General features: G+C 65.2%; 88 protein-coding genes, 1 tRNA gene and 1 pseudogene. 27 read left to right on the forward strand and 63 right to left on the reverse strand.

All coding sequences use genetic code 11. From position 1 onward, the window contains the following. The 9 genes from tnpB to BSG08_RS15995 form a co-directional block, all read right to left on the reverse strand. The coding region (tnpB, locus tag BSG08_RS15955) for an IS66 family insertion sequence element accessory protein TnpB (RefSeq protein WP_139274585.1) at positions 1-188 on the reverse strand (188 nt) is incomplete at its 3' end. Next, complete coding sequence (tnpA, locus tag BSG08_RS15960; protein ID WP_093038851.1) at positions 185-595, reverse strand: IS66-like element accessory protein TnpA; 411 nt, start codon at positions 593-595, stop codon at positions 185-187. The genes tnpB and tnpA, both read right to left, overlap by 4 nt. A gap of 33 nt (positions 596-628) precedes the next feature. Then, entirely contained in the window at positions 629-1,162 is a 534-nt protein-coding gene (locus tag BSG08_RS19315; protein ID WP_139274586.1) for a hypothetical protein, read from the reverse strand. Positions 1,163-1,299: 137 nt separating this feature from the next. Continuing rightward, positions 1,300-2,364 (reverse strand): Hint domain-containing protein, encoded by a 1,065-nt coding sequence (locus tag BSG08_RS15970; RefSeq protein WP_093038853.1) that lies wholly within the window; start codon positions 2,362-2,364, stop codon positions 1,300-1,302. 82 nt (positions 2,365-2,446) lie between these two features. Then, positions 2,447-3,376 (reverse strand): lipid A-modifier LpxR family protein, encoded by a 930-nt coding sequence (locus BSG08_RS15975; protein ID WP_093038854.1) that lies wholly within the window; start codon positions 3,374-3,376, stop codon positions 2,447-2,449. Positions 3,377-3,505: 129 nt separating this feature from the next. Then, positions 3,506-4,090 (reverse strand): GNAT family N-acetyltransferase, encoded by a 585-nt coding sequence (locus BSG08_RS15980; RefSeq protein ID WP_093038855.1) that lies wholly within the window; start codon positions 4,088-4,090, stop codon positions 3,506-3,508. After that, positions 4,087-4,482 (reverse strand): ketosteroid isomerase-related protein, encoded by a 396-nt coding sequence (locus tag BSG08_RS15985; RefSeq protein WP_093038856.1) that lies wholly within the window; start codon positions 4,480-4,482, stop codon positions 4,087-4,089. Before BSG08_RS15985 ends, BSG08_RS15980 begins: the two co-directional genes overlap by 4 nt. Further along, on the reverse strand, positions 4,479-4,940 hold the full coding sequence (locus tag BSG08_RS15990) for an arsenate-mycothiol transferase ArsC (protein ID WP_093038857.1): 462 nt from the start codon (positions 4,938-4,940) through the stop codon (positions 4,479-4,481). The genes BSG08_RS15985 and BSG08_RS15990 overlap by 4 nt, the downstream gene beginning before the upstream one ends. A 3-nt stretch (positions 4,941-4,943) precedes the next feature. After that, a complete protein-coding gene (locus BSG08_RS15995) occupies positions 4,944-5,423 on the reverse strand; it encodes a UPF0262 family protein (RefSeq protein WP_093038858.1) in 480 nt (159 codons plus the stop codon). 342 nt (positions 5,424-5,765) lie between these two features. On the opposite strand from BSG08_RS15995, the gene BSG08_RS16000 reads away from it, so the two are divergent. Genes BSG08_RS16000 through BSG08_RS16015 form a run of 4 tightly spaced genes read left to right on the forward strand, consistent with a single transcriptional unit; the run spans position 5,766 to position 10,345 of the window. Continuing rightward, complete coding sequence (locus BSG08_RS16000; RefSeq protein ID WP_093038930.1) at positions 5,766-6,425, forward strand: ABC transporter ATP-binding protein; 660 nt, start codon at positions 5,766-5,768, stop codon at positions 6,423-6,425. Then, entirely contained in the window at positions 6,403-7,995 is a 1,593-nt protein-coding gene (locus BSG08_RS16005) for a KpsE/RkpR family capsule polysaccharide export protein (protein WP_093038859.1), read from the forward strand. The genes BSG08_RS16000 and BSG08_RS16005 overlap by 23 nt, the downstream gene beginning before the upstream one ends. Positions 7,996-7,997: 2 nt before the next feature. Continuing rightward, the gene (gene kdsA, locus BSG08_RS16010; RefSeq protein ID WP_093038860.1) at positions 7,998-8,831 is read left to right on the forward strand and encodes a 3-deoxy-8-phosphooctulonate synthase; all 834 of its coding nucleotides are present in this window, start codon (positions 7,998-8,000) and stop codon (positions 8,829-8,831) included. Positions 8,832-8,848: 17 nt separating this feature from the next. Next, positions 8,849-10,345, forward strand: coding sequence for a phosphomannomutase/phosphoglucomutase (locus BSG08_RS16015; protein WP_093038861.1), 1,497 nt, complete (start codon positions 8,849-8,851; stop codon positions 10,343-10,345). Positions 10,346-10,473: 128 nt separating this feature from the next. Here the strand turns inward: BSG08_RS16015 and BSG08_RS16020 are convergent, their stop codons facing one another. The 6 genes from BSG08_RS16020 to BSG08_RS16045 form a co-directional block, all read right to left on the reverse strand. Continuing rightward, on the reverse strand, positions 10,474-12,486 hold the full coding sequence (locus tag BSG08_RS16020) for a M3 family metallopeptidase (protein ID WP_093038862.1): 2,013 nt from the start codon (positions 12,484-12,486) through the stop codon (positions 10,474-10,476). Further along, complete coding sequence (locus BSG08_RS16025) at positions 12,464-13,534, reverse strand: HesA/MoeB/ThiF family protein (protein ID WP_093038863.1); 1,071 nt, start codon at positions 13,532-13,534, stop codon at positions 12,464-12,466. Before BSG08_RS16025 ends, BSG08_RS16020 begins: the two co-directional genes overlap by 23 nt. Further along, positions 13,534-13,989, reverse strand: a complete 456-nt coding sequence (dut, locus tag BSG08_RS16030) for a dUTP diphosphatase (protein WP_093038864.1) — start codon at positions 13,987-13,989, stop codon at positions 13,534-13,536. The genes BSG08_RS16025 and dut overlap by 1 nt, the downstream gene beginning before the upstream one ends. A 39-nt stretch (positions 13,990-14,028) precedes the next feature. Next, entirely contained in the window at positions 14,029-15,222 is a 1,194-nt protein-coding gene (gene coaBC, locus BSG08_RS16035; protein WP_093038865.1) for a bifunctional phosphopantothenoylcysteine decarboxylase/phosphopantothenate--cysteine ligase CoaBC, read from the reverse strand. Positions 15,223-15,288: 66 nt separating this feature from the next. Then, positions 15,289-16,059, reverse strand: coding sequence for a ChaN family lipoprotein (locus BSG08_RS16040; protein WP_093038866.1), 771 nt, complete (start codon positions 16,057-16,059; stop codon positions 15,289-15,291). Next, on the reverse strand, positions 16,056-16,934 hold the full coding sequence (locus BSG08_RS16045) for an RNA polymerase factor sigma-32 (protein ID WP_093038867.1): 879 nt from the start codon (positions 16,932-16,934) through the stop codon (positions 16,056-16,058). Before BSG08_RS16045 ends, BSG08_RS16040 begins: the two co-directional genes overlap by 4 nt. 76 nt (positions 16,935-17,010) lie before the next feature. Between BSG08_RS16045 and cobU the strand changes: the two genes are divergently transcribed. The 3 genes from cobU to BSG08_RS16060 are packed head-to-tail and all read left to right on the forward strand — an operon-like array spanning position 17,011 to position 19,077. Next, on the forward strand, positions 17,011-17,565 hold the full coding sequence (gene cobU, locus BSG08_RS16050) for a bifunctional adenosylcobinamide kinase/adenosylcobinamide-phosphate guanylyltransferase (protein ID WP_245770728.1): 555 nt from the start codon (positions 17,011-17,013) through the stop codon (positions 17,563-17,565). Continuing rightward, a complete protein-coding gene (locus BSG08_RS16055) occupies positions 17,562-18,134 on the forward strand; it encodes a histidine phosphatase family protein (protein WP_093038869.1) in 573 nt (190 codons plus the stop codon). Before cobU ends, BSG08_RS16055 begins: the two co-directional genes overlap by 4 nt. Positions 18,135-18,192: 58 nt before the next feature. Beyond that, positions 18,193-19,077, forward strand: coding sequence for a glutathione S-transferase (locus BSG08_RS16060; protein ID WP_093038870.1), 885 nt, complete (start codon positions 18,193-18,195; stop codon positions 19,075-19,077). Positions 19,078-19,098: 21 nt separating this feature from the next. Here BSG08_RS16060 and ribD read toward each other — a convergent pair whose 3' ends face one another. The 6 genes from ribD to ftsW form a co-directional block, all read right to left on the reverse strand. Next, positions 19,099-20,193 (reverse strand): bifunctional diaminohydroxyphosphoribosylaminopyrimidine deaminase/5-amino-6-(5-phosphoribosylamino)uracil reductase RibD, encoded by a 1,095-nt coding sequence (gene ribD / locus BSG08_RS16065; RefSeq protein WP_342742617.1) that lies wholly within the window; start codon positions 20,191-20,193, stop codon positions 19,099-19,101. Continuing rightward, positions 20,190-20,672 (reverse strand): transcriptional regulator NrdR, encoded by a 483-nt coding sequence (gene nrdR / locus BSG08_RS16070; RefSeq protein ID WP_093038872.1) that lies wholly within the window; start codon positions 20,670-20,672, stop codon positions 20,190-20,192. Before nrdR ends, ribD begins: the two co-directional genes overlap by 4 nt. Before the next feature lie 190 nt (positions 20,673-20,862). Continuing rightward, the gene (locus BSG08_RS16075; RefSeq protein ID WP_093038873.1) at positions 20,863-21,105 is read right to left on the reverse strand and encodes a DUF2484 family protein; all 243 of its coding nucleotides are present in this window, start codon (positions 21,103-21,105) and stop codon (positions 20,863-20,865) included. A gap of 109 nt (positions 21,106-21,214) precedes the next feature. Beyond that, positions 21,215-22,612, reverse strand: coding sequence for a UDP-N-acetylmuramate--L-alanine ligase (gene murC, locus BSG08_RS16080; protein ID WP_093038874.1), 1,398 nt, complete (start codon positions 22,610-22,612; stop codon positions 21,215-21,217). After that, entirely contained in the window at positions 22,609-23,715 is a 1,107-nt protein-coding gene (locus BSG08_RS16085; RefSeq protein ID WP_093038875.1) for a UDP-N-acetylglucosamine--N-acetylmuramyl-(pentapeptide) pyrophosphoryl-undecaprenol N-acetylglucosamine transferase, read from the reverse strand. The genes murC and BSG08_RS16085 overlap by 4 nt, the downstream gene beginning before the upstream one ends. Next, a complete protein-coding gene (gene ftsW / locus BSG08_RS16090; protein WP_093038876.1) occupies positions 23,712-24,875 on the reverse strand; it encodes a putative lipid II flippase FtsW in 1,164 nt (387 codons plus the stop codon). Before ftsW ends, BSG08_RS16085 begins: the two co-directional genes overlap by 4 nt. 125 nt (positions 24,876-25,000) lie before the next feature. Here ftsW and BSG08_RS16095 point away from each other — a divergent pair, with 125 nt between their 5' ends. Continuing rightward, positions 25,001-26,188, forward strand: coding sequence for a BaiN/RdsA family NAD(P)/FAD-dependent oxidoreductase (locus BSG08_RS16095; RefSeq protein ID WP_093038877.1), 1,188 nt, complete (start codon positions 25,001-25,003; stop codon positions 26,186-26,188). A gap of 77 nt (positions 26,189-26,265) precedes the next feature. On the opposite strand, the gene murD is transcribed toward BSG08_RS16095, so the two are convergent. Beyond that, positions 26,266-27,663, reverse strand: a complete 1,398-nt coding sequence (gene murD / locus BSG08_RS16100) for a UDP-N-acetylmuramoyl-L-alanine--D-glutamate ligase (protein ID WP_093038878.1) — start codon at positions 27,661-27,663, stop codon at positions 26,266-26,268. Positions 27,664-27,909: 246 nt separating this feature from the next. Then, positions 27,910-28,233 carry a DUF4236 domain-containing protein gene (locus tag BSG08_RS16105; RefSeq protein WP_093038879.1) on the reverse strand — a complete coding sequence of 108 codons (324 nt, stop codon included), beginning with the start codon at positions 28,231-28,233 and terminating at the stop codon, positions 27,910-27,912. 44 nt (positions 28,234-28,277) lie between these two features. Between BSG08_RS16105 and BSG08_RS16110 the strand changes: the two genes are divergently transcribed. Continuing rightward, entirely contained in the window at positions 28,278-29,015 is a 738-nt protein-coding gene (locus BSG08_RS16110) for an ion transporter (protein ID WP_093038880.1), read from the forward strand. 51 nt (positions 29,016-29,066) lie between these two features. Here the strand turns inward: BSG08_RS16110 and mraY are convergent, their stop codons facing one another. From mraY to BSG08_RS16175, 13 genes are all read right to left on the reverse strand, one after another. After that, on the reverse strand, positions 29,067-30,149 hold the full coding sequence (gene mraY, locus BSG08_RS16115) for a phospho-N-acetylmuramoyl-pentapeptide-transferase (protein WP_093038881.1): 1,083 nt from the start codon (positions 30,147-30,149) through the stop codon (positions 29,067-29,069). Next, positions 30,150-31,586 (reverse strand): UDP-N-acetylmuramoyl-tripeptide--D-alanyl-D-alanine ligase, encoded by a 1,437-nt coding sequence (locus BSG08_RS16120; protein ID WP_093038882.1) that lies wholly within the window; start codon positions 31,584-31,586, stop codon positions 30,150-30,152. Next, complete coding sequence (locus tag BSG08_RS16125; RefSeq protein ID WP_093038931.1) at positions 31,583-33,064, reverse strand: UDP-N-acetylmuramoyl-L-alanyl-D-glutamate--2,6-diaminopimelate ligase; 1,482 nt, start codon at positions 33,062-33,064, stop codon at positions 31,583-31,585. The genes BSG08_RS16120 and BSG08_RS16125 overlap by 4 nt, the downstream gene beginning before the upstream one ends. Before the next feature lie 19 nt (positions 33,065-33,083). Continuing rightward, positions 33,084-34,868 (reverse strand): peptidoglycan D,D-transpeptidase FtsI family protein, encoded by a 1,785-nt coding sequence (locus tag BSG08_RS16130; RefSeq protein WP_093038883.1) that lies wholly within the window; start codon positions 34,866-34,868, stop codon positions 33,084-33,086. Then, on the reverse strand, positions 34,865-35,206 hold the full coding sequence (gene ftsL / locus BSG08_RS16135; protein ID WP_175544810.1) for a cell division protein FtsL: 342 nt from the start codon (positions 35,204-35,206) through the stop codon (positions 34,865-34,867). The genes BSG08_RS16130 and ftsL overlap by 4 nt, the downstream gene beginning before the upstream one ends. Next, on the reverse strand, positions 35,206-36,198 hold the full coding sequence (rsmH, locus tag BSG08_RS16140; RefSeq protein WP_093038885.1) for a 16S rRNA (cytosine(1402)-N(4))-methyltransferase RsmH: 993 nt from the start codon (positions 36,196-36,198) through the stop codon (positions 35,206-35,208). The genes ftsL and rsmH overlap by 1 nt, the downstream gene beginning before the upstream one ends. A gap of 3 nt (positions 36,199-36,201) precedes the next feature. Beyond that, positions 36,202-36,705, reverse strand: coding sequence for a division/cell wall cluster transcriptional repressor MraZ (gene mraZ / locus BSG08_RS16145; protein ID WP_093038886.1), 504 nt, complete (start codon positions 36,703-36,705; stop codon positions 36,202-36,204). A 749-nt stretch (positions 36,706-37,454) separates the two neighbouring features. Continuing rightward, positions 37,455-37,967, reverse strand: a complete 513-nt coding sequence (locus BSG08_RS16150) for a GNAT family N-acetyltransferase (protein ID WP_093038932.1) — start codon at positions 37,965-37,967, stop codon at positions 37,455-37,457. 48 nt (positions 37,968-38,015) lie between these two features. Further along, complete coding sequence (acuI, locus tag BSG08_RS16155; RefSeq protein WP_093038933.1) at positions 38,016-39,011, reverse strand: acryloyl-CoA reductase; 996 nt, start codon at positions 39,009-39,011, stop codon at positions 38,016-38,018. 107 nt (positions 39,012-39,118) lie between these two features. Further along, positions 39,119-40,231, reverse strand: a complete 1,113-nt coding sequence (locus BSG08_RS16160) for a dimethylsulfoniopropionate demethylase (RefSeq protein WP_093038887.1) — start codon at positions 40,229-40,231, stop codon at positions 39,119-39,121. Next, on the reverse strand, positions 40,228-40,743 hold the full coding sequence (locus BSG08_RS16165; RefSeq protein WP_093038888.1) for a DinB family protein: 516 nt from the start codon (positions 40,741-40,743) through the stop codon (positions 40,228-40,230). The genes BSG08_RS16160 and BSG08_RS16165 overlap by 4 nt, the downstream gene beginning before the upstream one ends. Then, a complete protein-coding gene (locus BSG08_RS16170; protein ID WP_093038889.1) occupies positions 40,743-41,372 on the reverse strand; it encodes a DUF1326 domain-containing protein in 630 nt (209 codons plus the stop codon). Before BSG08_RS16170 ends, BSG08_RS16165 begins: the two co-directional genes overlap by 1 nt. Positions 41,373-41,388: 16 nt before the next feature. Then, positions 41,389-42,123 (reverse strand): DUF2182 domain-containing protein, encoded by a 735-nt coding sequence (locus BSG08_RS16175; protein ID WP_093038890.1) that lies wholly within the window; start codon positions 42,121-42,123, stop codon positions 41,389-41,391. Between the two features lie 84 nt (positions 42,124-42,207). Between BSG08_RS16175 and BSG08_RS16180 the strand changes: the two genes are divergently transcribed. The 9 genes and pseudogenes from BSG08_RS16180 (at position 42,208) to BSG08_RS16220 (ending at position 50,688) form a co-directional block, all read left to right on the forward strand. After that, positions 42,208-42,948, forward strand: a complete 741-nt coding sequence (locus tag BSG08_RS16180; protein ID WP_093038891.1) for a FadR/GntR family transcriptional regulator — start codon at positions 42,208-42,210, stop codon at positions 42,946-42,948. A 281-nt stretch (positions 42,949-43,229) separates the two neighbouring features. Beyond that, positions 43,230-44,132 (forward strand): 5-bromo-4-chloroindolyl phosphate hydrolysis family protein, encoded by a 903-nt coding sequence (locus tag BSG08_RS16185; protein ID WP_093038892.1) that lies wholly within the window; start codon positions 43,230-43,232, stop codon positions 44,130-44,132. A 12-nt stretch (positions 44,133-44,144) separates the two neighbouring features. Next, positions 44,145-45,344: a toxic anion resistance protein gene (locus tag BSG08_RS16190; RefSeq protein ID WP_093038893.1), complete on the forward strand. Its 1,200-nt coding sequence runs from the start codon at positions 44,145-44,147 to the stop codon at positions 45,342-45,344. A gap of 7 nt (positions 45,345-45,351) precedes the next feature. Further along, positions 45,352-46,290: a DUF2927 domain-containing protein gene (locus tag BSG08_RS16195; protein ID WP_175544811.1), complete on the forward strand. Its 939-nt coding sequence runs from the start codon at positions 45,352-45,354 to the stop codon at positions 46,288-46,290. 23 nt (positions 46,291-46,313) lie between these two features. Further along, a pseudogene (locus tag BSG08_RS16200) lies at positions 46,314-47,419 on the forward strand (SPFH domain-containing protein). 4 nt (positions 47,420-47,423) lie between these two features. Next, the gene (locus tag BSG08_RS16205; RefSeq protein ID WP_093038894.1) at positions 47,424-47,846 is read left to right on the forward strand and encodes a hypothetical protein; all 423 of its coding nucleotides are present in this window, start codon (positions 47,424-47,426) and stop codon (positions 47,844-47,846) included. 6 nt (positions 47,847-47,852) lie between these two features. Next, the gene (locus tag BSG08_RS16210) at positions 47,853-48,974 is read left to right on the forward strand and encodes a TFIIB-type zinc ribbon-containing protein (protein WP_093038895.1); all 1,122 of its coding nucleotides are present in this window, start codon (positions 47,853-47,855) and stop codon (positions 48,972-48,974) included. Beyond that, positions 48,974-50,017, forward strand: coding sequence for a trans-3-hydroxy-L-proline dehydratase (locus BSG08_RS16215; protein WP_093038896.1), 1,044 nt, complete (start codon positions 48,974-48,976; stop codon positions 50,015-50,017). Before BSG08_RS16210 ends, BSG08_RS16215 begins: the two co-directional genes overlap by 1 nt. Beyond that, entirely contained in the window at positions 50,014-50,688 is a 675-nt protein-coding gene (locus BSG08_RS16220) for a nitroreductase (protein ID WP_093038897.1), read from the forward strand. The genes BSG08_RS16215 and BSG08_RS16220 overlap by 4 nt, the downstream gene beginning before the upstream one ends. Positions 50,689-50,825: 137 nt before the next feature. Here the strand turns inward: BSG08_RS16220 and BSG08_RS16225 are convergent, their stop codons facing one another. Beyond that, complete coding sequence (locus BSG08_RS16225; RefSeq protein ID WP_093038898.1) at positions 50,826-51,242, reverse strand: Hsp20/alpha crystallin family protein; 417 nt, start codon at positions 51,240-51,242, stop codon at positions 50,826-50,828. Positions 51,243-51,336: 94 nt separating this feature from the next. Between BSG08_RS16225 and dtd the strand changes: the two genes are divergently transcribed. Continuing rightward, entirely contained in the window at positions 51,337-51,774 is a 438-nt protein-coding gene (gene dtd, locus BSG08_RS16230; RefSeq protein ID WP_093038899.1) for a D-aminoacyl-tRNA deacylase, read from the forward strand. Here dtd and BSG08_RS16235 read toward each other — a convergent pair. From BSG08_RS16235 to uraH, 4 genes are all read right to left on the reverse strand, one after another. Then, the gene (locus BSG08_RS16235) at positions 51,752-53,119 is read right to left on the reverse strand and encodes an MATE family efflux transporter (protein ID WP_093038900.1); all 1,368 of its coding nucleotides are present in this window, start codon (positions 53,117-53,119) and stop codon (positions 51,752-51,754) included. The two genes, dtd and BSG08_RS16235, sit on opposite strands and share 23 nt — an antisense overlap. 42 nt (positions 53,120-53,161) lie before the next feature. Beyond that, positions 53,162-54,067 (reverse strand): nickel/cobalt transporter, encoded by a 906-nt coding sequence (locus BSG08_RS16240; RefSeq protein ID WP_093038901.1) that lies wholly within the window; start codon positions 54,065-54,067, stop codon positions 53,162-53,164. Beyond that, complete coding sequence (locus BSG08_RS16245) at positions 54,049-54,693, reverse strand: DUF1007 family protein (protein WP_093038935.1); 645 nt, start codon at positions 54,691-54,693, stop codon at positions 54,049-54,051. The genes BSG08_RS16240 and BSG08_RS16245 overlap by 19 nt, the downstream gene beginning before the upstream one ends. Before the next feature lie 115 nt (positions 54,694-54,808). Further along, positions 54,809-55,159: a hydroxyisourate hydrolase gene (uraH, locus tag BSG08_RS16250; protein WP_093038902.1), complete on the reverse strand. Its 351-nt coding sequence runs from the start codon at positions 55,157-55,159 to the stop codon at positions 54,809-54,811. 155 nt (positions 55,160-55,314) lie between these two features. On the opposite strand from uraH, the gene puuE reads away from it, so the two are divergent. Beyond that, entirely contained in the window at positions 55,315-56,730 is a 1,416-nt protein-coding gene (gene puuE / locus BSG08_RS16255) for an allantoinase PuuE (RefSeq protein ID WP_093038903.1), read from the forward strand. Next, positions 56,727-57,209: an ureidoglycolate lyase gene (locus BSG08_RS16260; RefSeq protein ID WP_093038904.1), complete on the forward strand. Its 483-nt coding sequence runs from the start codon at positions 56,727-56,729 to the stop codon at positions 57,207-57,209. Before puuE ends, BSG08_RS16260 begins: the two co-directional genes overlap by 4 nt. 108 nt (positions 57,210-57,317) lie before the next feature. On the opposite strand, the gene BSG08_RS16265 is transcribed toward BSG08_RS16260, so the two are convergent. Next, a complete protein-coding gene (locus tag BSG08_RS16265) occupies positions 57,318-58,352 on the reverse strand; it encodes a hypothetical protein (RefSeq protein ID WP_093038905.1) in 1,035 nt (344 codons plus the stop codon). Between the two features lie 78 nt (positions 58,353-58,430). Next, positions 58,431-60,059, reverse strand: coding sequence for an AMP-binding protein (locus tag BSG08_RS16270; protein ID WP_093038906.1), 1,629 nt, complete (start codon positions 60,057-60,059; stop codon positions 58,431-58,433). 194 nt (positions 60,060-60,253) lie between these two features. Here BSG08_RS16270 and BSG08_RS16275 point away from each other — a divergent pair, with 194 nt between their 5' ends. Then, positions 60,254-61,768: a YifB family Mg chelatase-like AAA ATPase gene (locus tag BSG08_RS16275; protein WP_093038907.1), complete on the forward strand. Its 1,515-nt coding sequence runs from the start codon at positions 60,254-60,256 to the stop codon at positions 61,766-61,768. Here BSG08_RS16275 and BSG08_RS16280 read toward each other — a convergent pair. The 4 genes from BSG08_RS16280 to rsmI form a co-directional block, all read right to left on the reverse strand. Further along, a complete protein-coding gene (locus tag BSG08_RS16280; RefSeq protein ID WP_093038908.1) occupies positions 61,755-62,645 on the reverse strand; it encodes an alpha/beta hydrolase in 891 nt (296 codons plus the stop codon). The two genes, BSG08_RS16275 and BSG08_RS16280, sit on opposite strands and share 14 nt — an antisense overlap. After that, positions 62,642-63,577 carry a glutathione synthase gene (gene gshB, locus BSG08_RS16285; protein WP_093038909.1) on the reverse strand — a complete coding sequence of 312 codons (936 nt, stop codon included), beginning with the start codon at positions 63,575-63,577 and terminating at the stop codon, positions 62,642-62,644. The genes BSG08_RS16280 and gshB overlap by 4 nt, the downstream gene beginning before the upstream one ends. A 58-nt stretch (positions 63,578-63,635) precedes the next feature. Beyond that, a complete protein-coding gene (locus tag BSG08_RS16290) occupies positions 63,636-64,073 on the reverse strand; it encodes a YraN family protein (RefSeq protein ID WP_093038910.1) in 438 nt (145 codons plus the stop codon). A gap of 99 nt (positions 64,074-64,172) precedes the next feature. Continuing rightward, entirely contained in the window at positions 64,173-65,060 is an 888-nt protein-coding gene (rsmI, locus tag BSG08_RS16295; protein ID WP_093038911.1) for a 16S rRNA (cytidine(1402)-2'-O)-methyltransferase, read from the reverse strand. A gap of 84 nt (positions 65,061-65,144) precedes the next feature. Here rsmI and BSG08_RS16300 point away from each other — a divergent pair, with 84 nt between their 5' ends. Both BSG08_RS16300 and BSG08_RS16305 read left to right on the forward strand, forming a co-directional pair. Beyond that, positions 65,145-66,320 (forward strand): penicillin-binding protein activator, encoded by a 1,176-nt coding sequence (locus tag BSG08_RS16300; protein ID WP_093038912.1) that lies wholly within the window; start codon positions 65,145-65,147, stop codon positions 66,318-66,320. A 21-nt stretch (positions 66,321-66,341) separates the two neighbouring features. Continuing rightward, positions 66,342-69,107, forward strand: a complete 2,766-nt coding sequence (locus BSG08_RS16305; protein ID WP_093038913.1) for a [protein-PII] uridylyltransferase — start codon at positions 66,342-66,344, stop codon at positions 69,105-69,107. Positions 69,108-69,406: 299 nt separating this feature from the next. Here the strand turns inward: BSG08_RS16305 and BSG08_RS16310 are convergent, their stop codons facing one another. The 3 genes from BSG08_RS16310 to BSG08_RS16320 form a co-directional block, all read right to left on the reverse strand. Continuing rightward, positions 69,407-69,694, reverse strand: a complete 288-nt coding sequence (locus BSG08_RS16310; RefSeq protein WP_093038914.1) for a hypothetical protein — start codon at positions 69,692-69,694, stop codon at positions 69,407-69,409. A 1-nt stretch (position 69,695) separates the two neighbouring features. After that, a complete protein-coding gene (locus tag BSG08_RS16315) occupies positions 69,696-70,793 on the reverse strand; it encodes a phage minor head protein (RefSeq protein WP_175544812.1) in 1,098 nt (365 codons plus the stop codon). Positions 70,794-71,027: 234 nt separating this feature from the next. Continuing rightward, entirely contained in the window at positions 71,028-71,348 is a 321-nt protein-coding gene (locus tag BSG08_RS16320; RefSeq protein ID WP_093038916.1) for a hypothetical protein, read from the reverse strand. 183 nt (positions 71,349-71,531) lie between these two features. Between BSG08_RS16320 and murJ the strand changes: the two genes are divergently transcribed. Next, positions 71,532-73,070, forward strand: coding sequence for a murein biosynthesis integral membrane protein MurJ (murJ, locus tag BSG08_RS16325; protein WP_093038917.1), 1,539 nt, complete (start codon positions 71,532-71,534; stop codon positions 73,068-73,070). Here murJ and BSG08_RS16330 read toward each other — a convergent pair. Beyond that, positions 73,067-73,753 carry a rhomboid family intramembrane serine protease gene (locus BSG08_RS16330; protein WP_093038918.1) on the reverse strand — a complete coding sequence of 229 codons (687 nt, stop codon included), beginning with the start codon at positions 73,751-73,753 and terminating at the stop codon, positions 73,067-73,069. The two genes, murJ and BSG08_RS16330, sit on opposite strands and share 4 nt — an antisense overlap. Positions 73,754-73,827: 74 nt before the next feature. Here BSG08_RS16330 and trpS point away from each other — a divergent pair, with 74 nt between their 5' ends. Further along, positions 73,828-74,856: a tryptophan--tRNA ligase gene (gene trpS, locus BSG08_RS16335; RefSeq protein ID WP_093038919.1), complete on the forward strand. Its 1,029-nt coding sequence runs from the start codon at positions 73,828-73,830 to the stop codon at positions 74,854-74,856. Positions 74,857-74,896: 40 nt separating this feature from the next. On the opposite strand, the gene BSG08_RS16340 is transcribed toward trpS, so the two are convergent. Further along, positions 74,897-75,532, reverse strand: a complete 636-nt coding sequence (locus tag BSG08_RS16340) for a glutathione S-transferase family protein (protein WP_093038920.1) — start codon at positions 75,530-75,532, stop codon at positions 74,897-74,899. 135 nt (positions 75,533-75,667) lie between these two features. On the opposite strand from BSG08_RS16340, the gene BSG08_RS16345 reads away from it, so the two are divergent. Continuing rightward, the gene (locus BSG08_RS16345) at positions 75,668-76,165 is read left to right on the forward strand and encodes an RNA pyrophosphohydrolase (RefSeq protein ID WP_093038921.1); all 498 of its coding nucleotides are present in this window, start codon (positions 75,668-75,670) and stop codon (positions 76,163-76,165) included. A 23-nt stretch (positions 76,166-76,188) separates the two neighbouring features. Here BSG08_RS16345 and BSG08_RS16350 read toward each other — a convergent pair whose 3' ends face one another. From BSG08_RS16350 to BSG08_RS16400, 11 genes are all read right to left on the reverse strand, one after another. Beyond that, complete coding sequence (locus BSG08_RS16350; protein ID WP_093038936.1) at positions 76,189-76,500, reverse strand: winged helix-turn-helix domain-containing protein; 312 nt, start codon at positions 76,498-76,500, stop codon at positions 76,189-76,191. 75 nt (positions 76,501-76,575) lie between these two features. Then, the gene (locus BSG08_RS16355; RefSeq protein WP_093038937.1) at positions 76,576-76,887 is read right to left on the reverse strand and encodes an ETC complex I subunit; all 312 of its coding nucleotides are present in this window, start codon (positions 76,885-76,887) and stop codon (positions 76,576-76,578) included. A gap of 73 nt (positions 76,888-76,960) precedes the next feature. Beyond that, the gene (locus BSG08_RS16360; RefSeq protein ID WP_093038922.1) at positions 76,961-78,757 is read right to left on the reverse strand and encodes an ABC transporter transmembrane domain-containing protein; all 1,797 of its coding nucleotides are present in this window, start codon (positions 78,755-78,757) and stop codon (positions 76,961-76,963) included. Between the two features lie 89 nt (positions 78,758-78,846). Further along, positions 78,847-78,920 (reverse strand) — tRNA-Gly (locus BSG08_RS16365). A 58-nt stretch (positions 78,921-78,978) separates the two neighbouring features. After that, positions 78,979-81,045, reverse strand: coding sequence for a 3'-5' exonuclease (locus tag BSG08_RS16370; protein ID WP_093038923.1), 2,067 nt, complete (start codon positions 81,043-81,045; stop codon positions 78,979-78,981). Further along, the gene (locus BSG08_RS16375; RefSeq protein WP_093038924.1) at positions 81,038-81,421 is read right to left on the reverse strand and encodes a response regulator transcription factor; all 384 of its coding nucleotides are present in this window, start codon (positions 81,419-81,421) and stop codon (positions 81,038-81,040) included. Before BSG08_RS16375 ends, BSG08_RS16370 begins: the two co-directional genes overlap by 8 nt. 21 nt (positions 81,422-81,442) lie before the next feature. After that, the gene (locus tag BSG08_RS16380) at positions 81,443-81,949 is read right to left on the reverse strand and encodes a hypothetical protein (RefSeq protein WP_093038925.1); all 507 of its coding nucleotides are present in this window, start codon (positions 81,947-81,949) and stop codon (positions 81,443-81,445) included. A gap of 3 nt (positions 81,950-81,952) precedes the next feature. After that, positions 81,953-83,791, reverse strand: coding sequence for a DUF294 nucleotidyltransferase-like domain-containing protein (locus BSG08_RS16385; protein ID WP_093038926.1), 1,839 nt, complete (start codon positions 83,789-83,791; stop codon positions 81,953-81,955). Between the two features lie 118 nt (positions 83,792-83,909). Next, the gene (locus tag BSG08_RS16390; RefSeq protein ID WP_093038927.1) at positions 83,910-85,673 is read right to left on the reverse strand and encodes a sodium:solute symporter family protein; all 1,764 of its coding nucleotides are present in this window, start codon (positions 85,671-85,673) and stop codon (positions 83,910-83,912) included. A 15-nt stretch (positions 85,674-85,688) separates the two neighbouring features. Then, complete coding sequence (locus BSG08_RS16395) at positions 85,689-85,949, reverse strand: DUF4212 domain-containing protein (RefSeq protein WP_093038928.1); 261 nt, start codon at positions 85,947-85,949, stop codon at positions 85,689-85,691. Positions 85,950-86,020: 71 nt separating this feature from the next. Then, positions 86,021-86,710, reverse strand: a complete 690-nt coding sequence (locus BSG08_RS16400; protein WP_093038929.1) for an adenylate kinase — start codon at positions 86,708-86,710, stop codon at positions 86,021-86,023. Between the last annotated feature and the right edge of the window lie 120 nt (positions 86,711-86,830).

Genomic DNA, 86,830 nt, shown 5'->3' on the forward strand with positions numbered 1-86,830 from the left:
CCCACCCCATCGTGCCATAAAATCTTGACCAGATCGCCGCGACGGCCACGGAAGCAGAATATCTCGCCCGCATGCGGATCGCGTCCAAGCCCCTCCTGGACCTGCAGCGCCAGTGTGTTCATGCCGCGACGCATGTCGGTGACGCCACCCGCGATCCAGACCTTCACGCCCGTTGGAAACGCGATCATTGCCCGTCCACCACTGACAGAATCCGCGCAAGCGCTTCAGGCTCGACCCCGGTGGGCACGATAAGTCGACGGCCATTCGGCAGGGCAATCTCCACCTGAGAGTTCCGTGGGGGATCAGGGGGCTCAACCGGCCCGGGCTGAGAGGCCGAGACATCCGTCGTCACGGTCACCGGGGCGAAAGACACCGGGCGGGAAGCACCAAGCTCACCGTTTCGATACTGCCGACGCCAGATCGTCAACAGCGATCGACAAACTCCATGCCGCCGCGCCGTCGCCGTCACTTGCCCGTGGCCGACAAAACTCTCCTCGACAATGCGCAGCTTGTCCTCAACCGGCCAATGCCGACGGCGAACGCCATCGGCGGCAGACAAAACTTCGATTTGAGGGCGGTTGATAAAGTCGGACATAACGTCGGACTTACTATCGGATCGTAGCCGAAGTCAGACGGCCCCCGCCGGAGCGTTACGCTGCAACTCACCAGACAGGCCAATCAAGCCGCTGTCCGCTCCGTCGAAATTACGGAGAAAATGGGCCGATTGCAGACGCAAGCATACATCGCTTTCAGCGGCACAACCCTTCACTATGGTATCGGGACGGACGGCAACCCCATTAATCTCGTAGTTCGCCCGCAGTTTCAAAACACTGGGAATAGTCCCGGACGAATCGTGTTCGGTTGCTGCCAAGTTAAGTTTCTGGCAGACTTCAGCACTCCGGTAGAATTCAAGGTGGATCGTGGATCGTGGAACACTATCAATCTCGTGGTGGGGCCTGGAGAAACCAGACGGATTGATAGCCCAGTCATCCCAATGGAAGTGATTTCTGAGGCGATTGAGAGCCAGACGCTGCTTGCGGTTTTCGGCAGGGTTGAGTTCACCGATGTTTTTGATGACGTCAGGCGATGCGATGATTTCTGCGTGGCAATAATTTTTCACACTGACCCGACTATCCGAAACAATGGCGGCTTCGCCTCCCATGACTGGAACGCCCATCCCGACTATAAGATAACAATAACTTAGCCACATTCTTGTGGCCTTGGTGCGTTTGATACATAAGACCGAAAATACCTCGGGGGAGTCGCCGCGCAGCGCGCGACGGGGGCAGCGCCCCCGCCCTACGCCGCCTCATGCAGCAGGATCGCCGCCTCGGACCCGTTCAGACAGCGCCGCGCATAGCCGCCATAGTGATGCGGTTCGGCCTCCAGCACCGGATCGAACGCCATGAGCCGCGCGCGGTCCGCCGCATCCAGCGTCGAGAGCGCCGCACTTGCCGGGTGAAAACTCTCGGTCTCCAGCCCGTTGGCCCGCAGAATCTGATGGCTTGGCAACAGCAGGTGAATATAGGTCACCTCGCGCGCCGCCAGATCGACCGTGACCGTCCTGTCATTGACCAGATCACGCGCCATCACCAGCACCTCGGGCGTGTTGAACAGCGCCTGCGCCACGCGGCCCCTGACCAGCATCCGGTGCTCGGGACTGACCAGCAGATCCGCATCGGGCCGCTCGATGCCCAGCGCACCGGCGCGCAGCCGCACGGGTCTCAGCCCTGGCATCGCAAAGAGCCGCGCGCCGCTCATCCGGCGGCTGCCGATCCACCGGATTTCCTGCGCGCCGTTGTCGCGGGTCAGCACCCGGTCGCCCTCGCGCAGATCCTCCACCCGTCGCGGCCCCTCGGGTGTGTCGATCCGCGTGCCTTGCGTGAAACAGATCACCCCGCCCTCCGGCGTTCCGCGCTTGGCCCAGCACAGCCCGTCGAGCGCGTGATGCACCACCCACATCTCGCGGCCTTTCGGCGGAATGTCATCGTGAAACATCAAAAGCGGCGGTGCCCCGCGTCCGGGTTCGATCACCGTGACCGTATAGCTGCGCAGACCGTCGGTCACGACAAAGCCCGGATCGGTCAGCGGTTCAGCCACCTCCGGCGGCTCGCAATCATGCATGTCACCCATCGCCGCGCCCACCAGACGCCGCACCATGCGTGCCGCGCGCCTGCGGTTCGCAGCCTCGCCTTCCGCCATGTCCAGCCGCAACAGATCGTTCGGCCCGTCCACCCGCACGGGTTCACCCCGCCAGGACCAGGTATTGCCAACCGCCAGCGCCTGTAGCGGCGCATCGGCCAGCCCCTCCAGTTCCGTTTGCGACCAGGAGATGACGAACGTGCCCCGATAGCCCGTTCCCATTGCCTGCTTGCCTCTTAATTCTTTTTATTGACCAGAGTTTAGCAAAACCGAATCAACCTGGGAACCCCCGGATTCGCTTTTGTCAGAACCGCAGCCGCAGGCGCAGGGATCCGACGAACTGCCCCTCGCGCTGCGCATCGAATTCCTCGCTCAGCCAGGTGACGCCGTAATAGATCGCGGTCCCGTTCCGCCCTTCCCAGTGCAGCCCGGCGCGCAGCCGCGTGCGGTCCTCGGTCACGTTCACACCGCTGCGGGACGGCAGATAGTCACTGTCCCCGACATAGGCGACATCGCCACCGATCACAAAGGAATAGCCCGCATGCGGCTCATAGATGGTGCGATAGCGCTGTCCGGTCACCGGATCGCGCACCAGCAACTCGCCCTCGCCCACCCCGCCAAAGGTGATGTCCGCACCCACCCGGATCAGATCCTCGACCCCCAGCCGCGCCTCGGCAAAGGGGCGCAGGCGCACGGCACCCAGATCATAGTCGCGCCCCGCCTCGATCACCGCCGAGGGGCGAATGGCGTTGCTCAGCTGCGTGTCGCGCACCTGCGGGACGAAATCGCGCCCGCCCAGCACGTCATGCAGGAAATCGTGAAAATCATCCAGCCCGGTCTGCGATCCGGTCACAACCAGGTCGGCGCCCATCGCATAGTCGATCCCGCCCCGCTCGAAATGCGTGTGCAGGCCAAAGCTGAGCGCGCCCACATAGGGCCGGTCGCCCGGTGCCGGATTGGACAGGTTCTCGGGCGCGATGATCTCGCCGTTGAAGCGGAATTCCAGCATCTGCCCGAAACCCTGCGGCAGCCGCCCCTGCCATGACGGTCCCCACACCCGGCTCGACGCGATGTTTCCGGTGCGCCAGCGGTCATGCCCGTCGCCCAGAAGATCGTTGTTGAAAATGCGCCCATAGCCCAGGCGCTGCCGCTCTCCGGCCTCGGCCATGGTGCTGGAAAGCATTGCAGACAGGGCGAGACCGGCCCAAAAAGCGATAAAGAAAGGGCGTTTCATATCTGGCGCTCCAATCACTCGCCCCCCAACTGACCCTCGATAACAGAAAGTTGATTACGCCTGCCAGTTAAACCTGAAGAAAAGTGGAATTTTCCGATGCAACCGTGGCTTTTTCCGCCGCGACGGTGATCACAGCGCGCGCATCCAGAATTGCAGATCATGCGCGCACTCATCCACCGCACCGATCTCCCTCCACCGGAACTGCGCCACAGCCCCCTCGACCGGCGCATAACCGCGCTTGCGCCAGAACGCATCGAGCGGCTCATACCCTTCCGGTCGCGCCGGGTGGTCCCCGGCCCGGATCACCGAACAGAAGGCGGCAAAATCCCGCCCCAGCGCCCGCGCCTGCGCCTCGCGCAGATCGAAGAACCTGTGCCCAACCCCCTGCCCGCGATACTCGGGCAAAAGCACGCTCTCGGCGCAATAGAAGATCCGCTCCAGCGCAATGCCTGTGCCCGCGAAGGCCGCGCCGAAATCGCCCGCGTGATCCTCCATCGGGGTGCCCGTGGCCGCGCCCACCAGACGCGCGCCGTCATAGGCCCCGACCAGAATCGCATCGGCGCTCTCGCGATAGACCTGCAGATACCGCTCCTCATATGCGGCATCGCCCTCGTAGAGATAGGGAAAGGCGCGAAACACCGCGATCCGCAGCCGCGCCACCTCTGGCAGCGCGCGCACCAGCGCATCACCCGTCAGTCGCCCGACCCGGATCATGCCGAGACCTGTTTCACCCAGTCCGCAAGGTTGTAATAGGTCACGACGCGCGTGATCAGCCCGTTTTCCAGCGTGAAAAACGACCCCGCAGGCAGGCGATAGCTCTGCCCCCTGGCCTCGGGCAGGCCCTCGTCGGTCGCCAGATAGGTGCCGTTCACCACATATTCCGCCGCCGCGCGGCGGCCACCCTCGACCTCGAAGATCACCATGTCGGTCAGTTCCTCACGATAGCACCGGCTCATGTGTTCGCAGAACGCGCGAAACAGATCCTTGCCCTCGCGGACCTGCCCCTCGTTCACATGATGACGCACATCCTCGCTCAGACAGGCCAGCATGCCGGGCACATCGCCCCGGTTGAAGGCATCGAAATAGGCTTTGACGGTCTCGTTCATAAATCCTCCCGGGGTGGCCCCCAACGGTCCTGCAAATGCCCGATGATCTGGTCGCGGGTCTTGCGATAGGCATCCAGCCGCGCCTCGCGCGTCTGCGCAAGGCCGGTAGGATCCATGATCGGCCAGTAAACGACATCCAGATGAAAGAACCGCGTCAGTTCCAGCGCCCGCCGCTGGCTCGCGGGGCTGAGCGCCACGATCAGATCAAACGACGACAGATCGTCGCCCCATTGCTCCATCTCGTCGAAACTGCGGGTCCGGTGACGATCCAGTTCCACCCCGATCTCGCGGCAGACCGCGATGCTGAATCCGTCGATCTCCATGTCGCTCTTGACGCCCGCCGACTGCACATAGGTGCCGGTGCCGTAAAACTTCTTCATGATCCCCTCGGCCATCGGCGAACGGACGGCGTTGTGGTCGCAGCAGAACAGCACCGACTGCGGCAGCGGCTCGGGCATCCCTCAGCCCCCGAAATGCAGCACGCAAATTAGCGTAAACAGACGCCGCGCGGTGTCATTGTCGATCTCGGCCTTGCCCTCCAGACGCTCGGCCAGAACCCGCGCCCCCTCGTTGTGAATGCCGCGCCGCGCCATGTCGATCGTCTCGATCTGGCTCGGCGGCATGTTCCTGACCGCGTCGAAATAGCTCTCGCAGATCGACCAGTAATCCTTGACCACCTGCCGGAACGGGCTCAGCGACAGATGAAACTCGGCCGCCGGCGCGTTCTCTTCGGTGCGGATGTCAAACACCAGCCGCTTCTCACGGATCGCCAGCCCGACACGATAGGGCCCCTCCGGCACCACCCGGTCGTCGCGCAGCGGCAGGGCAAAGCTGTTCTGCTCGATCAGGTCATACATCGCCACCTTGCGCTCCTGCTCGATCTCGGGCGTGGGCGGCGGCAGGTTGGCGTCATCCAGTTCGATATGGCAAATCCGGCTCATGGCACTTCTCTGGCAGACTGTTGCGCCCCGTCCCTAGCGCAGGCCGGGGACATGGGCAATCGCCGCCGCGGAACCGGGCGAAACACCCGCCCCGCCCGTGCCCCATTCGCCACGCCCCGCGCCAAACTCGACCCGAAACGCCGCCGTCTTGCATCCCGCCAACCCGCTACAGAACAGACGGATTTCTCTGAATTGTTCTACAATGGGCACATTGTTGACCAGATTGTTTGTAATGGTGCTGCCAGAGCGGACATAATACAGTAATGAAAAACCAAATCAGGCTCACGAGACGTTAAGATCTCCGCGCTACCGCGAATGAGCAGGGACAACCGGGACGACCAGATGCTCGAATTCGAGAATGTCAGCAAGTCCTTCTGGACGGGCACGCAACGCAAGGTGATCCTAGACCGGGTATCCTTTCGCGTCGAACTTGGCCGCAGCCTCGGCATCCTCGCCCCCAACGGCACCGGCAAGACCACGCTGATCAACATGATGGCCGGCCTTGAGAAACCCGACGAGGGCGAGATCAGGCGCGGCTGCCGCATCTCCTTCCCCCTTGGCTTCATGGGCGGCGTGATCAGCCGCCTCTCGGCGCAGGAAAACGCGCGCTACATCGCCCGGCTCTACGGGCTCGATCCCGACTACATCGAGGCTTACTGCCGCTGGCTGTGCAACCTCGGCGAATATTTCGACCAGCCGCTCGGCACCTATTCCTCGGGCATGAAGGCGCGTTTCACCTTCGCGCTGATGCTGGCGCTCGATTTCGACATGTATCTCATCGACGAGGGGATGCCCGGCTCGACCGATGTGGAATTCAACCGCAAGGCCGGGGAAATCCTGCGCGAACGGCTGCGCACCACCACCGTCATCATCGTCTCACACGATCCCAGAACACTCGAGAAATTCGCCCGTTCGGCAGCCGTGCTGATGGGCGGCAAACTCCATATGTTCGACACCTTGGAAGAGGCAAAAGAGCTCTATGACTATGAAACCCAAGGCTAGAAAATTCCGCATCCGGCGCTCCGAGGCCCCGCAGATGGCCGTCGCCGCTCAGGTTGCGGCCCCCGACATGGCGCAGGCCGCCAACGGCAGCGACGCCTTTGACGCCGGTCAGACCGCCCCGGCGGGCGAGACCCCGATCGGGCAGAGCATCGACGACATCCGCCGCGAGGGCCTCACCGGGCGCGAATTGCGCATGGCCCGGCGTCTGGCGCAGAAACACGGGCTCGCCCCCACCTCGGATTTCGACGCCGTGCGGCTGTTGCGGGCGCGCGGCATCGACCCGTTCGAACGCAGCAACCTTCTGGAAATCGTCACCCGCGACGGCGAGGCCGCCACAACACCCGAACCGCGCGTGCAACTGCCCCAGACCGTCCCCGCGAACCGCCCGCAACTGCCCTCGACGACGCTCAGCCCCGCCGAACGCCGCGCCGAGGAAATCATGGGGATCCAGCGCGACATCGCCCGCCGCCGCCGCCGCAAGCTGGCGCTCCTCTTCTCGCGGCTCGCGGCCTTCGTGATGCTGCCGACGCTGGTGGTGGGCTATTACTTTTACGCCATCGCCACGCCGATGTATGCGACCAAATCCGCCTTCCTCATCCTGTCCGCGGATGGCGGCGGCGGGGGCGGCAGCGGTCTGGGCAGTCTCCTGCCCAGCCAGTTCGCCACTGGCCAGGATGCCATCGCCACCCAGGAATATCTCGAATCCAAGGACGCCATGCTGCGCCTCGACGCCGAGCTTGGCTTTCACGCCCATTTCAGCCAGCCCTGGATCGACCCGCTGCAACGCCTCGACCCCGACGCCAGCAACGAAGCCATCTACAAGCTCTACCGCAAATACGTGAAACTCGGCTACGACCCCACAGAGGGCGTGATCCGGATGGAGGTCTCGACCGCCGACCCGGCCGTCAGCACCGAATTCTCGCAGCGCCTGATCGAATATGCCGAGGAACGCGTTGACGAACTCAGCCAGGACAAGCGGCAGGACGCCGTGCGCACCGCCGACCAGAGCCTTGAGCGGGCCAAGGCCGAACGCCGCGCCGCCCAGGCGCAGATGGTCGCCCTGCAAGAGGGCAGCATCCTTGATCCCGAAGGCGAGATCGCCAGCATCCGCAGCCTGATCACCACCGTCGAACTGCAACTCCAGGAAAAGGAACTGGCACTCAGCATCCAGCAGAACAACAGCCGCCCCAACGCCGCCCGCGTCGCCGCCCTCCAGAGCGAGATTGCCATACTCAGTGCCGAACTCGACAAGCAGAAAAAACGCCTGACCGACGCCACCGAGGGCGAGGCATCGCTCGCCTCCAAGACCGCCGCGATCCAGATGGCGCAGGCCGATCTCGCCACCGCCGACATGGTGCTGCAATCCGCGCTCGAGGCCAAGCGCCAGGCCGAGATCGAGGCCAACAAGCAGGTCCGCTACCTGACCGTCAGCGTGCGCCCGGTGCCTTCGCAGGATTCCACCTATCCGCGCGCCTTCGAGAACACGATACTGGCTTTCCTGATCTTTTCTGGTATCTACCTGATGATATCGCTCACCGCTTCCATCCTGCGCGAACAGGTGTCCTCCTGACGATGAAACATGTCGATCTGAACGGGTTGTGCCTCGGCAACGACCAGCCGCTCACGCTCATCGCGGGGCCGTGCCAGCTTGAATCCGAGGGTCACGCCCAGACGATCGCGGGCACGCTGGCAGAGGCCTGCCGCGCGTTTGGCGCGGGGCTGATCTTCAAGGGCAGCTTTGACAAGGCCAACCGCACCTCGCTCTCGGGGCGGCGCGGATTGGGTATCGACGAGGGGCTCAAGGTGCTGCAATCGGTCAAGGATGCCATTGGCCTGCCGGTGCTGACCGACATCCACCTGCCCGAACAATGCGCCCCCGTGGCCGAGGTGGCCGATGTCCTGCAAATCCCCGCCTTCCTCTGCCGCCAGACCGACCTGCTGATTGCGGCCGGCGAAACCGGCGCAGCGATCAACGTGAAAAAGGGCCAGTTCCTCGCGCCCTGGGACATGCCCAACGTCATCTCCAAGATCGAATCGACCGGCAACACCCGCATCCTGCTGACCGAACGCGGCACCTCGTTCGGCTACAACACCCTCGTCGCCGACATGCGCGCCCTGCCGCAGATGGCCGCCACCGGCTATCCGGTGGTGATGGACGCCACCCATTCGGTGCAACAGCCGGGCGGACGGGGCGGCTCTTCGGGCGGGCAGCGCGAATTCGCCCCCGTCATGGCCCGCGCCGCCGTATCGCTCGGCATCGCCTCGGTTTTCATCGAAACCCACGAAGACCCGGACAACGCCCCCTCGGACGGGCCCAACATGATCCCGCTGGCGCAGATGCCCGCGCTCATCTCGACGCTGATGCAGTTCGACCGGCTGGCCAAGGCCAACCCGATCACCCTTTGACCAACAAGAGTTTCCCGATGACCCGTCCCCTGCCGACCGTCACCCCCAACACCTGGGAATTCCTCCGCGACCCGATGATCGCACCCACCGGATTCCGCGAATACGACGCACGCTGGAAATACCCCGATCAGATCAACCTGCCCGGCATCACCGCCCTTGGCCTCGGCCTCGGCACGCAAATGCAGGCGCGCGGCATCGCGCCGGTGATCGCCGTCGGCAACGACTACCGCGACTATTCCCTCTCGATCAAGAACGCGCTCATTCTCGGCCTCATGCAGGCCGGCATCCATGTCAGGGACATCGGCCCCGCCCTCTCGCCCATGGCCTATTTCGCGCAGTTCCACCTCGATGCGCCCGCCGTCGCCATGGTCACCGCCTCGCACAACCCCAATGGCTGGACTGGCGTCAAGATGGGGTTCGAGCGTCCGCTGACCCACGGCCCCGACGAGATGGCCGAACTGCGCGACATCGTGCTTGAGGGGCGCGGCCAACCCCGCCCCGGCGGCGCCTACGAATTTGTCGATGGCATGCGCGAGGCCTATCTCGACGACCTCGCGGGCGACTTCCGCATGACCCGCAAACTGCGCGTCGTCTGCGCCACCGGCAACGGCACCGCCTCGGCCTTTGCCCCCGACCTCTTCCAGCGCATCGGGGTCGAGGTGATCCCCTCGCACAACAGGCTCGACTACACTTTCCCGCATTACAACCCCAACCCCGAAGCGATGGAGATGCTGCACGACATGGCCGATACGGTGCGCGCCACGGGCGCGGACTTCGCGCTCGGCTTTGACGGTGACGGCGACCGCTGCGGCGTGGTGGATGACGAGGGCGAGGAGATATTCGCCGACAAGGTCGGCGTCATCATGGCGCGCGACCTCTCGAAACTCTACCCCAACGCCACCTTCGTCGCGGACGTGAAATCCACCGGGCTTTTTGCCTCCGACCCCGAACTCATCAAGAACGGCGTTACCGCCGATTACTGGAAAACCGGCCACAGCCACATGAAACGCCGGGTCAGGGAACTGGGTGCGCTCGCGGGCTTCGAGAAATCCGGGCACTACTTTCTCGCCCATCCCATCGGGCGCGGCTATGACTGCGGCCTGCGCGTCGCGGTAGAACTGTGCAAACTGATGGACCGCAACCCCGACAAATCCATGTCCGACCTGCGCCGCGCGCTGCCCGTGACCTACAGCACCCCCACCATGTCGCCTTTCTGCGCCGACACCGAGAAATACGCCGTGCTCGACCGCATCGTGGCGAAACTCGTCGCACGCCACCGGGCAGGCGAACCGCTCGCCGGACGCGCCATCAAGGAGGTCGTCACCGTCAACGGCGCCCGCGTCATCCTCGACAACGGCTCATGGGGTCTGGTGCGCGCCTCGTCCAACACCCCCAACCTCGTCGTCGTCTGCGAGAGCAGCGACAGCGACGCCGAAATGCGCGCCATCTTCGCCGGTCTCGACGCGGTCATCCGCACGGAACCCTCGGTGGGCGACTACGACCAGACGATCTGAAACCGGGCTTCATCTGGCCCGAAAATACCTCGGGGGAGTCCCGGATGAAATCCGGGACGGGGGCAGCGCCCCCAACCCCTCCGGCCCTGTGTACAAAACCCGCGCACGCGATGCGCGCCTTGTACACGTCACGCCGCCAGCCCGCGCCCCCTGAGCAGCGCCTCAACCCCCGGCATCCGGCCCCGGAACCGCAAATAGAGCGTTTCGGCATCCTCCGACCCGCCCTTTGAAAGAATGTGCGATTCCAAGTCCTTGGCCCGCTCCGGATCAAACGCGCCGCCAGCCTCCTCGAAACTGGCGAATGCGTCCGCATCCATCACCTCGGACCACATATAGCTATAGTAACCACTGGAATACCCATCCCCGGAAAACACATGCGCGAAATGCGGGCTGGCATGGCGCATGGTGATGGCCTTCGGCATGTCAATATTTTCCAATATTTCCAACTGCTTGACCATAACATCCTCAGGCGCGCCCGCCTCGTGAAACGCCAGATCGACCAGCGCCGAGGCGACATATTCCACCGTCTGAAACCCCTGATCGAAATTTGCCGCCTTCAGCAATTTCTCCAGCATTTCCCGTGGCATAGCCTCGCCGGTCTCGACATGGGTGGCATAGCGCTCCAGCACCTCGGGCACTTCAAGCCAATGCTCATAGAGCTGCGAGGGCAGTTCGACAAAGTCCCGCGCTACGGAAGTCCCTGAAATACTTTCATAATTTACGTCCGACAGCATCTGGTGCAGGGCATGGCCAAACTCGTGAAAGAGAGTGCGCGCATCGTCATAGCTCAGCAGCGCCGGATCGCCCTTGGCAAAGTTGCAGACATTGATCACCACCGGCCCCTGCACCCTTGGCCACTTCGCCTGCCCACGCATTGCAGAACACCAGGCACCCGATCTCTTGGAACCGCGCGCGAAGTAATCTCCAATAAAAACAGCGATATGATGACCATTCCGCGTCACCTCCCAAGCCCGGCAATCGGGGTGATAGAGCGCCATATCAAGCGGGCGAAACTCCAGCCCGAACAGCCGATTGGCACAGCCGAATGCGGCTGCGATCATCCCCTCCAGCGACAGATACGGCTTCAGCGCCGCCTCATCCAGATCATGCTCCGCCTGCCGCCGTTTCTCGGCATAGTAGCGCCAATCCCACGGTTCCAATTCTCCATTGATTCCATCGGCTTGCATCATTTCCGTCAGCCCTGCGGCATCCCGTTCCGCCTGCGCGCGGGCCGGTTCCCAGACCGCCATCAAGAGGCCGCGCACGGCTTCAGGTGTCTTGGCCATCTCGGTTTCCAGCTTGTAAGCCGCAAAGCTCTCATACCCCAAAAGCGCCGCCCGCTCCGCCCGCAGCCGCAAAATCTCTGCCGCGACCTCGCGATTGTCGGTCTCGCCACCCATGGCGCCGCGCGAAACCCATGATTCAAATGCTTTTTTTCGCAAATCGCGCCGCGGTGAAAATTGCAGGAACGGCACGATCAGCGACCGCGACAGCGTAATCACCGGCCCCGCCAGCCCCCTCTCGCGCCCCGCCGCGCGGGCGGCATCGACCACAAAATCTGGTAGCCCCTCCAGATCCGCCTCGCCCAGATCCATGTGCCACCCCGCCTCATCCGCCAGCAGGTTCTGCGTGAATGCGGTGCCCAACTCCGCCAGCCGTGACATGATTTCACGCATCCGCGCCTCTTCGGGTCCGGTCAATGCCGCCCCCGCGCGGCGAAACGCCCGATGCGTCAACATCAGAAGCCGCGCCTGTTCCGGTGTCAACCCAAGCGTATCTTTCGCCGCCCACAGGCTTTCAATCCTCCGAAAAAGCGCTTTATTTCCATATACCTCCGAAAAATGCGCCGCAAGTTTCGGACCAAAGTCACGCTGCAATTCCTGCCGCTTGGGATTGCTGTCAGCACCGGCCAATGTGTAGAAAACCGACAGCACCCGGTCCAAACGCTTGCCCGATGCCTCAAGCGCCTCGATCGTATTGGCAAAGCTCGGCGCCTCGGGATTGTCGGCAATCGCTTCGACCTCTGCCCGCGCCTCGGCAAGGGCGATCTTGAACGCAGGCACGAAATCCGCATCGTCAATCGCCTCGAACGGCGCAAGACCGAACGGCGTCTGCCAGTCAGCCAGCAACATGTTGGCCATTACTCTCTCCTTTTCCCCCACATATGGGACAATCCGCGCGGCGGCTCAGCCCGATCCTGCGGCTCTCGCCATATAACGCGTCGTAAATCAGCATCTCACCCCGCAGCACCTGCCCCGCCCCGGTAATCAGCTTGATCGCCTCGACAGCCATCATCGCCCCCACCACACCGGGCAGCGGCCCCAGCACCCCCGCCTCGGCACAGCTTGGCGCCAGCCCCGACGCCGGGGCTTCGGGAAAAATGCACCGGTAACAGGGCGCACCGCGCGCCGGGTCGAACACGCTCAGCTGTCCCTCCCATTGCGACAAAGCACCTGAAATCAACGGCTTGCCCTGCGCAACGGCGGTCGCATTGGCCAGATAGCGGGTCTCGAAATTGTCCGTGCCATCAAGGATCAGATCATACCCGACAAAGAGATCGTCCGCGATCTCGGGCGTCAATCGCCGCTGATAGGGTCGCACCACGACGCCCGGATTCTGCGCCTGCATCGCCTGCATCGCCGATTGCACCTTGGGCAGGCCGATATCGGCGTCACGGTGGATCACCTGCCGTTGCAGATTGGAATTCTCGACCGCGTCATCGTCGATGACGCCAATCGTGCCCACCCCCGCCGCCGCCAGATAAAGCAGCGCCGGAGAACCAAGCCCACCCGCTCCGATGACCAGCACCCGCGCCTGCTTCAGCGCCTTCTGCCCCGGCCCACCGATCTCGCGCAGCACGATATGGCGGGCATAGCGCGACAGTTCCGCCTCCGAAAACAACGGCTTGCGCACCGGCGCCACGGCGTCGCCCCGCCCGGCCCGCGCCCGCAACCGCCGCAGCCCCGCCCGATAGACCAGCACGACCGCCACCGCCCCGCCCAGCAGCAGCCAGAGCGCCGGGCTTTCCCCGGTGGCCACGCGCAGGCCATGTCCCGCGGGCAGCAGCAGATGCGCCAGCACCACCGCCGCCCAAAGCGCCGCGATCATCCCCCAGCGCAGCCGCCGGGGCGTGCCCGACGCCGCGCCGATGCCCCAGAGCGCCGCCGCCATGACCAGCACCAGCAGCATCAGCCAAGCCCCGTGGAACCGAAACCGCCCGCGCCGCGCGCGGTATCGTCCAGCCGCTCGACAAGCTCGAACCGCGCCTGCACCACCGGCGCCACCACCATCTGCGCGATCCGCGCCCCATGCGCGATCTCGAAAGGCCCGCCGCCCGCATTCAGCAGAATCACCCCCAGAGGGCCGCGATAATCGCTGTCGATCGTGCCGGGGCTGTTGGGCAGGGTGATCCCATGCTTCAACGCCAGCCCGGAACGCGGCCGGATCTGCACCTCATAGCCCGCCGGCACCGCCAGCCTCAGCCCCGTGGGCACCAGCGCCCGCGCGCCCGGCTCCAGCATCACCGATCCCCGGTCGGGAAAATTCGCCCGCAGATCGGCCCCCACCGCCCCTGCGGTCTCATAGGCTGGCAGGCCCAGCGCGCGATCCGCCCCTTCCTCCCATCGAAACGCGACAGTCACCATGCGCGGCCTTTCCTCATCCTGCCAGCAATACTCAAATCCTCAGGCCAGCGCCGCGGCGATCCGCCCGGCCAGCTGCCGCGCCACCTGATCCTTGCCCATGCGCGGCCAGGTCTCGACCCCCTCGCCGGTGATCAGCGTCACCGCGTTCTCCGCGCCCCCCATGATCCCGGTCTCATGGCGCACGTCATTGGCCAGGATCCAGTCACAGCCCTTGCGTGCCCGCTTGGCGGTGGCGTTCTCTACAACGTTATCCGTCTCGGCGGCAAAGCCCACAACCAGACGCGGACGGCCCTTTTTCATCCCTGCGACACGCGCCAGAATGTCCGGGTTCTCGGCAAACTCCAGATTGGCCAGCCCGCCCGCGTCTTTCTTCAGCTTGCGAGCGCTCGCCCCCGCCACATGCCAATCGGCGACGGCGGCGGCAAACACCGCCGCCTCCACCGGCAATGCCGCCTCGACCGCCGCCAGCATCTCGCGCGCGGTCTCGACGCACACCACTGCCACCCCTCCGGGCGGCGGCACCGATGCGGGGCCGGTGACAAACACCACCTCGGCCCCAAGCGCCGCCAGCGCCCGCGCGATCGCCGCACCCTGCGCACCGGACGAGCGGTTGGCGATATAGCGCACCGGATCGACAGGCTCATGGGTGGGACCAGAGGTCACCAGCACCCGGCGGCCCTGCAACGGCCCGGCACTCAGCACCGCCTCGATGCCCGCGACGATCTCGGACACCTCGGCCATCCGCCCCGGACCGAATTCGCCACAGGCCATATCTCCCTCGTTCGGGCCGACAAACCCGATCCCGTCGCCCCTGAGCATCGCAATATTGCGCCGTGTCGCGGGATGCTGCCACATCCGCACATTCATCGCGGGCGCGATCAGCACCGGCGTATCGGTCGCCAACAGCAGCGTCGAGGCCAGATCGTCCGCCTGCCCGCCGGCCATCCTCGCCATCAGATCCGCCGTGGCGGGTGCCACCACGATCAGATCGGCGGAACGGCTCAGTTCGATATGCCCCATCTCCGCCTCGTCCGTCAGATCGAAGAGATCGGAGTACACCTTGCGCCCCGCCAGCGCCGAGACCGACAGCGGCGTCACGAACTCTGCCCCCGCACGGGTCAGCACCGGCGTCACCGTCGCCCCGCGCTCACGCAGACGGCGGATCAGATCAAGCACCTTGTAGGCCGCGATCCCGCCGCCGATGATCAGAAGAATGCGTTTCGAGGCAAGCATGTGCGTTCCTTGTCAGGCCGCGCCGACAGTAGGGCGGGCGCGGCGCGCGCGCAAGAGCGCGGCGCGCTACCGAAACGCAGCACAGGGGTCAGGCCGATCCACCGCCGGGGCCGAGACCACCTCGTCGAACCCTCCGTCAAGCGGCCGCCCCTCCTCGGTCTGCCCCAGAACGCGAACTTCCAGATCGGGCGCGACCTGCGCCAGATAGGACGGCACCCCCCAGTCGCGCCGCGCATGGCCGTTGCCGGTGATCACCGCCACCGACCCGCCGGTGGCCTCCACCGCCTGCACCACCGCGCGTGCCAACATCGCATCCCGCAACCGCTGCACCGCCACCATGCCGGGTAGGATATCCTCGGGCAGTGCGTCGCAATGCGCCGCCATTTGCATCGCCTCTCGCGCGGCCTGCTCACTGGCAGATAGAGGTCGGTCCAGCCCATAACGCGCCGCCTCTGCGCCAAAAACCTCTGCCAATCCGCCTTCGAACACCCCCCGCGCCGCCTCGCGGGGCACATGCGCGCCGTAAATCACCGCCTCCGGAGCGGCGGCAAATATCGGATAATACATGGAAAAGGCGGGCCAGCCGCTGTCGTCCCAATCGAGCGCCTCGGCCAATGCCGACGCATCGCCACGCGCCTCGGGGATCACCCGCGTGGCCTGTGCCTCGGTCAGCATCTCGAAAACGATCGCACGGGGTTGCAACGCCGCCACACGTTTTGCCTGCATCGCATGATGCACCGGATTGTCATGCACTTCGCCCAGGATAAGGACATCCTGCGCCACAGCGGCGCCAGCACCACCCAGAACAGCAACGAATGCAAGACATCGCAGGCTCATGCGAGCAGGTTTTGCACCTCTCGACCATGGCGTTCAAGATGCTTGCGCATCTTCTGGAACGCCGCCGCCTCCAGTTGCCGCACCCGCTCCTTGCTCAGGTTCAACTCCTCACCCAGCGACTCCAGCGTGCGCGGCGCGTCGCGTAGCTTGCGCTCGCGCACGATGAACCGCTCGCGTTCGTTGAGCCGCGACATCGCCTCGCCCAGCCATTCGCGCAGCGCGCGCATGTCGTGATCCTTTTCGACCCGTTCATCGCCGCGCGCGCCCTCATCCTCCAGCGTGTCGATCCATTCTCGGCCCTCGTCCTCGGAGGCCTGCGTGGCGTTGAGCGAGAAATCGGAACCCGACAACCGCCCCTCCATCATCTCGACATCGCGCAACGGCACGCCGACCTCATGCGCGATCATCTCGCGTAGCTGATAGCCGTCCAGCCGCTCACCATTGGCCATCGCCTCTCGCTCCAGCCGCGCCTGTACCCGGCGCATGTTGAAAAACAGAGATTTCTGGCTCGATGTGGATCCCGTTCGCACCATCGACCAGTTGCGCATCACGTAATCCTGAATGCTCGCCTTGATCCACCAGACCGCATAGGTCGAAAACCGCACACCCCGGTCCGGGTCGAACTTGTCGGCGGCCTTCATCAGGCCCAGTCCCGCCTCCTGAATGAGATCGTTCATCGGCGCGCCATAGCGCCGGAATTTCGAGGCCATCGAGATCGCCAACCGCATGTAGGCGTTGATCAGCCGGTGCAGCGCCGCCTCGTCCCGATGGTCTCGCCAGGCATAGGCAAGCATAAGTTCGGTTTCAGCGTCCAGCATCTCCGCCTTCATCGCCGTGCGGGACATCGAACTCGTCTGCGGAGCATCAAGTGGCATTGAATTTCCCCCTATCGGCGGCGTTGTCTGTCTGCGCCCTTTTTCCTCATCTCGCAGGGTGCTACGCATCATCCCCATGATCGGATCAAAAATGGAGACGCCCGTGCCCGACCTGCCACATCTGACCCTCATTCTGGGCGGTGCCGCCTCGGGCAAATCCGCCTTTGCCGAAGGTCTGGTCTCAGGGTCCGGGCGCGCACGGGTCTATCTCGCCACCGCCCAGGCCTTCGACGACGAAATGCAGGCCAAACTGACCCTGCACCGCCAGACGCGCGGCCCCGGCTGGCGCACCATCGAGGCCCCGCTTGATCTTGCCCCCGCGCTCGGGCAGGCCAGCGGACAAGAGGCGGTTCTGCTTGATTGTATCACGATGTGGCTCAGCAATCACCTGCTTGCCGATCACGATCCGGACATGGCGCAACAGGCCCTCTTTGCCGCGCTCGACACCTGTGCCGCGCCCGTCGTGATGGTCTCGAACGAGGTGGGCCTGTCAGTCGTGCCCGAAAACGCCCTCGCCCGCCGGTTTCGCGAGGCGCAGGGGCGGATCAATCAGCGGCTCGCAGCGCGCGCCGATCTGGTGGTCAACGTGATCGCTGGCCTGCCTCAGGTGCTCAAGGGGCACCTGCCATGAGTCGCATCTTCTGGGTCCGCCACGCACCGACCCATGCGAAATCCATGGTCGGCTGGTCCGACATCCCCGCCGATCTCGGCGATACCGCCCGCCTTGCCCGCCTGTCCGCGCATCTGCCCGCCGATGCGCCGGTCATCTCCTCCGACCTGATCCGCGCCCGCGCCACCGCCGACGCCATCGCCGGGCACCGCCTTCGCCTGCCCGACGACCCCGACCTGCGCGAGATCCATTTCGGCGCATGGGAATTGCAGGCCTTCGACACGATCCCCGACCAGACCCGCCTGCGCGCCTTCTGGGAACGACCCGGCGACATTCGCCCGCCCAACGGCGAAAGCTGGCACGAGGTCTCGGCCCGCGTCGCCCGCGCCGCCGCCCGCCTGCGCGCCGCCCATCCGCGGCGCGACATCATCGCCGTGGCCCATATGGGCGCGATCCTGACTCAGGTGCAGGCGGCGCTGCGCCTGACAGCATACGAAACCTTCGCCCATCGCATCGACAACCTGTCGGTCACCGAACTGCACTGGACCGGGGAGAACTGGCAGGCCCGCGCGATCAATCACCTTCCGTGATGCACCGCCGCACAAAATCCCGCTAGGCGGGCGCACAGCCGCGCGATACCCTCTCCCCATGACATACGATCTCATCCTGGGCGATTACGCCTATTCCTCATGGTCGCTGCGCGGCTGGCTGCTGCTCGACCGATTCGGCCTGCCCTACCGGACACGCCTGCTCGATTTCAACGCCAGCGCCAGCGTCGGCGAACAACTTGTCGACCTTGTCCTCGCCCCGGCCCGCACTGTGCCCACGCTGGTCACACCCGAGGGGGCGATCGTCTCCGACAGCCTCGCCATCGCCGAGGAACTGGCCAGCCGCCACCCGGATGCGGGCATCTGGCCCGTCGATCCGCGCGCCCGCGCCACCGCCCGCACGCTGGCCGCCGAGATGCACTCGGGCTTTGCCGCCCTGCGCACGGCCTGCCCGATGAACCTGCGCACCGCCTATGCCGGCGCCACCCCGTCCGAGGCCGTGCTGGCCGATCTCGCGCGCATCGAAACCCTCTGGAACCACGCCCGCGCCACCTGCATCCCTTCCGGCCCCTGGCTCTGCGGCGATTACAGCGCGGCGGACGTGTTCTTTGCTCCTGTCGCCGCGCGCATTGCAGGCTATGGCCTGCCTGTGTCTGACGCCGCCCGCGCCTATGTCGCGGCGCATCTCGCCGACCCCGCCTTTCGCCGCTGGCGCGCCATGGGGCTGGTGCGCGGGGCCACGCTCGCGCAATACGCCAGACCCGACGCCACGATCCCCTGGCCCGGCCCCGCCCCGCGCCCGGCACGGCGCATCGATACGGGCACGCCGGAAAACGCCGCCTGCGCCTATTCCGGCCGTCCTGTCACTCATCTGATGCAAAGCGAGGGCCGCGTGTTCGGCTTCTGCAACGCATTCTGCCGGGACAAGACGGCGGCCGACCCCGACGCCTGGCCCGCCTTCACCGCGCTGCGCGACAACGCCTGACGGCTTCACCGGGCCGCAGGCTCAGGCGCGCTGCCAGCGATGCATCACATCGCCGCCCACCGCCCGCGTCTCGACCAGCCGGAACCGGCTCGCCTCGTCCAGCCGTGCCAGCCCCATCGCGCCGATCCCCGGCAGCCCCTCGGCCCCGATCGCCAGCCCGGCGGTAAAGCCGACCAGCTCATCCACCAGCCCTGCCCCAATCAGCGAGGCGGCAAGCGACCCGCCACCCTCGCAAAAAACCCGCGTCAACCCCTGCGCTCCCAACGCCTGCAACACCGATCCCGCCTCGACCTGCCCCGCCACCACATCGCAACACAAGAGCCGCGCGCCGATCCCGCGCCACGCCTCGGCCAGCGCCGCATCCACCTCCGCACCGTGGCACAGCCAGAGCGGCACCGCCCTCGCCGTGCGCGCCAGATTGGACATCAGCGGCAGATCAAGACGGCGCGAAACGACCACCCGCACCGGCTGGTGCGCGACACCCATGTCGCGCACCGTCAGGGTCGGATCATCCGCCCGCGCCGTACCCGCGCCCACCATCACCGCATCGTGGCGCGCGCGCAGCCCATGCACCAACCGGCGCGCCTCTGGCCCGGTGATCCATTTGCTGTGCCCCGTCGCCGTGGCGATCCGTCCGTCAAACGACGTCGCCAGCTTCAGCGTGACCCAGGGCCGCCCCAACTCGTTGCGCATCACGAACCCAGCCAGATCGCGGCCCGCCTCATCTGCCATCACATTCGTGGTGACCTCGATCCCGGCAGCGCGCAGCATCTCGAATCCGCGCCCGGCGACACGGGCGTCGTTGTCTGCGAATGGCGCTACCACTCGCGCCACACCTGCCCTGATCAGCGCCTCGGCGCAGGGCGGGGTCCTGCCATGATGCGAACAAGGTTCCAGACTGACATAGACCGTTGCGCCGTGTGCCGCCGCACCGGCCTGCGCCAGCGCCTGCGTCTCGGCATGCGGGCGCCCCCCCGGCGCGGTCCAGCCCCGCCCGACGATCCGCCCCTGCCGCACGATCACACAGCCGACCGCCGGGTTGGGCGCACATTGGCCCATGCCCCGCCGCCCCAGCGACAGAGCCAGGGCCATGAACCGCCTGTCGGTCCCGCTCACCTGTCCGGTTTGGGATTGGCGGCCGCATCCTCGGGCCGCAACTCACTCACAAAGCGGTCGAAATCGTCCGCCTCCTGAAAATTCTTGTAGACGCTGGCAAAGCGCACATAGGCCACGGTGTCGATCCGCGCGAGGCTCTCCATCACGATCTCGCCCACGGTTTTCGAGGGGATATCGGTCTCGCCCATGCTCTCCAGCCGTCGCACGATTCCGCTGATCATCTGCTCGATGCGCTCAGGGTCGATGGGCCGCTTCTGCAACGCGATCCGGATCGAGCGTTCCAGCTTGTCGCGGTCGAAATCCTCGCGCCGACCGTTCGACTTGATCACCACCAGATCACGCAGCTGCACACGCTCATAGGTTGTGAACCGCCCCCCACAGGCCGGGCAGAACCGCCTGCGCCGGATCGAGACATGATCCTCTGCCGGGCGTGAATCCTTGACCTGTGTATCAATATTTCCGCAAAACGGGCAGCGCATCTGCCGGTCCCCTTTTCTGTCTGCCTATCGGATCATGGGTCTTGCGCCCAGTTATCCACAGCCACTATAGGACAGCCGCAAAGTTTTGGGTAGGGGGGAAATCGCACCGCTAGATAGGCGGCAATGCCGTCGCCCTGAAACGCTGTTCTCCGGCGCAAAGGCCAGCCGGATGCGCCTCAGCCCGGCCCTGTCAGAGCCGCCGTCGCAACCATCGCCCCAGGTAGATCACCGGCCAGCGCAGCACGCTCATCCCCGCCGCCAGCACCATCAGCCCCACCCATGGACCGTTCTGCCAGGTTACATAACCCAGGATCGGCACGCCCACCGCAATCAGAGCATAGGCGCGGCGCCAGTGATTGTCGCGGCTCGGCAACATCGCCAGCAGATTGGCCGCCACCGCCCAGAGACAGGCCAGAACCAGCGAGAGCGTCATGCCGTTTCTCCAGAACCCGCCGCCAATACGGTTCCCGCCATGCCCCCGACGCCACAAGCGGTCAGCAATCCCAGACCGATCCGGCATTTCAGGGTTCCGGCCATCCACGCTATCCCTTCAGACGCCTCGGCAGGGCATTGGCCCATGCGCTGATCGTGCCCGCCCCCAGACAGACGACCATATCGCCGGGGCGCGCCTCGGCGCGCACCAGCCGCTCCAGATCGTCCTCGTCGCCGATCGCCACGGCATGCCTGTGACCGTGACGCTTGAGTCCCGCCACCAGATCGTCCCGGCTCGCACCTGCGATCGGCTCTTCCCCGGCGGCATAAACCTCGGCGATCGCCACCACATCGGCCTCGTTGAAACAGGCGCAAAAGTCGTCGAAGAGCGCGTGCAGCCGCGTATAGCGATGCGGCTGATGCACGGCGATCACCCGGCCCTCGCAGGCTTGCCGCGCGGCGCGCAGCACCGCCGCGATCTCGACCGGATGATGGCCGTAATCGTCGATGACGGTGACGCCGTTCACCTCGCCCACACGGGTAAAGCGACGGTTGACGCCACCGAAACTGGCCAGCGCCTCACGGATCTGATCCGCCTTCAGGCCCAGATGCCGCGCCACCGCCACCGCGCTCAGTGCGTTGCTGACATTGTGATCGCCCGGCATCGGCAGTCTGCACCCCTCAATCAGCCTGCCTTCGGCCTGCAACGCAATGTCGAAATGCGCGACGCCCCGATCATACCGCAGGTTCACGGCCCGCACATCGGCCTGCGTGTTGAATCCGTAGGTCAGCACGCGGCGGTCGGTGATCCGCCCGACCAGCGCCTGTACCTCGGGATGATCGGTGCAACAGACCGCCAGACCGTAAAACGGGATATTGCTGACGAAATCGTAAAACCCCTGCCGCAGCCGGTCGAAATCGCCCCAATGCTCCATATGCTCGGGGTCGATATTGGTGACGATGGCGATGGTCGCGGGCAGCCGGTTGAAAGTGCCATCGCTCTCGTCGGCCTCAACCACCATCCACTCGCCCTGCCCCATGCGCGCATTGCTGCCGTAGGCATGGATCACGCCGCCGTTGATCACCGTGGGGTCGATCCCGCCCTTGACCAGCAGTTCCGCCACCAGCGTCGTAGTGGTGGTCTTGCCATGCGTGCCTGCCACCGCGATGTTGGACTTGAGCCGCATCAGCTCGGCCAGCATCTCGGCCCGGCGCACCACCGGCATCCCCTGCCTGCGCGCCTCGTCCAGCTCGGCATTGCCCGGCTTGATGGCGGACGAGATCACTACCACCTCGGCCCCGTCAAGGTTCTCGGCCCGCTGCCCGACAAAGATCCGCGCGCCCATCCCCGCCAGCCGCTCGGTGATCGGCGTGGCTTTCAGATCCGAGCCCTGCACGGTATAGCCGTGATTGAGCAGGACCTCGGCAATTCCAGACATGCCGATGCCGCCGATCCCCACGAAATGAATCGGACCCACATCGGTGGGCAGCTTGGTGGCTGCATTCATCGGCTCTTGCCCCCCTTCGCCAACTCTTCGACCATATCGGCCAGATGTTGCGGTGCATCCGGCATCGCCTGCCCGAAAGCGGCCTGCGCCATCATTGCCGCCCCCTTCGGATTGCCCAGCACGGCCGCGATCTGCTCCGAGAGGCTGCCCGCATCCAGCCGCGATTCCGGGATCAGGATCGCCCCGCCGGCCGCAACCAGCCCGCGCGCATTGGCGCTCTGGTGATCTCCGGCGGCGGCGGCATAGGGGATCAGGATCGCGGGCCGCCCGATCACGGCGATATCCGCCAGACTCGACGCGCCCGCCCGGCTGATGATCAGCTGCGCCTCGCTCATCAGACGCGGTACATCGCGGAAAAACGGCTTTACGTCAGCGTCGATCCCCGCTTCGGCATAATATCTCGCCACCCGGCCGCCATCCTCCTCGCGCGCCTGATGGCTGACCCTGATGTTGCGCAGCATCGCTTCGGGCAGCGCCGCAATCGCAGGCGGCACCACGTCGCTCAGGATGCGCGCGCCCTGCGAGCCGCCGATCACCAGCACCGACATCGGATATTCGCCGGGCGGGATATAGCCCGCGCCCGCCCGTTCCAGCACCGCGGCGCGCACCGGGTTGCCAACCGCCACACCCTCGACCCCCTCGGGCAAAGTCGTCGGCCATGTACCACAAGCCACGACATCGACCCGGCGCGAGAATATCCGGTTGACCCGCCCCAGAACGCCATTCTGCTCGTGCACCATGCGCGGGCACCGCAACAGCCACGCCGCCGCAAGCGCCGGAATGCTCGGATAGCCGCCAAAGCCGACGACCACATCGGGTCTGTCCCGCAGCATCCGCAGCACGGCCCCGATCACACCCCCCGTCACATGAAACGGTACCAGCACCTTGTTGATCAATCCGCCGCGCGCGAATGTGGCGCTCGCCACCTGCTCGATCTCGACCGAATGCGGAAAGCCGCCCACATAGCGCACGCCGCGCGCATCCGTCGACAGCCGCACCCGCCAGCCCCGGCGCAGCATCACCTCGGCCAGCGCCTGCGCGGGAAACATGTGCCCCCCGGTGCCGCCCGCCGCGATGATCAGTAGCGGTTGCCGGTCGCTCATCGCCGCCCTCGCAGAATATCCCCGATCTCACCCTGGGGCCGCGTGCGCGTGAACGCCAGCAACATGCCCACGGCAATGCCGCCTGCCACCACCGACGAGCCGCCATAGCTCACGAATGGCAGGGTCATCCCCTTGGCCGGCAAAAGCCGCACCGCAACGCCCATGTTGATCATCGCCTGAGCGCCGATGATGACGGTCAACCCGGTGCCCGCCAGCCGGATGAACGGATCGCGTTCGCGCATCAGCCGGATGAACGAACGCACCACGATCCCGCTGTAAAGCGCGATGATGCACAGCACCAGCACCAGCCCGTATTCCTCGGCCGCCACCGCGATGATGAAATCGGTATGCGCGTCCGGCAGGCTCCATTTAACCTGCCCCTCGCCCACCCCCACACCAAAGAACCCACCCTCGCGGATCGCATTGGTGGCAAAGCCAAGCTGCGTCGTCGGATCCACATCGGGGCTCAGAAACCCGTCGATCCGTCGCGCGAAATGCTCGGAATTGGAATAGACGACAGACCCGGCCAGCACCACGCCCCCGGCCATGATCAGCAACAGCATCACCGGCGCACCGGCGACGAAATACATCACCCCCCAGCCGAACAGCACCAGCGCCGCCTGCCCGAAATCGGGCTGGATCGCCAGCAGGCCGACAATCGCCATCGTCAGCCCGAAGGACCAGCTCTGCCCCGGCGGGCCGCCGATCTGCTGGCTTGCCGCCATCATCCAGGCCGCGACCACCACAAACGCGGGCTTGAGGAATTCCGACGGCTGCACGCTGGCAAATCCCAGACTGTACCAGCGCACCGCCCCTTTGCCGAAATCGGTGCCGAACAGCGGCAACAGCGCCAGCGCCACGAACGCGGCCAGAAACCCCAGCACCGCCAGCCGCCGCACCAGATCGGGCCGCATCATCGAAAAGAGAACCATCGCCACCAGCGCCACGCCGCCAAAGACCGCCTGCCGCTGCACATAGTGAAACGCCGGAAACCCGTTCTTTTCCGCCAGCGGCGGCGAGGCCGCGAGGCCCAGCAGAATTCCGATGCAGAACAGGATCAGTACGCAGGTGAACGACCATTTGTCGATCGTGCGCCACCACTTCGGGATCACGGGTTCCGCGTCCCGCAAGGGCACTGCCCCATAGACCATCTCTGTCATTTGCCTGCCGCCTCATGCATCTTGCGCCCCTTTGCGGGGTCTAACACTGATCCTAGCGCCATTTGCGTCTTATTGCCAGCGCAAACCCCTTGCCTTCACGCGGCTTTTCGCATCTCTGACGCCCCATGAGCACGACCTGCGACACACTTGTTCTCGGCGCAGGGGCCGCAGGCCTGATGTGCGCGGCCCATGCCGGACCCGGCACGCTGATCGTCGATCATGCAGCCTCCCCCGGCGAGAAAATCCGCATTTCGGGCGGCGGGCGCTGCAATTTCACCAATCTTCATACTGGCCCTGAAAACTTCCTCTCCGCCAACCCGCATTTCTGCAAGTCCGCCCTGTCACGCTATACACAATGGGATTTCATCGACCTGATGGCGCAACACGGCATCGCCTGGCACGAGAAAACCCTGGGGCAGCTCTTCTGCGACGGCAAGGCGACGCAGGTGGTGGCGATGCTGGTCACCGAACTGCGCCGCGCCGGGGCCGATCTCTGGCTCTCGACCACCTTGCGCGACATCCGCCATGACGGCAGCCGCTTTTGCGCCATACTGGAGCGTGAAGGCAAGACCCGTCAGATCACCGCCCGCAACCTCGTTCTGGCCACCGGCGGCAAGTCGATCCCCAAAATGGGCGCAACCGGCCTTGCCTATGATATCGCCCGCCAGTTTGGCCACAACGTCACCGAAACCCGCCCCGCGCTGGTGCCGCTCACCTTTTCCGAGGGCCCCTTCGCGCCCCTCTCCGGCACAGCGCTGCCGGTGCGCGCCACCTGCAACGGCACCGCCTTCGACGAGGCAGCACTTTTCACCCATCGCGGTCTCTCGGGGCCCGCGATCCTGCAAATATCGTCAGTTTGGCGCGAGGGTCTGCCGGTCACGCTGGATCTGGATCCCGGGGCCAGGCTGCTTGACGCTCTGCGCGCGCAGCGCCGGACCGAGGGTCGGCGCAACCTGACCACCGAACTCGGCCACCACCTGCCCGCCCGGCTGGTGACTTACCTCACCCCCCGGCTCGATCTCACCGGCAATCTCGCCGACCAGTCCGACGCGCGGCTCGTCCAGATCACCGACGCCCTGCGCGCCTGGCATCTCAGACCCACCGGCACCGAGGGCTACCGCACCGCCGAGGTCACCCTCGGAGGTATCGCGACCGACGGGCTGTCCTCGAAAACCTTGGAGTCCAAACATCTCCCCGGCCTCTACGCCATCGGCGAGGCGGTCGATGTCACCGGCTGGCTCGGCGGCTACAATTTCCAATGGGCATGGTCCTCGGGCTGGGCTGCCGGACAGGCGATCGCAACGCGGGCCTGACCTGGCAAATGGGGATTTGCATCAGAAAGAAACCCGGACCAGAGTTTCCTCCTGGTGAAAATACCCGGAATGCCGCCCTATAGACGCGCGCGCACCTCAGCGATGAAATCCTCGCCGCGCCGCTCGAAATTGTCATACTGATCGAAACTCGCCGCCGCCGGGGCCAGCAGCACCACATCGCCCGGCTCGGCATCTTCCACGGCCCGTCCGACCGCACGCGCCATGGTGGTGCATACCTCGCTCTCGACCCCCTCCAAACCAAGGGCGAACTGCGCCGCCTCGCGCCCGATCACATAGGCCCTGCGCACATGCGCGAGGCCGGGTTTCAGCCCGGCAAGCCCGCCCTCCTTCTCCAGCCCGCCACAGATCCAGCGGATATTCTCGAACGCCAGCAGCGCCTTGAGCGCGCTGTCCACATTGGTGGCCTTGCTGTCGTTGACGAATGTGACGCCACTCTTCTCCGCCACCCGCTGACTGCGATGCGGCAGGCCGGCAAAACTGCGAAAGCCCTGCTCGATCACCCGTGGCGCCAGCCCCAGCGTGCGCGCCGCAGCATAGGCGGCGCAGGCGTTCTGATGGTTGTGCGCACCGGGCAGGCCTTTGATCCCGCGCAGGTCGATCGACCCGACCTGCCGGCCCTGCCGATATTCGCTCAGAAACCCCTTGCGCGCGAACACCGACCAGCCGGGGCCGGACAGCTTGCGCGCGACCGATACCCGGATCACCCGGTCATCGCCGGACCCCTCGCTCAGCTGCCCCGCCAGATAACGCCCCTCGTCCTCATCGACGCCGATCACCGCTCGGTCCGGGCCACCCTCGGCAAAGAGCCGCCGCTTGGCGGCGAAATAACCGCCAAGACCGCCGTGCCGGTCCAGATGATCGGGCGAGAAATTGGTGAACACCGCCACATCCGGCGTCAGCGCGCGCGCAAGATCCGTCTGGTAACTCGACAGTTCCAGCACCACAACCCCGCCATCGCCCGGCGGGTCGATATCCAGCACGCCGCGCCCGATATTGCCCGCCAGCTGCGCCTCACGGCCTGCCTCGCGCAGCACATGGTGGATCAGCGCCGAAGTGGTGGATTTGCCGTTGCTGCCGGTCACAGCGACAACACGTGGGGCCACGTCGAGATCGTCCCACGCCTGCGTCGCCAGCGACCGGAAGAACAGGCCGATATCGTTGTCCACCGGCACACCCGCCTCCTGTGCGGCTGCGATCACCCGGTTGGGCGCCGGATAGAGATGCGGGATACCGGGGCTGACGATCAGTGCCGCCACCCCGTCGAATGCACCGGCGCGACTAAAATCCGCGATGCGGAACCCTTCGGCCTCCGCCGCCACGCGCGCCGCCTCGTTGTCGTCCCAGCACAGCGGCACCGCACCGCCCGCGCGCAGCGCCCGCGCCGCCGACAGGCCCGAACGCCCCAGCCCGAGCACGGCAACCCTTGCTCCCTCAAAGCCCCTGACAGGTATCATTCCGACCCTCTGCATCCTTCCCCGGTATTTGCGCCGGGACAGGGACAATATGCAAGCCGCGGCTGCGGCGCCTGACCGCAAACCCCGTAGGGCGGGGTTCCACCCCGCAACCTGCATCCGCCGTTCTTCACCCTGTGCAAAGACGCCGCCATCGTTACATGGTCACGCGCACGACGATGGCCCGCCCGTCACAAACATGGAAAGCTATGTGAAAAATACCTTGGTTGCGCCGCAGAAATGCGGTCATCAAAGCATTCGACCGACACCCCAGAGAATGATCAGAACCCAGACAAGCACTCCGATCCAACCGAAAAATCCAAGCTTTGCGCCTCCGCCGGGAACATTGTCAGGCTTTGCCGCATCCTGCGTATCCGCCCGTTTCGCTGCAGCCTTGACCTTCCTGCTGACGTGCAGTCCGGAACCGGGGATGCCGACACTTACTGTTGTGCCGCTGGTCCCGGTGGTAATGCCTGCACCACGCGGCCCGATACGTGCGCTGACGCCCTTCTTTGTCAGATTCAACCGCACGCCCGGCGCGATTTTCATGGTTCTCCTGAAACGCAATACCATGCTAGCCTCCCGCTTATGCAACTTCCAGCTTAGCGAAACGCTCCATGCTCCAAAAGAAACTTTCTCAGGCGCTTGATCCGGAAATGCACGATGGCCCCGGCCTTTCGCGTACCAACAACTGGATCGTGGCTCTGATCTGTTTGTCGATCCTGCTCGGGGTCTTTGAAACGGAACCGAATCTCACCCACGGGCTGGAACCTCTCTATGCGGCGGCGCATCTGTTTTTCTTTGCCGCTTTTCTCATCGAATATCTCGCCCGACTCTACGCCGCATCTCTCAATCCACGTTACGGCTCACCATGGCGTTATGCCCTGACCTTTGCCTCCCTGGTTGATCTCATCGTCCTGTTGGCCTTTATATTCCCCTTCCTCGGGCTTGAGGCGACATTGTTTCGCATGTTCCGTGCCGCCCGACTGGTGCGTCTCGCCCGCCTTGGGCGATACTCACTCGCCATGCAGATGATCTCGCAAGCGATAGTCCAAAGACGCTATGAACTGGGCGTCAGCATTGTTGCCGCCTTTGGCCTCATGTTGCTGTCGTCCACAGCACTTTATCTGGCCGAACGCGACTTCCAGCCAGAGAACTTCGGCTCCATACCTCGCGCGATGTGGTGGTCTGTGGCCACATTGACAACTGTCGGTTATGGCGACATCGTGCCTGTCACACCTTTAGGCCGCATATTCGCTGCATTCACCGCGATCACCGGGATCGGATTCATCGCGTTACCCACGGGCATTCTTGCCGGGGCCTTCAGCGAAGCGCTTCAGAACATACGGAAATGATCCTGGCACGGCCTTGATCCGTCTGTTTCTCAAGCCAATACTCGCTACCCCTCACCGCAGCTTCAACGTCGCAAGCCCGATCATCGCGAGGATCAGTGCGATGATCCAGAAGCGGATCACGATCTGAGGCTCGGCCCAGCCCTTCTTTTCGTAATGATGATGAATCGGGGCCATCAGGAACACCCGCTTGCCGGTGCGCTTGAAATAGAGCACCTGGATGATCACCGACAGCGCCTCGACCACGAACAGACCGCCGACGATGGCCAGTACCAGCTCGTGCTTGGTGGCTACCGCAATCGCCCCCAGCGCACCGCCCAGCGCCAGCGAGCCGGTATCGCCCATGAACACCGCCGCCGGCGGCGCATTATACCACAGAAACCCCAGGCCGCCGCCCATCAGCCCGGCGACAAAGATCAGGATCTCGCCCGTGCCCGGCACGTAATGCAGGCCAAGGTACTCGGTGAAATCGGTTCGCCCGACCGTATACGCAATCACCCCCAGCGCACCCGAGGCGATCATCACCGGCATGATCGCCAGCCCGTCCAGCCCGTCGGTCAGGTTCACCGCATTGGCCGCGCCCACGATCACGATCATCGCGAAGGGAACAAAAAAGACGCCCAGATTGACCAGCACATCCTTGAACACCGGCAGCGCCAGTTGATACTGCAACGCCGCCGGATGGTTGTAGCTTGCCCAATAGGCCGCGATGATCGCGATGGCAAGGCCAAGCCCCAGCCGCACGCGCCCCGGCACACCCTTTACATTGCCCCTGGACACCTTGGCGTAATCATCGGCAAAACCGATCAGACCGAACGCCAGCGTGACAAACAGCACCAGCCAGACATAGGGATTGTCCAGCCGCGCCCAGAGCAGCGTCGAGGTCAGCAGCGCCCCCACGATCAGAAGCCCCCCCATCGTCGGCGTGCCCGCCTTGGAAAAATGCCCCTCAGGCCCGTCGCTGCGAATCGGCTGACCCTTGCCCTGCCGCTTGCGCAGTACCAGGATCAGCGGCGGGCCGAACAGGAACCCGAACACCAGCGCCGTCATGAACGCCCCGCCCGCGCGGAACGTGATGTAACGAAAGAGGTTGAATATGTCGCCGCCATCCGACAGCGCCGTCAGCCAATACAGCATCTAGCCGTTTCCTTTCTCAGCACTGCGGGCCGCGCGGCGCAGCGCCTCGACCACCAGGCTCACCCGGCTCCCCTTCGAGCCCTTGACCAGCACGACATCGCCCGCATCTATCAGGCGATGCGCCTGTTCGGCCAGAGCCTCCGGTGTTTCTGCCCATCTGCCCCGCCGGACCTCGGGCAGCACCTCCCAGAGGGCGCGCATTCTCGATCCCACGCAATGAATTTCGTCGATCGCGGCTATCTCCGGCAGGGTCGCCAACTCTGCGTGCAGCGCCTGCTCACGCACGCCCAGTTCCAGCATATCACCCAGAATGGCGATCCTGCGGCCCCTGGACACCCGCCCCACCCCGTCGCGCGGCCGCGCGGCGGCCAGCACCTCAAGGGCTGCGGCCATCGAGGCGGGATTGGCGTTGAACGCATCGTCAATAAGGTCGATGCTGATCCCGTCATTCGCCAGATCAAGCACCAGTTCCTCGCGCGTGCCGCGCCCCGCGGGCGGGGACCAGCCCGCCAGATCGGCCATCGCCACCGCCCGGTCAAGCTCCAGTACCCGCACCACCGCCAGAACCGCCAGCGCGTTCAGCGCGAAATGCCGTCCCGGCACGCCGACCTTGTAGACCAGCGGCGTGCGCCAGGCGCGGGCATGGCCCACCGTGGCCCGCTCGTGCAACTCGACCTTCATCAGCCGGTGATGCGCGCCCGGCGCCGCGCCGAAACTGATCACCCGGCCCGCCAGACGCTCCGCCGCCGCCCGCAGGATCGGGGTCACCTCCAGATCGGCGTTGATCACCGCCACGCCCCCCGGCTCCAGCCCCTCGAAGATGCAGGCCTTTTCGCGGGCGATCCCCTCGATATTCTCGAACGCCTCCAGATGCGCCGCCGCCACCGTGGTGATCAGCGCCACATGCGGTCGCGCCATCCGCGCCAGCGGCGCGATCTCGCCGGGATGGTTCATGCCGATCTCGATCACGGCAAACTCGGCATCGGCAGGCATCCGCGCCAGCGTCAGCGGCACGCCCCAGTGGTTGTTGTAACTGGCCTCGGCCGCATGGCTGCGTCCTTGATGCGCCAGCACATCGCGCAGCATCTCCTTGGTCGAGGTCTTGCCGACCGAGCCGGTAACCGCCACCACTTGCGCCCGCGCCCGCGCGCGCCCCGCCCGTCCCAGCGCCTCCAATCCCGCCTGCACATCCTCAACAATCAGAAGCGGCGCATCCGGCTGCACCCCTTCCGGGATGCGGCTGACCATTGCCGCCGCGGCCCCCCTGGCCAGCGCCTGCACCACGAACTCATGCCCGTCGCGTGCAGCGCTCAGCGCCACGAACAGATCCCCCGGCCGCAGCGTCCGCGTGTCGATCGACACACCGCTGGCCTGCCAGTCGGCGGTGATCCGCCCGCCCGTGGCCACAGCGGCCTCCTGCGCCGACCAGAGCGTCATACCCGCCCCCCGTCCAGCACCGACACCGCAAGGCTCGCCTGTTCGGCATCGTCAAAGGGCAGCACGTCATCGCCCACCGTCTGCCCCGTCTCATGCCCCTTGCCGCAGATCAGCAGGGCATCGCCCGGCCCCAGCATGTCCACTCCGCGCAGGATCGCCTCGGCGCGATCGCCCACCTCCCGCGCCGCCGGACAGCCCGCCAGCACCGCCGCGCGGATCGCCGCCGGATCCTCGGAGCGCGGGTTGTCATCGGTCACGATCACCAGATCGGCATGATCCGCCGCCGCCTGCCCCATCAGCGGGCGCTTGGCGCGGTCGCGGTCGCCACCCGCGCCCACGATGGCGATGAGCCGGCCCATCACATGCGGGCGCAGCGCGCGGATCGCGGTGGCCACCGCATCGGGCGTATGGGCGTAATCGACGAACACCGCGGCGCCGTTCTCGCGCCGCGCCGCCAGCTGCATCCGCCCGCGCACCGTCTTCATCGCGCCCAATGTCTCGAACACCCGTTCGGGATCGGAACCGGTCCCGATCGCCAGCCCGGCGGCCAGCAGCACGTTTTCCGCCTGGAACCCTCCGATCAGATGCAGCCGCAGCTGATGCACCCGATCCTCCCAGGCGAACCGCATGACCTGCCCCGTCGCATCAAAACGCTGCGCCATCAGATGCAGATCCGCCCCCGGCCTGCGCCCGACCGAGATCAGATCCTGCCCGCGCGCCGCCGCAATCGCCGCCATGTCGCCGCCGCGCGGGTCGTCGATATTGATCACCGCAACCCCATCCTCGGACAGCACTCGGGCGAAAAGCCCCGCCTTGGCGGAGAAATATTCGTCAAACGTGGCGTGGTAATCCAGATGATCCTGGGTGAAATTCGTGAACCCTGCCGCCATCAGCCGCACACCGTCCAGCCGCCGCTGCGCCAGACCATGCGACGAGGCCTCCATCGCCGCATGCGTCACCCCCGCCGCCTCGCATTTTGCCAGCAACCGGTGCAGGGTGATCGGCTCGGGCGTGGTGTGATGCAGCGGCGCGCTATAGGCCCCCTCCACCCCGGTGGTGCCCAGGTTGACCGCGTCGAATCCCAGCCTCTCCCAGATCTGCCGGGTAAAGGTCGCCACCGATGTCTTGCCGTTGGTGCCGGTCACCGCCACCATGGTCTCGGGCTGCGCACCGAACCAGAGGGCAGCGGCGAAGGCCAGCGTCTGACGCGGATCCTCGGCGACGATCAGCGCCGCATCGCTCTGTTCCAGATCCTCGCGGGCGATCCGCAGGCCCTCGGCATCGGTCAGAACGGCGCCGGCTCCCTGCCGCAGGGCGTAGCTGATGAACTCTGCACCATGCAGCCGCGTGCCGGGCAGGGCGGCGAACAGATAGCCGTCGCGCACCTCGCGGCTGTCCACGGCAAGACCCGTCACCTGCGCGTGCCGCCCGGCCTGCGCAGTCAGGCCAAGCTCTGCCAATGATCTGATCTGCCCCACCACGCTGCCCCGTTGCCGTTCAATTGGATGCCTGCCTTATAGCAGCCAGTTCCCCGGGTTCAATCTCGGGTCGCAGCCCCAGCAGCGGAGCGACGCGGCGGATGATCTCTGCGGCAACCGGCACCGCGGTCCAGCCCGCGGTGCGGCGCGGCTCGTCTCCGGATGTCTCGACCGGCTCGTCCAGCGCGACCACCAGCACATATTGCGGGTCATGTGCCGGGAAAAAGCTGGCAAAGGTCGCGATCACCTTGTCCTTTTCATAACCCTTGCCGTTGATCCGGGGCTTGTCGGCGGTGCCGGTCTTGCCAGCCACCGCATAGCCCGGCACCTCGCCCAGGCTCGCGGTGCCGCCGGCCACCACCTCGCGCAGCATCCCGCGCATCGCGGCGGCGGTCTGTTCCGAAATGACCCGTTCGCCCGGCCCCTGTGCGCCACCATGCAGCAGGGTCGGTGTGACGCGCCGCCCACCGTTGGCGATCGTGGCATAGGCGGCGGCCAGATGCATCGGGCTGGTCGAAAACCCGTGGCCATAGGAAATCGTCATTGTCGACAGTTCCGACCATTTCGCCGGCAAGAGCGGCTTGCTGCCCGCCGCCTCGGTGATCTCGACGGGTGAGGCTTCCATGAACCCCAGCTTTTCCAGAAACGCGCGCTGCCGCACGCCCCCGATCTCCATGGCGATCCGCGCCGTGCCCACGTTCGAGGACTTGACGATCACATTGGTCACCGACTGTTCCGGCCCGTAATTGCGGAAATCGCGGATCCGGAACTTGCCCCATGCCATCGGCGTCTTGGTGTTGATCACCGTGTCGGGCGTCACCAGCCCCAGATCCAGTGCCTGCGCCACGGCAAAGACCTTGAACGTGCTGCCCAGCTCATAAACCCCCTGCACCGCGCGGTTGAACAGCGGACTGTCATCGGGCCGCCCCGTCACCGGCAGCGCGGGCCGGTCGTTGGGATCGAAATCCGGCAGCGAGGCCACAGCGACAACCTCGCCGGTCCCCACCTCCATCAGAATGCCCGCCGCGCCCCTGGCATTCATGATCTTCATGCCGCCCAGCAGAACACGCTCCATCGCCGCCTGCACCGACAGGTCGAGCGACAGCACCAGCGGTTCGTTCGAGCGGCCCGGATCGCGCAGCCGCTCGTCATGGAACTTCTCGACGCCCGCCACGCCCACAACCTCGGCGGCATGCACCCCTTCACGACCGAAACTCGCCCCGCCCAGCACATGCGCGGCCAGCCGCCCGTTGGGATAGAGCCGCATCTCGCGCGGTCCGAACAGCAGCCCCGGCTCGCCAATGTCATGCACCGCCTGCTGCTGCTCGGGACTCAGTTTCTTCTTGATCCACAGGAACTTGCGCGTGCCGGTAAAATCCTTCAGCAGCCGGTCGCGGTTGAGGTCGGGAAAAATCGCTGCCAGCTTGTCCGCCGCTGTCGCCGGATCGACCATCGTCTGCGGCTGCGCATAAAGACTGTAGGTGTCGAAATTCGTCGCCAGAATACGCCCCTGCCGGTCCACGATATCCGCGCGCTGCGCAAAAATTTCCGCACCCGCCACGCTGGCGCGCGGCTCGGCGGGTTCGGACTGGGCCAGCACCGCCATGCGCCCGCCGACCACGCCAAAGGCGCAGAAGAACATCACCGCCAGCACCAGCAGCCGCCCCTCGGCCCGCCTCCGGGCGCGGTCGCGCATCTCTTCATGGCGCAGGCGGATATTCTCGCGCTCGATGGCATCGGGGTTCTCGCCCCGGCTGCGGGCATCCAGAATACGCGCCAGCGGGCGCAGTGGCGTGCGGATCATGGCTCCTGCTCCATGGTCGAGACATCAATCGAATTGGTGATCGGCAGCACCGGCGCCGGATAGGCGACCTGATCAATCCGCCCGAACTGATGCGGTTGCAGCGGCAACAGACCCAGTCGGTCGTAATTGATCTCGACCAGATCCATCAGCCGCTCGGGACGGTTCAGATAGGCCCATTCGGCATTGAGCACCCGCAGCCGCTGCCGCGCCTCGCCGATCTCGGCCTGCAACTGCTCGGCGCGCGCCAGCGCCTCCTGCGTGCGGTAATTCTCGCGATAGGCCCAGAACGCCAGGCCGATCACCGCCAGCGTCGTCACTGCGAATAACAGGCTGCGCATTATCTTTCCCCCTTGAGAAGCGGCATGCCGATGGATGCGCGGTCGGTGCGCCCCGGCGGGGCCTCCGTCCGCACCGCAACCCGCAGCTTGGCGCTGCGCGATCGCGGATTTTCAGCCAGTTCCTGCGGATCCGGCCCGATCGCCTTGCGCGATTTCAGTTTGAATTGCGGCGCCTTGCGCAGAGTCGCGGGCGCGTGGCGACTGCCGGCGCCACCGCCGCCCGACCGGTCCTGCAGGAACCGCTTGACCATCCGATCCTCGATGGAATGAAATGTCACCACCGCCAGATACCCGCCGGGGACCAGCGCACGCTCCGCCGCCTCCAGCCCGCCCAGAAGTGCTCCATATTCGTCATTCACCGCGATCCGGATCGCCTGGAACGTGCGTGTCGCGGGATGCACCTGACCGGGTTTGGGGCGCGGCAGACACCGCTCGACGATCCCCGCTAGATGCAGCGTCGTCTCGATCCGCCCAGCCTCGCGCGCCTTGACGATCGCCCGCGCGATGCGCCGGCTCGCGCGTTCCTCGCCGTAAAGATAGAGGATATCGGCCAGTTCGCCCTCGTCGGCGGTATTGACCATATCGGCGGCACTCGGCCCCTCCTGGCTCATCCGCATGTCGAGCGGACCGTCCTTCTGAAAGGAAAAACCCCGCGCCGCCTGATCAAGCTGCATCGACGACACCCCCAGATCAAGCACCACCCCGTCCAGCCCTTCGGCATGCTGATCCAACTGCGCGAAATTGCCTTGCACCAGCCGCAACCGCCCGCCATAGGGTGCGCCCCACTCCGCCGCCATCTCCAGCGCCAGCGGATCGCGGTCCACCCCGATCACCTCGCGCGCTCCCGCCTCCAGCAGCGCCCGCGCATAGCCCCCTGCGCCCAGCGTGCCGTCCAGCCAGACCCCGCGCACCGGCGCCACGGCGGCAATCAGCGGACGCAACAGAACCGGGATATGCGGGTCAGTGTCCTTGGGGGCGGCGGCAGCGGCCATGGCTCACCCCTCTTGCGGTCGATCCAGCAGGATCAGCGGATCGAAATCTTCCGGGAACCCGTCCAGCCAGGTCTCGGTCCGGGCCAGTTCCTCGGCCTCGTAGGTCTCGGGCTTCCAGATCTGAAACGTATCGCCCGCCGCGATGAAAAACGCCTCGCCCTCAAGGTCGATCTTCTTGCGCAGCTTGGCGGGCAGCACCAACCGCCCGGTCTCGTCCACGCTCGTGGGATAGCTCTGGCCGTGGAACAGCCGTTGCACCATCTTGCGTTCGTTCGAACCGCGCGGCAGAGCGGCGATCTTGGCGTCCACTTCCTCCATCGCCTCGACGGTGTAGCATTCCAGGTAATGCCGCCGGTGATCGCCGTAGACGATGATGAGTTCGGGGTTCAGTCCCTCTTTCCAGTTCGGATCCGAGGCCTCGATCACACGGCGGAACAGGGCCGGGATCGACACCCTGCCCTTTCCATCCACCTTGTGGAGACTTTCGCCCCTGAATATCCGGCCCACTGTCCCGCTGGTCCTTGTGCCTGCCCCCTCGAGTTTCCAGCCCCTCGGATACGAAACGGCGGGTTGATCTGCTGCCACCGATCAACCCGCCGCCCTCGTCCCGCATCGCGGGGGGTGTCCGACTGCGCGCGCCACCTGGGGGGATGTCTGCTCGCCCGCGCGCCGGATCTCATTGTTCGATGAAAGCGGGTGCCTGTATGAAACCTGACTTGGGAGTTTTCGGGGTCTTGCTGCCCCTCTTTGATCCCGTTCTCATCGTGCATCATGGATACTATGGGAATTTATCCCATGGCAATGATTTTTTGCACAAGCTGGCATAGGATATTGTTTAGAATGACCCTATCGAGCAAGATTATGTGGTCACTTCAATCAAAAATACACCTTATGTTGTATGTTTATAGATTTAAATAACAATATATGTAAAAACTACAGTGAAATATGATTTCCCATCATTTCCCAAGATTATTTCACATACTTGGCAAAAAAGGCCGCTCAGACCTCCCGGCCAGCCACATGACTCCACCAGGGCAGCCAAAATTCGACCTTTTCTCCCGAGTGATTCGCCCGTTTCCGGCATCTGACGTCCGCACATCCCCGACCGTCCCATACATTCCCGCAGGACACGGGGAAGCCTGCCCTCCCGAATGGGATTTCAGACCTTCACCTTCAGGACAACATGCCCCGCGTGACGCGCCGGTCCAAATGTTCGGATCAGGAAGGGATCATACGGACCCCGGCGGGGCTGCGCGTCAAGTCTCGGGCGCCAGCCATTTGAACATCACCCGCGCATCGACTAGTCCGGCCTGCGGATGACGAAAGGCGCGCGGCAGGCGGCCCACCGTCTCGAACCCGAGGCTCTGCCACAGCGCGATCGCACCACGGTTGGTCTCGACCACGAAATTGAACTGCATCGCCAGATAGCCCATGGCCCGCGCCTCATCCTGCGAATGCAGACACATCGCCCGCGCGATCCCCTGCCCCCGCGCAGCCTCGCCGACCATGTAGCCGCAGTTGCAGACATGCGCGCCGCCACCCGCCTGATTGGTCTTGAGGGTATAGGTGCCCAGCACCTCTCCATCCCGCTCGGCGACATAGGTGGCGCGAGGCTGGTGCATCCACAGATCGCGCACCGTTTCCCGTGTCAGACCGGGATCAAGAGCATAGGTATCCCCCGCCCGGATCACATCGCGCACAATCGGCCAGAGCGCGGCGAAATCGTCCTCGCGCGCCAGCCGGATGCAAGGCTCTGCTTGATCCGTCATCATCCCCCCGACCCCTCTCACTCGCAGTCGGTTGGCCTATACCAGACCTCAGGCGCTGACATCCACCACAACACGACCCCGGACCTGCCCTTTCAGGATATCCGCGCCCAATTGTGGCAGATCGGCCAGTGTCGCGGGCACGATCATCGCCTCCAGCCTGTCCATCGGCAGATCGCGCGCGATCCGCTCCCAGGCCCGCACCCGGTTAGCATAGGGCTGCATCACGCTGTCGATACCCAGCAGGTTCACCCCCCGCAGGATAAAGGGCGTGATCAGCGCCCCCTCGATCGCCGGACCACCCGCCAGACCGATGGCCGCGACCGAGGTGCCGTATTTCATCTGCTTGAGCACCCGGCCCAGCATCGCCCCGGCGACGGCATCGACGCAGCCCGCCCATTGCTCGCTCTCCAGCGGTTTTTTCGTGACCTCGGCGAATTCCTCGCGCGGCACGATCCGGCTGGCCCCCAGCCCGCGCAAATACTCTTCCTGCCCGGTCCGCCCGGTGACCGCCACTACCTCATGACCCAGATGCGCAAGGATCGCGGTCGCCACCGACCCGACGCCACCCGCCGCCCCGGTCACCAGAACCGGCCCGTGCCCCGGCGCCAGCCCGTGATCCTCCAGCGCCATCACCGCCAGCATCGCGGTGAAACCGGCGGTGCCCACCGCCATCGCCGCCCGCGTATCCACCCCCTCGGGCAGCGGCACCAGCCAGTCGGCCCTCACCCGCGCCTTCTGGCTGTAACCGCCCCAATGCGCCTCGCCCACGCGCCAGCCGGTCAGCACCACCCTGTCGCCGGACCTGTAGCGCGCGTCCTCGCTCGCCTCGACCGTTCCGGCGAGATCGATTCCCGGCACATGCGGATACTTGCGCACCAGCCCCCCGCCCGGCCCGATGCACAGACCGTCCTTGTAATTCAGCGTGGAATATTCGACCGCCACGGTCACCTCCGCATGCGGCAGATCCTCCAGCGCCAACTCCTTCACCCCGGCGCTCGTCCTGCCGCTCTCTTCGTCCTTCTCGACGACCAATGCCCTGAACATTTCAATCTCCTTTTTCCACGCAGAGCCCATGCCCCGCTTCATCTGGCCCAAAATGCCTCGGGGGAGCCGCCCGGAACGGGCGACGGGGGCAGCGCCCCCGACCCTGCTCAGGCCCAGAACCCCTTTTGAACCACTCCGCGCCGCTCGCCGTCCGGCGCCAGCACGCGCAACTCCGTACCCGCCTCCCAATGGGTCATCCGCACCATGCCAATCGACACATTGGTCCGGAAATCCGGCGACCACGCCGCCGAACTGACCCGGCCCACGCGGTGGCCCCTCTCCGACAGGACCGGCCACCATTCCCTGCAACCCGGCACCGGAGCGCCGTCAATGGCGATGGCACAGATCTGCTGCACCGGCCCTTCCTTTGCCACCCTGAGCAGCGCGTCGCGCCCGATACAGCCGATGGCAGTGGCGGTGTTGCAGAACCGCCCCAGCCCGCATTCATGCGGCGTGTTGTCGTCGGTCATGTCATTGCCATAACTCAGCAATCCACCCTCGATCCGCTCGATCAGGTTGGGACATCCGGCGTGCACGTCCCACGGGCGCCCCGCCTCCATCAGCGCGTTCCACAGCGGCATGCCCGTTTCGCCGCCCTCCACATAGATCTCGTAGCCCCCCTGCTTGGAATAGCCCGAGCGCGCGACCACCATGTCGCGGCCCTGGAAATCGAAATGCCCGAAGCGAAAGAACCGTATGTCGCGCACCGCGTCGCCAAACACCGCCGCCATCAGATCGTCGGCGCGCGGCCCCTGGACCGCGAGCGGACTCACATCCGGCTCGTCCACCAGAACATCCAGCCGCCAGCCATGCGCGATCCCCTTGACCCAGTAGAGCAGATCGGAATCCGCGATCGAAATCCACCAGCGATCCTCCGCCAGCTTGACCGCCACCGGATCGTTCAGCATGCCTCCGGTTTCGTCCACGATGGGCACATAATAGCACTGCCCCGCCATCATGCCACGCAGATCGCGCGGCGTCAGCATCTGCATCAGGCGGCCCGCATCCGGTCCGCGCAACTCGACCTGCCGCTCACAGGCCACGTCCCAGACCTGCACCGCTTCCTTGAGATGCCGGTAATCCTCCTCGACCGAGCGAAACACCGTCGGCAGCAGCATGTGGTTATAGACCGTGTAGGCCCGGACGCCCGCCGCCTCGACACCTTCGGAGAACGGCGTGCGGCGCAACCGCCGCGACAGGGACAACAGGGGGGCGTTCATTCGATGTCCTCGGGCATGAAGGCAAGATCCGTTTCCGGCGCGGCCAGCCCCGCGCGCGTCAGCATCGCATGGACCTGCCCCCGGTGGTGGGTCTGATGGTTGAACATATGGGTGACGCACAGTGCCAGCGGGCGGCTGATCCCGGCCCCCTTCACGGCGGAATGCCAGGTCAGATCGCCGGTCAGGTCGATACTGAGCAGATCGCGCGCCCAGGCCGAAATCCGGCCATCGAGTGCAAAGCGCTCGGCGCTCCACGCCGCCCCCGTGGGGGTCAGCGCGGTGCCCTCGGCGATCCCGCCCCCGGGCGGCTCGACGCCCGCCCCGAACCGGTTCAGCCACAGCCGGTCCGCCCAGAGCAGATGGTTGAGCGTGCCCAGGATCGAACCGAAATGCGCCCCGTGATCCTCGGTCAGCAGCTTGAGGCTGACGCCGTCCACCGCCCGCATGATCTGTGCATTCTGCCAGCCGTTATAGCGCGCCATCAGGCGCACATGATCCGCCGTCAGCAGCATCAGCGCGGTCCTTTCCAGTCGATCTGGCAAATCTCCGCGCTGCGCCCGTCGAAATCCCACACCCGGCCAAAGGCGCGCACCCGGCCCTTGGTGGCGGTGGCCACGGTGATATCCGGACCCATCCAGTATTCGGTGTTGGTCACGACGATATCGCGGCCGCCATGCCCCTCGACGGGCACCACCTCGCCCTGAATCTTCTTGCCCACCATCAGCCGCCGCGCCTTGCCTTCGGTCTCGAAGACGACCGGCGCGCGTTCGGCGCCCAGAAATTCGCTCACCAGCATGCTGAACAGCCCGGTCGTGCCCCGCGCACGGCCGGAAAAGATGTTGACCAGCGCGTCATAGGCCGCCTCGCTCGCGCGCTCGTCGATATAGGCGGCGGCCTTCCAGTTGCCGCGCCCCATCAGGCCGGGGATCTCCAGCATCAGGCCAACGTTCAGCCCCGACAGATCCTCGCCGCCATATGTACCCTCGTCGATCCGCACCCCGGCCCAGGCCTGACAATAGCCTTCGGTCGGCGGATGCTTGCCCAGGGAAACCACGCAGGGGCAGAATACCGTGCAGTTGCAGTTGAGGATCAGCTCCCCCTTGATCGTCCAGGGCACCGTGCCCACATCGTCCAATGCCATTTTCCGGCCTCCTCTCTCAGATTGACGTGAACAGAACCCAGACCGACGCGGCCAGAAGGCCCGCGCCCAACGGCCGTGTCAGATACCGCCCCAGATCGGGCAGCTTCTCCAGCACCATGATCACCGTCGCCAGTCCCATGAAGGCAAGGTTCATCACACCGCCCACAAACGCCAGCGTCATCAGCGCCCAGCAGCACCCCAGACAGACCAGCCCCAGCCGCACGCCATTGCGCAGCGCGCCCTCGTCCCAGTACTGCATGAAGAACGACAGCGGGCGGCGACACCTTGACAGACACGCCTCCTTGACCGGACTGAACTGATAGGCCCCGGCCACGGCCAGCAACCCCGCCGACATCAGTCCCGACCGGCTGTCGCCGAACGCGCTCAGCAAACCGCCATGAAACAGCGCCATCTGCGCCGCCGCCGCCAGCACCGAAAACCCCAGCCACACCGCCAGATACCCCATGACCAGCACGCCGAACCGCGTCTGCCCGGTATGCGCCAGATCCTCATAGGTGGCAAAGGCAGGCAGCGCCGTGGGCGCCATCATCGCCGCCGCCATCAGCGCCCACATCGCCACGATCCCGCCAAAGCCCGCGGCGTCGGGCGTCACGATGCACAGGCTCTGCAGGAAATCCGCGCCATAGATCGTCGCGCCCACGCGCAGATCGGCCGGCAGCGCCATCGCATAAAGCAGCCCCCATGCCCCGATAATGAACCCATAAAGCACCAGCCAGTGCCCCCCGCCCATCCGCCTCACCCGTGCCGCTATCATCGCATCCCCCGGCGACTCACCTCTTGCTTTTAAATTGTCAGACATTTAAATGTAAGACAAATGAAAATTGACCCGGACAACAAGGCCGACCTCTCGGCCCAGATTGCCGAGGCGATCCGCGATGCGATCGTCTCGGGCCAGCTTATCGTCGATGAACGCCTGCCCTCCGAGGCCGAACTTGCCGATCACTTCGCGGTCTCCCGTCCCACCGTACGCGAGGCGCTCAAACGGCTGGCCGCGCAATCGCTGATCCGCACCCAGCGCGGTGCCTTCGGCGGCGCCTTCGTCAACCGTCTCAGCTACCCCGAGGCCTACGGCCAGCAGATCACCACCTCGACGCTGCTGCTCAGCATGAACGCCATCAGCTTCGATACCGCCTGCGAGGCGCGCTATGCGCTGGAACGCGCCTGCACGCCGCTGGCCGCGCGGCGTCGCACCCCCGACACGCTCGCCACCATGCGCGCCGAGATTCACCGCCAGGCCCAGCCGGGGCTGACCGACGAATCCTTCTGCGCCTCCGACGTGGCCTTTCATCGCGCGCTTGTGGACAGCGCGGGCAATCCGGTGCTCTCCTACCAACTCGCGGGCGCGGTCGAGGCGATGCAGCCCCTGATGAACATGATCACCTTCACCGCCCGCTCGCGCGAGGCGATCGTGGGCTTTCACACCCGCATCGCCGACGCGCTCAGCATGCAGGATGCCGAAACCGCGCAGAATGCCCTGACCGAGCTCGAGGCCTATACCCTCACGCTCGGCCGCGATGTCATGGCCGCCCGCTCTGCACCGCGTGCCAGACCCTGACCCCGGCCTCTTCGATACGGCCTGCCGGGGCGGATGGGTTGATCGGGATTTCTTCTTGGCAAAAATACCCGACACGCCGGTTGCACCCTGATGTCAGCATTTACGGACAGAATGGACCGGCTGGCGAAATCTTACCCTAGCAAGCACGATCCCCTTGGCCTAAGTTCACCCTGAACCGCCAAAACCCCCAGAGGCAGCATGAGCGATACCGGACTTCAGAAACTGGCGTTTCTCCTGCTGGTGGTGCTGATCCTGTTCGTCGCCGCCACGGGGGGCGTGTGATGGCGCAGCGTTTTGGCGGCAAATACAGCCCCGACGGCGAGCGCCCGGCGCAGCTCCCCGCCGACCGTGGCAGCTTTCGCGGCGCGCGGCGCACCCGCGCGGGCGGGCGCGTCAACCTGCTCTTCTTCGCGCCCCTGCCGCTCGCCGTGCGCGCCTTTGGCGCTGGCCCGAGCGAACTGGCGCTGAACCTCGCGGCGCTCGGCGTGCTGCTGCTCGCCGCCTGGTTCACCCGCGAGGGAATCCTTGCGCAAGAGGCGTATGAAGCCCGCAGGATCGCCCGCCGCCCGGCCATCCCGCGCAAGATATTCGCCTCCCTGCTCACCGGCGCGGGGCTTGGCCTGGCCGGTTTCGCCGCCAATGGCGGCCTGGCAGAGCCGTTGATCTACGCCCTGCTCGGCAGCGCGCTGCACGGCTTCGCCTTCGGCCCCGATCCGCTCCGCGACAAGGGGATCGAGGGCGTGGACAGCTTGCAGTCCGACCGCGTGGCGCGCGTGGTCGATCAGGCCGAAAGCTATCTCAGGGCGATGACCGACGCGATCGGACGCGCCGGCGACCGGCAGGCCGAGGCCCGGCTGGAGCGGTTCCAGACCACCGTGCGCGACATGCTGCGCACCGTCGAGGACGACCCGCGCGATCTCACCGCCGCGCGCAAATATCTTGGCGTCTACCTGATGGGCGCGCGCGACGCGACGCAGAAATTCGCCGATCTGCACGCTCGCGCCCCCAATCCCGGCGCACGCGACAAGTATCTCAGCCTGCTTTCCGATCTCGAACAGAATTTCACCGCCAAGACCCGCGCACTCATGGCCGACAGCACCACCGATCTCGACATCGAGATCAAGGTGCTGCGCGACCGGCTGGAGCGCGAGGGCGTCCACCTTGAAACCAGAGATTTAGCGTAAAAGGATGATCCCATGTCAGAGACCACCCGCCACAAGGCCGAGGCCGCTCTTGCCGATGTCGAGGCCGTAAGCCGCGCGTTCCTGCCGGAACCCGCCGATGCCGCCGCCATCGTGCCGCTCGATCAGGCCGACGCGCTGGTCAGCGCCGAAATCACCCGCCGCATGGCCGAGATCGACATGGCCGACACGCAATCCATCGTCTCCTTCGGCTCCGCCGCGCAGGCCGAGTTGCAAGAGATATCGCAGGCCATGCTGCAAGGCGTGCGCAACAAGGATGTCGGCCCCGCGGGCGACAGCCTGCGTGGCATCGTGACCACGATCCGCGGCTTTTCGGTCTCCGAACTCGACGTGCGCCGCGAACGCTCGTGGTGGGAAAAACTCCTGGGCCGCGCCGCCCCCTTCGCCAAATTCACCGCCCGCTTCGAACAGGTGCAGGGCCAGATCGACAGGATCACCGACGATCTGCTCAGCCACGAGCACACGCTGTTGAAGGACATCAAATCCCTCGACATGCTCTATGAAAAGACACTGGCCTTCTACGACGAACTGGCGCTCTACATCGCAGCGGGCGAGGCCAAGTTGAAAGAACTGGACAGCAAGGACATTCCCGCCGCCGAGGCCGCCGTCAAGGCCGCGCCAGAAAACGAACAGGTGATGAAGGCGCAGGAACTGCGCGACCTGCGCGCCGCGCGCGACGATCTCGAACGCCGGGTGCATGATCTCAGACTCACCCGGCAGGTGACGATGCAGTCGCTGCCCTCGATCCGCCTCGTGCAGGAAAACGACAAGTCGCTGGTGACCAAGATCAACTCCACCCTCGTCAACACCGTCCCGCTCTGGGAAACCCAGCTGGCGCAGGCCGTCACCATCCAGCGCTCTGCCGAGGCAGCGGCGGCGGTGCGCGACGCCAATGACCTGACCAACGAACTGCTCACCGCCAACGCCAGGAACCTGCGCGACAGCAACAAGCTGATCCGTCAGGAAATGGAGCGCGGCGTGTTTGACATCGAGGCGGTGAAACAGGCCAACGCCGATCTCATCGGCACGATTCAGGAAAGCCTCGCCATCGCCGACGAGGGCAAGGCCAAACGGGCGAAGGCCGAGGAGGACCTGAAAAAGATGGAGAAAGAGCTGCGCGACACGCTCGCCGCCGCCAAGGCCCGGCGCGACGGCGTCGGCGACAATGCAGGCGGCGCCGTGCCAAGGGGCTGATCCGGGCATGCGCGCAGGCGGAACACGATCGGGGCTGCTGGGGCTGGCGCTGCTGGCGCTGGCGGCTTGCGATATCCCCCCTACAGAACCGCGCGCCGACGCGCCCGCCGCCGCGCCGCCCGCGCCGCCCGGCCCCTCGGTCCGCAGTCAGGCGCTGGCCGGCTATTACGCCCGTGTCGAATCCGATCTGCTCGGTCGGGGTCTCCTGCGCACCGATGGCGGCGGGCCGGACACGCCCTACACCCACGCGATGCTCCTGCGCAATTTCGAGCGCATCGTATTCTACGACGAATACGCCCCCGGCGCCGGATACCGCCCCTCTTCGGGTCGTGCGGGCGGGCTGCGCAAATGGACGGGCCCGGTCCGCATCAGCGTCGAATTCGGAGCCTCGGTTCCCGACGAACAGCGCGACAGCGACCGCCACCTTGTGAGCGATTATGCGGCCCGGCTCGCCCGGATCACCCGCCACCCGATCGGCGTGAGCACGGTAAATCCGAACTTTCACGTCCTCTTCATGGGCGAGGATGACCGCGATATCCTTCCTGCCCGCATCCGCCAGATCCTGCCAAATATCGGCGAAAGCACGCTGTCGATCTTCCGCACCATGCCGCGGTCGATCCATTGCCTTGTCGTGGCATTTTCCAGCGGGGGCGGCGATCACACCTATCGCCGCGCCATTGCCCTCATCCGCACCGAACATCCCCCGCTGCTGCGGCAATCCTGCGTACACGAGGAACTGGCGCAGGGGCTGGGCCTTGCCGATGACAGCCCGCAGGCGCGTCCATCGATCTTCAACGACGACGACGAATTCGCCCTGCTCACCAGCCATGACGAGATCCTTCTCGAACTGCTCTACCACCCCGAACTCAAACCCGGCATGACCCCCGACGAAGCCCGCCCGATCGTCCGCCGCCTGCTTGATGCGCGCACAGGCGGTCCGGTCTGACGCCACCACCAAGGAGTTTCCCGATGCCCATTTTCGATTTTCTCTCCGGCCAGTTCATCGACGTCATCCACTGGACCGACGACACGCGCGACACGATGGTCTGGCGGTTCGAGCGCGAGGGGCACGAGATCAAGTATGGCGCGAAACTCACTGTGCGCGAGGGGCAGGCGGCGGTTTTTGTCCACGAAGGACAACTGGCCGATGTCTTCACCCCCGGTCTCTACATGCTCGAAACCAACAACATGCCGATCCTGACCTCGCTGCAACACTGGGATCACGGCTTCAGATCGCCCTTCAAATCCGAGATCTATTTCGTCGCCACCACCCGTTTCACCGATCTGAAATGGGGCACCAAGAACCCGATCATGCTGCGCGACCCGGAATTCGGCCCCACCCGCATCCGCGCCTTCGGCACCTATAGCGTTCGCGTCTCGGACCCGGCCAAATTCATGGCCGAGATCGTCGGCACCGACGGCGAATTCACCATGGACGAGATCAGCTTTCAGATCCGCAACATCATCGTGCAGGCGTTCAGTCGGATCATCGCGGGCTCGGGCATCCCGGTGCTCGACATGGCCGCCAATACCGCCGATCTGGGCAGGTTGGTGGCGGGCGAAATCACTGCCATCGTCGCCGAATACGGCCTCACCATCCCGGAATTCTATATCGAGAACATCTCGCTGCCCCCGAGGTCGAGGCCGCGCTGGACAAGCGCACCTCGATGGGCATCGTCGGCGACCTGGGCCGCTTCACCCAGTATTCCGCCGCCGAGGCGATGACGGCGGCGGCCAAAAACCCCTCTGGCGGCGGCGGCATCGGCGCGGGTCTGGGCATGGGGATGGGCATGGCCATGGCGCAGAACCTCGCGCAGGACGGGCCGTGGGGCGCCCGGCCCGCCGCACAGAAACCGCCCCCGCCCCCGGTCGAACATGTCTGGCACATTGCCGAGAATGGCCAGACCCACGGCCCCTATTCAAAGGCGTCCATGGGCCGCATGGTGACCGAGGGCAAGCTCACCCGCGACACCCATGTCTGGACCGCAGGGCAGGACGGCTGGATGCGCGCCGAGGACGTGACCGAACTGGCGCAGCTCTTCACCATCCTGCCACCGCCACCGCCGGGGGCCTGAGCCGATGCGCCGCCGCGCGACGGTCATCCTGCACTGGCTCAACGCCATCCTGCTGCTCTTCGTGCTGGGCGACGGCGGCGCGACGCTCTGGCTCTCGCTCACCTATGCCGCCACGGCGCTCGGCATGTGCGCCCTCGCGCTGTCGCTTGGCCTGATGAACGGACCGGGACCGAGGCTGGAGGGCGCACTGCGCACCCTGCACCCCTGGCTGCACCGTGCGGTCTACCTCCTGCTCGGCTGGGGAGCCATCGCGCTTGCGGCGCAGGTAACGGGTCACGGCCTGCCTGGCCCCGAGGCGCGCATGCTGCTGCTTGCCCTTCTCGCCGTGATCCTCCTGCATGCCACCTTCAACCTCTGGCGTCACACGGCCCTTGGCGATGGAGCACTCCGCCGCATCACGCCGCGCGCCTTCCATTCCATTCTCTGACCCCGGATGCAGGACACACCGCCCTCCACCCCCGCCGGGACCGAGCACCGCTTTCCCTGCGTCAGCTGCGGCGCGGATTACCACTATGAGCCGGGCCAGACCCGCCTCGTCTGCGATCATTGCGGCGACGTGCAACAGATCGACGCCAGCGCCCCCCGGACCCCGGTCATCCGCGAACTGGATTTCCTCGGCGCGCTGCGCGATCAACTCCCCGCCCAGGAGATCGAGGAAACCCGCGTCACCACCTGCACCAGCTGCGGCGCGCAGGTCGAACTGGGCAGCGACACCCATGCCACCGAATGCCCATTCTGCGCCTCTCCGGTCGTCACCGGCACCGGCACCCACCGCCACATCAAGCCGCGCGCGCTGCTGCCCTTCGCACTGGACGAGACAGCAGCACGCAAAGCCATGACCGACTGGCTGGGCCGCCTCTGGTTCGCGCCGAACGGATTGCAGGACTACGCCCGTCGGGGCCGCCGGATGCAGGGCATCTATGTGCCCTACTGGACCTTCGACGCCGACACGAAATCGCGCTACACCGGCGAACGCGGCACTGTCTATTACGAAACCCGCACCGTCATGCGCGACGGCAAGCGTCAGCAGGTGCAGGTGGCCAAGGTCCGCTGGCGTGCGGTCTCGGGCCGCGTCGCGCGGTTCTTCGACGACGTTCTGGTGCTGGCCTCCGCCTCGCTGCCCAAACGCTTCACCGACGCGCTGGAACCCTGGGATCTGGCGGCGCTTGAGCCCTACATCCCAGAATATCTCGCCGGTTTTCGCGCCGAGGGCTACTCGGTAGATCTCGAAACCGGCTTTGCCGAGGCCCGCGCGCGCATGGATGCGGTGATCGCCCGCGACGTGCGCTTTGACATCGGCGGCGACCGCCAGCGCATTCATGGCATCGACACCGAAATCAGCGCTGTCACCTTCAAGCATATCCTGCTGCCCGTCTGGCTCGCCGCCTACAAATACCGTGGTCGGACTTATCGTTTCGTGGTCAATGGCCGCACCGGGCGCGTGCAGGGCGAACGCCCCTGGTCGGCGTGGAAAATCGCCCTTGCCGTGCTGTTCGGCGCTGTGCTCGCGGGTGCCGCGGGCTATATCATCGCACTCAGCGAAGGAAACTTCTGATGCGCTCCAGCCTTTCTATCCAGATCACCCACGCCCATGCGGGCGGCGAGGTGGGCGATGTCATCACCGGCGGCGTCGCCCCGCCCCCCGGTGCCACCATGTGGGAAAAATCGCGCTTCATCGACCGCGACGACCGCCTGCGCCGCCTTGTCCTGAACGAGCCGCGCGGCGGCGTCTTTCGCCATGTCAACCTGCTGGTGCCGCCCACAGTTCCCCGCGCCGACATGGGCTTCATCATCATGGAACCCTGCGACACCCCGCCGATGTCCGGCTCCAACACGATCTGCGTGGCCACCGTGCTGCTGGAAACCGGCATCCTGCCGATGACCGAGCCCGAAACCCGCCTCACCCTCGAGGCCCCCGGCGGCCTCGTCGCCGTGCGCGCCACCTGCGAGGGTGGGCGCGTCACGCGCATCGCGCTGGAAAACCTGCCCTCCTTCGCGTCCCGCCTCGACACCCCGCTCGATGTCCCGAACCTCGGGCGGATCAGCGTCGACACGGGCTTTGGCGGCGACAGCTTCGTCGTGGTGGACCCCGCCACGCTCGATCTCACGCTCACCCCGTCCAATGCCCGCGCACTGGCCGATCTCGGCACCCGGATCACTCGCGCCGCCACCGATCAGCTGGGGTTTGAGCACCCCGAGAACCCCGACTGGCGGCATATCTCCTTCTGCCTCTTCGCCACCACGCCAGAACGGCAGGGCGATACGCTCCACGCCCGCCACGCCGTCGCCATCCGCCCCGGCAAGATCGACCGTTCCCCCACCGGCACCGGGCTTTCGGTGCGTATGGCCTTGTTGCATGCGCGTGGCCAGATGGCGCAGACCGACAGCTACGCCGCCGCCTCGCTCATCGGCGCGCGCTTTGACGGGCGGATCATCGGCCCCGCCCGTTGCGGCCCGCTCGACGCCATCCGCCCGGAAATCGCCGGTCGGGCATGGATCACCGGGCAATCCACCCTTATGCTCGACCCCGAGGATCCCTGGCCCGAGGGCTACCGGCTCTCGGACACATGGCCCGGCGCAGAGGACACCGCCGAATGACAGAGCATTTTCCGACCCTGCAGACCCTGCTCGACACGCGCTATTCCTGCCGCGCCTTCCTGCCCGACCCGGTGCCGGATGCAACCATCCGCCAGATCGTGCGGGCGGCGGGCCGCGCGCCCTCGTGGTGCAACGCCCAGCCCTGGCAGGTGACAGTGACCCATGGCGCGGAAACCGACCGTTTCCGCGACGCACTTACCCACGCCGTGCAGAACGACACCCCCCGACCCGACCTGCCCTGGCCGCAAAGCTACCCCGGCGCGCATGGCGCCCGACGTCTCGAATGCGGCCTGCAACTCTACGAGGCAGTCGGCATCGCCCGCGCGGACCGCGCCGCGCGCGCCCGGCAGTCGCTGGAAAACTACCGCCTCTTCGGCGCGCCGCATGTCGCGATCCTGCATTCCGAGGCCGAACTCGGCCCCTATGGCGCGATGGACACGGGCGGTTTCGTCACCGCCTTTGCCCTCGCGGCCACAGCCCTAGGGGTCGGCACCATCGCGCAGGCCTCCGTGGCGGCCTACGCGCCGATGATCCGGGCGCATTTCGGCCTGCCCGACAACCGCCTCATCCTCTGCGCCATCTCCTTTGGCCTGCCCGACCCGGACCACCCTGCCAACAGCTTTCGCACCACCCGCGCCGACCTCGACGAAATCTACGACCCGCGCGGCTGACACCTGTCCGAACCTTCCATCTCGACCGCAAAATAGCCTGAAGAGGGCGTTGGCCCCGAGCAATGAGTTGAGGCGTTGCAAATGCGCCCGCCCGTCACGCCAGAGGCGTGCCGAGAATAGCCGACGGACCGGCCGGATTACCCCCGCTTGATATCCACCTTGCGCCCCGCCGGGGCGGTCGTGTCGCGCCTGGGGATCACCACGCTCAGCACACCATCCTTGAGATGTGCCTCGATCTTGTCGCCATCGGCATCAGCCGGCAACCGGAACGACCGGCTGAACGATCCATACTGACGCTCGCTGAAGAACCAGGTCTCGCCCTTTTCTTCGCGTTCGGCCGATTTCTCGCCCTTGACCGTCACCACACCGTCCTGCACACCAACGTCGATATCCTTTTCCTCGACACCCGGCAGTTCCATCGTGATCCGATAGGCCGCCTCGTCCGAAGAGGCGTCCGAGGCCGGCGCCAGCCAATCCGCCACCCGCGTGCCAAACGTGCGGAACGGTTCGTAAAGCTGGGGCCAGAATCCGGCTGTATGAGACTTTTCAACCATCCTTTGATCCTCCTTCACATTGAAGATGCGCCAACACTATCCTAACAAGGCAAGAGACTTCCTTGACCCGCATCAAATTCGCCCGAGGTCTTCCATGCTCGCCCTGCTGCAACGTGTCTCCCACGCCTCGGTCACCGTCGACGGACAGATCATTGGCGAATGCGGCGCGGGCCTGCTGATCCTCGCCTGCGCCATGCAGGGCGACACCGAGGCCGAGGCAGACCGCCTCGCGGCCAAAATCGCGCGGTTGCGCATCTTCAGGGATGACGCGGGCCGGATGAACCGCGCGATCACCGACACCGGCGGCAGCGCTCTTGTGATCAGCCAGTTCACCCTGGCCGCCGACACCTCGCGCGGCAACCGCCCCGGCTTTTCCGGCGCCGCCGCCCCCGACGAAGGCCGCCGCCTGTTCGATCACTTCGCCCGGCAGGTCGCGGCACAGGGCATTCCCGTCCAGACCGGCCGCTTTGGCGCCGAAATGCAGGTCAGCCTCACCAATGACGGCCCTGTCACGATCTGGCTGGAAAGCTGACGCCGCGCGCCGACCACCCCCAGAACCGCACCAGCATGAACACCCCCGCCAGCGCCAGCCCGACCGCAAGCCCGATCCAGATACCGGGACCGCCATAACCCAGCCGGAACCCCAGCAGATAGCTCACCGGCACCCCGACGGCCCAATAGCTGAGTGCGGCTATGACCATCGGCGCCCGCGTATCCTGCACCCCTCGCAACAGGCCCAGCGCCTGTACCTGCGCCGCATCGACCAGCTGAAACAGCGCCGCCGCCGCCAGCAACTGCCGCCCCACGGCAATCACCGCCGCGCGCTCCGGGTCGTCCGGCGACAGGAACAGACCGACCAGCGGATCGGGCCAGATCAGCAGCACCGCCATCGTGGCCAGCGCCACCAGCGCCGACAGCCCCAGTACCACCCGCGCGCCTTCACGCAGCGCCGCACCGTCGCCGCGCCCGTATGCCTGCCCCGCACGCACCGTCGCCACGTTCGACAGGCCCAGATGCACCATGAACACCACCGATGTGATCTGCAGCGCGATACCATGCGCCGCCAGCGGCAATGTGCCCAGCCATCCCATCATCACCGAGGCGGCGGCAAAGAGGCCCACCTCGGCCAGACTGGTCAGACCGATCGGCCAGCCGAGGCGAAACACCCGACCCAGCGCCTCCCAGTCCGGGCGCCACAGACGCCGGAACAGCGCGTGCTCGGGCGCGGAACGCTGCACATAGGCGGCCAATGCCGCCAGCGAGACAAGGTTGACCGCAAGCGAGGCCATCGCCGCCCCCCGCACTCCCAGTTCAGGGAACCCGAGATTGCCAAAAATCAGCAGGTAGTTGACGATCACATTCAGCCCCACCGCCGCCAGCGTGACCCAGAGCACCACGGCAGTCCGTTCCAGCGCGGCAAGATAGGATTTGAGCACCATAACCATCAGCGCGGGCAGGATGCCCCAGCCCGCGATGCGCAGGTATTCGGCGGCCAGCGCCGCGGTTCCCGGCTCCTGCCCCAGCAGGCCGAACACCGCCTCGGACCCGATCATCACCGGCAGCGTCACAATCCCGAAGATGATCGAGGCCCACAGCCCCATGCGCGTGATCCGCCGCACCTGCGCGCCCTCGCCCGAGGCCTCTGCCGAGGCCACCATCGGCATCACCGCCCAGGCAAATCCCGATCCCATGATGAACAGCACGAAAAACAGCGTGCCGCCCAGCACCTCGGCGGCCAGCGCCTCGACCGAGTACCAACCCAGCATCAGCGCATCGGTCAGATGGATGGAAAACTGCGCCACATGGCTGCCGATCAGCGGCAGGCCAAGGCCCAGCACCGCACGCATGTGCTGACGATATGTCTGGCGGTGTTGCATGTCAGAGCCGTTAGCCCCGGTCGCATGCCCGCGCAAGAGCCGTCAGAGCGCGCCCTGCATCAGTTGCAGCGACAGTGCCGCGATGATCACACCCGCACCGATCTCCAGCAGCGGCAGCGTGCGCACCAGCCCCGCCCCGTCCTGCCCCGCCGCCAGCCGCGCCAGAGCACCCTCGCGCAGCGTGACCGAGGCCAGCGCCACCGCCAGCGTGACGCTCGCCGTGCCCAGCCCCATGGCAAAGGCCCCGAGGATCCCGGCCATGTCCAGCCCCATGCGCCAGGTCAGGATCAACAGGAACAGCGCCCCGGTGCAGGGCCGGATCGCCACCGCGCCGATCAGCATCGCGGCATCGCGCCAGCCGGTGACCGCCTCGGCCTCCGAAGGCGTCGGGCCGTGGCGGTGACCGCAGGTGGCGCAGGCACCGTCATGGCCGTGGTGCTGCTGCGCAGCGGCGCGGGCGCGCAACCGGCGCACCCCGCGCAGCGCCAGCCACAGCCCCACCAGCGCGATCGCCCCATAGCTGGCAGGGGCCATGATATCGTCCGCCAGCCCGACCATGCGCTGCCGCGTCAGATCGAACAGGAATACCCCCGCATAGACCAGCAGAACGGCGGCGGCCGCCTGCGCCAGGCTCGAGACCAGCGCCAGCACCGACAGGCGCAGCGCGCTCACCCGCGCCGCCACACCATAGCCGCCGATCAGGATCTTGCCGTGCCCCGGCCCCGCCGCGTGGAAAAACCCATAGGCAAAGCACAGTCCCATCAGCCCCGCCAGCGCCCCCGGATCGCCCGCCCTGAGCGCCCGCAACAGGCGCGCCATCGCCTGCTGCGTCTCGGCCTGCCCAGCCTTTGCCCAGACCGCGACCTGACCGGCCCCGCCGAACCCCCAGAGCCAGACCGCCAGCCCCGCCAGCGCCAGCGCGGCAAGGCTCAGGACGGGGCGGCGCATGAGATCGTCATACTCTCGGAAAAGATGTTGCCAACATCGGCGCCGGTATACTCCACCTCGGCGCCAAGCTCGCTCAGCATCTCTCGGAACTCTTCCTGCGCGGCGTCTGGATCGGGTTCCCTGATGGTGTAAACACAGCCATCGGGCAGCCTGATCGGTCCTTTCAGACTATGGGCCACGTAATAGGTCGGATCATAGGCATCGACGCGCAGCCCGTCGCCGGGTACCGGACCAAAGCTGCGGACATGCGTGGCAACGATCCGGCCATTCTCCAGCGCGATGTCGGTCGGCACGGGATGGTCCAGCGCAATCTTGGTCTCGCCATAATGGATATAGAGATCACCCTCGAATCCCTCCGGCCACTCGACCAGATCAAACCCCTTCAGCTGATCCAGCTCCGCCTGGGTCAGCACCCCGTCACCGTCGGGATCAAGCCCCATGTCAGTGAGAATGAGCAATGAGAAGAAATCGTCGTAGGCCCAGGTCACCTCGACACCCGTCAGGTTTCCCTGCCCGTCCCCCTCGAAGCTGAGCGCCACATCGACAAAGACATGCGGATGCGCCTCGGCGCGCGGCGCGGGCAAGGCCAGACAGACGGCAAGGGTAACACAGACGAGGCGTTTCATGCCCCGATGCATAGGCCGTCCACACCTCCCCGGCAAGAGACCACAGGCCGCAGGCCGCGGGATCGGCAAGGTTCGGCGTGACCGCAGCCCCCAGGGCAGCGATCCGGCACCGGGATCAACTGCCGCGATAGGTCGAATAGCCATAGGGCGACAACAGCAGCGGCACATGATAATGCCGCGCCTCCGCCACGCCGAACCGGATCGGAATCAGGTCCAGAAACGGCGGCTCGGCCAGCGCTCCATGCGCGCGCAGATAGTCCCCCGCGTGAAACACCAGCTCATAGACACCCGGCCTGAAATCGCCCTCGGGCAGGATCGGCGCATCGCTGCGCCCGTCGGCATTGGTCACGACGCGCGCCATATGCCTGCGCGTCTCGCCTGCAATGGCGTAAAGGTCGATCCTCAGACCGGCGGCGGGCTGACCGCGCGCGGTATCCAGAACATGGGTTGTCAGATATCCCGCCATCCTAGCCCCTTCGCTTCGCTGCGCGTCCAGTCTGACCGGACCCGTCCCGCCACCCAAGCCGCAAAACCCTGTAACTCTTTCAGGAAATAGCAGAAGATCGCCCGCACGTCAGTGGTGTAAACAACTTCAAGGACACGATCATAGGAGACAGCACAGTGCAACGCTACATCCGCGACCTGCGCGGGCACGGTCCCCGCCCCCCCGATCCGCTCTGGCCGGACGGGGCACGGATCGCAGTGCAGTTCGTGGTCAATTACGAAGAGGGCGGCGAAAACTGTATCCTGCACGGCGATGCGGGGTCAGAGGCGTTCCTGAGCGAAATAGTGGGCGCCACCGCCTGGCCCGGCGAGCGCCACTGGAACATGGAATCGATCTACGAATACGGCGCGCGCGCCGGGTTCTGGCGGCTGCACCGGCTGTTTGCCGAATTCGCCATGCCGGTTACGGTCTACGGCGTGGCGACGGCGCTGGCGCGCAGCCCCGAACAGGTGGCGGCGATGCAGCAGTCGGACTGGGAAATCGCCAGTCACGGCCTGAAATGGATCGATTACCGCGATTTCACCCACGCCGAGGAACGCGCCCATCTGCAAGAGGCGATTCGCCTGCATACCGAGGTGACCGGCACCCGCCCGCGCGGCTGGTATACCGGGCGATGCAGCGTCAACACCGTGGACCTGGTGACCGAGGAAGGCGGCTTTGACTACGTCGCAGACAGCTACGCCGACGATCTGCCCTACTGGCGCCACGCCCACGGCCGCGATCAGTTGATCGTGCCCTATACGCTCGATTGCAACGACATGCGCTTTGCCACGCCTCAGGGGTTCAACGCGGGCGATCAGTTCCTTGCCTATCTGCGCGACAGCTTCGACGCGCTTTATGCCGAGGGTCAGGCGGGTGCGCCGAAAATGCTGTCGGTCGGACTGCATTGCCGCCTCGCGGGGCGCCCGGGGCGTATCCTGGCGCTGCGGCGGTTTCTGGAACATGTGGCGGCGCATCCCGATGTCTGGGTCGCGCGCCGCATCGACATCGCGCGGCACTGGGCCGCCACCCATCCGCCCATCCCCCGCGAACGCCCCTCGCAGATGGATCGCGACAGCTTTGTCGCGCGATTCGGCGGCGTGTTCGAACATTCGCCATGGGTGGCCGAACGCGCCCATGCCCTCGAACTCGGCCCCGCCCATGACAGCGCCACGGGGCTGCACAACGCGCTCTGCCGCGCCTTTCGCGTCGGCACCGAGGACGAACGCCTCGCCGTTCTGCTGGCGCATCCCGATCTGGCGGGGAAACTGGCCGCCGCAGGCCGGCTGACGGTCGAGAGCACCGCCGAACAGGCCAGCGCCGGACTCGATGCGCTCACCGATGCCGAGCGCGCCGAATTCGCCGCACTCAACACCGCCTATATCGCGCGCCACGGGTTTCCCTTCATCATCGCGGTGCGCGATCACGACAAGGCGGGAATCAAGGCCACCTTTGCCCGGCGGCTGGACAATGACCGCGCGGCGGAATTCGCCCAGGCCTGCCATCAGGTCGAACGCATCGCGCTCTGGCGGCTGAGGGACATGCTGGCATGACCGCAATCACCGCCACGCCGCTCACGCCAGAGGCGTTTGCCGCCTTCGGCGATGTGCTCGACACGCAGGGCGCGCCTGATAGGCTGATCAATCAGGGGCTCTGCGGGCGTTACCACAACCGCGCGCGGCTGGATTTCGGAGCCGGACGGGCGGGCCTCAGCCTGTTTCAGGCCGCGCCCCGCACCCTGCCCTACCGGCTCGAGTTGGTGGAACGCCACCCCGAGGGATCACAGGCATTCATCCCGATGAGCCTCACCTCCTTCCTGATCATCGTGGCCCCGGACGCAGGCGGCGCCCCCGGCAGGCCGCGCGCCTTTCTGACCGCGCCGGGGCAGGCGGTGAACCTCCTGCGCGGCACATGGCACGGCGTGCTGACCCCGCTCGAGGCTCCCGGCCTCTTCGCCGTGGTGGACCGGATCGGGCCGGGCGACAACCTTGAGGAACACTGGTTCAAAACACCCTACGAGGTGCGCGCCTGATCTGGTCCGGGCGGGGGAAAGGGGCTGGCGGGCCGGAGTGAATTTCAAAGTCTGCCACCCGCGCGAACAGCGCCGAAGGCACCGCGCGATCGCAACGATAGCTGCCCGTTACCCGCTGCAGATCGCCTGCAACCGCAGCCAGTCGCCATCGCTCAGGATCGGCGGCGGCGGATCGCCATGGGCAAAGGGATCGGCCTCGATCAGCGGCAGCGTCGTCTCGCCGGTGATGTCCAGCGCATAGGCATAGGGCCGCGCCCGCACCTGCCAGCGCCGGAAACCCTCCAGCATCACCTCGACCGCCACCGGATCGGGCGACTCGGTCAGCAGCCGCTCGGCATGGGCGCGCAGCACCTCCTCGCTTACCGCGCCGGTGGTCAGCAACCGCAGAGTGGCCCCAAGCCCGCCCTCGGCCAGAAGCCACCCCAGCGGATCACGCGCCTCGGCGCGCAGATGCGCGGCGATTACATGACCGGCCACCACATCCGGCTCTTCGTGATACTCCACCAGATCGGCGCGAATGAGAACCGTGCCGCCGGGCAGGCGCACCGCCCCCGGCACACCGTCACGCACCACCATCAGGCGCAGCGCGCCGGCCTGAGGCGGCAACCGCCGCGCCAGCGCCGCCAGCGCCGCCGTGCCGCCCGGACCGCGGCAGGCGGGTCCGGTGGCACTCTGCAGATGCTTCGAGAGCTCCTGCCCGATCTCCACCCGCTTGACTGCGGGCACAACCACCAGCGCATGCTCTCGCGCCGCCCAGGGCAGCCAGAAAACGCCCAGCGCGACCACCGCCGACAGGCTCGCCAGCACCCCCGCCAGCCTCAGCCGCCCCGGTCGCGGTCGCTGCCGCGCAATCGCGCCGCGCAGCTTTTCGATGGCCGCGATCATCTCGGCCTCGTCCGTTCCCAGTTCCAGCGTCTCGCCGGGATCCCCGTCGGGATGATAGACCGCAGGCCGCTGCCCCGGATTGGCCCGCGCGATCGCCGCCAGCGACCAATGCGCCAGCACCCGCTCGCGCGTATCGGTGATGGTCAGCGTCGCCTCGCCCACCGACACGATCACATCGACGCGCTGCGCCTCCGGATCAGGCCGCCACAGGCCCGCCGCCTCAAGCCGCTGGTATTTGCTGAGTGCCGTCTGTTTCATCTGTGAAGGGCTGCCCTGCCTCTTTGACCTCAGACTAGCACGTCACGCCGGATACGGGCAATCGGCCTTGGCCCCGCGTCAGAGACCACGCGCAACCTGGCGCAACTCGTATTTCTGGATCTTGCCGGTCGATGTCTTGGGCAGATCCCGGAACACCACCGCTTTCGGCGTCTTGAACCCCGCCAGCCGTTCGCGGGCAAAGGCGATCAGATCCGCCTCCGTGACCGCCGCCCCGTCCTTCAACTCGACAAAGGCGCAGGGCACCTCGCCCCATTTCTCGTCCGGCTTCGCCACCACCGCACACAGCAGCACCGCCGGATGACGCATCAGCACCCCCTCCACCTCGACCGAGGAAATGTTCTCGCCCCCCGAAATGATGATGTCCTTGGCCCGGTCAGCGATCTGCAGATAGCCGTCGGGATGCTGAACGGCGATATCGCCCGAATGGAAATAGCCGCCCGCAAACGCCTCTTCGGTGGCCTCGGGATTGCGCAGATAGCCCTTCATCACCGAATTGCCCCGGATCATGATCTCGCCCTGCGCCGCGCCATCCATCGCGATCTGCGTCATGGTTTCGGGTTCCATCGCGGTGATGTCCTCCATCATCGGCATCAGGATCCCGGTGCGCGCCTTGATCGCATAACGCTCCTCATCGCCCAGGCCGTCCCAGCGATGCTGCCAGAGACATTCGGTGACATGGCCATAGGTCTCGGTCAGCCCGTAAACCTGCGTCACCTTGAACCCCAGCGGCTCGATCGCGGCCAGCGTCGCGGCGGGCGGCGGCGCACCGGCGGTGAACACATCAACCACATGATCGAACGCGCGCCGCTCCTCGTCCTTCGCATTGACGATGGTATTGAGCACGATCGGCGCCGCGCCGAAATGCGTGACCCCCTCATCGGCGATCGCATCATAGATCGCCCGCGCGGTGATATCACGGCAGCACACCACCGTGGCGCCCAGCATCGGCATCAGCCAGACGTGATTCCAGTTGTTGCAGTGAAACAGCGGCACGATGGTCAGATACCGCGCATAGCGCGGCAACTCCCAGCTGATGACCGTGCCCATGGTCATCAGATACGCGCCGCGATGATGGTAAACCACCCCCTTGGGCCGCCCCGTAGTGCCCGAGGTATAGTTGAGCGCAAGGCTCTCCCACTCATCCTCGGGCATGATCCATTCGAAATCCGCATCGCCCGTGGCCAGAAAATCCTCATAGCCCATATACTCGCTGCGCGCATGCACGCCCGCCTCGTCATCGGCCACCTCGATCACCCCCGGCGCGGGGCCCTCCATGACCTCGATGGCCTGCGCCAGCACCGGCAGGAATTGCGTATCGCACAGCACCACGCGCGCCTGCCCGTGATCAAGGATATAGGCGATCGTATCGGCCTCCAACCGGGTGTTGATCGTGTTGAGAACGGCACCACAGGCGGGCACGCCGAAATGCGCCTCGCAATGCGCGGGCAGGTTGGGCAAAAGCGTGGCCACCACATCGCCGGGCCGGATACCCAACCTGACCAGCGCCGAGGCCAGCCGCGTGCAGCGCTCGTGATACTCGGCATAGGTCTTGCGGAACCCGCGATACACCACCGCCTCGCGGTCCGGGAAAATCCGCGCCGCCCGGCGCAGATGCGAGAGCGGCGTCAGCGGCACGAAATTCGCCGCGCACCGCTCCAGTCCCGTCTCATCCTTCATCCAGCCCATCGCGCCCTCCCTGATTCTCGCCCGCAGGTTTGGTGAGATTAGGGAATTCGGCATGGGTTTCAAATGGCCAAGACGGGCGCCCCCGACCTGACATACGGCCAGGCCGGAGAATCCCCGCCCCGAACCACGGTTAACCCTTCCTAAACCACATCCGCGTTACCCGTTAACCTTGTCGCAACCCGGAGCGCATCATCATGGTCGCACGCGCCTATACCGTGGCCTTCGAAGGGGTCGAGGCCCGGCCCGTCGAGGTGCAATGCGCCGTCACCCCCGGCGTGCCCGCCTTCTCGCTCGTCGGCCTGCCGGACAAGGCCGTGTCCGAAGCGCGCGACCGGGTGCGCACCGCGCTTTCCTCCATGGCCATCGCCCTGCCCTCCAGACGCATCACCATCAACCTCTCACCCGCCGACCTGCCCAAGGAAGGCAGCCATTTCGACCTGCCCATCGCCCTCGCGCTGCTCGCCGCGCTGGAAATCATCCCGCGGGACGCGGCCGAGGGCACGACCGCGATCGGCGAACTCTCCCTTGACGGCAGGCTGATGCCGGTGATCGGCGCGCTGCCCGCCGCCATGGCCGCCGCCGAAGAGGGCCGCATCCTGCTCTGCCCCAGGGCCTCGGGCGCCGAGGCCGCATGGGTCGGCGCGGTGCAGGTGATCGGTGCCGCGACACTCGCCGACGTGGTGCGCCATTACACCGGCCAGGCCCCCATCCCGGCCGCCAGCCCCGGCGAGGTCACGGCCCCGCCCCCCGGCCGCGACCTGCGCGATGTCAAGGGCCAGGAACGCGCCAAACGCGCGCTGGAAATCGCCGCCGCCGGACGCCACCACCTGATGATGGTGGGCACGCCCGGCTCCGGCAAATCCATGCTGGCGGCACGCCTGCCCGGTATCCTGCCGCCCCTGACCGCACCCGAGGCGCTGGAAACCTCGATGATCCATTCCCTCGCCGGACTGCTCAGCGAGGGCGGCATCAACCGCACCCGCCCCTTCCGCGAACCGCATCACACCGCCTCGATGGCCGCCATCGTCGGCGGCGGCAGACGCGCCGCGCCGGGCGAAATCAGCCTGGCGCATAACGGCGTGCTCTTCATGGACGAATTCCCCGAGTTTCCCCGCACTGTGCTGGAAACCCTGCGCCAGCCGATCGAGACCGGCGAGGTGATGATCGCTCGCGCCAATGCCCATGTGAAATATCCCTGCCGCTTCATGCTCGTGGCCGCCGCCAACCCCTGCAAATGTGGCTATCTCAGTGATCCTGCCCGCGCCTGCTCGCGCGCGCCGCTTTGCGGCGAGGATTACATCGGCCGCATCTCCGGCCCGCTGATGGATCGCTTTGATCTGCGCGTCGAGGTGCCGCCCGTCGCCTTCACCGATCTCGACCTGCCCGCCTCTGGCGATCCCTCGGCTCAGGTGGCCGACCGGGTGGCGCAGGCGCGCAGCCTGCAAGCGGCACGTTTCGCGGGTCGCGCCGACATGCACCTCAACGCCGATGCCGAAGGCGAGGCGCTGGACGAGATCGCCACCCCGGATCAGGAGGGCCGCGCCCTCATCACCCGCATCGCCGAACGCTTCGGCCTCACCGCGCGCGGCTACCATCGGGTTCTGCGGGTGGCGCGCACCATCGCCGATCTCGACGGCTCCGACGCCGTGCGCGCGGCCCATGTCGCCGAGGCCGTCAGCTTTCGCATCGCCGGCCTCAAAGAGACCTGATCCACCCCGCCAGATCGCGCAGGGTCGCATCCGCTTCGGGCAACAACCGCTGAAACATCGGCCAGACATGCGGCAGATCGCGCGCGATCACCTCGGTCACAGCGACCCCCTGCGCGCGCAGATGTTCCGCCATCCGCCGGGTGTCATCAAGCAGGATCTCGGTATCCCCCGCCGCAATCCAGACCGGCGGCGCGCCGGGAAAATCCGCGAACAGCGGCGAGGCGCGCGGATCGGTCGGCTCGGCCCCCCGCAGATACATCCGCGCCATTTCATGCGCGCGGGCCGCAGGCAGCATGGCCTCCGCCTGCGCATTGCTCCGGAAACTCTCACCCGAGAATGTCAGATCGGTGAGCGGCGAAAAGGCGAATGCCGCCCGCGGTCGCGACCCGCCGCGCCGCAACACCTCTGCCAGCACCGCCAGCGCCAGCCCGCCGCCCGCGCTGTCCCCGCCCAGAATCACACCGCCCGGATGATCGCCCAGCCGCGCCAGCACCGCCAGCACGTCCTCGACCGCCGCCGGAAACGCATGTTCCGGGGCCAGCCGGTAATCGGGCAGACAGGCAGGCAGGCCAGTCAGCCCCGACAGCCGCGCCAGCATCGCCCGATGCGTCCGCGCCGAACCAAAGACATAACCGCCGCCATGAGAATACAACAGCACCGGCCCGGTGCCGCGCGCCACCCCCGGCGCCATCGCCCAGAGCACCGGCACACCGGCAAGTCGATCCTCGTCAAACCGCGTCCCGCGCGGCGGATGAAACCAGAACCGCGCCTTCGCCTCGAAACCCGCCCGTATCTCCGCCGGATCGGCGACCCGCGCCAGATAGGGCTTTTCCAGCAGCCGCAGTTGCAGATTGAGGATCCGGCGGCGCAGGCTCATCCCCGCCGCGCCTCGATCGCCTCCCAGATCTTCGCGGCGATATTGATCCCGTCGAACCGCTCTAGCTCCTGAATGCCGGTGGGCGAGGTCACGTTGATCTCGGTCAGGTAATCGCCGATCACGTCGATGCCCACGAAAACCTGCCCCTTTTCCCGCAACAGCGGCCCGATGGTGGCACAGATCTCGCGGTCGCGCGCGCTCAGCGCCACCTTTTCGGGTCGCCCGCCCACATGCATGTTCGACCGCGTCTCGCCCTGCGCCGGAACGCGGTTGATCGCACCCACCGGCTCTCCGTCCACAAGGATCACACGCTTGTCGCCCCGGCTGATCTCGGACAGGTATTTCTGTACGATCAGCGGCTCGCGGCTGAACCCGGTGAACATCTCATGCAGGCTCGCAAGGTTGCGATCGGACTCAGGCAGATGGAACACCCCCGCGCCGCCATTGCCATAGAGCGGCTTGAGGATCACATCGCCATGACGCGCCCGAAACGCCCGGATCGTCCCCAGATCGCGCGCGATCGCGGTGGGCGGCATGAGCTGCGGAAAGTCGAGAATCAACAGCTTTTCGGGAAAATTACGCACCCAGAACGGATCGTTCACCACCAATGTGCCGGGGCTCAGCCGCTGCAGCAGATGCGTCGTGGTGATATAGAACATGTCAAAGGGGGGATCCTGCCGTAGCCAGACCACGTCGAATGCGCCCAGATCGACCGTTTCCTCGGGCCCCAGCCGGTAATGATCCCCCTCGACCCGCTGCACGCTCAGCGGCCAGCCGCGCGCGGTCACCCGCCCCTCGTCATAGGCCAGCCGGTCGGGCGTGTAGTAAAACATCTCATGCCCCCGCGCCTGCGCCTCCTCGGCCAGCCGGAACGTGCTGTCGGCACGGATGTTGATCGGCCCGATCGGATCCATCTGAAAGGCGATTTTCATACGCTGCCCCCTGTTGCACTCTGCCACTTACATGCGGCAAGGGCGGACAAGGTGCAATTCAGAAATGACCGAATGCGTTTTCCAGAATCCGCACCGCGCCCGCGCCATTCACGACCGCCAGATCGAACCGCACCGGCGCCAGTTGTCCCTCGGGCGTCAGCCCCAGGTATTCCGAGGCGGCGGTGAATATCCGCTGCATCTGCCCGTGATGGAGCCGCTGCAGCGCCAGATTGAACGTCGCCGCCTTCTTGACCTCGCAGAACACATAGGTGTCGGGCGCGCGCAGGATCGCGTCGATCTCGCCCGCCCGCCCGCGCCAGCGGCGTTCCAGCAGCACTGCGCCGCGCGCCGCATAGACACGGATCACCGCCTCTTCGGCAGCCTGACCTGACAGACAGGCCCGCCGTCCCCGCTCCTGCCGCCGCAACAACTGCCCCGGTCGGACCGGAAACTGCGGTACCGTCACGGCCTCGAAATCAAACGCCAGTTGTCTCATCTTCCCCCGTCCTCCGGCTCCATCACCGCAACAACTACCCCGGCCGCACCGGTACCGACACCGCCGTAACCCCGAAATCACACGCCCGTCGCCTCACCTTCACTCCCCCTCCGGCCCTGCAGCCCGCTCCTCCGCAGCGAGATGCAGGGCGCGCTGATAGACCTGCCGCCGCGGCAGCCCGGTTGCCGCCGCCACCCGGTCGGCCGCATCGCGCACCGATTGCCCCTTGAGCGCCACCCTCACCATCCCGTCTAAATCAACTTCCCTAATTTTCAACGAACTCCCGCGATCAATAATCACGACAATTTCGCCTTTCGGCGGTGTCGTGGCACAACCTGCCGCCAGGTCCGCCAGTGTCCCGCGCCGGATCTCCTCGAATTTCTTGGTCAGCTCCCGACAGAGCGCCGCCGCGCGATCCGCGCCCAGAACCTCGACCGCATCGCGCAGCATCGCCGCCACCCGGTTGGGCGATTCGTAAAACACCAGCGTCGCGGGCACCGTCGCCAGTTCCGCCAGAACCGCCTTGCGCCGCCCCGACGTGTTGGGCAGAAACCCCGTGAACAGGAACCTGTCGGTCGGCAGCCCTGCCAGCGTCAGCGCGGTGATCACCGCCGAGGGCCCCGGCGCCGAAACCAGGGCGAACCCCTCCGCCACCGCCGCGCGGCCCAGGTCGAATCCGGGATCGGCCACCATCGGCGTGCCCGCCTCCGAGGCATAAACCACCGATTTCCCCTCGCCCAGCGCCGCCATGATCCGGGGCCGCATCCGCGCGCCGTTGTGCTCGTGATAGGACCACAGCGGCCGCTCGCCCAGCCCCACGCCATGAATTTCCATCAGCCGTCGCAGGCTGCGCGTGTCCTCGGCCACCAGCACATCCGCCGCCGCCAAGATATCAAGCGCGCGCAGGGTGATGTCGCGCGCCGTGCCGATCGGCGTTGCAATCAGATACAGCCCCGCGGCCAGTTTCTGCTTGTCTGGATTCACCACTGGACCCGCTCCATATGACGTTTATGATTGTCCATAGTCGCGCCCCGCCCCCGGCCCCGCGCAAAAAGGAAGTGAGACCGCCGCATGTTCACCGTTCTGGATTCGATCCGCAAGCCATTCGCCCGCCTCTTTCTCGTCCTTGCCGCGCTGTGGCTCGCGGCCTGCCAGCCCGCACCGATCGCCAACACCGGTGGCGGCACCGCCCCGGACCGGCCCGTCGCGGTGGCGCTGCTTGTGCCGCATGGCTCCGCGGACGCGCAAGAGCAGATACTGGCGCGCGATCTCGAGAACGCGGCCCGCCTGGCGGTTGCGGATCTTTCGGGGGTGCAGATCGACCTGCGCGTCTACGCCACCGCCGGACAGGCCCAGCAGGCCCAGCAGGCCGCACTCGCCGCTGCGGACGACGGGGCGCGCATCATTCTGGGGCCATTGCATGCGGAATCGGCCAATGCCGCCGCCGTGGCAGTCGCAGGCCGGAACATCAACGTGCTGGCCTTTTCCAACAATCCGACCATCGCGGGCGGCAATCTCTTCATTCTCGGCCAGACCTTCGAGAACACAGCCAGCCGGCTCGCGGGCTTTGCCACGAGCCAGGGCAAGTCGCGGATCATGGCGGTCTATTCCGACAACCTCGCAGGCAGGCTTGGCCGCGCCGCCATCGAACAGGCGGTGCGCGACCGCGGCGCCACCCTCGCGGGCAGCGTGGCCTACGAATTCTCGCAGGAGGGCGTACTCAACGCCGTGCCCACCATCAAATCCACCGCCGATGCCAACGCCGCCGACGCCATATTCCTGACCGCCAACACCGCCGGCGCGCTGCCGCTCTTTTCCCAGATGCTGCCGGAAAACGGGCTTGGCCCGGACCGGATACAATATATCGGCCTGTCGCGCTGGGATACGCCGCCGCAGACGCTCGATCTGCCCGGCGTTCAGGGCGGCTGGTTCGCGCTGCCCGATCCCGGTCGCACCGCGCAATTCGCGGGCCGCTTTCAGGCCGCCCACGGCAATGCGCCGCATCCGATAGCGGGGCTCGCCTATGACGGGATCGCCGCCATCGGCGCGCTTCTGAGAACCGGCGACCGCGAACCCTTTGGGCGCAATGCACTCACCCAACCAGCGGGATTCCAGGGGGTGAACGGCGTCTTTCGCCTGCGCCCCGACGGCACCAACGAACGCGGCCTCGCGGTGGCGACGATCCTCGACAAACGGGTCACGATCCTGTCTCCCGCCCCGCAGAGCTTTCGCGGTGCGGGCTTCTGACCGGGATGCAAGTCCGCTGACATGACCCAGACCCTCACCCGCCGGGACGACCTGATCTGCCCGGCAGAAACGATTTTCGACCGCGACGGCGTCGCGCGGGCGCTGTCCCGGGCCAGGGCGGATGCCGCGGGCGACATGGGCGCGCTCCGGCGTTCGGCGGTGGCCATCCTGTCGGACGAGATCAGACGCGGCCGCACGGCCATCGCCGAGGCCTTCACCGCCCGGCCATTCGAGGCGCGCGCCACCACCCGCGCCTACTCATGGCTGACCGACTGCGTGATTCTGGCCGTGCTCGACCTGGCCACGCAGGCCATGCACCCCCTGCCCAACCCGACCGAGGCCGAACGCATCGCGGTCTTTGCCGTGGGCGGCTACGGACGCGGCGAAATGGCCCCCTTTTCGGATGTCGACCTGCTGTTCCTGACGCCCTACAAGATCACCCCCTGGGCCGAGAGCGTGATCGAGTCGATGCTCTACATCCTGTGGGATCTGCGACTCAAGGTGGGACACGCCAGCCGCACCATCCGCGACTGCCTGCGGCTCGGGGCCGCGGATTTCACCATCCGCACGGCCCTTCTGGAAAACCGCTTTCTGGCGGGCGAGGCGACGCTGGCCGACAAGCTCAACCAGCGCCTGCGCGACGATCTTTTCAAGGGCTCGGAACGCGCCTTCACCGAGGCCAAGCTGGAAGAACGTGACGCCCGCCACGAGAAACAGGGCGAGCGCTACATGGTCGAACCCAACGTCAAGGAGGGCAAGGGCGGTCTGCGCGACCTGCAATCGCTGTTCTGGATCGCCAAATACCAGCACCGGGTCAAGGATGTGAGCGAACTGGTGGCCCTTGGCATGTTCACGCGCGACGAATTCGCCACCTTCGCCAAAGCCGAGAATTTCCTCTGGGCGGTGCGCTGCCACCTGCACCTGATCAGCGCCCGGCCCAACGACCAGCTGACCTTCGACATGCAGGTCGCGGTGGCCGAACGCATGGGCTACGCCGACCGCGCCGGGCGGCGGGGGGTCGAGATATTCATGCAGGACTATTTCCGCCACGCCACCGCCGTCGGCGACCTGACCCGGATCTTCCTGACCAAACTGGAGGCCTCGCAGCTCAAATCCGAGCCGCTTCTGCAACGCCTGCTCCGGCGGCGCAAGAAACTCAAGGACGGCTATGCCGAGGTGCATGGCCGCCTGGCCATCGCCGACCACAAGACATTCCTCTCCGACCCGCTCAACCTGCTGCGGCTCTTCGAGGAGGCGCTGCGCACCGGCCTTCTGATCCACCCCGACGCGATGCTGCTGGTCACCGCCAACCTGCACCTGATCGACGACGCGATGCGCAACGATCCGCGCGCGCAGAAACTCTTTCTCGACCTGCTCCTCAAACACGGCAACCCCGAACGCGCGCTGCGGCGGATGAACGAACTGGGCGTGCTCTCGGCATTCCTGCCGGAGTTCGGACCGATCATCGCGATGATGCAGTTCAACATGTATCACCACTACACGGTGGACGAACACATCATCCAATGCATCTCGCACCTGGCCAAGATCGAACGCCGCGAACTGATCGAGGAACTTCCCGTCTCCTCCTCGATCCTAAAGGAGGGCATCAACCGCCGCGTGCTCTACGTGGCGCTCCTGCTGCACGACATCGGCAAGGGGCGAGAGGAGGATCACGCCATCCTCGGCGCCCGCATCGCCCGCCGCGTCGGTCCCCGCCTCGGGCTGAAACCGCGCGAGGTCGATACCGTCGAATGGCTGGTGCGCTATCACCTCTTGATGTCCGATACCGCCCAGAAACGCGACATCGCCGATCCGCGCACGGTGCGCGATTTCGCCAAGGCGGTGCAGACCCGCGAGCGGCTCGATCTCCTGCTCCTGCTCACCGTCTGCGATATCCGCGGCGTCGGCCCCGGCACCTGGAACAACTGGAAGGCGTCGCTTTTGCGCGCCCTCTACCGCCAGACCCGCCGCGCGATGGAGGGCGGGCTCGAGGCGCTCAACCGCGAACAGCGCGGCGCGGACGCCAAGCGCAACCTGCGCGAGGCGCTGCCGGACTGGGACGCGCGCGACCTCAAGCACGAGACCGCCCGCCACTACCCGCCCTACTGGCAGGGGCTGCATGTCACCGCCCATGTGGTCTTTGCCCGACTGCTGCGCGACCTGCACGAGGACGAGATCGCTATTGATCTGGCCATCGACGAGGACCGCGACGCCACCCGCGCCTGTTTTGCGCTGGCCGATCACCCCGGCATCTTCTCGCGCCTTGCCGGTGCGCTGGCGCTGGTGGGGGCCAATGTCGTGGACGCCCGCACCTATACGTCCAAGGACGGCTTTGCGACGGCGGTGTTCTGGATCCAGGACGCCGAGGGCCATCCCTTTGAGTCCGACCGCCTGCCGCGCCTGCGCAAGATGATCCACAAGACCCTGCAAGGCGAGATCGTCCCCCGCGAGGCGATCAAATCCCGCGACAAGCTGAAAAAACGAGAACGCGCCTTTCGCGTGCCCACGCATATCACCTTCGATAACGACGGCTCGGAAATCTACACGATCATCGAGGTCGATACCCGCGACCGCCCCGGCCTGCTATATGACCTCACCCGCACGCTGGCGGCCTCCAACGTCTATATCGCCAGCGCTGTCATCGCCACCTTCGGCGAACAGGTGGTCGATACGTTCTATGTCAAGGACATGTTCGGGCTGAAATTCCACTCCGAGAGCAAACGCGCCGCGCTGGAACGCAAACTCCGCACCGCGATAGAAGAAGGCGTAGAGCGCGCCACCACCTGAGCCGGGCGCGGCGGCCGCCCCCTCCCCGTCCACAGCGTCATCCCCGCGCAAGCGGGGATCTCCCATCTTATCTCCTGACACCCAGAACAAGCCGCGCGCGGAGGGCACAGGAGTATCGCCTTCGGGCCGGTCCGGACTGTGGCGGAAGGAACCAGCGCGTCGGCCCGCCATCACCAGACCGGCCATGCGCACATCGCACAGCAACTTCGGAAAGCTGATGGCGGAAAAGCGGGACCAAGTGAGCTTTCGCTGCACCTGCGCCAATGGCTGCATACGGGCAGAATTGCGCTTGGCCTTGCCTAGCGCAATGATGCGGCCCAATTCTCGAAATCCTCGAACAGCCGTCGAACATCCTGACCGGAAAAGAGAAAGTCGGCCTTTGAGTTGAACCATACCGCTTCCAAATCTATCTGGTCGTCGCCGCGTAGCTGCTCGAAGTATGCAGCAAGTTCCATAACAGCATCGTCCCCTTGCCACGTTCGGAATCCTTCATAGAGACGCTTGAAGGACTGAAGGTCCGGATTGGTGATGTCCAGATCAGCATGGAACTGCGAACTGAAAGCTTCGAAAGATCTTGGCGGTGTCACGTTAGTCATTCCTCGGATACGAAGTGATGATTATAAAGCCGCTCGGCATGTCCGGCGCATGCCGGATGAGCGTGCCAACGCCAGTGGCCGTCCGGACCACAATCGGTGCGGATGCTCTTGGACCAGTTCGAAACGCTTCGGTGCCCGTCAAGGAGGTGAAAGAGCTCGTTACGAACGCTTCTGGCCTTTGCCCGGTCGCGACAGCATTCACGATGACTGCGTTGCCTGCAAGGTTTGCGTTCGTCAGCTTTTGCGCGGATTCGAGCGAGGAGAAGGAACCATGGCGTTTCCGAAAGACGCTAAGAATCAGTCCCCGGCGTTGTTGGAGTGTCACCGCTCTCCGCAAGAATGCTTCGCTTTTTCCAACATGTAGGGCAATCGTATGCCCTCCTCTAGCCTCGTGTTCGAAAAGATCCTGTAGCGGAAAGCCGTCGTCGGCTGTTGGCTCAAGCTGCGCAGGAACCACATCACTCTGTGATCCGGATAAGATTGGTTCCGCGTAGCACCGGCAATTATGCGCCTGGCCAGGGTGTCCGCCCTCCGGCGGACCGTCCCATCGGAACACGCGGTCATCGTATTCCTGATGAATGCCGCGCACCTTGGCATCGTCCTTCGACCGCCAGATGTACTGTCCGATGCCGAGATCCTCCTGCCGAATCTGGTTGATCAAGCCGGCAAAAGTCCGCAGCAGGCGTTCTTCCATGGCCGTTCGGAGCGGGCGCAAACGTTGCGGATGCGCCTGATATTCTTTGAAAATGTTTTCGAGCCGCACGTCCCACTGATTAAGTGCTTCGTCCTTGGCGTCTGTGACATCCCGCAGGTCGGCCTCCGTCACGACCGGCACGGTATCCGGTGGTGTCAGCGCATTCAGCAACATTCGGGTGTTTTCGACGATGACCTCGTCGAAGCGATCCGTGAAATGGCTGCGCAAGGCGGCATAGTTTGGAAAGGTCGACTTGATCGAAATCGCAAAACGGCGGCCGATGACTTGGCCTTCCGACGCGCAATAACATACTGACCGTTTCCGCCATGCCTGAGAAAATCCGCGAAACTGTGTTGCATGGAACCTCCGACAGGTGTGCGAAATAGGTTCTAGCAAGAGTTGGTTAATCGGATGTTGAGACCCCGTTCTGTCGTTTCTTTGCTCGGGCAATGCCGTCGGAAAAGAACATCAACCAGTACCGGACGTTTGTGGTTTGCGCAGCATCCGTCACAACGACCTCCTAGCGCCTTGCACCAGCGCAAAGGAAAACCCAATCTCAAGATCACCCAAGTGTCAGTTCACGGCGAATCCGCCTGATCCCTTCACCATTGCAGATCACCCCTTCCCCCCTCACCTCCTCCTCCTCGCCCTCCACCTCTCAAATTCCGCGCGCCGCTTCGCCTCGACCTCGCGCATCAGCGCCATCCGCAACTCGCGCTCCTCGTCCAGACTGCGCATCGCCTTCCATTCCGAATAGGTCGCCCGGTTATGCTTCACGTTCCACAGCGCCCGCGTCTCTGACACCGTCACCACCCCTGCCAGCGGTTTCCCGTGCCGGACGATCAGTATGTGCCGCCCCGTCATCCACACATCTTCAAGACAGTCCCGCAGCCGGGCGCGAAACTTCTCACAGTTGATCTCGGGGATCGGGGTCAGGTCGATTTCTTTCATGTGCTCTCCGGACAAAGGTGATGGGCGCACCCTGCCCCGCCCCCCTTGCCATCCAGTTAACCCGCCGCGCGCACCGGGACGCATTCCGTACGCTTCTCCTTCAGAACCGTACGGGTGCGCCCTTCCCCCCGCCCCGCTGATCCGCTAATCCTCGGGGTCAGATTCCCCGGCGAAAGGCCCCGCATGAAACCCATCCGCCTCCTCACCGGCATCCTGACCGTCGGCGGCTGGACCCTGCTCAGCCGACTACTAGGTTTTGTGCGTGACGTGCTGATCGCCAACTATATAGGCCCTGGCGCGGTCATGGACGCCTTTGTCGCGGCCTTCCGCCTGCCCAACATGTTCCGCCGTTTCTTCGCCGAGGGCGCGTTCAACGCGGCCTTCGTGCCGATGTTCTCCAAACGGCTTGAGGCGGACGAGGATCCGATCGGTTTCGCTTCCCGCGCATTTTCTGGTTTGAGCCTTGTTTTATTGGTTCTTACGGGGCTTTCCATGGTCTTCATGCCCGCCCTCGTCTGGGCCACGGCGGCGGGGTTTTCGGGCGATGAACGCTTCGATATCACCGTCGATTTCGGGCGGATCGTGTTTCCCTACATCTTCTTCATTTCGCTGGCCGCGCTCTTTTCCGGTATGCTCAATGCCGCCGGCCGCTTTGCCGCCGCCGCCGCTGCACCTGTGATTCTAAACGTTTTTTTGATCTCCACGATGACTGTTGCCGCCCTCACCGGCGGCGCCGTCGCCCAGGCCCTCGTCTGGACCATCCCCCTCGCCGGTCTCGCCCAACTCGCCCTCGTCTGGCACGCCACCCGACGCGCCGGCATGCACCTCAATCTGACCCGCCCCCGCTGGACCCCCGAGATGGCGCAACTCGTGCGCATCGCCATCCCCGCAGCGCTGGCTGGCGGGGTGGTGCAGATAAACCTCGTGGTCGGCCAACTCGTTGCTTCCAATACCGAAAAAGCCGTGAGCTGGCTCTATTCCGCCGACCGTCTCTACCAGTTACCGCTGGGGGTCGTGGGCATCGCCGTGGGCATCGTGCTGCTGCCCGATCTCTCCCGTCGGCTCAAGGCACACGACGACACCGGCGCACGCCATGCCCTGTCGCGCGCGGGCGAGGTTGCGCTGGCGCTCACCCTGCCCTGCGCCGTCGCCCTCATGGTGACCCCCCTGCCGCTGGTTTCGGTCCTGTTTCAGCGCGGCGCATTCAGCGCCGACGACAGCGCCTCAACCGCCCTTGCGGTGGCGATCTACAGCCTGGGCCTGCCCGCCTTCGTGTTGCAGAAAATTCTGCAACCGCTCTATTTCGCCCGCGAGGACACCCGCAGCCCGTTCCGCTATGCGGTGGTGGCGATGGTGATCAACGCGGTGCTGGCGGTGGGGCTGGCCTATGTGCTGGGCTGGATCGCCGCGGCCATCGCCACAACCGTTGCAGGCTGGGTGATGGTAGCGCAACTGGCATTTGGCGCGCGGCAATTCGGCGAGGTGGCGCGGTTCGACGCGCAGTTCCACCGCCGCCTCTGGCGGATTTGCCTCGCCTCGGCGTTGATGGGCGCGGCGCTCTGGGGCACCGGCGTGCTGCTCGTCCCGCTTTTCGCCATGGGCGGCTGGCGCTGGCTGGCGTTGCTGCTGCTCGTCGCGGCAGGCACGTTGGCCTATGGCGCCTTTGGCCAGAGTCTTGGCGCATTCCGCATTCAGGAAATCCGCGCCCGGATGCGCCGCTAGTCATGCCGGATGCGCGCGCGCAGCTTGGCAAATCCGCCCGGGCTGAGCACGAAAGACGCCAGAAACCCGGCGGCAAAGCCTGCCACATCGGCGACCCAGGTGCCATTGCCGCCAAAGAACAGACCAAAGACCAGTTGCAACCCCATCAGAACGCCAATGAGGGTAAAAGCCCGCGCCTGATTGGTCCCCAACTGCCCAAGGCGCAGCCACATGACATAGGTGAAACCGCCAATCAGCCCATAAACACCCGGAAACGCCCCGATGAGCCAGGGCTGTCCTTCGATCACCAGACCGTAAACCACGGCCCCGGCGACCGTGCTGATGAGAAACAGCGCCAGAACCGCCCAATGACGGAACACGGCGGACAGGAACTTGCCCATGGCCAGAAGCAGCGCCCCGGCAAAGAGCGCGTGGGTGAAACTCCCATGCACGAAGGCATAGCTGACAAAGCGGCGAAGATGCTCGACGGGCCAGGCGCGGTTCTCGATCATCCAGGCCATGATCGCACTGTTGAAACCGTAATCCTGTATCGCCGCGCTGCGCCAGCCCACGGCATCGGGGCCACCGGCAAGCCCCCTCGCACCCAGCGTGAACATCACCTCGACCCCGAGGATCACCAGAAAGAGCGCCACCGCAAAGGGTGGCACCGGGTTGAGGGGACTCAGGCTTTCGCGGCCATCCATGGCGGCTCTCCTTGACGGGGCTTTGGTGCATGGGTAAGCGAGGCGGACACGGAAATCCACCACGGAGTTTACACATGACCGAGGCGGCCTTTACCCCGCGCGTGTTTTCGGGAATCCAGCCCTCGGGCAACCTGCATCTCGGCAATTACCTTGGCGCCCTCAAACGCTTTGCCGAGGCCCAGAACGAGGGGCTGCAGACACTCTATTGCATGGTCGATCTGCATGCGATCACCGTCTGGCAGGATCCGGCGAACCTGCGCCATGCGACACGGGAACTGGCTGCGGGCTTTATCGCTTCCGGGCTCGATCCGGCGCGCTCGATCCTTTTCAATCAAAGCCAGGTGGCCGAACATACGCAAATGGCCTGGGTATTCAACTGCGTGACGCGGATGGGCTGGATGCAGCGCATGACGCAGTTCAAGGACAAGGCCGGCAAGAATGCCCAGAACGCCTCGCTGGGGCTGTTTGCCTATCCGGCGCTGATGGCCGCCGACATCCTGACCTATCACGCCACCCATGTGCCGGTGGGCGAGGACCAGAAACAGCATCTCGAACTCACCCGCGATATCGCCATGAAATTCAACCACGATTACGGCGTCGAGTTCTTCCCAATCCCGGAACCGGTGATCGAGGGTGCGGCCACACGGGTCATGAGCCTGCGCGACGGCAGCAGCAAGATGTCGAAATCCGATCCCTCCGACATGAGCCGCATCAATCTGACCGACGATGCCGACACCATCGCCCGGAAAATCCGCAAGGCCAAGACCGACCCCGAGCCGCTACCCTCCGATGTGCAGGGTCTGGCAAACCGCCCCGAGGCGCGCAATCTGGTCAATATCTACGCCGCACTCGCCGATCTGAGCGTGGATCAGGTCATGCGCGATGCGGGCGGCAAGCCGTTTTCCGAATTCAAGCCAATGCTTGCCGATCTGGCGGTCGAAAAGCTGGCCCCCATTTCGACCGAAATGGCACGCCTCATGCAGGATGTGACCGAGATCGACCGCATCCTTGTCGATGGGGCCAATCGTGCCCGCGCCCTTGCCACACCTATTCTGCGGCAAACCTATGAAATCATGGGGATGGTGGGCGCGCACAAAGTCTGACGCTAGGGAATACAGGACCGCGCAGGGCGCCACCCCGAGATCACCCCAGATCAGGCGCTGTGACGGCAAATGTCGCGTGCGCCTGCATCGCCTCCCACCAGTCCTTCACCCCGTCGACGCTCATCACCGCATCCGCATCCGGCGTCAGCGCCACATAGAACATGATCGGCCCGAGAAAATAATCGGCCAGCGTCGCCTTGTCGCCCGCCAGCCACCCGGCCCCGTTCCTGTTCTCCATCAGCAGCGTCAGCAAGGTCTGCGAGTCGGTAATCGCCCGTTCACGCGCAGCCTCGTTCTGACCACCGATGAAATCCGGGAACAGGTGATAGCCCGCCACACCCACCAGCGCGCCATAGCCATAGCTGTCGATCAGGCCAATCGCCTCGTTCATCCGCGCGCGCGCCCTGGCATCGTCGGGGACGAGCGGCGGCTTGGGCGCGATGTCCTCCAGATAGCGACAGATCGCATCCGTCTCCCGTATGCGTATCCCGTCGATATCCAGCACCGGCACCTTGCCGAACGGATGGCGCTTCAGGTGTTCGGGCTGTCGTGGCTCTCCTGCCAGCACATTGACCGGCACCTGATCGTATTCGATCCCCTTGTCGGCCAGCACCATGCGCACCGTGCGCACATAGGTCGAGCCGTCAAAGCCGTAAAGTACAGGTTTCCCCACCATTTTCTTGCACTCCAATCGGTTGACTCAATGGCGTGATGATGTGGCAATCGACTGAAAAGTCAAACTGCGCGCGCAAGGCTTGACGCCCCCCTCCCATCGCCGCACTGTGCCGCCGAACAAGCAAAGAGGCACGCCATGACCCCGGAAGAAATCGCCAGACTTCCCTATCGCCGCTGCGTGGGCGTCATGCTGGCAAATACCGATGGCCATGTTTTTGTCGGTCAGAGGATCGACAATGACGCGCCAGCCTGGCAGATGCCGCAGGGCGGCATCGACCCCGGAGAAACCCCGCGTCAGGCCGCCCTGCGCGAGCTTTGGGAGGAAACCGGCGTCACGCCCGACAAGGTGCGGATCGAGCGAGAAACCGATGACTGGATCACCTATGATCTGCCAGATGACATCGTGCCCCGGATCTGGAAAGGTCGCTACAAGGGACAAGAGCAGAAATGGGTTCTGATGCGGTTTCTGGGATCAGATGCCGATGTCGATATCGCCACGGATCACCCGGAATTTTCGGAATGGCGCTGGTTGCCGCCAGATGAACTCGTCGCACATATCGTGCCCTTCAAACGCGCGGTCTATGCGCGGATTCTGCACGAATTCCACGACCTGCTGCGCTCCCCCCGATCCTGACCGGGCCACGCTTGTGCCAGTGACTACCCTTCGCCGGGGGCATCTCCGAGCAGCGCCTGCATCTCCTTGAGATGCGGGCCCCCCGCGACCACAACCTCATCCTCGAACCGGCGATAAAGCGCCAGAACGCGCTGTCCCGTCTCTGTCAGCACCGCACCGCCACCGCCGGGTCCGCCGCGCGTGCTTTCGACCAGTGGGGCGCGGAACATCGCGTTCAGCGTCTCGATCAGCATCCAGGCGCGCTTGTAACTCATCCCCATCTCGCGTCCCGCCGCCGCGATCGAGCCGCAGCGGTCGATCCGCTCCAGCAATTCGGCCTTGCCTGGTCCTATCATGCCGGCTTCGCCAAAGACGATGCGGATGCGCAGGCTGAGGGAGGGGCTTTTTTCCTTCACACGAGGGAACGCGACTCAGTGGGTCCAGACCTGACGACGGTTCGTGGCGAAATTGTCGCCATAACCGCCAGGACGAATATTCGGCTTGCGCTTCTGCGGTTCCTGCACCACCGCGTCGATCCCGTGATCACGCGCATATTCCAGCGCCGCCTCCTTGGTGGAAAACCGCAACCGCACCTGCGCCTGCGTATCAGAATTCGACGTCCAGCCCATAAGAGGATCGACCTCGCGCGCGGTTTCGGACACGAATTCCAGCACCCAGTGCTTCGTCCTTGCGGTGCCGGACTGCATGGCGTTGCGGGCGGGTTTGTAGATGCGCGCGGGCATGGGGATCTCCGTGTTGGTCCGTGCGACGTTATCCCAAATCGCCATGATCTGAGCAAGAGGCGAATGGCCGCGCTCAGGCCGCCTCGCCATCGGTGAACTGCAGCCGGGCGAGGCGGGCATAAAGACCGTTCTCCGCCACCAGGCTTTCATGCGTCCCCTGCGCCACGATCCGGCCCTGATCCATGACGATGATCCGGTCAGCCTTTTTCACCGTGGCCAGCCTGTGCGCCACGATGATCGTGGTGCGCGTGCGCGCCATCGCATCGACGGCGGATTGCACGGCACGCTCGCTTTCGGCGTCAAGTGCGCTTGTCGCCTCGTCCAGCAACAGCACCGGCGCATTGCGCAGGATTGCCCGGGCAATGGCGACACGCTGCTTCTGCCCGCCCGACAGCATCACGCCGCGCTCGCCGACATAGGTGTCATAGCCCTGCGGCAACGCACTGATGAAATCATGCGCGGCGGCCGCGCGCGCGGCCTCTTCGATCTCGGCATCCGTCGCGTCCAGACGCCCGAAGCGGATATTGTCCCGCGCCGAGGCGGCAAAGATCACCGGATCCTGCGGCACCAGCGCCAGTTCGCGACGAAAATCGTGCCGCGCCATATCGCAGAGCGATACCCCATCCAGCGTGATGCGCCCCTCATCAGGATCGTAAAACCGCTGGACAAGCTGGATAACGCTGGTCTTGCCCGCCCCCGAGGGTCCGACCAGCGCCACCGTCTCGCCTGGCCGTATCGCAAGATCGAGATTGTCGAGCGCGAGCGCCCCCGGTCGCGACGGATAGGCAAAGCGCACACCCTCAAGCACGATCGCCCCCCGAACCGGGCGCGGCACCGGCACGGGACTGGCCGGATCCTTCACCGGATCATCGGCCTGCAACAGTTCCACAAGACGCTCGGTCGCCCCTGCGGCACGCTGCAGTTCGCCCCAGATTTCCGACAGCGCCGCGACCGCACCTGCAACCATGACGGAATAGATCACGAACTGTACCAGGCTGCCCGCCGTCATGTCCCCGGCCCGCACATCCCGCGCGCCGATCCAGAGCACCCCGACAATACCGCTGAAGATCAGAAAAATCACGATCACCGTCATCAGTGCACGGGTGTTCACCCGGCGCTGCGCGGCATCATGGCTTCTTTCCGTCACATCGGCAAAGCGCGCGCGGCTCTCGCCCTCGTGGGTAAAGGCCTGTACAGTCTGCACCGACAACAGCGCCTCCGACGCATTGCCGGAACTGTTCGCGATCCAGTCCTGATTTTCCCGGCTCAGCACCCGCATCCGCCGCCCCAGCGTCAGGATCGGCACGATCACCAGCGGCACGATCAGCAGCACCAGCCCGGTCAGCTTGGCCGAGGTCAGCAGCATCAGCGCCATACCCCCGATGAACAGCAGCAGATTGCGCAACGCAATCGAAATGGACGATCCGATCACCGACAGAATGAGCGTTGTGTCGGTGGTGATCCGGCTCAGAACCTCACCGGTCATCAGGCGTTCGAAAAACGCGGGACTCATACCGATCACCCGATCGAACACCGCCTTGCGGATATCCGCGACGACACGCTCACCCAGCCGGGTGACCAGCAGATAGCGCGCGCCCGTGCCGATAGCGAGCAATGCCGCAATCCCGAGCGCCGCGCCGAAATACTGATCAAGCAGCGCGCCGTCCTCGGCCCCGAAATTGTCCACTACGCGCCGCACCGCCAGAGGCAGCATGAGCGCCACCGCAGCCGTCAGCACAAGCGCCAGGATGGCAGCGATCAGCAATGTACGATAGGGCCGAAGGAATGGCCACAACCCCGCCAGGGCTCCCACGCGCTTCGAGCTCTCGCGGTCCAGCAGATCGGCTCCGTTCTCGGCCCTGCGCACCATGAATTTCTATTCCTCGCCGTTTCCGACAGGTTCTTGGCTGGCCCTTCGTCCGGGGTCAAGAGGACAGATCAGCCGCAGTGTCGAAGGAATGGAGCGGGCGACGGGAATCGAACCCGTATCATCAGCTTGGAAGGCTGAGGTCTTACCATTACACAACGCCCGCTTACCGGCCACGTTGTTAGTAGAGCGAAAAGGCCGGGTCAAGGTAGGTTTGGCCCCGTTCAGTATTTCTGCGCCTTTCGAATCCGGGTCATGCGCCCCTCCTCCCTGATTGCTGCGCCCAGAGTCATCACCCCCTTGGCTTGCAAGAGATCCAGCATGCGCACAAAGACTTCTGCCGTGGCGATCGTGTCGCCCATCGCCGTGTGCCGCGCCTCCGGCGGGATGGATATCCCGAACCGTTCGCAAAGCGCATCGAGCGTATGCTGCCCGGTATGATCGAACAACCCCGCCGACATCAGCACGGTGCATAACACAGGATGATCGAACCGCCGCCCGATCACATGCTCCTTGAGCCGCAAGAATGCCAGGTCGAAAGGCGCGTTATGCGCGACCAGAACCGCCCCCTCGCAGAAATCATGGAACCGCTGCCCGACCCTGGCGATATCAGGCGCGCCCTGCACCATCGCATCGGTGATGTGGTGCACACGCGTCGAAGCAGGAGGGATCGGGCGTCCGGGGTTTACGAGGCTGTCGAAGGTCTCACCGCGCAGAATGCGGCCATTAACGATGCGCAACCCTGCGATCTGAACAATCTCGTCGCCACCCCGTGGCGAAAGGCCGGTGGTCTCGGTATCGAACACAACAAAGCTGAGATCCGAGAGCGCCCGTTCGGCCAGTTCCCCCACAGGCGCGCCGGGCAGGCTGAAATCGTAGAACTCTGGCCGCGCGTCACCGGGAGTGAGTTGTTCCGTTGCAGTGGATAGCGGCAGCACGATACGGTGCCCCGCCGCCGTCATCTCGGCCCAGAGATCGGTCTGATGCGCCTTGAGCGCATCGCGCCCCGAATAATCGCCATACGCGGATGACAGCGGTTCCTCAAGCCAGCCGGTCAACTGCCCATCGGTCACCGCCTCACCCTGCCAGCCAAGGACAAGACGAGTCTCCGCGCCCTCCGTCTCGACCGCCAATGTCAGCGCCTCGCGCGTTCCGTCTTTGGTCAGATGCGCGATAATCGCCCCCATCAGGGTAGTGACGGCAAAACCGTCGCAACCCAGCGTCGCGTCGGTATGTGTAACCTCCAGTGGCACCGCCACCTGCGCGGCGATCCCGTCAAAGATATGCGCCACCGCCACCGGCGACATCGGCCAGCGACGCGATTTCACTGCTGCGTGCTGCTTGCTCATGTGCGTCAGACAATCAAAAAGTCGTGTGACTTCATCCTCGATCCCCTTGGCAAACTTCACGCGGGCCTCTGGCGGCAAGTCGCCGCCAGATTGCAACACGTCGAGCAATGCGCCGATGGTCGCGGCGGGACGGCGTACGCCCTCCAGCAGACTGTTGAAGAGATGATCCTGATGGGCATGCGCGCTGAGATCTTCGGTCGCATCGCGGAAAATCAGGACGTGGCCCGAAAGTTCCTCATCCGAAATGACCGGACTCACCCGACCCAGCAGGAACCGCTTGCCATCAGCAGAGGCCGCCAGAAAGGTCTCGGCGCTGATCTGCCCGCACACCCGTGCGGCCTGCATGCGGGCCAGCGCATCCAGCACCGGCTCTGGCCGCAGAAAGGCGGCAAGCGGGCGGTCCAGCCCGATATCGCCCAGCAACTCCTGCGCCATGCGATTGTAGAGCATCACCCGGTTGTCGGGTGTTGCCACCACCGCGCCCTCACCCAGATCACGGAACAACGCTTCAAAGAGCGCCTTTTCGCGGGCGAGCCGGGCGGTTTGCCGCTCGACCGCGCGCTGCCGCGCGGCGCGGGCCTCGGACAGGGCCGTATTGATTGCATTGGCGGCAGGGGCCAGCGTGCTGAGATGCCTGGCCTGGCTCTCATCAATCTGCAAATCCACATCGGCACGGGCGCGGGTGGTGAGATCCGAAGCCAGGGCCAGAATGGGTTTTGCGACGTTTTCGTCGAAAAGGAGCCCGATCCAGACCGAAAGCCCCAACAGGCCCAGAGTTGCGATCAGCCCTGCGATCACATAGCCATCCACCGCCCCCCCCGCGCGGGCATGGCCAAACCAGAGCGCGGCGGCAATCAACGCAGCACCACCCAGACCAAGCGCCGCGAAAAAAAGCGCAAAGCGCAGCCTGAGACTCAGGCGCGCTGAGAGGCGCTCAGGCACTATCAGCCCCGGCCAGTAATGCGCCGATCTGTGCGGTCAGATCGGCCGTGGCAAAAGGCTTGGTCATGAAAGCGTCAGCTCCGACCGCCAGCCCCTTGCGCCGCTCCACTTCGCCGCCGCCAGCGGTCATCATCAGGACCTTGACATTCTTCAGCGTAGCATCGCGGCGGATCAACTGGCAAATCTCATATCCCGAACGCTCGGGCAGCATCACGTCGAGCACGACCAGATCAGGACGTTCCTCGGCCAGGGCGGCAAGTGCCGCATCCCCCGAGGCGACACGCCGCAGCCGATAACCTGCCCGCCCGATGAGATGCTCAAGGGCTAGGGCGATATTGTCCTCATCTTCCACCAGAAGAACTGTTTTCTCGGACATGTCTCGGGCCTCCTCTCCCGGTCAGGTATTGCACAGCGCCCCGATAAGCGGATCCTCCGCTCCCACTGTCATCCATTCCGCCTGCGACGGGTCGGTCAGCGCCGCTTCACTCACATCGGCCCGCGCGCCATTGACGCAATCCACCAGTTGCGGGCGCTTTACCGGCGGGGCCCAGCGGCCAAAGAGATAGATATCCGCCAGCAGCATCGACGGGGCCGCCGGATTGGTCTGAACCCCGGCCCGGTCCAGTACCATCAGCCTCGTGGTCTGCGGCACCACATAGGTCCAGGGCTTCCAGAATCTGGCCTCCTCGACAGAAACCAGCACCTCGACACTCTCGGGCAGCGTGTTCACGGTGCGCTCGGCCCAAGTGTATTCCGACCAGATCGCATAGATCAGCATCGCAATCCCTGCCACCACAGGCGCGGCATAGCGGGGCAAACGTCCCCTGCTCAGATGCCCTGCGACAAGGGCTAGGCCTGCGGCACCAATGCCCACTGCGAATGTAGCGATCAATTCAAAAAACATGTGTTATCCTGGTGCTCCTCTGGCCTGTGCAAGGGCCGATTGCATTGTCTTGACCACCATAAACGCATCGCGCAGGTGATTGCGCTCCAAATCCGACAGATCGGCGGGGGGCATGAAGTTATCAGGCTTCTTCCCCGCCCTGATCTGCGCCGCCTGATGGCGCAGGCGCGTCTCGGCGATGAGGTCATAAGCGTCCAGCAGATCGCGCCCGCCACTCTCCGAGATTACACCACCTGCACGTGCCGCCTCGATCCGGTCACGGGTACCCGCCACCTCGAACGATCCCAACAGCGCATAGATCCTGCCCAGATCAACCACCGGCACGACGCCCGACAGTTTGAGATCAATGGTGTTCTTGTGCTCACCCGAGCGGATCATGGCAAAGCCGCGAAAAAGACCCAAGGGCACCGTATGCTTGAGCGAGTTCGACACCATATGCGCCACAAAGATTGAATTCCGGCACGCCGCCTGCAGCACCTCGGCCTGCAGATCGGCAAACAGCGACGTCTCGCCCGCGATCGGGCGCAGATCGAACATGACCGAGGCCAGCATCTGCGCCTGGTTATCCGGCTGCGATATCCAGCCCAGAAAATAGTCGCGCCAGACTCTGCGGGGCTGTCGCCACCGCGGATTGGTCGCCATCATGTCGCCGGGACAGTAGAAAAACCCGCAAGTATCCAGCCCGTCGCTGACATATTTCGCAAGGGCGGCAAAATAGCCATCATGTTCAGGTTGCACTTTGTTGTCCAGAATTAGGCAGTTGTCCTGATCGCTGATCCCGGTCTGTTCGCGCCGTCCCTGACTGCCGCAGGCTGCCCAGAGATAGGGCACCGGCGCGGGGCCAAACTGTGCCTCGGCCAGCCGCAACAGCCGGCGTGTAATGGCATCAGTGATATCGGTGATCCGCCGGGTGATCGACTGCGGCCGGACCCCGGCCTGCACCAGTTGCGCCAACAGCAGCGGCACCCGTTCCATCACATTTGCCATATCCTCGGCGCTGTCGGCGCTGGCGATATCCGCGACCATATGACTCGCGGTTACGGCCTGTTGGCGGAAAAGATCGGTCTTGCCGATCATCCCCACCACGCGGCCCGCCTGCGCGACCGGCAGGTGATTGACCTTGAGGTCGGACAAGAGCATCAGCGCATCCAGCCCCAGCTGATTGGGGGCGATGGTCACCGGATCAGGCGTCATGATCTGCGCCACCGGCACAGTTCCGGTCAAACCCTCTGCCAGAACCCTGTTGGTCAGATCGTGCACGGTGATGATCCCGGCGAGACGTTCGCCCCGCATCACCACAACTGAAGAAATCACATGATCCCGCATCAGGCGCGCCACATCGGTGATCGAGTCCTCGGGCGTGCAGGTGATCGGCGTCTGCGCCATCAGATCCGAGACCTGAAGCGCGGTCAGACCAGTGGCATATGGACCATCATCGCCGGGTTCAGCTGGACGCGCACGCGCGAACCAGCGGGCAATGTCCTCTGATTGCTCGATAAGATCGAGAAAACGCGCCCTGGGGATAACAATAACGCGGGTCGGCTCTGCCGCCCTTGCAGTCAGTTGGGCGTTGCCATCCCGAAACATCCCCCGTTCGCCAAGGATATCGCCAGAACCCCGGCGCGAGACCAGATCGGCATGGCCCGTCTCGATATCCAGGGCTCCGCTTTCAACGACATAAAGTCCCGCCAGCGGCTCGCCCTTGGCAAAGAGCAACTCCCCCGGAGCGATTTCAACGCGCGTCAGGTCCGGGGCCAGAGAGGTGCAGAGCACGCCGGGCAGCGCATCAAACGGGGCGTGTCGGCGCAGCACCTTTATCAGATCGGTATCGGGCTCGCTCATTGCTGCGGGCTCCTCCCCTGGCGCTGTCCTGTCCATAATACCCAGCGGCCTTGATCCGTAAATGTCGGAGGGCATGAGCGAACAGGGGCGACATTCGCCGCCCCTGTCCAGAGGTTCGTCAGTGGCTCACGGCCCCACCGGCACCGCGCGGGATACGCACGCTTTCCACCAGATCCTGGATTTCCTGCGGCGGCTCTGCCGTCATCCGCGCCACGAGGAAGGCGACACCAAAGTTCAGAAGCGCACCAACCGGCCCGAAATGCGTGGGCGGAATACCGAACAGGTACTGATCCGGCGTCAGCACGTTCGTTCCGGGGATGAAGAACCAGCCCAGATAGAGGAACAGGTAGAGCGTGGTCGAGATCAGACCGGCCAGCATACCGGCTGTCGCGCCCGCAGAGTTCATCCGCCTGGAGAAGATACCCATCATCAACGTCGGGAAGAGCGACGCCGCTGCCAGACCGAACGCCAGTGCCACCACCTGCGCGGCAAAGCCCGGCGGGTTGAGGCCCAGATAGGTCGCCACCACAATCGCCGCCGCCATCGAGATACGGGCCGCCAGAAGCTCGCCCTTTTCAGAGATGTTGGGATTGATCGTCGACTTGATCAGGTCGTGACTGACGGCCGAGGAAATGGCCAGCAGCAGACCTGCCGCGGTGGATAGGGCCGCGGCAATACCACCCGCCGCGATCAGGGCAATCACCCAGCCCGGAAGACCGGCGATTTCCGGGTTGGCAAGCACGAGGATGTCACGATTGAACGTCACAAGCTCGTTACCCTGCCAGCCACGCTCGGTGGCCAGCGCCGTCATCGCTTCGGAATTGTCGTTGTAGTACTGGATCTTGCCGTCGCCGTTCTTGTCTTCGACAGCCAGAAGCCCAGTAACCGACCAGGTGCGGAACCAATCCGGCAGTTCCTCGACCTGCACGGCTTCGCCCTGCACGCCATTCGGCCACATGGTGGTCATGATGTTCAGACGCGCCATCGCACCCACAGCCGGAGCGGTGAGGTAGAGCAGCGCGATGAAGACCAGCGCCCAGCCCGCAGACCAGCGCGCATCAGACACACGCGGCACGGTGAAGAAGCGGATGATCACATGCGGCAGACCGGCGGTGCCGATCATCAGCGACAGGGTAAATAGTGCCATCAGCCAAGGGCTTGAACCAGAGGTGTACTGGTTGAAGCCAAGGTCGTTCAGCAGACTATCCAGCGTCACCAGAAGATACTGCCCCGATGCGGTATGCTCAGAGAACAGGCCGATCTGTGGCAGAAACACTCCGGTCAGTTGCAGCGAGATGAAGATCGCCGGAATCGTGTAGGCGATGATCAGCACACAATACTGCGCCACCTGCGTATAGGTGATGCCCTTCATGCCGCCCAGAACCGCGTAGACAAAGACCACGCCCGAGGCAATCAGAAGTCCGGTCGTGTTCTCGACTTCTAGAAAGCGCGAGAACGCCACGCCGGCACCCGCCATCTGACCGATCACATAGGTCACCGACATGGTGATCAGCGCGACAACGGCCACGACACGGGCCTTGTTGCTGTAGAAGCGGTCGCCCACGAACTCGGGCACGGTGTATTTGCCGAACTTGCGCAGATAGGGCGCAAGCAGCATGGCCATGAGAACATAACCCCCGGTCCAGCCCATCAGGAAGGTCGAGTTGTTATAACCCACAAAGGCGATAAGACCCGCCATGGAAATGAACGAAGCCGCCGACATCCAGTCCGCTGCCGTTGCCATCCCGTTGACGACCGGATTCACGCCACGCCCCGCAGCATAGAATTCGGCCGTAGATCCCGCCTTGGCCCAGATCGCGATCCCGAAATAGAGCGCGAAGCTGAGACCAACGACGATAATATTGAGCGTTGTTTGTTCCATTGTCCCTCCCCCTGTTTATTCTTCTCCGACGCCAAATTCGGCATCGAGTTTGTTCATTCGCCAGGCGTAGAAGAAGATCAGCCCCAGAAAGACCAGAATCGATCCTTGCTGTGCGAACCAGAACCCCAGATCGGTACCGCCGATGGCGATGCCCGACAGCACAGGGCGAAACAGGATGCCAAAGCCAAACGAGGCCATGAACCAGATTGCCAGGCTCCATGTGATGAGACGCAAATTGGCTTTCCAATAAGCGTTTGCTCTTTCTTGATCGGACAAAGCGTGCCCTCCCTTTGTAAACGGCTTCCTCCTGTCCGGGCCGGGACCATCCCGGCACGGACTTTTCTTCTTCACGCGACCGCCTTCGCGACGATCGCGTTCAGCTCTTTTGCGACGGTCTCGATCTCGGCCATCGCATCGACGCGGGCCAAGACCCCGCGCGACTCGTAATAGGAAATCAGCGGCGCGGTCTGCGCATGGTAGGCGCGCAGGCGGCTCTCTACTGTTTCCGCATTGTCATCGGCGCGCCGTTTCATATCCGTGCCGCCGCATTTGTCACAGATACCCGCTATGGCCGGGATCTTGAACGTATCGTGATAGCCCTCACCACAGCCCGCGCAGGTGTAGCGCCCGGAAATGCGCGTCACCATCGCGGCGTCATCCACCTCAAAGCTGATTGCCGCACGAATGCCCTGCCCCATGTCGGACATCAGCCAATCCAACGCCTCGGCCTGCACCGTTGTGCGCGGAAACCCGTCCAGGATCACACCGCCAGCGCAATCATGCTCTGCCAGACGATCGCGCAGGATGGCTATGACGATTCCGTCACTGACCAGATCACCCGCCTCCATCACCGCCTTGGCCTGTCTTCCCGATTCGGTGCCCGTCGCAACTGCGGCACGCAACATATCCCCGGTGCTCAGTTGCATCAGGCCGAACTGCTCCTCCAGCATCCGTGCTTGCGTGCCCTTGCCGGCGCCAGGCGGTCCGAGCAGAACAAGGTTGGTAGCGCTCTGCGATGTGTCCATTCCGTCTCGCATTATCTCTCCCCTTCAGGCGTTTGCACGGTTGGCGATCAGTTCCTCGACCACCGAGGGGTCTGCGAGTGTCGAGGTGTCGCCGAGGCTGCCGTAGTCGTTTTCGGCGATCTTGCGCAGGAT

The organism is Roseovarius azorensis, from assembly GCF_900109455.1.
In the GTDB taxonomy this organism is placed as follows: domain Bacteria; phylum Pseudomonadota; class Alphaproteobacteria; order Rhodobacterales; family Rhodobacteraceae; genus Roseovarius; species Roseovarius azorensis.

What these genes read in the sequence shown, in the direction of transcription:
- tnpA (WP_093038851.1), bottom strand. Translation starts at nt 595, where the DNA reads ATGTCCGACTTTATCAACCGCCCTCAAATCGAAGTTTTGTCTGCCGCC.
- BSG08_RS19315 (WP_139274586.1), bottom strand. Translation starts at nt 1,162, where the DNA reads ATGGGAGGCGAAGCCGCCATTGTTTCGGATAGTCGGGTCAGTGTGAAA.
- BSG08_RS15970 (WP_093038853.1), bottom strand. Translation starts at nt 2,364, where the DNA reads ATGGGAACGGGCTATCGGGGCACGTTCGTCATCTCCTGGTCGCAAACG.
- BSG08_RS15975 (WP_093038854.1), bottom strand. Translation starts at nt 3,376, where the DNA reads ATGAAACGCCCTTTCTTTATCGCTTTTTGGGCCGGTCTCGCCCTGTCT.
- BSG08_RS15980 (WP_093038855.1), bottom strand. Translation starts at nt 4,090, where the DNA reads ATGATCCGGGTCGGGCGACTGACGGGTGATGCGCTGGTGCGCGCGCTG.
- BSG08_RS15985 (WP_093038856.1), bottom strand. Translation starts at nt 4,482, where the DNA reads ATGAACGAGACCGTCAAAGCCTATTTCGATGCCTTCAACCGGGGCGAT.
- BSG08_RS15990 (WP_093038857.1), bottom strand. Translation starts at nt 4,940, where the DNA reads ATGCCCGAGCCGCTGCCGCAGTCGGTGCTGTTCTGCTGCGACCACAAC.
- BSG08_RS15995 (WP_093038858.1), bottom strand. Translation starts at nt 5,423, where the DNA reads ATGAGCCGGATTTGCCATATCGAACTGGATGACGCCAACCTGCCGCCG.
- BSG08_RS16000 (WP_093038930.1), top strand. Translation starts at nt 5,766, where the DNA reads ATGCTCGAATTCGAGAATGTCAGCAAGTCCTTCTGGACGGGCACGCAA.
- BSG08_RS16005 (WP_093038859.1), top strand. Translation starts at nt 6,403, where the DNA reads ATGACTATGAAACCCAAGGCTAGAAAATTCCGCATCCGGCGCTCCGAG.
- kdsA (WP_093038860.1), top strand. Translation starts at nt 7,998, where the DNA reads ATGAAACATGTCGATCTGAACGGGTTGTGCCTCGGCAACGACCAGCCG.
- BSG08_RS16015 (WP_093038861.1), top strand. Translation starts at nt 8,849, where the DNA reads ATGACCCGTCCCCTGCCGACCGTCACCCCCAACACCTGGGAATTCCTC.
- BSG08_RS16020 (WP_093038862.1), bottom strand. Translation starts at nt 12,486, where the DNA reads ATGGCCAACATGTTGCTGGCTGACTGGCAGACGCCGTTCGGTCTTGCG.
- BSG08_RS16025 (WP_093038863.1), bottom strand. Translation starts at nt 13,534, where the DNA reads ATGCTGCTGGTGCTGGTCATGGCGGCGGCGCTCTGGGGCATCGGCGCG.
- dut (WP_093038864.1), bottom strand. Translation starts at nt 13,989, where the DNA reads ATGGTGACTGTCGCGTTTCGATGGGAGGAAGGGGCGGATCGCGCGCTG.
- coaBC (WP_093038865.1), bottom strand. Translation starts at nt 15,222, where the DNA reads ATGCTTGCCTCGAAACGCATTCTTCTGATCATCGGCGGCGGGATCGCG.
- BSG08_RS16040 (WP_093038866.1), bottom strand. Translation starts at nt 16,059, where the DNA reads ATGAGCCTGCGATGTCTTGCATTCGTTGCTGTTCTGGGTGGTGCTGGC.
- BSG08_RS16045 (WP_093038867.1), bottom strand. Translation starts at nt 16,934, where the DNA reads ATGCCACTTGATGCTCCGCAGACGAGTTCGATGTCCCGCACGGCGATG.
- cobU (WP_245770728.1), top strand. Translation starts at nt 17,011, where the DNA reads ATGATCGGATCAAAAATGGAGACGCCCGTGCCCGACCTGCCACATCTG.
- BSG08_RS16055 (WP_093038869.1), top strand. Translation starts at nt 17,562, where the DNA reads ATGAGTCGCATCTTCTGGGTCCGCCACGCACCGACCCATGCGAAATCC.
- BSG08_RS16060 (WP_093038870.1), top strand. Translation starts at nt 18,193, where the DNA reads ATGACATACGATCTCATCCTGGGCGATTACGCCTATTCCTCATGGTCG.
- nrdR (WP_093038872.1), bottom strand. Translation starts at nt 20,672, where the DNA reads ATGCGCTGCCCGTTTTGCGGAAATATTGATACACAGGTCAAGGATTCA.
- BSG08_RS16075 (WP_093038873.1), bottom strand. Translation starts at nt 21,105, where the DNA reads ATGACGCTCTCGCTGGTTCTGGCCTGTCTCTGGGCGGTGGCGGCCAAT.
- murC (WP_093038874.1), bottom strand. Translation starts at nt 22,612, where the DNA reads ATGAATGCAGCCACCAAGCTGCCCACCGATGTGGGTCCGATTCATTTC.
- BSG08_RS16085 (WP_093038875.1), bottom strand. Translation starts at nt 23,715, where the DNA reads ATGAGCGACCGGCAACCGCTACTGATCATCGCGGCGGGCGGCACCGGG.
- ftsW (WP_093038876.1), bottom strand. Translation starts at nt 24,875, where the DNA reads ATGACAGAGATGGTCTATGGGGCAGTGCCCTTGCGGGACGCGGAACCC.
- BSG08_RS16095 (WP_093038877.1), top strand. Translation starts at nt 25,001, where the DNA reads ATGAGCACGACCTGCGACACACTTGTTCTCGGCGCAGGGGCCGCAGGC.
- murD (WP_093038878.1), bottom strand. Translation starts at nt 27,663, where the DNA reads ATGATACCTGTCAGGGGCTTTGAGGGAGCAAGGGTTGCCGTGCTCGGG.
- BSG08_RS16105 (WP_093038879.1), bottom strand. Translation starts at nt 28,233, where the DNA reads ATGGTATTGCGTTTCAGGAGAACCATGAAAATCGCGCCGGGCGTGCGG.
- BSG08_RS16110 (WP_093038880.1), top strand. Translation starts at nt 28,278, where the DNA reads ATGCTCCAAAAGAAACTTTCTCAGGCGCTTGATCCGGAAATGCACGAT.
- mraY (WP_093038881.1), bottom strand. Translation starts at nt 30,149, where the DNA reads ATGCTGTATTGGCTGACGGCGCTGTCGGATGGCGGCGACATATTCAAC.
- BSG08_RS16120 (WP_093038882.1), bottom strand. Translation starts at nt 31,586, where the DNA reads ATGACGCTCTGGTCGGCGCAGGAGGCCGCTGTGGCCACGGGCGGGCGG.
- BSG08_RS16130 (WP_093038883.1), bottom strand. Translation starts at nt 34,868, where the DNA reads ATGATCCGCACGCCACTGCGCCCGCTGGCGCGTATTCTGGATGCCCGC.
- ftsL (WP_175544810.1), bottom strand. Translation starts at nt 35,206, where the DNA reads ATGCGCAGCCTGTTATTCGCAGTGACGACGCTGGCGGTGATCGGCCTG.
- rsmH (WP_093038885.1), bottom strand. Translation starts at nt 36,198, where the DNA reads ATGGCCGCTGCCGCCGCCCCCAAGGACACTGACCCGCATATCCCGGTT.
- BSG08_RS16150 (WP_093038932.1), bottom strand. Translation starts at nt 37,967, where the DNA reads ATGACGGATCAAGCAGAGCCTTGCATCCGGCTGGCGCGCGAGGACGAT.
- acuI (WP_093038933.1), bottom strand. Translation starts at nt 39,011, where the DNA reads ATGTTCAGGGCATTGGTCGTCGAGAAGGACGAAGAGAGCGGCAGGACG.
- BSG08_RS16160 (WP_093038887.1), bottom strand. Translation starts at nt 40,231, where the DNA reads ATGAACGCCCCCCTGTTGTCCCTGTCGCGGCGGTTGCGCCGCACGCCG.
- BSG08_RS16165 (WP_093038888.1), bottom strand. Translation starts at nt 40,743, where the DNA reads ATGCTGCTGACGGCGGATCATGTGCGCCTGATGGCGCGCTATAACGGC.
- BSG08_RS16170 (WP_093038889.1), bottom strand. Translation starts at nt 41,372, where the DNA reads ATGGCATTGGACGATGTGGGCACGGTGCCCTGGACGATCAAGGGGGAG.
- BSG08_RS16175 (WP_093038890.1), bottom strand. Translation starts at nt 42,123, where the DNA reads ATGGGCGGGGGGCACTGGCTGGTGCTTTATGGGTTCATTATCGGGGCA.
- BSG08_RS16180 (WP_093038891.1), top strand. Translation starts at nt 42,208, where the DNA reads ATGAAAATTGACCCGGACAACAAGGCCGACCTCTCGGCCCAGATTGCC.
- BSG08_RS16185 (WP_093038892.1), top strand. Translation starts at nt 43,230, where the DNA reads ATGGCGCAGCGTTTTGGCGGCAAATACAGCCCCGACGGCGAGCGCCCG.
- BSG08_RS16190 (WP_093038893.1), top strand. Translation starts at nt 44,145, where the DNA reads ATGTCAGAGACCACCCGCCACAAGGCCGAGGCCGCTCTTGCCGATGTC.
- BSG08_RS16195 (WP_175544811.1), top strand. Translation starts at nt 45,352, where the DNA reads ATGCGCGCAGGCGGAACACGATCGGGGCTGCTGGGGCTGGCGCTGCTG.
- BSG08_RS16205 (WP_093038894.1), top strand. Translation starts at nt 47,424, where the DNA reads ATGCGCCGCCGCGCGACGGTCATCCTGCACTGGCTCAACGCCATCCTG.
- BSG08_RS16210 (WP_093038895.1), top strand. Translation starts at nt 47,853, where the DNA reads ATGCAGGACACACCGCCCTCCACCCCCGCCGGGACCGAGCACCGCTTT.
- BSG08_RS16215 (WP_093038896.1), top strand. Translation starts at nt 48,974, where the DNA reads ATGCGCTCCAGCCTTTCTATCCAGATCACCCACGCCCATGCGGGCGGC.
- BSG08_RS16220 (WP_093038897.1), top strand. Translation starts at nt 50,014, where the DNA reads ATGACAGAGCATTTTCCGACCCTGCAGACCCTGCTCGACACGCGCTAT.
- BSG08_RS16225 (WP_093038898.1), bottom strand. Translation starts at nt 51,242, where the DNA reads ATGGTTGAAAAGTCTCATACAGCCGGATTCTGGCCCCAGCTTTACGAA.
- dtd (WP_093038899.1), top strand. Translation starts at nt 51,337, where the DNA reads ATGCTCGCCCTGCTGCAACGTGTCTCCCACGCCTCGGTCACCGTCGAC.
- BSG08_RS16235 (WP_093038900.1), bottom strand. Translation starts at nt 53,119, where the DNA reads ATGCAACACCGCCAGACATATCGTCAGCACATGCGTGCGGTGCTGGGC.
- BSG08_RS16240 (WP_093038901.1), bottom strand. Translation starts at nt 54,067, where the DNA reads ATGCGCCGCCCCGTCCTGAGCCTTGCCGCGCTGGCGCTGGCGGGGCTG.
- BSG08_RS16245 (WP_093038935.1), bottom strand. Translation starts at nt 54,693, where the DNA reads ATGAAACGCCTCGTCTGTGTTACCCTTGCCGTCTGTCTGGCCTTGCCC.
- uraH (WP_093038902.1), bottom strand. Translation starts at nt 55,159, where the DNA reads ATGGCGGGATATCTGACAACCCATGTTCTGGATACCGCGCGCGGTCAG.
- BSG08_RS16260 (WP_093038904.1), top strand. Translation starts at nt 56,727, where the DNA reads ATGACCGCAATCACCGCCACGCCGCTCACGCCAGAGGCGTTTGCCGCC.
- BSG08_RS16265 (WP_093038905.1), bottom strand. Translation starts at nt 58,352, where the DNA reads ATGAAACAGACGGCACTCAGCAAATACCAGCGGCTTGAGGCGGCGGGC.
- BSG08_RS16270 (WP_093038906.1), bottom strand. Translation starts at nt 60,059, where the DNA reads ATGGGCTGGATGAAGGATGAGACGGGACTGGAGCGGTGCGCGGCGAAT.
- BSG08_RS16275 (WP_093038907.1), top strand. Translation starts at nt 60,254, where the DNA reads ATGGTCGCACGCGCCTATACCGTGGCCTTCGAAGGGGTCGAGGCCCGG.
- BSG08_RS16280 (WP_093038908.1), bottom strand. Translation starts at nt 62,645, where the DNA reads ATGAGCCTGCGCCGCCGGATCCTCAATCTGCAACTGCGGCTGCTGGAA.
- gshB (WP_093038909.1), bottom strand. Translation starts at nt 63,577, where the DNA reads ATGAAAATCGCCTTTCAGATGGATCCGATCGGGCCGATCAACATCCGT.
- BSG08_RS16290 (WP_093038910.1), bottom strand. Translation starts at nt 64,073, where the DNA reads ATGAGACAACTGGCGTTTGATTTCGAGGCCGTGACGGTACCGCAGTTT.
- BSG08_RS16300 (WP_093038912.1), top strand. Translation starts at nt 65,145, where the DNA reads ATGTTCACCGTTCTGGATTCGATCCGCAAGCCATTCGCCCGCCTCTTT.
- BSG08_RS16305 (WP_093038913.1), top strand. Translation starts at nt 66,342, where the DNA reads ATGACCCAGACCCTCACCCGCCGGGACGACCTGATCTGCCCGGCAGAA.
- BSG08_RS16320 (WP_093038916.1), bottom strand. Translation starts at nt 71,348, where the DNA reads ATGAAAGAAATCGACCTGACCCCGATCCCCGAGATCAACTGTGAGAAG.
- murJ (WP_093038917.1), top strand. Translation starts at nt 71,532, where the DNA reads ATGAAACCCATCCGCCTCCTCACCGGCATCCTGACCGTCGGCGGCTGG.
- BSG08_RS16330 (WP_093038918.1), bottom strand. Translation starts at nt 73,753, where the DNA reads ATGGATGGCCGCGAAAGCCTGAGTCCCCTCAACCCGGTGCCACCCTTT.
- trpS (WP_093038919.1), top strand. Translation starts at nt 73,828, where the DNA reads ATGACCGAGGCGGCCTTTACCCCGCGCGTGTTTTCGGGAATCCAGCCC.
- BSG08_RS16340 (WP_093038920.1), bottom strand. Translation starts at nt 75,532, where the DNA reads ATGGTGGGGAAACCTGTACTTTACGGCTTTGACGGCTCGACCTATGTG.
- BSG08_RS16345 (WP_093038921.1), top strand. Translation starts at nt 75,668, where the DNA reads ATGACCCCGGAAGAAATCGCCAGACTTCCCTATCGCCGCTGCGTGGGC.
- BSG08_RS16350 (WP_093038936.1), bottom strand. Translation starts at nt 76,500, where the DNA reads ATGATAGGACCAGGCAAGGCCGAATTGCTGGAGCGGATCGACCGCTGC.
- BSG08_RS16355 (WP_093038937.1), bottom strand. Translation starts at nt 76,887, where the DNA reads ATGCCCGCGCGCATCTACAAACCCGCCCGCAACGCCATGCAGTCCGGC.
- BSG08_RS16360 (WP_093038922.1), bottom strand. Translation starts at nt 78,757, where the DNA reads ATGGTGCGCAGGGCCGAGAACGGAGCCGATCTGCTGGACCGCGAGAGC.
- BSG08_RS16375 (WP_093038924.1), bottom strand. Translation starts at nt 81,421, where the DNA reads ATGTCCGAGAAAACAGTTCTTCTGGTGGAAGATGAGGACAATATCGCC.
- BSG08_RS16380 (WP_093038925.1), bottom strand. Translation starts at nt 81,949, where the DNA reads ATGTTTTTTGAATTGATCGCTACATTCGCAGTGGGCATTGGTGCCGCA.
- BSG08_RS16385 (WP_093038926.1), bottom strand. Translation starts at nt 83,791, where the DNA reads ATGAGCGAGCCCGATACCGATCTGATAAAGGTGCTGCGCCGACACGCC.
- BSG08_RS16390 (WP_093038927.1), bottom strand. Translation starts at nt 85,673, where the DNA reads ATGGAACAAACAACGCTCAATATTATCGTCGTTGGTCTCAGCTTCGCG.
- BSG08_RS16400 (WP_093038929.1), bottom strand. Translation starts at nt 86,710, where the DNA reads ATGCGAGACGGAATGGACACATCGCAGAGCGCTACCAACCTTGTTCTG.